Here is a 113,040-nt window from a genome sequence, read left to right as displayed (position 1 = left end):
CTGAGGAATTCGCCGCAGATCTTGTCATGCGGGCCCTCCTCACGCTCCAGCAAAGTTACCGGCGCCCCGCCGCGCGCCAATCGGATCGCCGCTGCCGCGCCAGCGAGGCCGCCGCCGACGATCACGGTTCCGCCGCTCACTTGCGACGCTCGACGCAATAGCGAAAAGGGAAATGCCAGCGGACGCGGGCCTGCTGCGGACCGATGCCCGCTTGTCGAAGATAGGCGCTCCAATCCGGCCGCCGGAAACTGCTCGCCACCGAAAGCGGACCGTCGTGACGCGTGAAATGATGCCAGCGCATCGCCGCCGCCAACGCGCGGAAACCGTGATACGCGATCGCGTGGCGATGCAAGTCGTTGACGAACCAGCCGAGCGTGGTGCGTGCTTCCATCCAGCTCAGGAATCGCACGATCTCGGCGTCGTCCATATGGTGCGTGACCAGCGAGGAAATCACCAGCGCTGGCGGATCATGATCGGGCCAGGCATAAGCGTCGCCCGTCAGGTAGGCGATGTCCGTATCGGGATCGCTCATCCCGATTGCGACCGGCTCACTGCGTGGGTTAAGATCGATGCCGACCAGTCGGGCGCGAAGTCCGGTTTTGGCCAGACGTCGCTCCAATGCGCGCAGCATGTCGCCCGCACCATAACCGACATCGAGCACGAGGGGCGGCGGGCCCGGCGGCGCGGCGCGCAACCGCTCTTCGACGAAGCGCAGCGTCGGCCCCCGGGCAAGTGTCAGCGTGTTGACCTGCGCAAGGTCCGCCATGCACGCGGCGTAGTCTTCGGGGGTGACGTCGCTGCCATCCATCAGTTCCGGCTCGGTCGCGCGGGCGGCAAACGAAACCATTGGGTCAGGCGATCGCGAAGCGGAAGGTCTCGGCGGCAAGGCCGGGCCCGAAGGCCATGGCCATGCCGTCCTGCGTCGTGCCGCTGCCCCCATGCTGGGCGAGCATGTCAGCCAACACGAACATCAGCGTGGCGGACGACATGTTGCCAAAGCGGCGCAGGACGCTGCGCGACGGGTGCAACGCTTCGGGCGGCAGCTCGAACCCCTTTTCGACCGCGTCGAGGATCGAGCGGCCGCCGGCATGGACCGCCCACAGATCGAAGTCCGACGTCTTGTGGCCCCGCAGCAGACCGGCATCGTCGTTGCGGACACGTTCGTGCTTCAGGGCGTCCGCGATCCGGATCGGCACTTGCCCGTCGAGATGCATGACGAAGCCATGGTCGCCGATGTGCCAGGTGATGAGGTCCTGCGAACCGTCGATCGCGGCGGCGCGGAAGTCGCCCAGCGCGATGCCTTTGGCTTCCGCAGTCACCAGCGCTGCGCTCGCGCCATCGGAAAAGAGCAGCATCGCCAGTAGTTTATCGACTTCCTGCGTTTCCTGCAGATGCAGCGTGCACAGCTCGACATTGACCACGAGGACACGGGCATCGGGTTCGGAGCGGACCGTATGGCGGGCGAGCCGCAACGCGTTCACCGCGGCATAACACCCCATGAAGCCCACGAGCGTGCGTTCTGCGGAAGCGGCGATCCCCGCGCGCCGAATGAGGATCTGATCGAGCCCCGGCGCGAGGAAGCCGGTGCAGCTGGCGACGATGACGTGGGTGATGTCGCGCGAGGCGATGTCGGGATCGAGCCGCTCGATGGCCTGCATCGCAAGATCCGGCGCGGCCTGGGCGTAGCGCTCCATGCGCCGCTTGGTCGTCGGAAAGTCGTCGGTGCGGTAGAACCGCTCGGGGTCAATCACTTCGCCTTCCGCGGTAATCCCGGCCTCGACGCACGAATAGCGGCTTTCGATGCCCGATCGCCTGGCCATGCGATCGTAGATGGCGCGGCTGCGGCGATCGGTCAGCATGTGACCGACGAGGCCGTTGAAAGCCTGGTGGACATCGTGGGGGGGAACGGCAGTGCCGATCGCGTTAATGTGGGCGGTGGTCACGCGGTGGCTGAATGCATGGTGGTTGGCTCCTTGGCCCCGCAAGTGCACATCATGCACCGCTTAGCAGTGCCTTGCAAACGGCCTCAGTGCCACCCTGTTCCAAAGTGAAGTGGCTCGCCGCGCGCCTTCAGGGGGCACGCGACGAGCCACGACTTTCCTCCCCAGGAAAGCGGTTTCGGTATTTCCGGTCGCGCGTCGCGTTGTTGGGTCGCGGCGCGCGCCGGAAAAGCCCGTCCCTGCGCGGGATGGCGCCGGGCGTTCAGTCAGCGCCGGATGGCGCTGCCAAGACGGTGATAGAGCGCAGAATACTTGGACGAGATCGGATCGTCCTCGTGCGCCTTGAGATAGAACAGGCAGGCTTCCTGCAGCAGCTTGAAGTCTTCGTTCGAAAGCACGGCCCGCGCGCGGGTCGGTTCGGCAGTTGCAGTCGCAGTGGTCATTTCAACGTCCTTTCCTTGTCGAGGGCCATCGGCCCATTCCCTCGCTTCGCTTCACGCGGCGAACTGGTTCCCCCAACCGCCTCAGGCGGCGAACTGGTTCCCCCAGCCGCCTCAGGCGGCGAACTGGTTCCCCCAGCCGCCTCAGGCGGCGAACTGGTTCATCGTGTTGTGCGCGCCGCCCGCCTTGAGTGCGGCTTCGCCGGCGAAGTATTCCTTGTGGTCGTCGCCGATGTCGGAGCCGGCCATGTTCTGGTGCTTCACGCAGGCGATGCCCTGGCGGATTTCCTCGCGCTGGACGTGCTTGACGTAGCCGAGCATGCCTTCCTCACCGAAGTAGCGCTTGGCGAGGTTGTCGGTGCTCAGCGCCGCGGTGTGGTAGGTCGGCAGGGTGATCAGGTGGTGGAAGATGCCCGCCTCGCGCGCCGCGTCCTTCTGGAAAGTGCGGATCCGCTCGTCGGCTTCCATCGCCAGATCGGTGCGATCGTAGTCCACGCTCATCAGCGTCGAACGATCGTATTCGCTCATGTCGCGGCCCGCTTCGGCCCAAGCGTCGTAGACCTGTTGGCGGAAGTTCAGCGTCCAGTTGAAGCTCGGGCTGTTGTTGTAGACGAGCTTGGCGTTGGGCATCACTTCGCGAATGCGGCGCACCATGCCGCCGATTTGGCCGATGTGCGGCTTTTCGGTCTCGATCCACAGCAGGTCCGCGCCGTTCTGCAGCGCATGGATGCAGTCGAGCACGCAGCGATCCTCGCCGGTTCCCTGGCGGAACTGGTAAAGGTTCGAGGGCAGGCGCTTGGGACGCATCAGCTTGCCGTCGCGGCTGATCAGTACGTCGCCGTGGCCGAGATGGGCCGGATCGACCTCGTCGCAATCGAGGAAGGCGTTGTACTGGTCGCCGATGTCGCCGGCTTCGCGGGTGAAGGCGATCTGCTTGGTCAGCCCCGCGCCGAGCGAGTCCGTGCGCGCGACGATCACGCCGTCATCGACGCCGAGCTCCATGAAGGCGTAGCGAACCGCGCGGATCTTGGCGATGAAGTCCTCGTGCGGCACGGTGACCTTGCCGTCCTGGTGGCCGCACTGCTTCTCGTCCGAAACCTGGTTCTCGATCTGGATGCAGCAGGCGCCCGCCTCGATGAACTTCTTGGCCAGCAGGTAGGTCGCTTCCGCATTGCCGAAGCCCGCGTCGATATCGGCGATGATCGGCACGATGTGCGTCTGGTAGGCGTCGATCTTGTGCAGCAGGCGATGGGTGTTGACCGCATCGCCCGCCGCCTTGGCGACGTCGAGGTCGCGGAACAGACCGCCCAGCTCGCGCGCGTCCGCCTGACGCAGAAAGGTGTAGAGCTCCTCGATCAGTGCAGGCACCGAGGTCTTCTCGTGCATCGACTGATCGGGCAGGGGGCCGAACTCGCTGCGCAGCGCCGCGACCATCCAGCCCGAAAGGTAGAGGTAACGGCCCTTGGTGGTGCCGAAGTGCTTCTTGATGGAGATCATCTTCTGCTGGCCGATGAAGCCGTGCCAGCAGCCGAGCGACTGGGTGTAGTTCACAGGATCGGCATCGTAAGCGGCCATGTCCTCGCGCATGATCTTCGCGGTGTAGCGCGCGATGTCGAGCCCGGTGCGGAAGCGGTTCTGCAGCCGCATGCGCGCGACCGATTCGGCCTCGATGCCGTTCCAGTTTGGTTCGGTGCCGATCGTGCGGCCGGCGTCGGTAATGGCTTGGCTATAGGTCACTTCACGAATTTCCTTGGCGAGGCGTTGGTGTCAGTGACCCGGATCTATGCCGGTCGATCGCGCACCGGAAGGCCGTGCGAGGTAGAGCTGTAAAGCTTTACAACAATTCCTTGTAAAGTTGTTGGATTGTGACAAGATGCGGCATGGCTGAAGCTCGTCCGCTGTATCTTGGGCCCCGTCTGCGGCGGTTGCGCCGCGAATTGGGGCTAACGCAACAAGTCATGGCGGACGATCTCGGCATTTCGGCGAGCTACGTCGCACTGCTCGAACGCAACCAGCGTCCGGTGACCGCGGACATGCTGCTGCGCCTCGCGAAGACCTACGGCCTCGATATCCAGGACATCGCTTCCGACGACGGCGATGCATACGCCAGGCGCATCTCGGAGATGCTGCGCGATCCGATTTTCTCGGGCATCGATCTGCCCCCGCTCGAGATTTCTGATCTCGCGATGAGCTTTCCCGGCGTATCGGAAGCGCTGTTGCGCCTGCACAGCGCGTACGAGCGAGAACATCGCGCTCTGGCGGAGACCCGGCTCTCCGGAAGCGCGTCCGAGGACAACGACCCCGTTCTCGAAGTGCAGCACTTCCTCGCCCGCAACCGCAACTATTTCGACGCGCTCGATACGCTGGCCGAGGCGCTCGCAACCGAGATCGCCAGCGAGGGCGGGGCGAAGTCCTGGCTCGCGGCCCAGGGCGTGCGCGTGCGCTATCTCCCGCCCGAGGTCATGCTCGATTCGCTGCGGCGCTTCGATCGGCACAACCAGCAACTGCTGATCGTCGACACGCTCGATGCGGCGAGCCGCTCGTTCCAGCTGGCCACGCACATTGTGCATTCGCGGCTTCGCTCGACCATCGCCGAGATCGTGCGCGAGGAAGGCTTTGGCAGCCAGACCGCCGAAACACTCGCCAAGCGCGCGCTTGCGGCGAACGCGGCCGGAGCCCTGGTCATGCCCTACGGTCGGTTCGTGCGCGCGGTCGAAGAACGGCGCTACGACATCGTCGCGCTCAGCCGCGTATTCGGCGCCAGCTTCGAACAAGTCGCGCATCGCCTGACGACGCTGAACCGCGAGGGGCGCGAGCAGGTTCCGTTCTTCTTCGTGCGCGTCGACGAGGCCGGCAACGTGTCCAAACGCAGCGACGGGGCGGGTTTTCCCTACGTCGCGCGCGGCGGTGGCTGCCCCTTATGGAACGTCCATTCCGCCTTCCGCTCGCCGGGCCGGATCGTGACCCAGTGGCTGGAACTGCCCGACGGTGCGCGCTTCTTCTCGATCGCCCGCACGGTCATCTCGGGCGGCGGCGGCTTCGGGCAGCCGGGCGTGATGCGCGCGGTCGCGATCGCTTGTGCCGCCGAGGAGGCGCATAAACTGATCTATGCCGATCCGAACCCGGGCGAGGACGCGTTCACGCCGATTGGTGTGACCTGCCGGCTGTGCAATCGCGCCGAATGCGTGGCGCGCTCGGCCCCGCCCATCGGCCGCGAAATCCTGTCCGACGACACGCGCCGATCGTTGCAGCCTTATGCGTTTGCAGAGACCTGATCGCTCGCGAGAGCGGGAGGGGATTGGCAGCAGCAGGCCTTCAAGAGCGGCCGATCAGGCGCCGAAGTTGAACTTCAAACGCACGCCGACCATCCGCGGCGGACCGTAGACCTTGTCCGCAATCCCCGAACTCGCATAGCCGCGGCCATTGCTGACTTCGACCAGCTCATTGGTCACGTTCGTCGCGAAGAGGGACACGTCGAACGGACTGTCGAAAACGCGCGTCCAGTCGAAGTTGAGATTGAGCAGATGGCTCGGGGCAATGCGGCCAACGGTTTCGAGCGGCGTGCCGATCACGGTCGTGTCGTTGAACTGCTCGGAGGTGTAAGTGTAGGTCGCGCCAAAGCCGATGTCGCCGAACTCGTCTGGAACGGGCAAGGCGACCCGGCCGGTCAGCGTGAGCCGGTGCTTAGGCGAAAGCAGCAGCGGATCGCCGACCGCTCCGCGCGGGATCGGATCGAGGAACGGGGCGTCCGGCGCCAGCTCCGGAATGGTCAGATTCTTGATCTTGGTATCGAGGTAGGCGTAGCCCGCCGATACGGTGAAGATGTCGATTGCGGTCACTGAGGCATCGACCTCGATGCCCTTCAGCGTGGTGCTCCCGGCATTGATGATGGCATTGCCGCCCACGAGCAGTCGCTGGAACTCCGGCTTCGGGATCGCCTGGGCGAAAACCTGCTGATCGGTGAAGTCGTTGTAGAACGCGGCCACGTCCAGATAGCCATTGAAGCGTCCGCCGCGGAACGACGCTTTCGCGCCGATTTCGAAAGCGTCGACCTTTTCCGGATCCCAAGTTTCGATCCCGGGAACGGTGAAGTTGATGCCGCCTTGACGATAGCCCCGCGCATACTTCGCATAGAGCAGGACATCGGGCGTCGGCTTGAAGTCGAGGTCGATCAGCCAGGTCGGCGCGTTCGAGGTGTTGGCGATCCTGGTGCGGCACTGGCCGAGATCGCCGCTGCCGTCACCGAAGGGCAGGGCAGCGATGTTGACGTTGGGATTGGTCAGCGGATCGTTGCACGTGATCGACACCGGAACCACCCCGAGCCCGGGAATGGTCACCAGGGTATAGTTCGCACTCTCGGAACGACCGACGATTTTATCGAAGGTCCAGCGTCCGCCGAGCGTGAGCGCGAGCCGGTCGGTGAAATTGACCGTGCCCTGGGCGAAGATGCCGTGATTGTCGAAATCGAACTTGGTGCGCGATTGCGAGATCACGCCGAAGCCGAGCGGAGTGGTGCAATCCAGCGTGCCGGGATCGTCGCAGTCCGCAAAGACCCCGGTGCGTTGCTGGTTCCATCCCAGCGGACGAGCGAATTCAAGATAGCCGCCCAGCACGCCGTTGAACGTGCCGTCGGCGCTTCGAAACCGGATCTGGAGCTCTTCGGTGATCGCCGACTGGTCGGCTGCGTTGTAGCCCGGCTGGGCGTCGAGTTGAATGTAGCCGAAGGGGGTGCCGGCCGGGGCCAGGCCGGGAATCGGCAGCGCCGCCAGCTTGTCGGAGATGAAGAAGTTGTCGCTGAAGAGCTGGAACGCGGCGTCTTCGGCGAACTCACCGTAGCTCGCGATGTTCTTGACCGTCAGCGTGTCGCTCGCCTGCCAGGTCGTCGTGTTGATGATTTGCCAGGTGCGCAGATGGATTTCGGGATCGAGCGCGCTCACTTCGACGTCGTAGGGACCATCTCCGCGAGCGGCTTGACGATCGATCTGGTCGCAGGCGGCCGTCGCCGTCGCAAAGCGGATGAAATTCACCGGTGACGCGTTGCGATCGCAGGCGATGTAGCGCGATGCGTAGCCGTTCGTCTTCGAGTTACTGTAAGTCGCGATCGTATAGTTTTCGAGCCTGGGCGTCAGATCCGCGACCATGCTGAACCGGACGTAATCGTAGTGAATGTCGTTGTAGGCATCGGGGCCGACACCGGCGCGGTTCTTCATGTACCCGTCGCGGCGATTGATGTCGGTCGCCAGGCGAATGCGGAAGGTGTCGGACAACGGCGCATTGAACGCTGCCTGGACGCGCTTCTGACCGTAGTTGCCGTAAGTGCCTTCGACATAGCCGCCGAGGTCATACGTCGGCTTTTGCGGCACCAGCAGCACTGCGCCGCCGGTGGTGTTGCGGCCGAACAGCGTTCCCGTCGGCCCCTTGAGCACCTGGACGTTCTGCAGATCGGTAAACGAGCCCGCGCCCACGGTATTACCCGAGGTGGTGCCGCCCGCCGCGCGTACGCCGACAGCATCAGCGAAGTAGACTCCCACGGTCGGCGCCGTCGGGCCTTCCTGAACGAAGCCGCGGATCGCGAAGGCCGCCTTTTCCGGGCCGAAGCGCTGGTCGACGGTAAGCGCTGGCGCATAGGTCGCGAGATCGGAAGCGACCGCGATATTGCGCTGTTGCAGCTGTTTCTGGTTGTAGACGGTGATCGCGATCGGCACGTCCTGCAGACGTTCTTCGGTCCGACGCGCGGTGACGATGATGTCGTCGATGTCGACCGTCTGCTGCGCCGCAGCCGGTGTGGCGAACGCGGTGATACCGGTGAGCGCGACGCCCACAAGCCGTCCGGTCTTCAGCCCTCTCGCCAGCATCACTCTCTTCTCTCTTCGCTCCATGTTTGTGGTTCTTGTCGATGCAGAGCGGACGCATCCTCGGCGCCTCGCGCCACAGTCTCATAAGCCAAAGGATTTTAGATGATCGTGGGTGCGGGATGCGATCGCCCAGTCACGAATTTCAACCCATCCTACCCCAGAGCATTGTTGCCCGTAGCATTGCGCACCTTACCGGCCCGTAAAGCCCGGGATCCCGAAAAAGCCCGGATCCCGAACCTCGATCGCGAAAACCGCGAGTGCCGAAGGCGATGAAGGCACGACGCCCGACTGAGGATCGTCACAAAAGCTTCGATGGGGATTGGGATAGGACGATCTCCCCAAGTATCGTCACTGCACCATGCATGCGTGCAGGTCCGGAGCCTGTCAAAGCCGCGCGGATGGTGGCATAGCGACACCATGCCGGAGCGATACGACGCGGTCGGGAAAAGCAGGAAAGTGGGCGTCGCGGTCGTGGTCGGCCTGCTTCACGTGGTCGTCATCGTTTTGCTGATTCGCGCCTTCACGCCGGATTTCGCCGCGCGCATCGCGCAAGATGTCGGTCGCGCGCTGACGGTGACTGTCACGACGCCGCCACCGACCCCCGAGCCCAGTCCGAAACCGTCGCCGAGCAAGGCCGCGCCGGAACCCGAAGCCGAAGCCGCACCACCGGGACGCCGGGCCAGGCCCAAGGAAGTCGCCGCTCCCGAAGCCAAAGTCGTCCTGGCGCAGCCCAAGGCGCCGCCGGTCGCGGCGAAAGGCAATGACGACGATGCGGGCGCCGCCGCGCAAGGCAGTGGAACCGGCGCGGGCGGCGAGGGCGACGGCACCGGGGCCGGCCGAGCAGGCAACGGCACCGGCGGGGGCGGCGTCGCGGCCAAGGCGGTCAAGATCGCCGGCAGTATCAATTCCGCGCGCGATTATCCCCGCGCCAGTCGCGATCGAAGGATCGGCAGCGATGTCGTGATTGCGCTGACCGTGGGAACCGATGGCCGGGTCGAGGATTGTCGGATTGTGCGCGCCAGCCCCGATCCCGAAGCCGACCGGATTACCTGTCGTCTCGCCAGCGATCGGTTCCGCTTCCGTCCGGCCAAAGATGCGGCGGGCCAACCGGTGCGGTCGACCTTCGGCTGGCGGCAACGCTGGTTTACCGCAGGGCAGAATTGACTATCAACGCCAAAGCCATCGAAGCGGGGCTGTCCCGCAGCGACTCTCATGAGGCAAGTGCTCTATGAACCCGATCGTTCCGGTGATCCTTTGCGGCGGCAGCGGCACGCGGCTGTGGCCACGTAGTCGGGCGGCGAAACCCAAGCCCTTCCTGCCGCTGGTCGGCGACAAGACCTTGTTCGAAGCGACGTTATCGCGGTGCCCGAGGAGCGGCGGCTTCGCCCCGCCGGTGGTGGTGACGGGGACTCGCCATCTCGATCATGTCGAGGCGCAGCTGGGGGCTGTGGAGGGCGCGCAGATCATCGTCGAGCCGGCGGCGCGCAACACCGCCGCGGCGATCGCGCTGGCGGCGCTGAGGCTGCCCGAGGACGCCGTGATGCTGGTCTGCCCGAGCGATCATCACATCGGCGATGCGGACGCTTTCGCCAGGGCCGCTTGCGCCGCAGCCGAGCTGGCCGGAGACGGCTGGCTCGTCTCCTTCGGGATCGAGGCGACCGAACCGGAGACCGGCTTCGGCTACCTCAAGCGCGGCGAGGCGATCGGCACCAAGGGCTATCGCACCGCGCGCTTCGTCGAAAAACCGGATCTGGACCGCGCACGGCAATTCCTGGCCGAAGGCGGATACGCCTGGAACGGGGGTATCTTCGCGTTTCGAGTCGGCGATTTCCTGGGCGAACTGGGCACTCACCGGCCCGGCATCCTCAAGGCGGTGCAAGCTGCGGTCGAGGCCGGCAAGAGCGATGGCCGCTCGTTCCATCCCGATGCCAAGCTGTTCTCCGAAGTGGAAAGCGATTCGGTCGATTACGCGGTGATGGAGAACACCCAGCGTGCGGCGATGGTGCCCGCCGACATGAACTGGTCCGACATTGGCAACTGGGTCGCGCTGCACGCGGCGATGGAGCGCGACGGCTCGGGCAATTTCGCGCGCGGGCCGGTCGAGCTGGTCGATTGCCGCAATGTCCTGGTCGACAGCGACGGGCCGCGCATCTCGGTGATCGGCCTCGAAGACGTGATCGTGGTGATCGACGGCAACGACGTGATGATCACCACCGCCGCCGGCGCGCAGAAGGTCGGCAAGCTTTCAGGCGCGGTGAACCAGTGAGGACGAAACGATGAGCGCGAGCCTCCCCACGCGTCAGGTCGCCAAGCCCTGGGGGCGCGACGTGCTGCCCGCGCCGTTCACGGCCCCGGCCGGAGAGCGGATCGGCGAAATCTGGTTCGAGCCGCCGCCCGAACTGCCCCAGCTGCTGGTCAAGTACATCTTCACCAGCGAGGCGCTGTCGGTGCAAGTGCACCCGTCGGACGCCGAAACCGTCGCGGCGGGGCTCGGCAAGCAGGGCAAGGAAGAATGCTGGCTGATCATCGATGCCGAGTCCGATGCGAAGCTCGGTATCGGCTTCGATGCCTCGCTTTCGGCCGAGGCGATGCGCGCGGCGGCGACCGACGGCAGCATCGAGCAGCTCATGACCTGGCACTCGGTGCGGCCGGGCGATTTCTTCTACATTCCCGCCGGCACCGTCCACGCGATCGGCGCGGGCGTGAGCCTGATCGAAGTGCAGCAGAACAGCGACATCACCTACCGCCTCTACGACTACGGCCGCCCGCGCGAGCTTCATCTGGAAGACGGTGTCGCGGTCGCGCACGGCGAGGCCTATCCCGACGGCTGCCGTCAGCACATACCGGCGAACGGCAGTCACGTGCTGGTCGATGGCCCGCTGTTCCGGCTCGATCAGGTCGAAGGCGTACCGTGGCCCGACGTCGCGGCCCGCTACGACGGTCGGCTGCTGGTGATCCCCCGCGAGGGACCCGTCCACGTCGCGGGCGCCGAAGTCGCGCCGGGCGGCTGCGCGCTGGCGATGTCGCTCGATGAGGTCGAATTCGCGCAGTACGGCGTCTGCCTGCTGGCACGGCCGCTCGCCGGTTGAACGTCACGAGCAGGAGCCCCCGCGCATGATTGCGCAAACCATTCAGCTCGCGCTGGCGCCAGTGTTCATGCTGGTGGCGATCGGCAACATCCTCAATTTGCTGTCGACGCGGCTCAGCCGCATCGTCGATCGCGCGCGCACGCTGCAGGAACGGCACACGACCACCAGCGGCACCGAGCATGACGTGGTGGTTCAGGAGATCCGTCTCGTCGATGCCCGCATCGGCCTCGTGACGCGCGCGATCCGGCTTCTCGTCACGAGCGGCCTGTTCATCGGCCTGACCGTGGGTTTCCTGTTCGTGGAGGAAATGGCGCATGTGCCGCTGCAGCTTCCCGCCGCTGCGACCTTCCTGATCGCGCTCGCCTTGCTGATGGTCGGGCTGGTGCTGTTCCTGCGCGAGACGCGGATTTCGGCCGCAGCGCTGCGCATTCCACGCGATCTGCTCGAGCTCGAACGCGACATATAGGGCTGAGGACCGGGCGCGCTGTCTCCGTGCCCCCGGTCCTCGGATTGCTATCAGGCGGCCAGCTTGATCGGTTCGATCTCGCCCGAAAGGTAGAGCTTCTTGGCCTTGGCGCGGCTGAGCTTGCCCGAGCTGGTGCGCGGCAGGCTCTTGGGCGGGATCAGTTCGACCACGCAGTTCATGCCGGTTATCGAACGCACCTTGTCGCGGATCTGGTCGCGCAGCGCGAGCCGCTTGTCGGGATCGGAGACGCGGCAATGCACCAGAACCGCGGGCGTTTCCTCGCCATTGTCCATTTCGATCGAGAACGCGGCGATGTCGCCATGGTTGAAGCCGGGAAGCTGCTCCACCGCCCATTCGATGTCCTGCGGCCAGTGGTTCTTGCCGTTGATGATGATCATGTCCTTGGCGCGGCCGACGATGAACAAGTAGCCATCGACCATGTAGCCCATGTCACCGGTGTCGAGCCAACCGTCGACCATGCATTCCGCGGTCGCTTCGGGGTCGCGGAAGTAGGAGTGCATCACGCTCTGGCCCTGGCACCAGACTTTGCCGATCTGGTGATCCTTGAGGCGCTTGCCGTTCTCGCCGCGGATTTCGACGGTCATGTCGCGCACCGGCTTGCCGCAATTGACGATCGCGCGGTAGCGGGCAGGGCGCGACAAGTCGCGCGGGCGGCCCGAAAGCCGCTCTTCCTCGACCAGCTCGACGCGAATGCCTTCGCCCGGCGGCATGATCGTGACCGCCAGCGTCGCTTCGGCGAGGCCATAGCTCGGCAGGAAGGCGCTCGCCTTGAAGCCGGCATCGGCAAAGGCGTTGACGAAGTTCTGCATCACGTCGGGCCGGATCATGTCGGCGCCGTTGCCCGCGAGCCGCCAGCGCGACAAGTCGAACCGGTCGGTAACCGGGCTCTGGCTGGAAATGCGGCGCGCGCAGATGTCGTAGCCGAACGTCGGCGAATAGGAGATCGAGGTGCCCTCGTTGCGCGTGATCAGGTCGAGCCACGCCAAGGGGCGGCGCGCGAAGTCCTCGGTGCGCAAGTAGTCGCCCGAAACCTGATTGGCGATCAGCGAGAGGAAGCAGCCGACCAGCCCCATGTCGTGGTACCAGGGCAGCCAGGAGATGCAGCGATCGCCATCTTCCAGCTGCATGCCGTGGCTATGGCTGGCGAGGTTCGACAGCAGCGAGCGGTGGGTGACCGCGACCCCGTGCGGAAACCGCGTCGAACCGCTGGAATACTGGAGGTAGCAGATGTCGTCGGGCTGTGCCTCGGGCAGATCGCAAGGCGCGGCGTCGCGCGCGGCGAAATCCGCCCAGGTGGCGTGCTTGCAGCCCTGGCGTTCGGCCGCGGCGGTCGTCAGCGCGGCGATCTCGTCCGGCCCGACGAGCAGCACCGGATCGGAGCTCGCGAGCTGAACCGAAAGCTGCTCGATATAGTTGTCGCGACCGCCGAAGCTGGTCGGCAACGGCAGCGGCACCGGCCAGGCGCCGGCATAGATCGCGCCGCAGAACAGCGCGGCGAAATCGGCACCGGTCTCGGCGATCAACGCGATCCGGTCGTCCTTGCGCACGCCGCGCGCGATGAGCGCATAAGCGATCGCCAGCGCGTCCTCGCGCAATTCCGAATAGGGATAGACCCGCTGCAGCGCGCCGCGCGGATCGTGAAAATTGAACCCGCGTTTTCCCCGCGCGGCATAATCCAGTGCCTCGCCGAAGGTCGCGAAGTCCGCCATGCGTCGGGGGAGCGTATCGCCATTAGGCGTCGCGACGAGAGGCCCGGCCGTGTTCGGCACCAGCTTCAAGGTGTCGGTCATTCGCAATAATCCGTTGTTATTGTTCGTTTTTACCCGCGTAACCCGTCCCGGTCTATTCGTGCTTTCCTGAACCGGACTTTGACATTGCGTTCACCCTCTTTTCCTAACTCTCCCCAATCGATGCCGAGTGTGGCACGAATAGGGCAGATGGTTCGCACTCCACGCCCCACCCCCAAGCCGCTCACCGAGGCCAAGCTCGAGGAACTGGCGCTCGCCTATGTCGCCAAGTTCGCGACGACGCGAGCGAAACTCGAAGATTATCTGCGGCGCAAGTTGCGCGAGCGCGGCTGGGAGGGCGAACTTGCGCCGCGCCCGGATGCGCTGTGCGAGCGCTTCGCCGAAGCCGGATACGTCGACGATGAGGCATGGGCGCGCATGAAGGCGGGCAGCCTCCTGCGCCGTGGCTATGGCGGACGGCGCGTCTCCCAGGCGCTCCATGCCGCCGGGATCGAAGCCGAAGTGCGCGAGGATGTGGCGCCCGGGGCCGGCGCGGCGCGTCGGGCGGCACTGGCGCTGGCGCAGCGCCGCCGCTTCGGTCCATGGGGACGCGCGGCAGTCGATCGCGCGATTCGCGAAAAACAGCTCGCGGCGATGCTGCGCGCCGGCCACGCGCTCGACATTGCGCGCGAAATCGTCGATGCGACCGATCCGCTCGCGCTCGAAGAATGGGCCGAGTCTGCCGACGGAGACGAATGATGCGCCTGTACGCCAAGCGCCTGCCCCGCAAGTGCCTTCCCGCCACTGCCTGCCTGCTGGCTCTCGCGCTGGCCGCCTGTTCTTCGAATGCGAGCGGCAACGCCGCGGCAAATTCGTCACCGGCGGAAACCACGCAAGTAGCGGTCCATCCCGAATCCGGACTGAAGGTCGTCCCGCTCACGATCCGTTCGGGCAACAAGGTCCACACCTTCCGCGTCGAACTGGCGCGCACGCCCGCCGAGCAAGCCAAGGGGCTGATGTTCCGCACCGCGATGGGGCCGGACGAGGGCATGATCTTCCCGATGTCGCCGCCGCGCGTCGCCAGTTTCTGGATGCGCAACACCGTGATCCCGCTCGATCTCTTGTTCGTCGGACCCGACGGCCGCGTGATCAACATCGCGGCGAACGCGGTGCCGTATGACGAGAGCCAGCTCAAGGCCGAGGGGCTGACCGGCGCCGTGCTCGAACTGAACGGCGGCCGCGCGGCGGAACTGGGGATCAAGCCGGGCGATCTGGTCACATGGACCGCGCCCGGCGAATGAGCATGGGCCAAATGACCATGGGGTTGCCGTGTCGGACCGGCTTGGCATGAGGCCGGAACCCGGCTAACGCGCGGGGCATGGGAATTCTCGGCAAGATCTTCACCTGGTGGGACGGCGCCACGATCGGCACGTCGCTCTGGAGCTCGCGTAACGGCGAGCACGTCGGCACCGACGCGCAGGGCAACAAGTACTATCGCTCCAAGAGCGACAAGATCACCACGACCGAAGGCTATGAACGCCGCTGGGTGATCTATGCGGGCGCCAACGACGCCAGCAACGTTCCCGGCGAGTGGCACGGCTGGCTGCACCACAGCTACGACGGCGTGCCCGAAAGCCACTTGCCGCCGCCCCGGATCTGGGAAGTCGACTACACGCCCAACGCGACCGGCACGGCCGGTGCCTACCTGCCTAAGGGCGCGCTCGATCGCGGCGGTCAGCGCGCGAGCGCGACCGGCGACTACGAAGCCTGGTCTCCGGACGCCTGACCAGCGTGGGCTTGCGGCGAATGCGGACCGGCGGCGTAGCCGTACTCGCGCTGGCCGCGATCCTGTCGGGCTGCGGCGGCGAGCCGCCCGAACCCGCGCCCGAGGATACCGGCGTGCCCACCGCGATCGCGCCCGCCGTCAAGGCGCCGCCTGCAGCCAAGGGCGAAACCGTCGGCACGCCGATGAAGGACCGCGTCGCCACGATCGGCGTGCTCAACAAGCGCAACAATCTCGAGCAGGACCTCGAGATGAAGCCCGGCGAATCGCGCCGTCTCGGCAATCTCGTGGTGCGCATGGCGGCTTGCGAGAAGACCGCGCCGTGGGAACGGCCCGAGGAAGAAGGCGCCTTCGTCCAGGTCTTCGTGGAGGAACGCGCCAACGTTCAGGAAGAGCTGGCCTGGCACAAAGTCTTTTCGGGTTGGCTCTTTGCCAAGTCGCCGGCGCTCAACGTTGTCGAGCACCCGATCTACGACGTCTGGGTCAAGCGCTGCGCGATGAGCTTTCCTGGCGAAGAGGATAGCCCCTCCGACGATGCCTCCGACAAAAGCGAAGCATAAGCCTCGGGCAGCGGCAGCGGATCGCGCCGCGCGCCTTTCCCGGCGCTTGCTAACGTGTCGTCCTGCGCCGCGCGCAGCAGCCCGAGGTAGCGTTTCTGGCTGATCTCGGTGGCTCCGAGCGAGGAGAGGTGTTCGGTCATGAACTGGCAGTCGAGCACGCTTGCCCCGCCTTCGCGCAGCGCCGCGACCAGCCAGGCCAGCGCCACTTTCGAGGCATCGCTAGCGCGCGAGAACATGCTCTCGCCGCAAAAGGCCCGGTCGAACTGCACGCCGTAGAGCCCGCCCACGAGCCGCTCGCCGCCGTCGGGCGAATCGGCCCAGCACTCGATCGAATGGGCATGGCCGAGCGCGTTGAGCCGTTCGTAGCTGTCCTGGATGCGGTGGCTGATCCAGCTTTCGCTTTCCCCTTCGCGCGGTGCGGCGCAGGCCTCCATCACTGCCGAGAACGCGTGGTTGCAGGTGACGCGATAGCGCCCGCGCCGCAGCGTGCGCGCCAGCGAGCGGGACAGATGGAACCCGTCCAGCGGCAGGATCGCGCGGATTCGCGGCTCGATCCAGAAGATGTCCGGGTCGTCGCGGCGGTCGGACATCGGAAAGATCCCGCTGCGATACGCGAGCATGAGCAGTTGCGGCTCGATCGGCGGCAGAGTCGCGGGGGCGTGCATCGGCTGGCTGTAGCAAATCGCGCGGCGCTCGAATATGATGTACGGCTTCACTTGTATTCCGCCGCATCTGCCTCTAGAGGCACCGGCGCCTGCAGGAGTGTAGCTCAGTTGGTAGAGCATCGGTCTCCAAAACCGAGGGCCGCGGGTTCGAATCCTGCCACTCCTGCCAATTTCCCGCCCCGTTCGAGAACCTGAGCCTCCATGCACGGTTCGGCCCAGCCCGAAATCAGCGAGAAAGCCCGCTTCCAGTTCCGGCACCGGAGCGATGGCTTGTGGCTGGGTCTGGCGCTGTCGCTGCTGGCGTGCCTGCCGGTGCTCGTCGCGTCTTCGCCGCAGATGACGGACTACCCCTCGCACCTCGCGGGGTTTCGCATCATGCTCGAGCACGCGAGCGATCCCTGGCTGGCGCGCTACTACGACTTCGCCTGGCACTGGACGGGCAACCTCGGCGCCGAGCTGCTGGTGGTGCCCCTGGCCGCGCTGTTCGGCATCGAGAGCGCCTCGCGGCTCGTCGTGGTGCTGATCCCGCTGCTGACGGGGCTGGGCATCGTCACCGTCGCCAAGGCGCTACGCGGCTATGTCAGCCTCGGCGCGGTGCTGGCCTTCTCGATGATCTGGTCGCCTTCACTGCTGCTCGGGTTCCTCAATTTCTCGCTGTCGCTCGCGCTCGCGCTGTTCGCCTTTGCCGGCTGGGTGAAGCTGGAGGGCAGGGCCTGGCGCCCGCTGGTGTTCATTCCCGCCAGCTTCGTGGTGTGGATCTGCCACGTCTCGGGCTGGGGCGTGCTGGGCATCATGGTGTTCGGCTACGAATGGCATCGCCGGCGCGACTGGACCGCGTTTCTCGCGCCCTGGCCGCTGATCTTCCCGATGGTGCCGATGCTGCTCGGCATGGGGAGCAACACCAAGATGGGCTACGGGCACTACGTCCTTAGCTACAAGTGGATGATCCTCTACAAGTCGATGCGCAGCCACTTCCAGACGCTCGACATCGCCAGCCTGATCGCGGTCGTCGCCGTGCTCGTCTGGGCCTTGTGGAAGCGCCGGATCGACGGTCGCCTCGGCTGGGCGGCGCTGCTCGTGTTCGGCCTCACGCTGGCGATGCCGCGCAACATCTTCGGTGGCGACTATGCCGACTATCGCCTGGCGACGACCGCGCTGCTGCTTGCCTGCCTCGCGATCGACTGGCGAGTGCCGCGCTGGGGCCTGGCGCTCGCCGCGGCGCTGTTCCTCGGCCGCCTCGCCGTCACCACCGGCGTCTGGTACCAGGACGGGCAGACGTCGCAGCGCATGCTCGGCGCGCTCGATTACGTGCCCGAAGGCGCCCGCGTGGCGACCGCGGTGGCGATCCCGCGCCAGCAGTGGCGCTTCGGCCCATTCGAGCATCTCGGCAGCTATGCGGTGGTGCGCAACAGCGCCAAGGAGAACTCGAACTTCGCGCTGCCCGACGTGCACATGCTCTCGATGCGCGACACCCGGTTCTGGTTCGCCGATCCGATGCAGCGGGTGATGTATTCGCCCGGCCAGAAGATCGACTTGCGCAAATTCCGCCCCGCGCGCCATGCCGACTACCTCTGGTTCATCGGCACCGTCCACCCGGTCGCGCTTCCCGATGGCGCGCGCGTCCTTTACGCCACGCCCAACTCGTTCCTCGCCCGGCTTGCAAATCCGGCGCAAGAGCGCTAATTCGCGCAACTCTTCCGACAGAAGGATCCTCGAAGCCCCTCCCGGCCCCGGCCGGGACGGCGATGAGCCCTAGGCGGAAGCGACGTGAAACGGTCCAAGGCGAAAGACGCGAAACATGGCCAAGACGAATCCCGGTGAGTTCCTGCGCCAGGTCCGCACCGAGGCATCGAAGATCCACTGGCCCAGCCGCCAGGAAACGGTGACCACGGCGATCTTCGTCGGGATCATGATGGTGATCCTCGCGGTGTTTTTCCTCGGCATCGATTCGCTGTTCGGCATGATCGTGCAGTGGCTGCTCACGCTGATCTGACCGGTTCGAGATTTCCGCGCGCAAGCGCAGGCTTTTAGGCACGCAAGGTAGAAGACGACATGGCCCGCTGGTACATCATTCACGCTTATTCCGGCTTCGAGAACAAGGTGAAGGAAGCGATTCTCGCCGAGGCCGAGCGCATCGGCCTGTCGCAGCTCGTCGAGGAAGTCGAAGTCCCGGCCGAGACGGTGACCGAGGTCAAGCGCGGCAAGAAGGTCCAGGTCGAGCGCAAGACGATGCCCGGCTACGTGCTCGCCAAGCTGACGCTGAACGACGACGTCTACCACCTCGTCAAGAACACCCCCAAGGTGACCGGCTTCCTGGGCTCCAACAACAAGCCGCAGCCGATCAGTGAATCGGACGCCGCGCGCTACTTCGGCGCCGCCGAAGCCGCCGCTTCCGCGCCCAAGAAGCAGATCAACATCGATTACGAGATCGGCGATTCGGTCAAAGTGCTCGACGGGCCCTTCGCGAGCTTCAACGGCATCGTCGAGGAACTCGATTTCGACAAGAGCAAGGTCAAGGTCTCGGTCTCGATCTTCGGCCGCGCCACGCCGGTCGAACTGGACTTCGAGCAAGTCGAACTCTCGAAGTAACCTTCGGGCTGCTTGCCCGCCCGCGCGGTGCCTGGCCTTCGACAGGCTCAGGCCGAGCGGGGGCGGTGCTGCGGATCAGGCATCCGGCAGCGAAGGCGCACGCGGCAGGCGTTTCGCGTCCTCAGCCGCGGCATTTATCGCCCTAACCCGCTCAGCCTGAGCCTGTCGAAGGCCCCGCGCCACCCATCGCCAACCCGCCCGTCATGACAGCGAATGCTGGCATCGCTGTCGGTGGCGTAAATGCCGTGCTCATTCAAATTCGACCCCGGCTGCCACGGTGATGACAGAGATCGGATCGCCCGATCCCTGGCGACTTGCAAGCCGTTCACGGCTCCGTGACGCCGCACGATGGCGGAAGTGGCAGCTTATCGCACTTTCCGTCCGAAAGCGGACTTTCCGGACACGACGACGTTGCGGCCATTCCGTTTTCAAGCATATCCACGGAATCGAAATCGAGTTTAGCAATTTGCGACGACGTTCCAGTGTATTCCACCCTAAGGTGAGGTGAAGTTGTCAAGCTTGTGGGATACACGATGGTTAGCCGCTCATTTATATTTCTCCCGATTTGCCTCCTCCTAACAGGGTGTGCAGTCGACATTTACAGCGACGCCGGACTTCGAAAACTTCATCGTGTCTCGATGCGTGTCGACCTGCTCGATTTTGAAGTGGAGTCGCGTGGCGAGACACTTTGGACAGGTGTTGCAAGTGTCAGCCGCATGGCTAGTGCATTCTACTCGATGAAAGCTGAAGAAGCGTCGGGAAGCGAATGTCCCCTCAAAATCGGCACCAAGCGCAACTCATACAAGCTGGCCCTCAATATAAGGAAAGCTGGCGGCAACGCTAACGATCCTGACACATATTCATTCGAAGCAACCATCGAAAGATTGGATCTGAAAGAAGATTGCAAAACCTTGGTGAGATCGATTTCATCAGCTTCCCGGCAATATGTCAGAATGCGTCGCAGACAGAGCATCGAGTTTTCCGGCGCGGATGATTTTCAAGTAGTCGTTACTAGACGATAATTTGTCGAGGTGTCGGCCTTCAAAAGTATCGTGTGACAACGATATAAGATGCACGACCTGAATCAACTGTCCGCTTCCCACGACCTTCCTGCCGTTCGCGGCCACCGGGTCTATCCCCATAACCCGCCGTCACCCCGGACTTGATCCGGGGTCCCGCTTCTGCGGGGACGGCTCGTGACGTCAGCGGGATCCCGGATCAAGTCCGGGATGACGAGGAGGGGAGGGCTGTCCGGGAAGGGTGGGGGGGCGGGCGCGGCAAGGCCGTCGGAGGCTTTCCTAATCGTGGTGATTTCGCCATGACCTCTTCAAGAGATCTGGGCAGACGCCGAAAAACGGGCCGCAGAAGTGTCACCTTCGAATTTGCAGCATAGGTCCTTGAATCGTAAGGAGAATGACCCGAAATTGCCGGGTGACACCGTGTCACCTTTGTCACCTTCGCCGCCGCCAACCGTCGCGCTGGTTGCGTTCCTGGCCGTTCGCCGCTATGCGCGCGCCTTCCCGTCGCTTCGGCAGCGGGAAATCCGCGCGGGAGGTGTTGCCCCAGGCACGCCGCTGGTACCGCTTACCATGAGCCCGTCCGCGCCCCGGCGCAGCGGGCGAGAGTGAGAACAGGAGGCCACCATGGCCAAGAAGATCGAGGGCTACATCAAGCTCCAGGTGCCCGCTGGCGCCGCCAATCCGTCCCCGCCGATCGGCCCTGCGCTGGGTCAGCGCGGCGTCAACATTATGGAATTCTGCAAGCAGTTCAACGCGGCGACGCAGGAACTCGAGAAGTCCATGCCGATCCCGACGATCATCACGGTCTACGCGGATCGCAGCTTCACTTTCGTGACGAAGACTCCGCCGGCCTCGTTCCTGATCAAGAAGGCGGCGAACCTCAAGTCGGGCTCGAAGGAGCCGGGCAAGGTTTCGGCCGGAAAGATCGCGCGCTCGAAGCTGTCCGAGATCGCCGAGATGAAGATGAAGGATCTCAACGCCAACGACATCGAAGCGGCGACGAAGATCATCGAAGGCTCCGCGCGCGCGATGGGCCTCGAAGTGGTGGAGGGCTGAACCGATGGCTAAGCTGAACAAGAAGCAGCAGGCGCTCGCGACCAAGCTGGGCGACAACCAGAAGCTCTACGGCGTCGACGAGGCGCTGACGATGCTGCGCGACCTCAAGACCACCAAGTTCGACGAGACCGTCGAAGTCGCGATGAACCTGGGCGTCGATCCGCGCCACGCCGACCAGATGGTCCGCGGCATGGTCTCGCTGCCTTCGGGCACGGGCAAGACCGTCCGGGTCGCCGTGTTCGCGAAGGGTGACAAGGCCGATGCCGCGCTCGCCGCCGGCGCGGACAAGGTCGGTGCCGAGGATCTCATGGAAGACATGCAGAACGGCAACCTCGACTACGACCGCGTGATCGCCACGCCCGACATGATGGGCGTCGTCGGCCGCCTCGGCAAGCTGCTGGGTCCCAAGGGCCTGATGCCGAACCCGAAGCTGGGCACGGTCACCCCGAACGTCGAGCAGGCCGTGAAGGACGCCAAGGGCGGCCAGATCGAGTTCCGCGTCGAGAAGCAGGGCATCATCCACGCCGGCATCGGCAAGATGTCGTTCTCGGACGCCGATCTGAAGACCAACTTCGACGCGTTCGTCGATGCCATCGTCAAGGCCAAGCCCTCGGGCTCGAAGGGCAAGTACGTGCGCAAGATCACGCTGTCCTCGTCGATGGGCCCCGGCCTCAAGGTCGACACTACGGAGATCGCCGGCGCCTGATCGCCGGCGCTCTGCGAGCAGACACGAAAGGGCCGGCGGAGCGATCCGCCGGCCCTTTTCGTTGTCCTACAGCGGCCTCGGGGGCTAGGTGGGATCGGCGCGCAGGTTGGCTTCGGTGTAGCACTCCACCAGCAGCGCCAGCGGCGCGCCGTCGGGCAGGCGCAGCAAGGCACGATGAGTGAGCACGGTATCCGCCGGGCACCCGGCTCCGGCGCCCGGCGCGGATTCGAGCCGCTCGCGCCGATAGCCGAGCGGCGCCACGACTTTGCCGAACGAGCTCTGGCCGTTCGCGAGCTCCCGGTTCATCGCGTCGGTCAGCTTGTCCGGCCGGTACCAGTTGTGCGCCACCGAAAGCACGGTGTCGCCGCAAGCCAGCGCGACATGGCGGTAGGCGATGGGTTCGTCCGCACTCGCTGCCAGCAGGGCGCGTCCGTCGACGGGCAGGGGCGTGTCGGGCTGGGTGATGGGCACGGCGCGGATCGTCGCCGGATTGGCAAGGGCCCGCCGCGCGCACCAGTCCTCCAGCGCCAGCGTCGCGCTGTCGCGAGAGGCGAGAACCGTCTCGAGATCGGACAAGCGCGCCTGTGCGGCGCAGCCGGTCAGCAAAAGCGCGGGAACAGCGATAGCGGCGATCCTAGATGCCGCCCGCAATCGCCGGCCGCTCCATCGCTTCGAGCCCGGCAATCAGCGCGCGGGTGCACGCGGCGAGATCATCCGCGCCGACCGAGCGAATGACGAAGTTGGCGCCGGACTTGCCCTCCCGCCAGAACGGATAGCTGCCGATCTGGCAATTGGGGTGGTCCTTCTCGGTCGCACGCAGCAAGTCCGCGACTTCGCTTTCCTGGACCCAGCAGCCGACCGTCTCGGCCAGCAACGGCGCGCCGCCTTCGAGCGTACCCGAGAGCGCATCGAGCATGCCTGCGGTGATGTGCGGCACACCCGCCATCAGGAAGACGTTGGCGAAGCGGATTCCCGGCGCTCCGGTATAGCGATTGGGGATGAGTTCCGCGCCTTCCGGCACGCGCGCCATGCGCAGCCGCGCATCGTTCAGGCCGCCGCGAGACTCGTAGTAGCCTTCGAGAATCGCACGCGCTTCGGGATGGACGATGACCGACACGCCAAACGCCTCAGCGACGGCATCCACCGTGATATCGTCGTGCGTGGGGCCGATGCCGCCGGTGGTGAACAGATAATCGTTGCGCGCGCGCAGCGTGTTCACCGCCTCGACGATCGCCGCGGTGACGTCGGCCACGACTCGCACTTCGGCGAGGCGGATGCCTTGTATGCCCAGCCATCCGGCGACTTGCGCGATGTTCTTGTCGTGCGTCCGTCCGGACAGGATCTCGTCGCCGATCACGATGAGGGCGGCAGTGTAGATGCGGGGCGATTCGGCCATGGCGGTGGACTAGGACAAATGGCCGCTCGCCGCCAGCACCGGAGGCAGGCCCATGGACTTCTGCCACCGGCCGCCGCAGTGCGGTACCGGGACGAAAAAAAGGGCCGGTCTTGCGACCGACCCTTTGAAGTCTTGGGAGAGGATGCCTGAAAGGCAGGCTCTTTATGACTCCACATACCTTTTGCTGCAAGTGCGAAAAGATTTGCTAGGGTTGCATAATTTGCAATCACGAAGCCGTTTCCAGCGACGAATCTACTCGCCCGCGATCGCGCCGAACAAGTCGTGTTCGTCCGCATCTTCGACGAGAACGTCAACGATTTCACCGACTTGGAGCGTTGCACTCACATCTCGCAGATAGACGGATCCGTCTATCTCCGGTGCGTCGGCTTGCGAGCGGCCGGTGGCGCCGATGTCGCCATCCTCATCCGGCTCGCCAACCTCGTCGATGATGACGGGCAGGATTCGACCGACTTTGGCTTGAAGCTTCGCGGCACTGATCGTGGCGGTCTTTGCCATGATCTGCGCGAAGCGTTCTTCCTTGACCGCTTCGGGAACCGCACCGGGAAGGTCGTTGGCGGCAGCGCCCGCAACCGGTTCGAAGCGGAAGGCGCCGACGCGGTCGAGCTGCGCTTCCTCGAGCCAGTCCAGCAGATACGCGAAATCCGCGTCCGTTTCGCCGGGGAAGCCCACGACGAAGCTCGAGCGAATCGCGATGTCGGAGCAGATTTCGCGCCACTGCTTCAGCCGTTCGAGCACTTTCGCTTCGTTCGCGGGGCGTTTCATCGCCTTGAGCACCGAGGGGCTCGCATGCTGGAACGGAATGTCGAGGTAGGGCGTCAACAGCCCCTCGGCCATTAGCGGGATGACCGCGTCGACGTGCGGATAGGGATAGACGTAGTGCAGCCGGACCCAGGGCCTCACGCCATCGGGAGTACGCAGCGTGCCGAGTTCGCGAGCCAGGTCGGTCATGTGCGCGCGCACTTCGCGGCCATGGAAGTCGCGCGGCTCGTGGCCGATGTCGACGCCATAAGCCGAGGTATCCTGGCTGATCACCAGCAGTTCGCGCGTTCCGGCGGCGACCAGCTTCTCCGCTTCGCGCAGGACCGCGTCGATGCGCCGGCTCGCCAGTTTCCCGCGCAGCTTGGGAATGATGCAGAAGCTGCACGAGTGATTGCAGCCTTCCGAGATCTTCAGATAACTGTAGTGGCGCGGCGTCAGCTTGATGTCGGGCTGGGGAATCAGATCGACGAAGGGGCCGAGTTCGGGCGGCGCCGCTTCGTGCACCGCCTCGACCACGGCTTCGTACTGATGCGCGCCGGTCACTGCGAGAACCTGCGGGAACCGCGCGCGGATCGCCTCGGCCTCGTCGCCCATGCAGCCGGTCACGATGACGCGGCCGTTCTCCGCGATCGCCTCGCCGATCGCACTCAGGCTCTCCTCCTTGGCGGAATCGAGAAAGCCGCAGGTGTTGACCAGCACCACGTCGGCGCCGTCGTAATCGGCGCTCATTGCGTAGCCGTCGGCGCGCAGGCGCGTCAGGATGCGTTCGGAATCGACGAGCGCCTTGGGGCAGCCCAGGCTCACCATGCCGACCTTGCGCACGGAAGGAAGTTCCACAGTCATTGGCGGCGGCCCCTACACCGCTTCGCGGCTTTCGGCTAGCGTCCGGCGACAACGAAGGTATTCGGAGAGAACGCGCGATGGGACCTGTCAACTGGATCGCGGTCGCGCTCGCGGCCGCGGTGGCCGTCGCGATCGGGCTGGTCTGGAACCGGCCGATGTTCCGCACCGGCCGTCAGATTCTTCCCGGCCACGGCCGCAGAGCCGGCCATTACGGCGTCGTTCTGGTGGTGATGCTGCTCGCGGCGATCATGCTCGGGCACAATTTCGCGCGGATCGGCAGCGCGACGCTGGACGTGAAGCCCTGGCTCTATTTCATGATGTCTGGCGGACTGGCGCTGTTTTTCACCGTCCCCGCCGTCTGGCTGACGCACGCGCGAAACGGCAGCGAGCCTATGAAGCGCATCACCGACTGTGCGTTCTGGCTGATCGCGTACCTGGCCATGGGCGCCGTCTTCTGGGCGCTCGGATAGCGATTTGAAGCGGCACTGGGCGCGGGGAGCGCTAGAAGCCGTCCCGTTCGCATGTACTGGTGATTTCGACGATGATGTCGCCTTCTTCTAGCCGGGCCGCCGCCGGTTCCCAAAAGCCGATCGCCTGGCCCTTGCGGTAGATCCGGAGGCCCTTGCCAGTGTCGAGGCTTTCGAGCGTCTGCCCCACTTCGTCGGGCAGGACTTCGCGTTCGACGAGTTGGACGCGGCCCGTGACCGAGGCGAGGTCGGCGAGGTAGTCCGAAATGTGCTTGCCCTCGGCCGATCCCGCCAGCAGCAATCCTGTGAATCGCACTGGATTGATGACGTTGTCCGCCCCCGCTTGCCGCGCGAGCTGTTCGTTGTCGTCGGCGCGCACCACGGCGGTAATCGGCACGTTGGGCGCGACGTGCTTTGCGGTGAGGATGATGAGAATCGTGGTGTCGTCGCGCCCGGCGGAAACGAGCACGGCGCGGGCTTCGGACAGGCGCACGGCGACCAGCGTCTCGTCGCGCGTGGCATCGCCTTCCATCACGTTGCAGCCGGCCTGTTCGGCCATCGCGAGGCGCGTTCCGCTGGGATCGATGACGACGATGCACGAAGGATCGGTGCCGCGCTGGATCAGTTCGCTCACCGCTTCCGAGCCGCTGACACCGTAACCGAGAACGACGATGTGATCCTTGAGCCGCTCCTGGATGCGGGCCATGCGCCATTTCTCCCAGCTGCGCTTGATGATGAAGTTATAGGCGGTGCCGACGAAAAGAAAAATCACCGCGAGCCGGATCGGCGTGACGATCACCGCCTCTACCAGGCGCGCGCGATCGGTGACGGGGGTAATGTCGCCAAAACCGGTCGTGGTGATCGAGATCATCGTGAAATAGACGATGTCGAGAAAGCTGACGAAGCCGTCGTGTGCGTCCCTCAGGCCCGCCCGATCGGCCCAGTGGACCATGACGACGATGAAAACGAGGAACAGCGCCGCGAACAGTCGCAAGCCGGCGTCCGCCCATACGGGGACCGAAATGGCGCGGCGCAGCGGCCGGAATGCGACCTGCGCGCGCTTGTTTTTCACGGGCTGGCTGGCAGTTCTGCCAAGGGATCGACGGGGGCGTTGTCGCGGCGGATTTCGAAGTGCAGTTCCTCGCCCTTGGCCCGGCCGGTGCCTCCGACCAGTCCGATCCGCTCGCCGCGCGCGACTTCGGCGTCCTGCTTCACCGTGATGCGGCTGAGAAAGCCGTAGGCCGAGTGCCAGCCATTGCCGTGATCGATCACCACCAGCTGGCCGAAATCCTTTTCCTCATTGCCGGCGAAGATCACCTTGCCCGCCGCGGCCGCGCGCACTTCGGTGCCGCGCGGCGCGCGAATGTCGAGCCCGTCGTGGTAGGAAGAAGAACCACGCTCGGTGTAGCCGCGCCGCACCTTTCCGGCGATCGGCCAAAGGAAGCCCGCCTGGGGAGCGCTGGCGGGAACCGGAGCCGAAGTGGCGCGCATCGGCGGATCGAGGACCGTGGGGATCAGCAAGGTGGTGCCGGGCTGCAGCGGTGCGTCGGGTTCCAGGCCGTTGGCGATGGCGATATCGTTCCACGGCACGCCCCGGTCCATCGCGATCTTGAACCCGGTTTCTCCGGCAGCGACGACATGGCGACCCGTGCGCGGGATGCGCAGCATCTGCCCGACGCGAATGGTGTAGGGCGGCGCGATGCCGTTGGCTTCGGCGATCAGAATCCGCGGCACCCCAGCGGCGCTGGCGATGCCGCCAAGCGTGTCGCCCGGCGAAACCTTGTAGCTCAGCGCTTTGGCGAGGCCCGCATATTTGTCGGTCTTCGTGTCTGCCGTCTTCGCCGTGCCGGCTGCGATCGTGCGCCTGGCGCCGGAGCCGCGCGGGATCGTCAGCGTCTCACCGATGCGCACGACATAGGGTTTTTCGAGGCCGTTCGCTTCCGCGATGCTGGCAGGCGTCACGCCCGCGCGGTTGGCGATGCCGTTCAGCGTCTCGCCTTCCAGCACGACATGTTCGGTCTCGTCGGCGGGTGAGGCGCTGGCGGTCGAAATGAAAGAGGGCGCGGCCACGAGCAGCGCGAGCGAAGCCAGGTAGCGCCCGGCCCTCATGGCTCGTAGCGCCCGGCGAGACGGCCGAGCTCGGCGTCGTGCGTCAGGTCGAGATGGAGCGGCGTGACCGAGATGTAATCCCCGGCAATCGCCTCCAGATCGGTATCCGCGCCCGGCGTATGCTCCATCGGATGCAGTCCGAACCAGTAGTAGGGAAAGCCCCTTGGATCGACACTCTCGACCAGCGAGCCGCGCGCGTAGTCATGGAACCCCTGTCGCACCACGCGTATCCCCTTCACCTTTTCGGCCACCACCGGAGGGAAGTTTATATTAATCAAACTGCGCGTGGCAAATTCTCTATCCACAAGAGGCCTTAGCACGCGCTCGCCCCAGGCTTCGGCGGCATCGAAGGGGACGGTGTTGCCCATGTCCTCACGCGGCGGCACCTGGCTCAGCGCGATCGAGCGGATCCCTGCCAGCGCGCCTTCCATCGCCGCCGAGACCGTGCCGGAATACGTGATGTCGTCGCCGAGATTGGCGCCGCGATTCACTCCGGAAAGGATCAGATCGGGCGGTTCGGGCAGGACCTTCTTGAGCGCCATCGTCACCGCATCGGTCGGCGTCCCGGTCACCGAGAAGCGGCGCGGGGCGTGTTCGCGCAGTCGCACCGGGCGCGTCAGAGTGAGGGCATGGCCGGCGCCGGACTGCTCCTCGGACGGGGCGCAGATCCAGATATCGTCCGACAGCTTGGCCGCGATCTTTTCGAGCACGTAGAGCCCGGGAGCGTTGATACCGTCGTCGTTGGTCAGCAGGATACGCATCAGGCGATCGGCTCCAGTCTCTCGATGCCGCCCATCCACGGCTTAAGCGCATCCGGCACCGTGACCGTGCCGTCCTCCTGCTGATAGTTCTCCAGCACCGCGACCAGCGTCCGCCCGACCGCGAGACCCGAGCCGTTGAGGGTATGCACGAACTCGGTCTTCTTCGAACCTTCAGGCTTGTAGCGCGCGCCCATCCGCCGCGCCTGAAAGTCGCCGCAGTTCGAGATCGAGCTGATCTCGCGGTAAGCGCCTTGTCCCGGCAGCCAGACTTCGAGATCGAAGGTCTTGCGCGCGGAGGCGCCCATGTCGCCGGCGCACAGCAGCATCTTGCGATACGGCAGCTCGAGCGCCTGCAAAATGGACTCTGCGGCCGCGACCATCGTCTCGTGCTCGGCCGCGCTGTCTTCCGGCGCGCAGACGGTGACCATCTCGACTTTCTCGAACTGGTGCTGGCGAATGAACCCGCGCGTGTCGCGCCCGGCCGCGCCGGCTTCCGAGCGGAAGCAGGGGGTGAGGGCGGTCATGCGCAGTGGCAGCGCGGCGGGCTCGAGAATTTGCTCGCGCACCGCATTGGTCAGCGAGACTTCGGCGGTGGGGATCAGCCAGCGATTGTCGGTAGTACGAAACAGGTCCTCGCTGAACTTGGGAAGCTGACCGGTGCCGTAGACCGCCTCGTCGCGCACCAGCAGCGGCGGCGCGCATTCCAGGAAGCCGTTCTCGCCCGTCTGGCGATCGAGCATGAACTGGCCGAGCGCGCGGTGCAGCCGCGCCATCGCGCCCTTAAGGAAAGTGAAGCGTGCGCCGGCGATCATCGCCCCGGTTTCGAAGTCGAGCCCGAGCGCGGGGCCCAGATCGGCGTGCTCCTTCGCCGCGAACGCGAATTCGCGCGGGCTGCCCCAGCGCGCGACTTCGACATTACCGTCCTCGTCCTCGCCTTCGGGCACGTCGGCGGCGGGCAAGTTGGGCAGGCGCGCGAGTTCGTCCTCGAGCTGCGCGGCGAGTTCGCGGTCTTGCGCTTCCAGCGCGGGCAGCGTCTGCTTGATCTCGGCGACTTCGGCCTTGAGCGCTTCGGCCGCGGCACTGTCGCCTTGCCCCATGGCCTTGCCGATCGCCTTGGAGGCATCGTTGCGACGGCTCTGCAGCTCCTGCATCCGCGTCGCGACCGCGCGGCGTTCCTCGTCGATGGCGACCAGCCCGGCGGCGACGGGCGCCACGCCCCGGCGGGCAAGAGCGGCATCGAAGGCTTCGGGATCGCTGCGGATCAGGCGAATGTCATGCATGGCCCGCGCGCTATGCCGATTTGGCCGACTCGGCGCAAGACGAGCTTCACGATAGGACGTGCGGGCAGGTTCGGCTTGGGGGAAATGGTGGGCGCGGCAAGGATTGAACTTGCGACCCCACCCGTGTGAAGGGTGTGCTCTACCACTGAGCTACGCGCCCGCATCCATGCGGAAGGCGCGCCCTTTAAGCGAAGCGCGCGCGATTGACAAGCGGGCATCGAGGCCTATTGGCCCGAGCCATGACCGACGAGACCAACAGCACCGAAGCGAGCCCTGAAGCGAACGGGGCTCCGGCGTCCGAAACGTCCGCCGCCGCGACGACCTCGGGCGCCGACGTTCCGCCCGATCACCTGGCGATCAATCCGCGCAGCCCCCATTTCGATGCCGAAAAGCTGCAGCGCGGCATCGGCATCCGCTTCAAGGGGACGGTGCGCACCAATGTCGAGGAATATAGCATCTCGGAAGGCTGGATCCGGGTTCAGGCCGGCAAGACGCTCGATCGCAAGGGCAATCCGCTGACGATCAAGCTCAATGGGCCGGTCGAGGCCTGGTACGAAGATCTGGGCGAGAATCCGCCGGTCGCCAAGAAGGACTGAGGGCCGGGGGACGGTCGGAAGGGGCTGATCGGCATGCTGGGTACGGGACGGATCTTTTTCCGCTCCACCGCGTCATGCTGAATTCGTTTCAGCATCCATTCCGCCTCGCAGTCAGGTCTCGCCGACGGGCACATGGATGCTGAAACAAGTTCAGCATGACGGTTTGCGGGATCTGCAGGCTGAATTCACCGGCCGGGCCGCTTCGCAACGCGCCTCCGCCTAGGCTGGCAATCCGCCCTAGTACGTGCCCGAAATGATCGCCCCGATCGCATCGCGCAAGCTCGAGCGGCGGTTCGAGGCCGCGCGTTGCAATCCTTTTGGCGCCTTGCCGTCTGGGTAAATGAACCCCGCGACCGGCCATTTGGTCGTGCCCAGCTTATGCGTCGGCCCGTACCAGACGCGCACTCGGCTCCAGTCGTTGTCGGCCGAAACGTCGAGCGCGGTCACGTTCTTCTCGATCTTGCCGGGGCCCGACCAATTGGCATGGCTGATCAGGATCGTACGCGCATCGACGACTTTGCTGACGGCGGCGACGTGGCCCAGCTTGGAATTTGCGTAAGGCTTGATCGCCAGAACCGCGCCCTCGCGCGGCTGGTGGCCGCGGGCGTAGCGGCCTTGCGCCTGATTCCACCAGGTATGCGCGTCGCCAAAAATCGTGATTCCGGTCAGCCGCCGGGCATAGGGGACACACTGCAAGACTTTGCCGGCAAGGTTCGAGACAGTCGACGACTCGCTCTGCGCCGTGGCCGTCGTCGGAGTGGTTGCGGCCAGCGCGGCGAGGGTGCCGATCGCTAGGGATTTGGGACGAATCATCATGTCGCCATGATGTCCAATGGAGGTAAGGACTTGGCTGCCGGACGCGGTTAATGGCGCGGCAAGCATTTGCCGGTTTCGCGCCAAACGTGCTTGCCGCCCTGCTTTTTCTTGCATTGGAGCGCCAGCGCGCCCAAGTCCGCGCGCTATGCTGCCGCAGGTCATCATCATCGGCCGGCCCAATGTGGGCAAGTCCACGCTGTTCAACCGGCTGGTGGGCAAGAAGCTTGCCCTCGTCGACGATCAGCCGGGCGTGACACGTGACCGGCGCTTCGGCGATGCCGAACTGCTCGGCCTCAAGTTCCAGATCGTCGATACCGCGGGCTGGGAGGACGAGGATGCCGAATCGCTCCCCGGACGAATGCGGGCGCAGACCGAGGCCTCGCTGCTGACCGCGGACGTGGCGCTGTTCGTGATGGATGCACGCGCCGGGCTGTCTCCGCTCGACGAGGAGATCGCACGCTGGCTGCGCAGTTCGCCGGTTCCGGTGGTGCTGGTGGCGAACAAGGCGGAAGGCCGTGCCGGCCAGAGCGGTCTGTTCGAAGCGTATGAGTTGGGGCTCGGCGATCCGCTGGCGATTTCGGCCGAACACGGCGAAGGCATGGGCGACTTGTTCGAAGCGCTGCTGCCGCATCTCGAGCCGCTGCAGCCGCCCGAGGAAGACGAGGTCGAATACGACGAGGAAGCGCTGCTGCGCGCGCCGCTCAAGCTGGCGATCGTCGGACGGCCCAACGCGGGCAAGTCGACGCTGATCAACCGCCTGTTGGGTGAGAACCGGTTGCTGACCGGGCCGGAAGCCGGGATCACGCGCGATTCGATCGCGGTCGACTGGGAGTGGGACGATCCCAAGACCGGCGAGACGCGCCAGGTGCGGCTGATCGACACTGCGGGCATGCGCAAGAAAGCGCGCGTGGTAGAGAAGCTGGAGCGCATGGCGGTCGCCGATGCACGCCACGCGGTCGATTTCGCCGAAGTCGTGGTGCTGCTGCTCGATGCCACCAAGGGGCTCGAGCACCAGGATCTCAAGATCGCCTCGATGGTGCTCGAGGAAGGCCGCGCGCTGATCATCGCGATCAACAAGTGGGATGTGGCCGAAGACGCTTCCAAGCTGTTCAACGGCATCCGCGCGGCGCTCGAAGACGGGCTGGCCCAAGTGCGCGGCGTGCCGCTGCTGGCAGTCTCCGCGCGCACCGGCAAAGGGCTCGACGAGCTCATCGCCGCCGGCTTCTCGATCCGCGAGGCGTGGAGCCGGCGCGTGCCCACTTCGGCGCTCAACCGCTGGTTCGACGATGCGCTCGCGGCCAATCCGCCGCCGGCGCCCGGCGGCAAGCGGATCAAGCTTCGCTACATCACCCAGGCCAAGACGCGCCCGCCCGGCTTCGTCATGTTCGGCACGCGGCTCGACGACTTGCCCGAAAGCTACAAGCGCTACCTAGTGAACAGCATCCGGCGCGAACTGGGCTTCGAAGCGGTGCCGATCCGGCTCAACTTGCGCAGCCCGAAGAACCCGTTCAGCAAGGGCTAGTCGGCTTGGATGCGGGGCGCGGGTGCGCCCCCTCAAGCCTCGCCCGGCCCATCCTCCAAGGCCAGCTGCTCACTGGCGGCCGCGTGCGGTGCCCGGAACTCGGCGACCATCTTCCACACGGCGATGAACAGCGCGGCGATCACCGGGCCGACGATGAAGCCGTTGAGGCCGAACAATTGCAGCCCGGCCAGCGTGGCGATCAGCACCACGAAATCGGGCATGCGGGTGTCCCGGCCCACCAGGATCGGGCGCAGAACGTTGTCGACCATGCCGATGATGAACACGCCGCACACGACCAGGATCACGCCCTGCATGACCTCGCCCATGATGAACAGGTAGATCGCGACCGGCACCCAGACGATGGCGCTACCGACCGCCGGGAGCAGCGAGAAGAAGCCCATCAGCACGCCCCACAGCAGCGCGCCTTCGATGCCCAGCATCCAGAAGATCATGCCGCCGATGAAGCCCTGGGCCAGCGCCACCGCGACGGTGCCCTTCATCGTCGCGCGCACGACTACGACGAAGTGGCTGATGAGGGCGTCGCGCAAGTCCGCGCGCAGCGGCACCGCGCCCTTGATCAGATCCGACATCCGCTCGCCATCGCGCAGCAGGAAGAAGGTAAGATACAGCATGACGCCCAGCGTCGCCACGAAGGCGAGCGCGCCTTGGCCGAAGACGATCGCGCGGGAGGCGATTTCCTGCAGACCCGAAGCCAGGCTCGATCCGAACATACGGCGCAGCGATTCGAAGTCGGTCGTCGCATACTGATCGACCAGCACCCGGGCGCGCGACGGCAGCGCCATGCGCACGTCGTTGAACATGCCGCCGAGGTCGATCTGGCCCTCGCGGATGCGCATGTACAAGCTCGCCGCCTCGTTCACGAGCGCGAACCCGATCAGCAAGGCCGGGATGATGAACAAGGCCAGCAGGGTCAGCAGCATCAGCAGGGCGGCGGTGTTGCGATGACCGCCGAGCCGAACCGAGAGGCGGCGTGTCAACGGCTGGAACAGGATCGCGGCGACCAGGCTCCACAGGATCGCGCCGAAGAACGGAGCGAGCAGCCAGGCGAAAAGGAGAGTGACGATGAGAACGACGGCAAAAAAGCCGCCATCTTCCAGTTTGGTGCCGCCGATCGGGGATCTCGCCATAATGCCTTTCGTCTAGCAGGGAATCGATGAAATCCATCAGCGATCGACCAACGACTATCCCCAACTGGTTTCCCTTGTGGCATTGTTGCTAAGTCACGTAATCCTTTTCGCCGTCCAGGGGACAACTCTTGCGCAAATCGCTCATCATTCTGCTTGCTTCGGGTGCATTTCAGCTACTCGCCAGTCCCGTGGTCGCCGCGGACGGCCCAGAACGCAGCTTCACCGGCGAAGATCTGTTCAAGCTGTCGGGGGCGACCGGCCCCGAGATCAGCCCGGATGGCTCGCAGATCGTCTATGTGCGCAAGAGCGCGGACATCATGTCCGACAAGGATGTGTCGAGCCTGTGGCTGGTCGATGCAGCGACGGGACGCCAGCGGCCGTTGGTCGCCGGGAAGGGCAGCCATTTCTCGCCGCGCTGGTCGCCCGACGGCAAGCGCCTAGCTTATGTCTCGAGCGATGGCGAGGGCGGCCCACAGCTTTACGTTATGTGGCTCGATGGCGGGGAGACGGCGCGCATCACCGGCCTGCCCGACAGCCCGGGCGCGATCGCCTGGTCGCCGGATGGCTCGCAGATTGCTTATACCATGCGCGTCCCGGGCGAAGGCATGAAGCTGGGCAAGGCACCCGCGAAGCCCGAGGGCGCGAAGTGGGCCGAGCCGCTCGAGATCATCGACCGCGTGACGTACCGCTACGACGGTGTTGGTTATGCCAAGCCGGGCTTCGACCACATCTTCGTGGTCGCCGCCAGCGGAGGCGCGCCGCGCCAGATCACCTACGGGAATTGGGACGATGGCGGTCCACTGAGCTGGAGCCCCGATAGTCAGCGCATCCTGTTCGCGGCCAATCGCAGCGCGGACTGGGAACGCAATCCGAACAATTCGGAAGTCTATTCGGTCGATGTGGCAAGTAGCGCGGTCTCGCCGCTGACCAACCGCCAGGGCCCCGACTTCGCGCCGGTCTTCTCGCCTGATGGCTCCCGCATTGCCTATCTCGGCTTCGATGACGTCAAGCGCGGCTACGAGAACACCGAGCTTTACGTGATGAACGCCGATGGCAGTTCGTCCCGATCGCTCACCGCCGGGCTCGACCAGAGCATCGACAGCGCGGAATGGGTCGGCAATTCGCTGTACGTGTCCTATGACGATCATGGCGTGAAGCAGGTGGCGAAAGTCGGGCTGAACGGCGGGGTCAACACCATCGTCGAGGGCCTCACGGCGGGATCGCATTACGACCGGCCTTATACCGGCGGCGATTTCTCGGCTTCGAAGAACGGACGCGTGGCCTATACCGGCGGCGGCACCGAGGCCCCGGCGGATCTTTACGTCACCACGGGGGGCAAGGGTCGTCAGCTCACCGACCTCAACAGCACCTGGATGCAGGGCAAAGCGTTGGCACCGGTGCGCAAGCTGGCCGTGACGGCGCCTGATGGCCGGCCGATCGATGCCTGGCTCGCGACTCCTCCCGGCGCGCAGCCCGGTCAGCGGCTACCGCTGATCCTGGAGATACACGGCGGGCCGATGTCTGCCTATGGCCCGGCGTTCTCGACCGACGTCCAGCTTTACGCGGCGCACGGCTATGCGGTGCTTTATACCAATCCGCGCGGTTCGACGTCGTATGGCGAGGAATTCGCCAACCTTATCGATCGCAACTATCCCGGCCCCGACTACGACGACCTCATGGCGGCGGTCGATGCCGCGATCGCGGACGGCGTGGCGGATCCCAACAACCTGTTCGTTACCGGTGGTTCGGGAGGCGGCGTGCTCACCGCCTGGATCGTGGGCAAGACCGACCGTTTCAAAGCGGCGGCGACGCAAAAGCCGGTGATCGACTGGGGCAGCTTCTCGCTGACCTCGGATGGCGCCACGATCTACCACGACCACTGGTTCGACAAGCCGGTGTGGGAAGAGCCGATGGTCTATTGGAACCGCTCGCCGCTCAGCCTCGTCGGCAACGTGAAAACGCCGACGCTGGTGGTGGTCGGCAGCGAGGACTATCGCACCCCGGTCAGCGAGGCGGAGCAATACTACACCGCGTTGCAGATCCGCGGGGTGCCGACCGCGCTGATCAAAGTGCCGGGTGCCAGCCACGGCAGCATCGCCGCCCGACCTTCGCAGTCCGCCGCCAAGGCCTCGGCGATCCTGACGTGGTTCGACAAATACCGCACGGACAAGGCGGCGCCCGCCGCTGCGGGGTCGGAGGCAGAAGCCGAGTAATTCTGTGCGGATCGGGGGGCGGTAGCTCCGTCCTCCGATCTGCTATTTGGAGGAGCGCGCAGATCCTTCGTCATCCCGGGCCTGTCCCGGGATCCCGCTTGTCGTCGCGACGCTGCAAGCAGCCGGACTCCGGATCAAGTCCGGGGTGACGTTTTGCTGGTTTGATGCGCCGATCGCAAATGCGACCGGTCAAGCTCCGCAGCGAAAGCGCTGCGTCACTCCCCGGCGGGTTCGCTCTGCAGCTGGATGTAGTTCTGCAGGCCCATGCGCTTGATCATGTCGAACTGCTTTTCGAGGAAGTCGATGTGTTCCTCCTCGTTCTCGAGGATGCGCTCGAAAATTTCGCGGCTCACGTAGTCGCGCACTTGTTCGCAATGGGCGATGGCGTCCTTGAGCAGCGGGCAGGCTTCGTACTCGACTTCAAGATCGGCCCGAAGAATTTCTTCCACGCCTTCGCCGATCTTCAGCTTGCCGAGCGCCTGGAAGTTGGGGAGCCCGTCGAGGAACAGAATTCGCTCGGCGAGCATGTCGGCATGCTTCATCTCGTCGATCGATTCGTGCCGCTCGTAATCGGCGAGCTTCTTCACGCCCCAATTGTCGAGCATGCGATAATGCAGCCAGTACTGATTGACCGCGGTCAGTTCGTTCAACAATGCCTTGTTGAGAAAATCGATGACCTGAGGGTCGCCTTTCATAGCCAATGCTCCTTTGCCGCCGGAACGCTAGTTAGGCGGAGCGGCAGGAGGAGGCAAGTCAGTGAGGCAGGGCTACGGGCAAACTCTCGCGATCACGCTCCTCACGGACGATGTCTTCGGCTTCTTCGATGCATTGGCGGCACTGTGGCGGTCGGCCGAGCGAGACGTAGATCGATTCGGCATCGCCGCAGCATCGGCGGGCCGCGCTGCGCAGGTCGCTCTCACGTATGGCGTTGCAGATGCAAACGTACATGCGATCTCCTCTCGATTCGCAATATAAGCAAATGAGAATTGATCGCAATAGCTTTTAGCGTCCAATCGTCTGCAACCCCTTCAATTTCAGGATAAACGTCGCTCGCGTCTGAAAGGGACGATCCTGCCTTCGCTCAGCGAACGCCACAGCCATTCGAGCGGGCCCTGGCGAAAATGCGCCAGCCACGGCCGGCTCCAGGCAAGCATCAGGACCCAGCCCAGCAGCACGAAGCCGGTCAGTTGCGCTTCGCCGAACAGCCCGATCCATCCAAGGCCCCAGCCATAGAAGATCGCGGTCATCACGATCGTCGTGCCGATGTAATTGCTGAACGCGAGCCGGCCCGCCGCGATCACGCGCTGGCCCAGCGCGGTGGCACCGAGGGCGGGCGCCGCCAGCACCAGCATCGCGGCGTAGCCCAGCGTCATCAGCAAGTGCGCCGGGCCCAGCCAGCCGTTCATCGCGGCGTTCGTGGCAATGGGCGGGAAGCCGTCCACCCACAGGCGAGCTATGACGAAGGCCGTCAGAACGAGGCCGAGCGCGGTGGCGCCGATGGCCACGAGCCACATCGCCACTCGCGGCCACTGTGCGGCGAAGAAGCCGGATCGCGCCAGCGCCATGCCGATGATCATCATCGGCAGGGTTTCGCCGAGATTGTCGATGACCATGGTGAAGAGCCAGAACGGCTCCGAGGCGATCTTGTCGCTGACAATGTCGAAAAATCCGGACTGCAAGAGCATCAGGTCTTCGGCCGAGCGCTGCGCGAACCAGTCGAGGTGCAGATCGTGCAAGTCGGCCTGCGCCGCAGTGGCGGTGCCGAGTGCGACCGCGTGCTCCGCCGCCACTCCCGAGGCGCTCATCAGAGCGTCCCAGCCATGCCACATGAGAAAGATGAGTACCGCGGATCCCGCCATGGCGCGCGGTTCGAGCGGTGACAGCAGCAGGAGCAGCAGCCCGCAGGCACCATAGAGGAACAGGATGTCGCCCCACCAGAACAGGAAATAGTGCAACTGGCCGAACACCATCAGCCAGAACAGCCGCCGCGCCTGCAGCAGTTCGGCGGATTTGCCCGCGATCGTCATACGATCGAGAAACACCGCCATGCTGGCGCCGAACAGCAGCGAGAACAGCCCGCGCATCTTGCCTTCGAACACCAGCAAATTGAGCGCGTAGACCGCACGATCGGCGGCGGAGGCCGGGATAGGGGCGTTGATGTCGGACGCCGCAGTCGAAGGACCGGCGAAGCCGGCGATGTTGATGGCCAGGATCCCGAGCACGGCAATGCCGCGGATCAGGTCGAGCGACGCGATCCGGTCGCTCGCGCCTTGCGGCATGCCTTAGTCCCGGGTCGCCAGGCAGGTGTAGCCGCCGGCCTTCAGTCGCGCGCACGCCGCCTCGGCATCGGCGGAGCTGGCGAAGCCACCAGCCTGGAGCTTGGTAAGCCGGCCCGCAGGCACCAACAGGCGTTCATGTCCTGCGAGTTCGGGGCGCGCTTTCACTTTCTGCCACAGCTTTTCGGCATTGCCCGATACCCCGAAGGCACCAAGCTGGACTCGCCAGGCGCCGTTGCGGACGGGGGCAGGGGACTTGGCCGCCGGCGTCGCCGCTTTCGAAGATGGAGCGGGTGTCGGGCTGGCTGTCGGGCTGGTCGTCGGAGTGCGGTTCGGCTGGCGCTCTATCACGTTCGCGACCTTGGGCACGGCGCCGGTCGGCTTGGGCTGCGGGGCGCGGATCGTCGCGGTTTGCGGCGTTCGGGTATAGTCCGCGCCGGCTTCGGCGGGGCTCGATCCGTTGGCGACGCGTGCGGCTTGTGCGACCGCGTCCCGCGCGCTGGCGATCGTCGGAGCCGGAGGGCTGGCGACAGGGGCGCTGGCGACAGGCGCATTGGCTCCCACGCCGCCGAGGTCGGCAGCCGCCATCTGGCGTGTGCGCGTCTGTTCGGCGCGCGCGGCCAGTTCGGCAGCGAGCGGCACGCTGCGCTGGCGATCGGCGAGCGGCACGTGCTGGTCCATCTGCGCAAGCGCACCCTTCGCCTGTTCGAGCCCCGCTTGCTGCGCTAGGCTGACGAGGGCATAGCCGCGCACCCAGTCGCGCGGGACCTGATCGCCGTTGAAATAGGCGAGGCCGAGCAGATACTGCGCGCGCGGATCGCCGCGATCGGATGCGGCGACGATGTAGGGCATGGCCTTGGCCCGCTCGCCCTTCTGAAACAGAAGCAAGCCGTAGTTGTCGGCAGCGCCGAGGTGACCCTTGGTGGCGGCTTGCTGGTAAAGCGCTTCCGCGCGCGAAAGATCGCGAGGGACGCCGCGGCCGAGTTTGTAGGCCTGCGCCATGTTGAACATGGCATCCGGATCTCCCGCCTGGGCCGGACCCTGCCATTCCGCGACCGCGCGGGCATAGTCCCCCGCGCTCCAAGCGTCGACGCCTTGCTTCACGTCGGCCACAGCAGGCGTTGCCGCGAGTATTGCACATGAAAGGAAACCCGCGCGGCGAAGAAATCTGCTCATTATAAGTATGCCTGCCTTGCCTCGAACATGGTTTCCGAACCGACCAAATCACGCGCGAATTTCCGCTATGCCGAACCCGTAAGCGCGAATGGTAACGCGATAAACTGGCATGGTGAAGAAGACATTAGCAACGGAAAATGTCGCGTCGGGCCCGGTAATAGCTCTCCAGTCAAGCTTTCGGGTTTAACCCTAAATTAGGAACGATCTGCGATCCCCTTCGGCGAACGCATCGATTTTGTGCGTCTATCGCATTTGTTGGGGGACATAGGCATTGCGAGTTCTGGCTTTGGCATCGCAAAAGGGCGGATCGGGTAAAACGACCCTGTCCGGGCACCTGGCTGTACAGGCACAGCGCGCCGGCGCCGGGCCGGTCGTCCTGATCGACATCGATCCGCAGGGCTCGCTCGCGGATTGGTGGAACGAGCGTGAAGCAGAATTCCCGGCCTTCGCCCAGACGACTGTCGCGCGCCTGGCGGGCGATCTTCAGATCCTGCGCCAGCAGGGCTTCAAGCTCGCCGTGATCGACACGCCACCTGCCATAACGATGGCGATCCAGAGCGTCATTTCGGTGGCCGAACTGATCGTCGTCCCGACTCGTCCGAGCCCGCATGACTTGCGCGCCGTCGGCGCGACCGTCGATCTGTGCGAGCGGGCGGGCAAGCCGCTGATCTTCGTCGTCAATGCCGCGACCGCCAAGGCACGGATCACCGGCGAAGCTGCCGTCGCGCTGTCGCAGCATGGCACTGTCGCTCCGGTCACCTTGCACCACCGCACCGATTTCGCCGCTTCGATGATCGATGGGCGCACGGTGATGGAAGTCGATCCGCAGGGTCGCTCGTCGCAGGAAATGGCCGCCTTGTGGAACTACCTGGCGGATCGGCTCGAGAAGAACTTCCGCCGCACCGTGTTTTCCGGGCCCACCCAGCAACCGATGATCTCGGGCACGGGCCGCCCGGTCGGTGGCTTCGGCCGCCGCGTCGCCGGTTCCTGACGGGACGATCGCCATGGGCCAGTCCGCAGGTTTCTCGTCACTCTCGCCGTCGCTGCTGGCGCGCAAGGGCGGCGCGCGTCCGGCGATGCGCTCGCAAGTGATTCCGCTCGACCACCTGCATGACGGCAGCGCCCAGGAACTGCACGACGATCTCGGCTGGAACGACATGGGCGAGGATCGCCGGGACGACTATTCCGCGCCGATCCATACCGCCAACGTCGTGCCGTTCGAACGCGCCGCCAAACAGGCTTCGACTGACGAGGTTTCTGGCATATCCGAAGGGCAGAGCGCGGCTTTGCTGCGCTTTGCTTCCGACGCGGGACCGCCTCTTCAGCGCCGCGCCGCTTTCACCTTGCGTCTCGATCCCGAGCGTCATCTCAAACTGCGCCTCGCCAGCACCATGCTGGGCCGCAGCGCGCAAGCGATCGTGACGCAGGCCCTCGACCTTCATCTCGCAACCATGCCCGCCGTTGCCGAACTCGCCGGCACAATTCGCAATCGCGACTGAGATCCGACAAGAGGAACCTGCCATGGCAATTGGCTTCAGCAACAACAAACCCGTAGGTTTCGCGATCTGCACCGCGATGGCCGCTGCCCTGGTGGCTGGCTGCGCCGGGCAGTCTCACGTCGCCAGCACGAGCGGCGGGGCGCCGGTCGCGTCTCCGGGCAGCTTTGCCGACAGCAAGGATCTCGCGCGTCTCGAGAAAGTGGTGCTGAACACGCCGAACGTTGCGGCGGCGCGCGTCGATCTGGCGCAGGCCTACCTGACGGCGGGCCGCTTCGCCTCGGCTGCGACGACGTTCGAAGATGCGGTCTCGCTCGGCGATGTTTCGGCGCGCACCGCTCTCGGCATGTCGCTCGCCTACATCGGTTCGGGCCGCAGCTCCGAAGCCGTCACCTTGCTCAAACAGTGGCGCGACACGATCCCCGCCGGGGACCTCGGGCTCGCCCTGGCGCTCGCCGGTTCGACCAGCGAAGGCGTCGATGTGCTTATCGCTGCGCTGCGCGCCGGGCAGGATACGCCCAAGCTGCGCCAGAACCTGGCTTATGCCTATGCGCTCGACGGGCGCTGGAGCGAGGCGCGGATCATGGCGGCGCAGGACGTTCCCGCCGACCAGCTCGACGAACGCATCAGCACCTGGGCGCGGATGGGCCGTCCCGAAGATTATTCGACCCGCGTCGCCAGCCTGCTCGGTGCGCCGGTGCGCTCTGATCCCGGTCAGCCGGTGATGCTCGCGCTTGGCGGCGCCGCGCCGTCCGCGCCGCAGTTCGCGGCGGCCGAGCCGCAACCGCTTGCCGAGCCGCAGACACTGCCCGCCAGTTTCGGCGATCAGGAACTGCCCCCCGTCCAGGGCGGCGAGACCTACTGGAACGCGCCTGCGCAGCCCGTGAGCGAACCCGCCCCGGCGACCAAAGTGCGCACGGCCGCGACCGAAAACTCGTTCGAAAAGGCGTATCGCAATCCCGTTGCCTCGCCTGTTCCGGCGCCAGCACCGGCGCCCGTCCCGCGTGAGCCGGCGCTTCCGGCCGCCGTCGCGAAAGCGATCCCGGCACCCGCTGTGGCGAGCACCACGACACCGCGCACGCGGTCGGTCGCGGCCGCCGATCCGGTTCTCGCGCGTCCGGTCGGCGATCCGACCCATCTCGTGCAACTCGGCTCGTTCTCGAGCCCCGAGAACGCGCAGCGGGCCTGGAACATATACCTCGAACGCAATCCCGCGCTGCGCGACCACGATCTCGTGATCACTGAGGCCGAAGTGCGCGGCAAGCGCTTCTGGCGCGTCGCGGCCGCCGGTTTCGATCACGGAACGGCACGCTCGATGTGTTCGACCGTGAAACGTTCGGGCTTCGGCTGCTTTGCTTATGCCAAGACCAGCCCGCTTCCCGGAGCATTGCCCGCGCGCGGCAAGAGCGGTGCGATGCTCGCGAGCCGCTGACCTTCTTTCCCTCGCATCCCTCTTGCGAAAACCTTGCCCCCCGTCGCTCAGCGGCGGGGGTTTTTCTTCACTCGGCTTGAGAGGCTTCGAAAAGTGTGCGCTGCGCGGCGAAAGCGCGCTGGAAGGCTGGACGTGCCTCTCCACGCGCGATGTAGTCGATGAGCGATGGGTAGCGCCCCATCAGGGCCGTGCCTGACAGTCGACGCAGGACGGTGACCATCATCAGGTCGCCGGCACCGAATGCGCCATCCAACCAATCGGATTCTCCCAATGCGGCCGCCAGCGCATCGAGCCGGACGGAGGCCAGACCCTCCAGCGCTTGTCGGCGATCCTCGAGCCAGGGCTTGCAGCCATCGAGGATGTCGACGAGGTCGAGCTCGAACACGGGCGGCTCTACGGTATCGATCGCAGCGAAAAGCCAGCTGATCTGGCGAGCGCGGGCCGAGGGGGCTTCCGGCAACAGGCGGCCGCCGAAACGCTCCGCCACGTGCAGGACGATCGCGCCCGATTCGAACAGGACGAGATCGCCTTCCTGGTAAACCGGAATTTGCCCGAAAGGCTGGAGGGCAAGGTACCCGGGCTGCTTCATCGCCTCGAACGAGACAGTGCGCACTTCGTAGTCCTGCTCCGCTTCCTCCAGCGCCCAGCGCACTCGCATGTCGCGCGCGAGACCCCGCCCGCGGTCGGGCGAGCGTTCGAACACGGTGATGATCGGCTTCACGTCGTCGCCGTCTTCTTCTGCCCGACTCTCGCGCCGCCCTTGAACAGCGCGGCGACGCGGCCTTGCACCGGTTGCTTGTCGAACGGGGTGTTGCCTGCGCTGGCAGCCATCTGGTCCGAGTCGACGATCCAGGGCCGATCGCGGTCGATGATCGCGATGTCGGCCTCGGCGCCGGGTTCGAGCCTTCCCGCCTCGACCCCGAGCACGCGCGCAGGGTTGCCAGCAAGCAGTTCGAACGCGCGGCCGAGCGTGATGACCTCGTCGCGCACCAGGTTCATCGTCAGCGGCAGTAGCGTCTCGGCGCCGGCCATGCCGGGGGCGGAATCGGCGAAAGGCAGGCGCTTGTCTTCCGAGCCGCGCGGATCGTGTCCCGAAGCGATCGCGTCGATCGTGCCGTCGGCGATCGCGGCGATCACTGCCTTGCGGTCCGCCTCGGAACGCAGTGGCGGCGAGAGGTGCATGAACGAGCGGTATTCGGCCAGCGCGAGGTCGGACAGCATGAAATAGGCGGGGCTGACGCCGGCGGTGACCTTGATGCCCTTGTCCTTGGCGGCACGCACGAGATCGAGCCCACGTGCGGTCGTCACCTTGCGCAAGTGCAGACGCGCGCCAGTCATTTCGGCAAGCAGCAGGTCCCGCGAGATCGCCAGCGCTTCGGCTTCGGCCGGGGCGGCAGGCAGGCCGAGCCGCGTCGCCATCTCGCCTGCGGTCGCGACCGCCGAGCCCATGAGGTTCGAATCCTGCGCATGCACGAAGACCACGAGGTCGAGCATCGCGGCATACTGCATCACGCGCAGCATCGTGCCCGAATCGGCAATCCAGCGCCGCCCGGTGGCGATGCCGCGCGCGCCGGCGTCCCGCATCAGACCGAGTTCGGCGAGCGCACTGCCTTCGAGGCCGCGTGTCGCGGCGGCGAGGGGATGGACCCAGAAGTCGGGCTTTCCGGACAGCGCCACGTAGCGCACCCGCGATGGCACATCGAGCGGCGGGGTCTGGTCGGGCATCAGCGCCGCGCGAGTGATGCCGCCGAAGTGAAACGCGGGCTTGTCGACCGCATAGGCACCGAGATCGACGAGACCGGGCGCGACGATCAACCCGCCCGCATCGTGCACCGTGTCGCCGTCCTGCGGCGTGACATCGGCACCCAGCGCGACGATCCGGCCGTCGGCGCAGCGCAGCGTGCCGGCTTCCAGCGTGCCATCGGGCCGCAGCAGCTTGCCGCCGGTGATCGTGAGCGGCGCGGTTTTGCTCATGCCCAGCCTTCCACCCCGCGGGCGCGCCGAGTCAGCACGTCGAGGCAGGCCATGCGGATGGCGACGCCCATTTCGACTTGCAGCGTGATCAGCGAGCGTTCGACCATGTCGGCCACGTTGCTGTCGATCTCGATGCCGCGATTCATGGGGCCTGGGTGCATCACCAGCGCATCCGGGCTGGCGAGGGACAACCGATCGAGTGTGAGGCCATAGAGGTGCCGGTATTCGCGCGGGGAGGGGATGAAGTCGCCCTGCATCCGCTCGTTCTGAAGGCGCAGCATCATCACCACGTCGGCGCCCGCGATGGCGGCGTCGAAATTGTGGAACGGCGCGACGTTCATCGCTTCGATCCCGACCGGCATCAGCGCGGGCGGCGCGCAGACGCGAATGTCGGCACCGAGCGAGGAAAGGCTCAGGATGTTCGAGCGGGCGACGCGGCTGTGCAGGATGTCGCCGCAGATCACCACGCGCAGGCCATTGAAAGCGCGCTTGGCGTGGCGGATCGTCAGCGCGTCGAGCAGGGCCTGGGTGGGATGTTCGTGCTGGCCGTCGCCCGCGTTGAGCACGGGGCAATCGACCTTGTCGCCGATCAGCTGCACCGCGCCCGAGCTGGCATGCCGGATGACGATCGCATCGGCATGCATCGCGTTGAGCGTCGCGGCGGTATCGAGCAGCGTCTCGCCCTTCTTCACGCTCGACGTCGCGGCGTGCATGTTGACGACGTCGGCGCCGAGCCGCTTGCCCGCGATCTCGAAGCTCAGCAACGTGCGGGTCGAGTTCTCGAAGAAGGCGTTGATGATGGTGAGCCCGGACAGCAAATCGCGGTGCTTTTGCGCATGGCGATTGAGGTCGACCCACTGTTCCGCCTCGTCGAGCAGGAACATGATTTCGTGCGGGGCCAGTCCGGCAATGCCCACGAGGCCGCGGTGCGGAAAGGCCGCGGAGCCTTCCGGATAGGATGTGGCACTCGATCGCATTGGAAACGAGGCCCTAAGCCGTCCGCTATCCTCGCTCAAGCGCTTATTGTCGTCTCTCGTGCGCAGCCTGTCGATGCCGTTTGGGGCAGTTCGGCTTTTCAGCCTCGCACCAAGCTCGTAAGGCGGCGCCGAAGCCGAAGGAACGACACTCATGGAATTCGCGCGCAAGGTCTGGAAACTGCTGGTCGCGGTCAAGGACGGCCTTGTGCTCGTCTTCATGTTGCTGTTTTTCGGCGGGCTCTACGCGCTGCTGTCGATGCGGCCCGCGCCCGGCAAGATCGCGGACGGGGCCTTGCTGATCGAGCTTGCCGGCGTCGTCGTCGAAGAGCCGGCGCCCGTCGATCCGTTTTCGCTGCTCACCGCGACGCAGGCACCCACTCGCGAATTTCGCGCCCGCGACGTCGCCCGCACGATCCGTGCGGCGGCCAAGGACACGCGGATCAAGGCGGTCGTGCTCGATATGTCGCGCTTCCTGGGCGGCGGATACGTGAACTTGCGCCAGATCGGCGCGGCGATGGACGAGGTTCGCCAGGCCGGCAAACCCGTGCTGACCTACGCCAACGGCTATGTCGACGATGGCGTGCAACTCGCGGCGCATGCCAGCGAAGTCTGGCTCGACCCGATGGGAGCGGCGTTCATCGCCGGGCCGGGCGGCAACAACATGTATTTCGGCAAGGCGCTCGAAAAGTACGGCGTGACTCCGCACGTCTATCGGGTCGGCACTTACAAGAGCGCGGTCGAGCCCTATCTGCTCGAGGGCCCGTCCGAACCGGCGCGGCGCTCGCTCGAGGCGGTCTACGAAGGGCGCCTCGCTGCCTATCGCAGCGACATTACCGGTGCGAGACCCAGGCTGGCGTTCGAAACGGTCACCCAGCAACCCGCCGCCTGGATCGAACAAGCGAGCGGCGATCTCGCGACCGCGGCGAAGAGCGCGGGCCTGGTCGACCGGCTCGGCAGCAAGACCGCGTTCGGCGAACGAATCGCAAAGATCGTCGGCAAGCCTATCGGTGACAGCGAGACCGGCAGCTTCGCGGCGACCGATTACGATACGTTTCTTGCCGCGACGCCGCTTCCCACCGAGGGCGCGGCCATCGGCGTCGTCACCATCGCCGGCACCATCGTCGACGGAGAGGCCGGGCCGGGAACCGCCGGCGGCGAGCGCATCGCCAAGATTCTGGAGGACGCTCTGGACGAGGATCTCAAGGCGCTCGTCGTCCGGATCGATTCGCCCGGCGGATCGGTGATGGCGTCCGAACGGATCCGCCTTGCCATCGAAGCCTTCAAGGAAAAGAAGATCCCGGTCGTCGTCTCGATGGGCGACATGGCGGCGAGCGGCGGCTACTGGGTGGCAACGCCCGCGCAGCGCATCTTCGCCGATCCGGGCACCCTGACGGGCTCCATCGGAGTCTTCGCGGTGCTCGCATCGTTCGAGGATCTGCTGGCCGATGTCGGCGTGACCGGTGGCGGGGTGAAAACGACGCCGCTGTCCGGCCAGCCCGACATCCTGTTCGGGATTTCGCCCGAGATGGCGAGCATCTTCCAGTCTTCGGTCGAAAACAATTACGCCAAGTTCATCGGCCATGTGGCGCAATCACGCGGGCGCTCTCCCGAACAGATCGACGCGATCGCGCAAGGCCGCGTCTGGATCGGGTCGGACGCGAAACGAATCGGGCTGATCGACCAGTACGGCGATCTCCAGACCGCGCTCGCTTACGCGGCGAAGGCGGGTGGCATCGGCAATGCGCCCTGGCACGCGCAGTATCTGGGCGAGGAAAGCGATGCGCTGAGCCAGTTCCTGCTACAGCTGCGCAATTCCGAAACCGCGCAGGCGTCAGGCGATTTCACCGCGCTGGTCGCCGATCGCCAGCGGCTGTCGGCGGCGGGCTTGCTCGATCGCTTGCGCACGATGGCGCAGCCGCGCGGCGTTCAGGCCTACTGCATGGAATGCCCGGCGCAACCCGGGACACACGCCGGGCCGGCGAAAACCGGGCTGTTCGAGACGCTTGCGCTGCTCGCCGGCTTCAGAATTCGCTAGGGGTTTCCGGCGGCGCGATCTCGGGAACGTCGGTATCGGGGGCAAGCGGCGGAGTTTCCGCCGGCGGTGTAGCCGGGCCCGGTTCGGGCGCCATCGGCGGCGTTTCGGGCGGCGATAGCGGTTCGTCGCGATCGGGCGGCGGGTCGGGTTGGGTTGCCATGATAAAGCCTTTGTTTGCCTTGCAAACGACTTGGGGATCGCGCGACGCGGGCGCAAGCAGCAGTGCTTGCCCTTTTCGCCTATGGCTTATAAGGGCCTCACGCTTGAGTTTCATGCTTTGTCCGGGCGGGCGTGGCGGAATTGGTAGACGCGCCAGATTTAGGTTCTGGTATCTTCGTGATGTGGGGGTTCGAGTCCCTTCGCCCGCACCAGTCTTCCGCGCTCCGGATCAGAGCGACAGAATAACAGGAAGGCTTCCCAGTAATGCAGATCGTCGAGACGTCCAGCGAAGGACTGAAGCGCGCCTACACCGTCACGATTCCGGCGAAAGACATCACCGACCGGATCGAGGGCGAGGTCGAGCGGCTCGCGCCGCAAGTGCGCATGCCCGGCTTCCGCCCCGGCAAGGTTCCGGCGAACCTGATCCGCAAGATGCATGGTGATGCGCTGCACCAGGACGCGCTCAACACCTCGATTCGCGAAGCGATGGACGCGCTCGTAGCCAAGCACGAGCTGCGCCCGGCGATGCAGCCGCAGGTCGCGCTGGGCGAGGGCTACGAGCAAGGCAAGGACGCCGAGCTTTCGGTCAATCTCGAGATCCTGCCTGCGATCGAAGCGCCATCGACGGACGGGATCAAGTTGGAAAAGCTGGTCGTACCCGTGACCGACGAGCAGATCGAGGAAGCGATCGCGCGCTTTGCCGATCAGCAGAAGTCCTATGAGACGGTCGATCGCGCCGCCGAGGACGGCGACCAGGTGATGTGCGACTTCGTCGGCAAGCTCGATGGCGTCGAGTTCGAAGGCGGCAAGGCCGAGGGCCAGGCGATCGTGATCGGTTCGGGCCGGCTCATCCCCGGCTTCGAAGAGCAGCTGGTGGGTGCCAAGGCGGGCGAGGAACGCACGATCACCGTGACCTTCCCCGAGGACTATCCGGCCGAGAACCTGGCCGGAAAGGACGCGACCTTCGACATCACCGTGCACGAGGTCAAGGCACCGGCCGAGACCAAGATCGACGACGAATTCGCCAAGCAGCTCGGCCTCGAAAGCCTCGAGCAGCTGCGCGGACTGCTCAAGGGCCAGCTCGAGCAGGAAACCGCCGGCCTGACCCGCACGCAGATGAAGCGCCAGCTGCTCGATCACCTCGCCGCCGGCCACGATTTCGATGTCCCGCCCTCGATGGTCGAAGCCGAGTTCGCGCAGATCTGGGCCCAGCTCGAGAACGAAGCGCGCAGCGAGGAAGACCCCGAGGCCGCGCTCAAGGAGATCGAGGACGAGAAGGACGATTATCGCAAGATCGCCGAGCGCCGCGTGCGCCTCGGCCTGCTGCTCTCCGAGATCGGCCAGGCCAACAAGGTCGACATCACCGGCCAGGAAATGCAGATGCTGATCCAGCAGGCTGCGCAGCAGTATCGCCCCGAGGATCGCGAGCGGTTCGTCGAGTACATCCGTAACGACCCGATGGCCGCCGCCCAGCTGCGCGCGCCGCTCTACGAGGACAAGGTCGTCGACTTCCTGATCGAGAAATCCGAAGTGACCGAGCGCGAAGTCAGCCGCGATGAGCTGCAGGCCGCGATCGAAGCGGACACGGACGAAACTTCGGGCGACGAGGCCAAGGCCAAGCCGGCGAAGAAGGCGGCTGCCAAGAAGCCCGCCGCGAAGAAGGCGGCAGCTTCCGAAGATGGTGGCGACGAAACCAAGGCTGATGACGCCAAGGCCGATGAAGCGAAGAGCGATGAGGCCGAAGCCAAGCCCGCCGCCAAGAAGGCGCCCGCGAAGAAGGCGGCTGCCAAGAAGGCGGATGCCGACGGCGACGCTCCGGCCAAGAAGCCCGCAGCGAAGAAGCCCGCCGCCAAGAAGGCTCCGGCCAAGAAAGCGTCTGCTTCCGACGAATAAGATCTCTTGGCATCTTGCCGCATGGCACGCAGACGGCCCGGTGCACCATCCGCCGGGCCGTTCGCGTTGGGCCGTATCGTTCAGGCTCTCAGTCTATGCGCGGCACCGGATTCATCTCCCCGGTTCAACGGTTCGCGCCGCGGGGGCACAGGGCGACGACCCATTCGATGCGCCCGATCCTGATCCGGGAAAGCAGGCAGATCAGGCCTTCATGCGGCGCTTCAGCTCATCCGGCGGGACATTCATCCACATCCGTCCGGGCGGATTATCGGTTAATGCCCTTGAACATCGCTGATGAGGACGCGACATATGCGGGTCAGAAGCAAGAGGACCCTCATGATCGACCTTTTCGGCCACTCCGGAAGCCAGGGCAAATTCACTACCGACCCCGTGACCGGCGCGCTCGTGCCCATGGTGGTCGAGCAGACCAGCCGCGGTGAGCGCAGTTTCGACATCTTCTCGCGCCTGCTGCGCGAGCGCATCGTCTTCGTGACGGGTCAGGTCGAGGACGGCATGGCTTCGCTGATCGTGGCGCAGCTGTTGTTCCTCGAATCCGAGAATCCTTCCAAGGACATCTCGATGTACATCAACTCGCCGGGCGGCGTCGTTACGGCGGGCATGGCGATCCACGACACCATGCAGTACATCCGTCCGCGCGTTTCGACCGTATGCATCGGCCAAGCCGCCTCGATGGGCAGCTTCCTGCTTGCAGCCGGCGAGCCGGGCATGCGCATCGCGCTGCCGAACGCCCGGATCATGGTCCACCAGCCCTCCGGCGGTGCACGCGGCATGGCCGCCGACATCGAGATCCAGGCGCGCGAAATCCTGCGTATGCGCAAGCGCCTGAACGATCTTTACGTGAAGTACACCGGCAAGACGCTAGACGAGATCGAGAAGGCGATGGACCGCGATACCTTCCTGGAAGCCGACGAGGCGCTGGGATTTGGGATCGTCGACAAGGTCTTCGAAAGCCGTCCGGATGCGGAGAAGGCGGAGACCAAGGAATAACGAAGCGTAGGAACGTCTTCAGTCTTGAGCAAGCAAATGTGTGGCAGGATTGATCATGAGGCCGACCAGATAGTAAGGTCGGCGAGTCGCCTCATCGGGGGCCTAGCGGCAGAGAATGACAAAATTGAGCGGATCTGATTCAAAAAGCACCCTGTATTGCAGCTTCTGCGGGAAGTCTCAGCACGAGGTGCGCAAGCTGATCGCGGGGCCGACGGTCTTCATCTGCGACGAGTGTGTCGAGCTGTGCAACGACATCATTCGCGAAGAGACCAAGGCCGGGATCGCGGGCAAGAAGGACGGCGGAGTGCCTACTCCGCTGGAAATCTGCGAGACGCTGAACGATTACGTGATCGGCCAGAACCGCGCCAAGCGCGTGCTTTCGGTGGCGGTGCATAATCACTACAAGCGGCTGAAGCACTCGGGCAAGTCCGGCGAGGTCGAGCTTTCGAAGTCGAACATCCTGCTCGTTGGGCCGACCGGTTCGGGCAAGACGCTGCTCGCGCAGACTTTGGCGAAGACCTTCGACGTGCCGTTCACGATGGCCGATGCGACGACGCTGACCGAAGCCGGTTACGTCGGCGAGGATGTCGAGAACATCATCCTCAAGCTTCTGCAAGCGAGCGACTACAACGTCGAAAAGGCTCAGCACGGTATCGTCTACATCGACGAGATCGACAAGATCAGCCGCAAGGCCGAGAACCCGTCGATCACGCGCGACGTATCGGGCGAAGGCGTGCAGCAGGCGCTGCTCAAGCTGATGGAAGGCACGACCGCCTCGGTTCCGCCGCAGGGTGGCCGCAAGCATCCGCAGCAGGAGTTCCTGCAGGTGGACACGACGAACATCCTGTTCATCTGCGGCGGCGCGTTCGCGGGCCTGGAAAAGATCATCGCGGATCGCCTGCAGAAGCGCTCGATCGGCTTCGGCGCACATGTCGCCGATCCGGACAAGCGCCGCGTCGGCGAACTGCTGCAGAAGGCCGAACCCGAGGATCTGCTCAAGTTCGGACTGATCCCCGAATTCGTCGGCCGTCTGCCGGTGATCGCCACGCTCGAGGATCTCGACATCGGCGCGCTGGTGATGATTCTGCGCGAGCCCAAGAACGCGCTGGTCAAGCAGTACGCCAAGCTGTTCGAGCTCGAAGACGTCGAACTGACGTTCACCGAGGATGCGCTCGAAGCGATCGCGCAGAAGGCGATCGAGCGCAAGACCGGCGCTCGTGGGCTGCGCTCCATCGTCGAAGGTCTGCTGCTCGATACGATGTTCGATCTGCCGACCGAGAGCGACATCGCCGAAGTCGTGGTCGATAAGGACGTGGTCGAAGGCCGCAAGGAGCCGGTTCGCGTCCTCAAGGGCGACAAGGCCGAAGAAGCGGCCTGACGTTTAGGCGGATAGCCACAACTCGATAGCATCAAGAGGTCGCCCGGTTCCGCCGGGCGGCCTCTTGCTTTTGGGGACGGAGGAATGCCCTCCGCTGCCGCGGTTTCAAGCCTTCGTGCCGCCGCCCTTGATGCGGCAGGGCGCGCGATCCATTCCCATGCGGCTGTGCCCGAAAACGCGGCGTTCTGCTTATCGCGCGGCGATCGCGGTGTTGCTAGCGTCGTCCTGATGGCGCGGAAAGCTGACAAGTCGCCTTTCGCACCCGAGTGCCGTGCGATGTGGGCCAAAGGCGCGAGTGGCAGCCGATGATTGCCGTCGTTCTCGGCATGCCTGGAAGCGCCTCGACCTGGATCTTCAATGTCGTGCGCGAACTCGTGGCGGGGCGCGGAGAGCCCGCAGTGAGCCTCTACGCCGACCGCGCGCAGGATCTGCTGACGGAACTGGGTACAACCGACGCTCGTCATGTGGTGATCAAGGCGCATTCGCTCGATCCGCAATGGCTGGCGCTGTTGCGCGTCAGCGGGGGGCACCTGATCGTGTCGACACGCGACCCGCGCGACTCGCTGCTCTCGATGCAGGATCGCTTCGGGCACGCCGCTCAGGACGTCACGCGGCAGATCGCGCTGTCGGTGGCCAGCATCGCCGTCGTTCGCAGCGATGTCCCGCGCCATCTGCATCTCGCCTACGAGACGCGCTTTGCGCGCCGCAAGTCCACCATCGGCGAGATCGCCGCCTTCCTGTCGATCGAACGCGACCCGTCGGACTACGCCGCCATCTTCGAGAAGCTGAAAGTCGCATCGGTCCGCAGCCATACCGCGTCCTTGGCCGAGCTGGGATACGAGCCGGACTGGTTCGATCCGGCGACGCACTGGCACCCGAATCATGTCGGGGACGGCCGCGTCCGCAAATGGACCGATCGATTGTCCGCGCAAGCGTCCGAGGCCTATTGCGAAGCTTTCGCCGCGCTTTCGAAAGGCGAATACCGGCAGGACGGTTCGATCCGGTGGCAACCCGAACTCTTCAGCTATCACGATGCCGCCGATGCGGACGGCGCCCGCTCGCTGACCGCGGCCGAACCGGCCTGCCTCGTCTTCGGCCCCTATTTCTATCTCCCGCCGGGTCGCTGGCGCGCCAGCGTTGCCCTCGAAGCCGACACCGTGGCGCCGCTGCGCGTGGAAATCGTCAGCGAAACCCGCGTCGTCCTGGCCATGCGCCAAGTTACGATCAGTTCGGCTTCGGATGGGACGTGCGTTCTCGACTTCGAGGTCGCCGATCATACGCTTCCACTTGAAGCCCGCGTCCATGCGATGACGAGCGATCCGCTGACAGTGCGCTTCGGCGGCGTCGGATTGGAATGGATCGGGCCGCTGCCACGTGCACAGCGCGTTGCGCGGCCCCTCTGACTCTCGATTGGCGCTGAACCGGCGCACGAGCGGATCGGCCGTTCGTGCCTAGCGCGGCAGATTCGCGCGCCTTGCGCGCCTCCAAACCTCGCGCCAGGCCCTGAAGGTCTTTGCTCCCTTTTGGCGCAAACCTTTCGGCGCAAAGTGCAAAAACTACGCATGTCCCTGTATCGCGCCGCTCCTTCCCCCGCAGTAGCAGTGGTGACTGCATGCACCTGGGCGCGACGGCATCGCTCTTGCCCGGCAGGGCGCGTGTTCACGCCTACGGGGAGCGAGAGATCAATTCATGGATCACGGCAATCCCAGGATCTTGCACAGAATCTACTTTGAGAATTTCGCGCCTTATCGAGACCCCTTCGAGCATTTCCTGGATAGCTGGGTTCAGCAGATGCCCGGCTACACGATCATGCGCTGGAACGCCGATAATCTCGACGTCAACGCGAACGAGTGGACCAGACGCGCGGCCAAGGCGAATGCACCCGTGTTTCTGGCGGAGTATTTTCGCTGGAAACTGCTGGCCGAGTACGGCGGCGTCTATCTCGATGCCGATTGCGAAATCGTCGACGGCGCGGTCTTCTCGCGGATCATCGATCAACTGTTCCAGAGCAGCGCGTACGACTGCTTTTTCGGCGTGGAGGAGCGCAGCAACGGCCACCCCACCGCGCAAACCATAGGTGCGAGGAAGGACGCGGAGCTCGTCCGCTTCATGCAGTCGCTCTACGAAGATCAGTTGGGCAGCTTGTGGCCCTGGCGCGAGACGCGGGGGCTGATCGGACCGCAGCTGATGGCCTTGTACTTCATCAACAAGGGCATCAACACGGCCGATGATGGTTTCATCAAGAACATCGACGAGCCGGTCGTGCTCGATCGGTGCAAAGTCTATCCGCAGACGTACTTCTCGCCGAAATTCGCGATTACCGGCATGGAGTTGGATTACCAGCCGGGGAAAACATGTGTGTACCACATGTTCGCCAATTCGAATGTCGACTTCAGCAAGAACCGCCGGTTGAAGGACGCACGCGAACGGGCCGCTACTTTCGAAGAATACCGGCGGAATCTACAGCGTGCGCTGCTGTTTCCCCGAGTCTACGATGCATCTTGGCTGGAAACCCAGTCGGGCGAGCACACCGACGACGGCATTCGCGCCTTCTCGGCAAACGGGGTCATCTGCTTCGGCCCGTACGTCAGCTTGCCGCAAGGCGAATACGAGGCACGGCTCCGCCTCGCCGAGCGGCCCGGAAGCGGCGCGGCGACGCTGAGCATCACTGCGGACAACGGTCGCAAGTCCCTGGCTCTGGATCGCTTCGAGTTCCCGCTCGACGAGGAGATCAAGGTCCGGTTTGCGGTCGACGAAGCCGCGATTGCGGATCTGGAATGCGTGCTGAGCGGCGAAAACGTCGATCGCATCACCATCCAGGGACTGGAGATCGCCAAGCTCTCCGACCTCAAGATCCTGCATCGCATCTATTTCGGCTTCGACGGAAGGCCCGACCAGTTCCGCCCCTATCTCGATACCTGGGAACGCGAGCTCCCCGACTTCCAGATCATGCACTGGAATGCGGCCAATCTGCCGATGGACTGCAATGACTACGTCAAGCGGCTGCACCAGGAGCAGGACCACGCGTTCCTGACCGACTACTTCCGATGGTATGTCTTACGCGAATATGGCGGCGTCTATCTCGACGCCGACGTCGAGGTCTACGACGGCGCGAAATTCCGGACGTTGATCGAAGAGCTCGAGCAGGCGCACAATTACGATGCGTTCATCGGCATCGATAAGCGCGACGGCGGCTGGTACACGGCCCACACGATGGCGTCCCGGCCGCAGAGCGAGCTCGCCCGGTTCATGTGCGCGGTCTACGAAAGCATGGGCGACCTCGTCGTGTGGCGAAAGAAGAACTTCTACTTCTGGGCGCCGCAGCTGACCGCCTCGTACTTCGCGCACAAGGGGCATAATCGCGAAGGGATGGGCACGATGCCGCGGCTCGACGAGCCGATCGATGTCGCGCGCGTGCGGGTCTATCCGCAGGCGTACTTCGCGCCGCTGTCGCCCACCGGCCAGGCGGAAAAGCCGTTCGAGCTCGACGCGCTGACCGAGAACACGTCGCTGTGCCATCACTTCGCCTGCAGCTGGCATGACGCCGGATCGTTCTACGCCGAACATTCCGCGCAGAGAGGCGGGCAGGCGAATGTCCTGCTCGACGATATCGAGCGGCTCGAAGCCGGAATTCCCGAGAGTTCGCTGGGTCGTTTCACTGCCCGTTCGGGCCTGCGCAGCATCGTCGGGCGGATCGAGGGCGATATGATCCGAACTGATGGTGCCGCGGGCTGCCTGGTGTTCGGCCCGTATGTCTCGCTCGACGCGGGGACGTATCGAGTCACCGTCCGGTTCGTTGGCGGTGCGCATCTGGCAGGCGCGCGGGCCGAAGTCTCGGGCGAATACGGAGAGCGCTGCTTGATGGACGCGATCGACCTGCAAGCCGTTTCCAACGGCCGCACCGCCATGTTCGAGTTCACCATCGGCAAGCCCTCCGAGTTCGCGGAAGTCCGCATCCATTGCACCGAGGAATCCGCGTTCGCTGTCCGCCAGATCACGATCGATCTGATGCACAGCGGCTCGACCGTCGGTCAGCGCCTGCGCCACTTGGTGCCGACGAAGGCGACGGGAGCGTGGGGCTGGTTTGGGCGCGATGCCGCCGGTTCGGGCGAGCGCTGATCACATGGTCCGGGAGATGGTCGTGTTGGAAGACATTCCCGTGGTGATCCTGGCCGGGGGACTCGGCACGCGGCTGCGCGAGGAGACGGAAACCAAGCCCAAGCCGATGGTCGAGATCGGCGGCTACCGGATCCTTTGGCATATCATGAAATACTACGCGAGTTTCGGCTCGCGCGAATTCATCATCTGCCTCGGGTACAAGGGTGAGCGGATCAAGGAGTTCTTCCTCAACTACCGGAACTGGCACAACAGCGTGACGGTCGATTTGATGAGTGGCGAAATCCAGTGCCACGACAGTCGATCGGGCGAGCCCTGGACGGTGCATCTGCTCGATACCGGCCTCGACACGATGACCGGAGGCCGGATCGGGCGCGCGGCGGATTTCCTGGGGGCGCGCCGTTTCATGGCGACCTATGGCGATGGTCTGGCCAATCTTGACGTGGAGGCCTTGCTTGCCTCGCATGTCGCTTGCGGGCGGCGCGCGACGCTCACGGCGACGCGTCCTCCGGCACGGTTCGGCGGGCTCGAGATCGACGGCGAGTGCGTCAAGTCCTTCACCGAGAAGCCGCAGATCGGCGAAGGCTGGATCAATGGCGGGTTCATGGTCTTCGAGCCCAGCGTGAAGGATCTCATCGGATCGGACGACACGATCCTGGAGCGCGATCCACTGGAGACCCTGTCGCGCGAAGGGCAGCTCAACGCCTTCCGGCACGATGGCTTCTGGCAGCCGATGGATACCTTGCGCGACATCATCTTCATGCGCGACTTGTGGGATCGCGGCGAAGCACCGTGGAAGCGCTGGTGATGCGCCAGGAGCGGATTACCTGCGAAGCGGCCGCACCGTTCGCGGGGGTCTTTGCCGGCAAGCGCGTTCTGGTCACGGGCCATACCGGCTTCAAGGGATCCTGGCTGACGTGCTGGCTGCAGCAGCTTGGCGCGGAGTTGTGCGGCTATTCCGATCGCGTGCCGACGCAGCCCTCGGTGTTCGAAGCCGCGCGTATCGCCCGCTTCATTCGCGACGAGCGGGGCGACGTGCGGGATCGGGCGGCGCTGGCCAAAGTCGTGGCGGAATTCCGGCCGGACTTCGTGTTTCATCTCGCCGCGCAGGCGATCGTCTCGACGTCCTACGCCGATCCTCTGGCGACGTTCGAGACCAACGTCATGGGCACCGCGACGGTGTGCGACGTGCTGCGCGAGGTGGAGTGGCCCTGCACCGTCGTGCTCATCACTAGCGACAAGGCCTATGAAAACGTCGAATGGGAATGGGGCTATCGCGAGACCGACCGGCTGGGTGGCAAAGACATCTACAGCGGCTCGAAAGGCGCCGCCGAACTGGCCTTCCATGCCTATCACCAGTCCTTCCTGACCAAGCTGCCCTCGTTGCGGATCGCCACGGCGCGCGCGGGCAACGTCATCGGCGGAGGCGACTGGGCGGCGGATCGGATCGTTGCGGACTGCATCCGGGCGTGGCGCGATGGCCGGACCGTACAGATCCGCTCACCCACCGCGACGCGACCCTGGCAGCATGTGCTCGAACCGCTGAGCGGGTACCTCGCCTTGGCGCAAGCGCTTGCGAGCGACGAGGCGCTGAACGGCGAAAGCTTCAATTTCGGCCCGCGCGGCGAACAGAATGCCACCGTCGTCGAACTGCTCAGCGATCTGGCCAGGGTCTGGGGCTTTGATGCGCCGAGGGAAAGCTACGCAGTGATCGACAATGTCCCGTTTCACGAAGCGGGCCTGCTCAAGCTCAACGTCGACAAGGCGCTGCTGTGCCTGCGCTGGAGGCCCAATCTCACTTACGACGAGTGCGTCGACCTCACCGGAAGCTGGTATCGCCGCGTCGTCCGCCTCGGCGAAGATCCCTATGCGGTCACGCAAGGCCATATCGATCGCTACCTCGCCTTGGCTCGCGACCGCCAATTGGTGTGGAGCGGCTAAAATGACCACAGGCATGTTGGGCGTTCTGTTGACCCCCTTGCGCCAGATCCCGAGCCTGAACGGTCCGATCTTTCATGCGATGAAGGCGGGCGATCCCGGGTGCATGGACTTCGGCGAGGCCTATTTTTCGCTGATCGACAGCGGCGCGATCAAGGGTTGGAAGAGGCACACGCGCATGACGCTCAATCTGGTGGTGCCGGTGGGTCGCATCCAGTTTCGCGTCCACGACGAAGCCGCCGGCCGCTTCGCGAATATCGTTCTGAGCCCCACGGACGATTACGCCCGGTTGACCGTGAGTCCGGGGCTGTGGATGGCGTTCGGCGGTCTCGATGCGCAAACGAGCATGCTGCTCAACATCGCCGACCTGCCGCATGATCCTGCCGAGGCGGTGACGAGCGAACTCGATCGTTTCCGATGGGAATGGGCGCGATGACCATTCTGGCAGTCACGGGTTGGGGCGGCATGCTGGGTCAGGCGATGACTCGCGAGATCCCGCCGGCACAGCTGCGCCTGCTCGACTGGCGGCTGCTGGAGGGCGGCGGCGCAGCGGCTTGCGAGGCGTTCGCGGTGCTGCAGCCCGATTGGGTCATCCATTGCGCCGCGCATACCGATGTCGAGCAAGCGGAGCGCGATCCGGACACGGACTATCGTGCGAACGTCGCCCTTCCGGCCCGGCTCGCGGAGCTCTGCGCGCAGGCGGGGGCGGGGCTGGTCCATGTCTCCAGCACCGGATGCTACGGCGCCTGGAAGGACACGCCTTATGTCGAGACCGACCGGGGCCAGCCGACCACGGTCCACCACCGCCACAAGCTCGCGGGCGAACAGGCCGTGCGGCAAAGCGGGTGCCGCCACATCATCGTGCGCACCGGCTGGCTGTTTGGCGGCGATGCTGCGGGTCCGAAGAACTTCGTGTGGAAGCGGATAATCGAGGCCCGGCAGACGGCGCAGATGGCGAGCGATACCTCCCAGCGCGGCGTCCCGACAAACTGTACGGACCTTGCCAGGCAAATTGTGCACCTGATCGAAGCGGGCGGGCAGGGGCTCTACAACGCCACTGCGGGCGGTTCGGCGAGCCGTTACGATTACGTGGCCGAGATCGTCCGGCTCGCCCAGATCGAGTGCCGGGTCGTTCCGGGGCCGGCCTTTCCCAGACTGGCGCCGGTTTCGCCCAACGAAACAGCCATCAATCAACGCCTCGACGATGAAGGAATGAACCTGATGCGCGACTGGCGCGATGGCCTCGCCGACTATGTTGCGGACTTGCTCGAAGCGGAACGGTGCAATGGATAGGCAGGCACGCCAACGATCGGCATGCCCGGCTGGTAGGGGGTAAAGATGGCGGGGCTAAGCGAAGAGGACATTGCGTTCATCAAGACCTACGTGGAGAAAACCTTTCACGTCGCGGCGCAGCATGCCGACCTTTACGGCCAACGGTCCAACCGTCCTTATTATCCCCTCAACGACGGCTGGGGGCTGACGTACCTCAGCACGGGGCAGCCGTTCTTCGTCAACACCGAGGATCGCAACATCACGCCCTGGATCCTGATGGGCGGTCATTGGGAAACCAATGTCGACCGGGTCCTGTGCGCCTATGCGCAGCCGGGGATGCATGTCCTCGATATCGGGGCGAACATGGGATACTATGCGGTGAAGCTCGGGGCGAAGATCGGGGCCGGCGGCACCCTGATCGCCTTCGAACCCAATCCCGAAGTCTATGATGTCTGTGTCGAGAACCTGAAGATCAACGGGCTGACGGGGTTCGCCAAAGTCCTGCCGCTCGCGCTCGGCGATACGCAGGGCACGGCCACGCTGACGCGCTCGCGAAGCAATATGGCATCCGCCAATCTGATCGGCGATCAGGATGCCGGTGTCTCGTTCCCCGTCGAGGTCGAAACGCTCGACGCCTATCTGGGGAACGCCGCGCCTGTCGATCTGATCAAGCTCGATGCCGAGGGGTACGAATCGTTCATCCTCAAGGGCGCGGCGCGGACCCTGGCGCGATCGCCCGCTTGCGCGATCATGATCGAGCTGGGACTGGATCGCTGGGAGCGGCACAGCACGCTTGACGCGCTCGTCCCTTTATGTGGCGGCAACGGGCGCGAACTCTATGCGGTGCAGGACGATGGCACGCTGGAGCACTTCACCGGCGACTTGCGGGCGTTCCTGCAAACCAAGCCGTTCAGCGAGAACTACTTCCTCGTCGCCAGGCCAGCGGAGGTCGAACGCCACGTCGGCGAATTGCTGTGCTGAAGTTCCTCGCGGGCGATCAATCCGGATCGGTCTCCCGCGAAAGGCTCGTGTTTGTCTGAAATTGGTGACCGAGCCTTAGATCACGGCCTCGCTTTGCAAGCTGCATTCGCCGCCGGTCCCGGTTTCGATCTGCAAGGTCGGATGGCCGATCCCGAAATCGTGGTGCAGGTCGTGAGCCAGGGTGTGCAGAAACGCATCGCCGGGATAGCCGCTTTCGACCACCAGATGCGCGGTCAGCGCGGTCTCGGTGGTGCTCATCGGCCAGACGTGCAGATCGTGGACCGCGCAGACGCCCTCGCGGCTTTCCAGGAACTGTCGCACGTCGGCCAGGTCGATCTGATCGGGCACTCCGAGCATTCCCATCCGCAGCGCATCGCGCAGCAAGCCCCAGCTTGACCAGGCGATCACCGCGGTAATGACCAGTGAAGTGATCGGATCGATGATCGCGGCGCCGGTCCACAGGATGACGAGGCCGGCGATCACCACTCCTGCGGAAACCGCCGCGTCCGCCATCAGATGAAGGAAAGCGGCGCGCAAGTTGAGGTCGGTCTTGCTCCCGCGGGCAAAGAGCAGCGCGGACAGCGCGTTGATCGCGATCCCGATCGTGGCGACCACGATCATCGTCCATCCCGCGATCGGGGCGGGATCGGCGAAACGTCGGATCGTCTCGACCAGGATCGCGCCGATCGCCGCCCACAGCAGAGCGGCATTGGCGATCGCCGCGAGGATCGAGGAGCTCTTGAACCCGTACGTATAGCGCGGCGAGGGAGGGCGCGCCGCCAGAATGCTCGCGGCCCATGCCAGCACCAGCGACAGCACATCCGAGAGATTGTGCCCCGCATCCGCCAGCAGCGCCATCGATCCACTGGCGAGCCCGGCGACGGTCTCGGCAACGACGAACACGAGGTTGAGGCCCACTGCGATCGCAAAAGCGCGATTTCCGGCGACTTCCGGCCCCGGGGAATGATGATGATGATGATCGTGCACCGCAGCCATGCCCCGACATTGCAGCTATCGATGCGCCCATCAAGAAATGTGACCACGTTACCATGCCTCGCGCGACTGGCGATGACCTCACCTAGTCATCGAAGTGTCACGAATGGTGCGGCGCACAAGGCTCGTTTGAGCGTGTCCGAAGTGTTGCAGAATTGTCGCTGCTAGCAAGAAAAAACGGGCAAGCGAAAGATTGGAGTTTGTAATATAAGGATTTTTTTTAGTCTCGCGAAACGCTTCGGCAAAAGTTCGATGGAAGATCTCGCATTGTCCGACTGTTGTCATAAAGGACTGGTGTTAGCAGGCGCGACATTCCACTGATTCCGGAACGTTGCAGCAGGTCCGAGGGTGCGGACCATGGGTGTGGCTACCATACAGGGGCTTATAAAATGAGGTACCTTTCGCTTTTGGCAGCCGGCGTCGCCGGCGTTTCGATTTCCGTCGCATTGCCGGCCGTCGCGGTCGCGCAGCAGATCACGACCGCAATCGAAGGTGTCGTCACCGACGAGGGCGGATCGCCCGTGAGCGGCGCGACGGTCACCGTCACCGATACGCGCACCGGCGCCACGCGCACGGTCACGACCGGTTCGACCGGCAGCTTTCTGGCGACCAATCTGGTCACCGGTGGCCCTTACGAGGTCTCGGCCTCGGCTCCGGGGTTCGAGGGGCAGTCGGCCCCCGACATCTTTACCTCGCTTCAGGGTAACACGAACCTCACCTTCACCTTGACGTCGGGCGAGGGCGCGATCGTCGTCACCGCCAGCCGCGTGCGGGCGGCAACGATGGCGGTCGGCCCCGGCACGAGCTTCAATGAGCTCGTTCTCGAGACCACGCCCTCATTCAATCGCGACGTGCGGGACGTCATTCGTCTCGATCCGCGCGTCAGCCTCGATCGCGACGATGGTGGCTCGGGCCAGGATCGTATTTCCTGCCTCGGCGGCAATGACCGTGGCAACGCCTTCACCGTCGACGGCATCGGTCAGGGCGACCTCTACGGTCTCAACGACACCGGGTTTTCCTCGCGCAGCTCCACCCCGATCCCTTACGACGCGATCCGCGAGACGCAGGTGCAGTTCGCACCGTTCGACGTCGACTATGGCCAGTTTACCGGCTGCGCGATCAACGTCGTCACGAAGTCGGGTTCGAACGAATACCACTTTGGCGGCTTCTACGAATATTCCGACAATGGCCTGCGCGGCGATTCGGTAGACGGTTTCAATGTCGCTCCGGTGCAGAAGCAGGAGCGCTGGGGCGCCTATCTCGGCGGTCCCATCATCAAGGACCGGCTGTTCATTTTCGGTGCTTACGAGCATCAGGAATCCGCCGATTCGCAGGATGAAGGCCCTGTCGGCGGCGGATACCCCACCGAGATCACCGGCGTCACGGTCGATCAGTTCAATGCGATCTCCGACGTTCTCAGCTCGGTCTACGGCGTCGAGACGGGGCCGCTGTTGACGAGCCGGCCGTTCAAGAACGACCGCTACTTCGTGCGCGGCGACTTGCAGATCACCGACGACCATCGCCTCGAGGTGACCTACCAGCGGCTCGAGGAATCGAGCGTGCGCTCCGACGATCAGGCTTCCACCGGATCGTTCGCGGGTACCGTGGTCGGTGGCAACACCTATTACCTCTCGGGCACCGAGTCGAATTACTACTCGGCGCGACTCTATTCGCAGTGGAGCGACACCTTCTCGACCGAGCTTCGCTATTCGCGTTCGGAAGTGCAGGACCTTCAGGATCCGATTGGCGGCGGTGAAGCGCAGTCGGGCAATCCCATTCCGCGCATCATCGTCGGTGTCGACAACGGCAGCGGTGCTCCCGGCGCGGTCGAAGCCGGCCCGGGGTTCTCGCGCTCGGCCAACGATCTGCAGTCCACGATCGACCAGTATCGTTTCGCGGGCACGCTTGAAGCGGGCAATCACCGACTGAAGATCGGTGCCGAAGTGAACCACGCAAGCCTGTTCAACCTGTTCGTCCAGAACGCGACCGGCACGCTCGTCTTCCGCAACATTGACGATCTGCGCGAAGGCATCCTTTCGCCGGGAACCGGCAACAACGAAACCTTCAATACCCCGGGTAACGTCGTTTCAGGTAGCGTCGAGGGCGCATTCGGTAACTTCTCGGCAACCGGCGACGTCAATGCGGCTGCCGCCTCGTTCACTCGCGACATCTATTCCGCCTTCATCCAGGACGAGTGGCAGGCAACGCCGCAGTTCGCCCTTACGGCGGGGGTCCGGGTCGACTGGTACGACGGTGGCCATCCGACGGTGAACCCCAATTTCGTGTCCCGCTATGGCTTTGCCAACACCTCGAGCTTCAGCAACCTGCCCGCGATCGTGATGCCGCGCGTTGCCTTCACGTACGACATGGATGACTTCTCGTTCCTCTCGCGCTCGCAGCTTCGTGGCGGCGTCGGGATCTTCTCGGGCGGCGACCCCGTCGTGTGGTTCGGCAACGCCTTCCAGAACGACGGTCGCGGTTTCGCGCAAGGCACCACGCAGGATGCGGCTTGCGGCACCGAACCCATCGATGTGGTGGTCGGCGGCACCTTCACCGGCCTCCCGACGTGCTTCCAGGCATCCGGTTCGGCTGCGGCCGCGGCCGGCCGCGGCGACACCCAGTCGATCAGTCCGGACCTTAAAATGCCCACCGTCGTGCGTGCGAACCTCGGTTTCGCTACGGACCTCGGCCCGGCCGGCAACGGCCTCTTGAGCGGCTGGCACATGAACCTGGACTTCATCTACAGCCGTTACCGCAACCCGCTGACGATCGTTGATCTTTCGCAGATCCCGGATCCCAGCCGCGGCATTTCGGGCTTCGCCATCGATGGCCGCCCGATCTACCGCGCGATCGATCCGACCGCGGCAGGTTGCGACGCATCGCTTGTGAACCTCGACCCCGGACCGGTCTTCGAGAACGTCACCGCCGCTTGTTTCGCGACGAGCCGCGACGACGAATTGCAGCTGACCAATCAGAAGGGCTACGACAGCAAGATCGCTTCCTTCATCCTATCGAAGAACGTGGAAGGCGGTATCTTCACGCAAGGCGGTTCGAGCTACTTCAGCTTCGGCTATGCCTATACCGATGCAGAAGATCGCCGGAACATGTACAACTCGACCGCCGGTTCGAATTATGACCGGACTGCGGCCTTCGACCGGCAGAACCCTGCCGCCTCGCGCAGCTTCTTCAGCTCGAAGCACAACTTCACGCTGTCGGCCTCGTTCGCGGAAGAGTTCGTGTCCGACCTGCAGACTCGCCTTGGCTTCACGTTCATTGCGCGATCGGGCCGTCCGTATAGTCTGACGTTCTCGGGTAGCGGCGTGTTCAACGACTCCTCGTCCGGCAACGACAACGCGCTCGTCTATCTGCCGACCGGCATCGACGATCCGAATGTCTCCCCGACTTCGAACGCCGAAGCGGTGGCGGGGCTCGCGGCCTATGCCAACAGCCTGAACTGCGCCAAGAAATATGTCGGCCAGTCGATCGAGCGCAACACTTGCTCGGGTAGCTGGTACTACGACATGGATCTTTCGTTCTCGCAGGAACTGCCCGGTCCGGGAACGTTCTTCGGGCGCGACGACAAGATCAAGCTCTACGCGACGATGGATAACTTCCTGAACTTCCTCGACAGCGGCTGGAACGTCCAGCGCCGCCGGGACTTCTCGGGTCTCCAGAACGTTGCTTCGACAACGGGTGTCGATTCAGCGGGTCGCTACATCATCACCGGCTTCCGCGGCGCCGACGCGATCGCGGCTGACAATCAGATCAACTTCAGCTCGTCCGTCTGGCGTCTGAAGTTGGGCGTCAGCTACGATTTCTGATCGGTCCCGCCGATCGCCATGAGATGAGGGGGAGGGGGCGCGAGCCTCCTCCCCTTTTTCGTGTCCTCGAAGGTCTATTCGTAAACGCAGGCATCCAGCCCGTCGCGGCGCACCACGCCGACGCGCGCGGCGATGGTGTTGCCGTAGCGGCGGGTGAAGCCCTTGGGGTTCTTGACCGAGCGCTTTTTCGGGCTGGGGAGGGCCGCAGCCATACGCGCGGCCTCGTTGCGCGTGAGGCTGGCGGACGACTTGCCGAAGTAGCGCATGGCCCCTGCCTCGACGCCGTACGTGCCGATCCCGGTCTCGGCGACGTTCAGATAGACTTCCATGATCCGCCGCTTGTCCCACAAAGTCTCGATGAGGAAGGTGAACCAGACTTCCAGCCCCTTGCGCACGTAGCGGCTCCAGCCTTCGCCTTGCCACAGGAACACGTTCTTGGCGGTCTGCTGGCTGATCGTGGAGCCGCCGCGCAGGCGGCCCCCTTCGGCATTGCGCTCCATCGCGTTGCGGATCGCTTCCTCATCGAAGCCCGAATGCGTGCAGAACTTGCCGTCTTCGCCCGCGATCACGGCGTCGACCATGTTGCGATCGATCCGGGACAGCGCGGTCCAGTCCTTGGTGATGCCGTTGCCGTCGGTGACCATCGTCACCGTCACGGGCGGCGGCACGAAGCGGTAGACGAGCGTCACGGCGACGCTGATCACGATGAAATAGATCACCAGCTTTGCGACAAATCGCACCATTCGTGATCCTGCTCCTCGTTTCCTAGATCGCGGCTTGGGTTTGGTTGCCATGATCGCAAGCTAGCGCCTCGACGCTGCGAGCGCCATCGCTGCACGAGACCGGCTCGGCGGAAAACCTCCGCGCGCGCTCATTCCTTAAGGCGGAGCGGCACCCTAAATGTTGGGCATCGCACCGTCGGGTGCCTGGCGAACGGGACGTTCTCATGAAAACCAGTGGCAATACCATCCTTATCACCGGGGCGAGCGCGGGCATCGGACAGCAGCTGGCCTGGCGCTGGAGCGAGGCCGGCAATACCGTCATCGCGACCGCCCGCTCGCAAAAGGGTCTCGAGGAGACCGCGAAAGGCCGGGATCGCATCCATCCGCGCGTTCTCGACGTGACCGATCCCGAAGCGGTCGCCGATTTCGCGCGGGGCGTCGTCGCCGAATTCCCGGCGCTGAACGTGCTCGTCAACAACGCCGGGATCATGCGGCTGGAAGACGCGGCCGCGGCGCGCGATCTTGCCGATGACGAGGACATGATCACCACCAACATCCTGGGCCCGTTGCGCATGACCAACGCGCTGGTCGATCATCTGCGCACCGCGCCCGATGCCGCGATCGTCAACGTCACCTCGGGGCTCGCCTATGTACCGTCGGTCAGAGGCGCGGTCTATTCGGCGACCAAAGCGGCGGCGCGGTCCTGGACCGACTCCTTGCGCTTTGCCCTGAAGGATGCGGTCGAAGTGATCGAACTGGCACCTCCGGGCGTGCAGACCGGTCTGACCCCGGGCCAATCGACTCGCGAAGGCTATATGCCGCTCGACGAGTACATCGACGAAGTGATGGGCCTGTTTGCGCAGGTTCCCACGCCGCCGGTCATCGCCGTGCAGCGGGTCGTCCCTTTGCGCGCCACGATCGACCAGGAAAAGTACGACGCCGTATTCGCCGCGCTCAACGCGGGCTGACACCCGCGCATCTCGCGCAAATACTAGAACGGGCCGCCTTTTGGGCGACCCGTTCCAAGACTTCGGTATGACGGTAAGCGTCAGGCCATGGCAGGCATGAGCTTCTTGTCGGTCGCGATCCGGTTCATCGCCTTCTGAAGCTTTTCGAACGCGCGCACTTCGATCTGGCGCACGCGCTCGCGGCTGACGTGATAGACCTGGCTGAGCTCTTCGAGCGTCTTGGGGTCTTCGGTCAGGCGGCGTTCGGTGAGAATGTCACGCTCGCGATCGTTGAGCGAGTCCATCGCCTCGATCAGCATGTCGTGACGCACGGTCTTCTCTTCGGCGTTGGCGACGATCTCGTCCTGCAGCGGATTGTCATCCTGCAGGATGTCCATCCACTGGCCTTCGCCTTCCTCGCGCAGCGAGACGTTGAGCGAGGCATCGCCGCCCATCATCATCCGGCGGTTCATGTTGACGACTTCGACCTCGGACACGCCCAGCGTCGTCGCGATCTTGGCGACATCGTCGGGGTGCAGATCGGTGTCCTCGTAGGCGTCGAGATTCTTCTTCATGCGGCGCAAATTGAAGAACAGCTTCTTCTGGGCCGCGGTCGTGCCCATCTTCACCAGGCTCCACGAACGCAGGATGTATTCCTGGATCGAAGCCTTGATCCACCACATCGCGTACGTCGCGAGACGGAAGCCGCGTTCGGCATCGAACTTCTTCACGCCTTGCATGAGACCGATATTGCCTTCCGAGATGAGCTCGGAGACGGGCAGGCCATAACCGCGATAGCCCATCGCGATCTTGGCGACGAGTCGCAGGTGGCTGGTGACCAGCTGGGCCGCAGCCTCGGGGTCCTCATGCTCCTCGTAGCGCTTCGCGAGCATGTATTCCTGCTCGGGCGTCAGCACCGGGAACTTCTTGATTTCGGTAAGATAGCGGTTGAGGCTTTGCTCCCCGCCGAGGGCGGGCACCGCGGGCAGCTTGCGTTGCGTATCGCTCACGTTTCCTGATCCTTTCTACGTCGGCCGACGATCGAAGGCCCTGGTAGGCACCTTAGCTTGCGGCCACACGAACACTATAGCACATAAATCCGATTTCAGTGTCGCAATTCGTCAATCAGAGCGGTCATGTCGGGCGGAATGGGGCTGACGAACCGGACTGTTTCCCTACTAACGGGATGGACGAAGGAGAGTTCCGCCGCATGCAAAGCTTGTCGGCGAAACCCGAGTCGTTTGACGACCGGCTGAAGCTGGGAAGATTTGCGCCCATAGACAGGATCCCCTATTAGCGCATGGCCAATTGACGACATGTGAACGCGCACCTGATGGGTTCTCCCGGTCTCCAGGCGGCACTCGATGAGGCTGGCTCCGGACAGGAGTTCGAGGGTCCGATAGTGCGTGACGGCATGCTTGCCGCGCCCGTCCTCCACCAGCGCCATCTTCTTGCGGTCATGGTTCGATCGCCCGATCGCGCCGCGCACCGTGCCGCTGGCCGGAACCGGGCGCCCGTTCACCACCGCGCGGTAGGCGCGCCCGATCGAATGGTCGGCGAATTGCCGCGCGAGGCCTTCGTGGGCGGCGTCCGTTTTCGCGACCACGAGGAGCCCCGAGGTATCCTTGTCGATGCGATGGACGATGCCCGGCCGCGCGACGCCGCCGATGCCCGAAAGCTGCCCCCGGCAATGGTGCAGCAGCGCGTTGACCAGGGTGCCGTCGGGATTGCCCGCGGCAGGGTGGACGACGAGGCCCGCCGGCTTGTCGATCACCACGAGATGATCGTCCTCGAAAACGATATCGAGCGGGATCGCCTGTGCCTCCGCTTCCAGCGGGACCGCCTCGGGAACGACGACGGCGTAAGACACGCCATCCTCCGGCTTGGCCGAGGGTTGCCGCACGACCGCGTCCGAGAGCGAAACGCGGCCTTCCGCAATCAGCGCCTTCACCCGCTCGCGCGAAAGCCCCGTCGCTTCGGCGAGCGCCTTGTCGAGGCGCTGCCCGTTCGCAATGAGCGTTCCTGTCATGACTTGTTCGCGCGGCGCGTTCATGGCTAGGCTTTCCACCATGCCCGATGACGGTTCAAGTGGGGTGCCGATAACGATTGCGGCGGGTCTGTACGACAAACTGCTCGCCGAGGCGCGGCACGCGCATCCCGCCGAATGCTGCGGGCTGCTGCTGGGGACGGGCGACGCGATCGCGTCCATCCTACCGGCGGCCAACGTCGCGGCCGATCCGTTGCGGCATTTCGAAATCGATCCGGCCACGCTGCTGGGTGCGCATCGGGCGGCGCGGGCGGACGGGCCGGCAGTGATCGGTTACTATCACTCGCATCCGCAAGGTCCGGCACGGCCCTCTGCGACCGATCGCGAACATTCCACCGGTGATTTGCGGATTTGGGCAATCGTTGCTGCCGGACAGGTTGCATTCTGGCGCGATACGGTAAAAGGATTCGAAAGTGTCGCTTGTCGCGAGGCGGATGGATGATCACATCGCATGTCGGGCAGGGGAGAGGACTGGTGCCAGAGCACCAGGCAGACCTAGCCGAAGGGCAAGATGACGAACGGAACCGTTGACACGATGAACACCACGAGCTCGCTCGAACTCGCCAGCCTTTTGTGCTCGCGGTTGTGCCATGACATGCTCAGCCCGGTCGGCGCCTTGTCGAACGGGCTCGAACTGCTGGCCGACGAGAAGGACCCGGACATGCGCCGGCGCTGCTTCGAACTGCTCGAGCAAAGCGCGCGCGTCTCGGCGGACAAGCTCAAGTTCTTTCGCCTTGCCTTCGGCGCCGCGGGTGGCTTCGGCGATCTCGTGCCGGTGACCGAAGCGCGGTTGCTGGTCGATGCCCTTGTGGCCGATAACGAGCGGCTGACGATCAACTGGGCGCTGGGTAGCAGTTCGTTGCCCAAGCCGGCGATCAAGACGCTGCTGAACTTCGCCCTGATCGGGATCGACGCCTTGCCGCGCGGCGGTACGCTGGATCTGGCCGCCGAACAGCGCGACCACGCCAGCGAGATCGTGGTGCGCGCCTCTGGCCCGAAGATCGCGTTCGACGCGGACATCGGGCGGGCGATTTCGGGCAAGCTCGATCGCGCGGATCTTTCGAGCCGCACCGCGCCGGCGGCGATGCTCCACGAACTGGCCACCGTGCTCGAGGGGGAGCTGCAATTCGCGCTTGCCGACGATGCCCTGGTGCTCGGCGCCGTGCTTCCGGACGCCTGAGTCGGGCGAGGCGGCGCGGTGATCAATCGCTGGCTGGTCAACCGGGTCGTTTCCTCTCCGAATTGCGATGATCGCACAGCGCCCATCACCATGGTGGTGCTGCACTACACCGGGATGAAGAGCGCCGATGAAGCGCTCGCGCGGCTGTGCGATCCCGAAGCCAAGGTCTCCGCGCATTACCTGATCGACGAAGAGGGCTCGGTCACCAGCCTCGTTCCCGAGGAAAAGCGCGCCTGGCACGCGGGCAAGTCCTACTGGCGGGGGATCACCGACGTGAATTCCGCCAGCATCGGCATCGAACTCGCCAATCCGGGGCACGAATGGGGCTACCGTCCTTTCCCGGAGCCGCAAATGGACGCGCTGCTGCCGCTGCTCGGCGACATCATGGACCGGCACGACATTCCGCGCGCCAACGTCGTCGGCCATTCGGACGTGGCGCCCGCGCGCAAGCAGGATCCGGGCGAATATTTCGACTGGCATCGCCTCGCCCAGATCGGGCTCGCGCTCGAAGCCCCGCCGGCCAAGATGAACCTGTTCTACGACAATCCCGGCGGTTTCTATCTCGCGCTCGAACGCTTCGGCTACGACATTTCCGACGGCCACGCCGCGGTGCGCGCGTTCCAGCGCCGCTTCCGGCCGATGGTCATCGACGGCGAGATCGACGGCGAGATCGGCGGCATCCTGTTCGAGCTGCTGCTGCAACGCGACATCGGTCGCGCGCGCTGAGCTTTCCTTCGCGGGCAATCCGTGTCAGAGGCGCTCGCGCCGGGGAGCCGGGCAGCCGCGCCACACCGCAAGGTGTGTCGAGGAAAGTCCGGGCTCCACGAAACGAGGGTGGCGGGTAACGCCCGCCGGGCGAGCGAGGGCGCAAGCTGTCGCGAAGCTCAGGGAAAGTGCCACAGAGAGCAGACCGCCGATGGGGTCTTCGAACTTCAGGCAAGGGTGAAAGGGTGCGGCAAGAGCGCACCGCGCTCCCGGTAACGGGTAGCGGCATGGCAAACCCCACCCGGAGCAAGACCGAATAGGGTCCGCGCGCCAAGGATCGCAAGGTTCGGGGCAGGCCTGTTTCGGGCCGAGGCGGACCGGGTTGGTCGCTGGAGCGGTCGCAGCAATGCGCCGCGTAAGAGGAATGGCTGCCCCGGCGGGGCCGGTCGCGCAAGCGATACCGCTCGCCGGACAGAACCCGGCTTACAGGCTCCCCGGCACCTTTATGCGCTTTCGACAGGGCGGAAGCTATAGGCGCGAGCGGCTGGCCTCGATGAGAGCATGCAAGCGGTTGTCTGCTTTCGGGGGACGGGAGGAACCCGCGTAATGACGAGTTTGCCATGGGGAGCGGAAGATCAGCGCTCGTCAGTTTCGAATGCTGTCGGGGCTCGAACATGATCTACTGCGCTTTGTTCACACGCGCCTATGGCTTGGTAATTTGAGCGAGCAACCGTAAATGATAGCCCGCCATTTGGTCCGCCTCTTACCACTTCTGCATCGTGGTTATCTTGGCCATCATCTTCCCAAAAGCAAACGGGACAAATTTCAAAACTGCCGCGCTCGTTGAGTGTGCGGTTGTAACAGCACGGACACTGATGGAGAGCGGAAATGTCAGTGCGTTTGGGCATCATTGTGGCTGGCGTTCGAATCCGTCGCAGGCTGAGCCTTGGCAGCTAACCGAGCGAGCAGCGCCAAGCATTGGCACACGAACACCTTGCTCGTCGAAAGAATTCAAAAGGCACGCCTCAATCCGTTCAACACGCTTGGTCCTGTTCCAAGTTCTACCATTGGGATCATCGACTTCTTCGTGAGGAAGAGACGCAACTTTGAAGGAAAGATGACGTTCGTCGGTTTGCGGTGCATCGAAAGCGAAAACTTCGTCTAGATGCCATTCAGCAACTCCGCACTTTTTGGCAGCTAATTCAACTTGCTCAATTGTCCCTAACGGCCGATCATCGATCAATTCTGCCGCCTGCGAACACGCACCAATGAACGCTAAAAAACAAGGCGCGGCCGACCACCTCAACACTCCCACGAATTTCTCGAACAGGTAGGGCGTGCACAGACTTGTAGGCTAAGATTTCTGCGTAACGTCCGCAACGTCTTCGTGTCCGCAATGGCGGCTTGTGGGATGAATACGCGATAAGCCGCCATGGCTGCTAACATGGGCCGCGCGGCACGCTCCCGATGCCCGAGATGTCGTGGGAAGCTGCCGATCACATCAGGAGCATCCGTAGCGGCCACGCATAGGGATATGCGACTTGCTCAAGTACTGGCGTCGTCCATCGCCGGACGTTTGCGGGTCAGACGCAGTCCGTCGCGCATGTTGAGGCTGAGCAGGGCGATGTTCACCGCGCCCGCAATCAGCTCAATCGTTTGCACGATGTAAAACCAAGCATCGAAAGTCTCCGCCTGAGCCTTGAACGACAGATAAAGAGCTGACGGTATCAGAACCAGAATACCATTCCCTGCAATGATTGGCATGCGCTTGCGCTTCACGGCGACCAACGGGTTGCGCCATCCCCTGCCCAATTGAAGACCGGAGCCGCCCGCCGCCATCAACGATGGGATCAGGATCAGGAAGCCCCACGGGATCATGGTCTTGACGGTGACGACCAGCGCTTCACTGCCAAGCAGTTCTGACGACACCGTGGATAACCAGAAGAAACCGATTGTGAGCAAAGCAATTGCGCCTGCGATGGGGTGGATCATTTTCGCCATGGAAACCTTCCGCGTTTTCCGAAAACATAGTCAGCTATGTAAACTTGTATAGCTTGCTATGCAAGTGCTATCAGCGCGCTATGAAATTTTCCAAAGACCTATCAGCCGGATACCTCGTAAATCACACGGCGCGGCTGTTCGAGAGAGGGCTGGCTGCGCGCATCCGGCCGCTTGGGCTTACCCCGGGCACATTCCCGGCACTGCTGGAACTGTGGGAAGGAGACGGACTGACGCAAAAGGAGCTGGTCGAACGTCTCGACATTGAACAGGCCACCATGGCCAACACCTTGGCACGCATGGAACGCGATGGGCTTGTTCGGCGTCAAAAGGACGAGGCAGATGGCCGGGTGCAGCGGATTTGGTTGACCGACCATGCAAGAGGGCTGCGCGATGCGGCAATTGAGGCGGCCAAGTCTATCAATTCCGAAACAATGGCCGGCCTGTCAGCGCAGGAACAGCGGCAGCTTGTCGCACTGATGCAAAAGATCGTTTATCGCGACAAGACGCCTGCGGCGCCAACCTCATCTGAATGACAGGCAGCGATGTCGTCGCTTCCGGAATGGCGGCTTGTGGGGTGAATACGCGATAAGCCGCCATGGCTGCTAACATGGGCCGCGCGGCACGCTACCAATGACCGAAAAGTCGTGGTTAGCGGACATCAGCCCCGATTTTTTTCCCGTCTATCAAGACGACAAGCAAACGGGTAATCTTGGGCGGGGACTTTTCGGCGATCCTTATCCTTCCCTACAATGCGTTCGTTGCCATTGCTACGATGGGTGTAGCGCTGATTTGTCGACGTCAAGCGCCTCGCTTGATCTGGCCGTTCCTGTTCTCATTTTTCACGGCTGCGCCTGTGTTTATTAGGATACCAAGAGCAGGCGAAGTTGGGTACTGGATCGCCCTCGCCCTAGGTTTGTCGCTTTGGGCTGCATATGGGACTCTCATTGGTGCAGGCGTTGTGAAGCTGACGAGAGCGACCATTCGCGCATTCCAAGGCTATTGACCGCAATCTCGTCGTGTCTGGTAAGTCCGCTCTCAGGCGTAAGAAGCGATTAGCTGGCATGCCGGCCATCGGGAGCACCGACACGAGCCGCAAACGGAAGGCAGATCGTGGGAGGTGGTCCGTAAGTCAATCAGATTGACGAGAATGCCAAGTCGAAAAATTTGAATTGCGCGGTAGAACAAAACGCCTTTCCGCGTGCGCTAGGAAGAGGTTCGAAGTCGGTATCGAAACTCATGTCGTCGAGTACCAGTGTCGCTTTGCCAGCATCGGCTAGGGACAGGCTGAACTGAATATCGGATTCCGCCGCTACCTGTGCCACCGTTTTCCGATTGGAAGTCTCGTTATTTTGAGTGCTTAGTATAACGTCAAATTGCCTTGCGCGAGGTGAATCAGCAATTATTTGGAAAGTAACACTTCGTTTCCCATCGGGGCTTACTATTCGCGCCCCAGCTAGAGGCAGGTAGTTACCAGGGCGCAGTTCAATTGCCCGCACTAATCCCCTGATAGTCGGAACACCAATCAGGTCCTGTGATATGGAAGAGTAATGATCAGCGGGCACGTCGCAGTCAAACTCCATCCCCGACGATGATGGCACCGAAGAGGCGGACGCCGAAAATGTCAGCAAAGCAATGATCAATGAAGCCTTGCATAAACCACGAATCATCCATTCCTCCGTGCGATTTCTCTTAGCTATGCTGATTAGCTCAAGTCCGTAAAGTCGTCGTGTCCGAGGAAGTGCCGCTGCTGGCCTCGATCAGCGCAAAACTGCCGTAGCGCCCTGACCTCTAACCCTCGGGAAACCCAAAGGACCGCGTAGCAATCGAGCCGTCGTCCTGGGTGGCGGCTTCCAGGAACCAGCGTTGGTCGCCTTCCAGGGCGAGCGCGGTCAGGCGGCCGGTGGCGAAGGCGCCGGTGTCGATGCCGATGCGGCTGTTGCGGAAATCCGGGGCGTCGGTGATCGTGTGGCCGTGCACGACGATGTGATCGAGCGGCGCATCGTGGCTGAGGAACGGCTCGCGCATCCAGTGCAGGTCGGTCAGCAACTGCTGCTCGATGCCGATGCCGAGGCGAATGCCCGCATGGACGAAGGCGTAGTCGCCGATCACGATCCGGTGTTCGAAGTCGGCGATGAACTCCCGATCGGCCTGCGGTACGGCAGCGCGCATCATCGCGTGTGCTTCGACCAGGTCGGCGCCGGCGAACGCCCGCGCGTCGATCGGATAGGATAGCACCGTCTCGCGGCCGCCATAACGCATGAAATAGGCGAACACTTCGAGCTCATCGAAGCTTTGCAGAAACATTTCCTCGTGGTTGCCCATCAGCACCCGCACGCGGCGCTCCTTCGACCACTGGCGCACGAATTCCAGCATCGTCGCACTGCTCGGGCCCCGATCAATCAGGTCGCCGAGGAAGATCACGGTCGTGTCCGCGGGGCCGCGCTGCGCATCGTCGCTTTCGATGGCGCGGGCGAGTTCGAGCGCGTGATCGAGACAGCCGTGAACGTCGCCGATCGCGTAGACACGCTGTCCTTCGGGGATGGAGCCCACCCGTGTCCGGCTGCGCGCGGCGCCGGTAGCCGCAGCGCCTTTCCTGAAGAGATCGAGAATTTTCATAAGCCTACGTCCACGAACGATTTGGGTTCGTGTGGCTCTTTCGCAACCGTTACCTGATCGAAAGCCGCTCTATTCAGTAGGCCGTGGCAAAAAATCAACACCAAGTGCGCCTATCGGCTACGCAAGGTTTTTGATCTTGTGCAACGCAACAGAAACATGCAGCAACATTACTCCATCGACCGGACGCCCAGAACAAAGAGGTGACGGCGATGGCGCAGGTGGGACGAAGCAGACACAACAGTGAGGGAACTGAGCATGCTTACGTCCATCCGCGGCCTCGTGGCCGCTTCTCTTTTCGCAGGTGCGGCGATCGCCGCGACGCCGGCACTGGCGCAGGATGATTCGGGGATCACGATCTCCGGCAACGCCGCGCTGGTGACTGAATACCGCTTCCGCGGCGTGGACTTGTCGGGTGGCGACATCGCCATTCAAGGCGGCATCGACCTCAGCCATTCGAGCGGTTTCTACATCGGCACCTGGGGCTCCTCGCTCGATGAGGACACCGTGGGCTACGGCCACACCGAACTCGACATCTACGGTGGTTGGACCGGCGAAGTGACCAGCGGCGTTACCGCCGACGTCGGCTTGATCGCCTATCTCTACCCGAACGCGGGGCCGGGCGATTTCGATTACTTCGAGGCTTACGGCTCTGTCGGCTTCACGTTCGGTCCGGCCGAAACCACGCTCGGCGTCGCTTATGCGTTCGAGCAGGATTCGCTTGGCGGTGACGACAACCTCTATCTCTACGCCGATGTCGGCATCGGTATCCCGAACACGCCGGTCTCGGTGTCCGGCCACATCGGCTACACCGACGGCTTCCTGACCTACACCAACGACGGCAATGCCTTCGACTGGTCGATCGGCGCCCAATTCGCCGTGAACGACAATCTCTCGGTCGGCGTGTCCTACATCGATGCCGAGGGCGATTACGCGCCGGGCGACTACGATTTCACTGATGGTGCGGTCGTCGGCACGCTTTCGGTCAGCTTCTGATCTTAATCAGATTTGCTACACGGAAAGGCCTGTCCGGTTCGCGCCGGGCAGGCCTTTGTCGTTCTTCATATGCCCGGAGCCGTTCGGACGTGCGGCCCGACGCGGTCAGGGTTTCACTGCAAGTAGAAGTCGACCGTCGTGACGACGCGGACCTTCTTGTAAGGCGATCCGGCCACGCCCCACTCGCCGCTGCTGTCCCCGTCGCGCGCATCGATCGAGAAGTAGCCTTGGGTCGCGCTCTTGATCGCGCCGACGCTGGTGCCGCTGTCCTTGGCGAATTGTTCGGCTGCGGCGCGCGCGTCCTTGGTCGCATCCGCGACCATTCCCGGCTTGATGTCGTTGAGCTTGGTGAAGGTATAAGCCATGCCCGAGCCGTCTTCGAGCATCACCCCGCGCCGCACCAGTTCGAACTGGCGCTTCACCGCATCCTGCGCGCGCTTGATGTCGTTGCTGCGCAAGCTCATGCGCTGGCGCACGGTGTAAGTGGTGACGCCGTCGTTGGTGAATTGCGAGACGTTGACGCCGGTCGGCTGCAGCGCTTCGGACGGAAACCCGAGATCGGCGAAGAACGCGCGGATCTCGCGCGTGTCGCGGTCGACGCCGGCTTGCGCGCCGGCCAGGTCGCCCGCGCTGGCGGAATACGTGATCGTCCAGGTCGCAAGATCCGCAGTCACGTCGCGCTCGGCGAGGCCGCGCACGGTGACGGACCGGTTCGCCTGCTGCGCGCGGAGCAGGCCGTCGCCGAGCAGATATCCGCCGATCACCAGGCCCACTGCGAGCAGCGCGGAACTGCCGAGCCACAGAAGGGTTGAAGGCCTCGAAAAGAAGCCAGTGGCACGCACGGGCTCGTCTGGGTTAACATCGGACATGGACGGCTCTCCCTCGCTCTTGATGCTATGGAAGGTGCAGACTATCGCCTTTCTGAGCGATGAACCGTTCTTTGCTAGCGACGAATTGAAGGATATACCGTGACGAAATTTCTCCACACCATGATCCGCGTCACCGATCCCGATGCGACCGTGGCGTTCTTTCGCTTGCTGGGCATCGAGGAAGTGCGCCGTTTCGACAACGAGAAGGGCCGCTTCACGCTGATCTTTCTCGCCGCTCCCGGACAGGAAGGGGTCGCGGAAGTCGAACTGACGCACAACTGGGATCCGGAAGATTACAGCGGGGGGCGCAACTTCGGCCACCTCGCATACCGGGTCGACGATATCTACGCGACGTGCCGCCGCCTGATGGATGCGGGCGTGACGATCAACCGCCCGCCGCGCGATGGGCACATGGCCTTCGTGCGCACGCCCGACGGGATCTCGGTGGAACTGCTGCAGGACGGGACGCTGCCTGCCGAGGAACCCTGGGCGAGCATGCCCAATGTCGGCAGCTGGTAAGCCTCGGCGCTCCCGAGCCTAGGCGCGAACTAGGCGGGGAGCTTTGCGGGCCGGCTTGCGAAGCGCAGCACCGCGTAGCCGAGCACCGAGGAGAGCAGCGATCCCGCCAGAACGCCGAGCTTCGCCTCCTCGATCAGGAGCGGATAGCGCGGGAAGGCGAGGGCGCCGATGAACAGGCTCATGGTGAAGCCGATCCCGCACAGCACCGCCATGCCCCACAGCTGCGCCCAGCTCGCGCCTTCGGGCCGCGGCGCGAAACCGATGCGGTCGGATGCGAAGATCGCGGCGAAGATCCCGACCTGCTTGCCGATGAACAGGCCGAGCAGGACACCCAGCGGGATCGGGTCGAACAGGCCGTCGAAGCCGATCCCTGCGAGGGCCACACCGGCGTTGGCGAAGCCGAACAGCGGGACGATCACGAAGCTGTTCCAAGGCACCAGGGCATGTTCGAGCCGGAGCAGCATGGAATCCCCGCGCGTCACCGTCAGCGGTACGCAGAAGGCCGCCAGCACGCCGGCGACGGTGGCGTGGATCCCGCTGTAAAGCACGCAGAACCACATCCCGATGCCCAGCACCAGGAACAGCCAGTAGCGATGGAAGCCGAAGCGGTTGGCGGCGATCAGGGTGGCGAGGAAGCCGAGCCCGCCGAGCCCCCAGGCCAGCTTGATCCCGGCCGTGTAGAAGACCGCGATGATGGCGACGGCACCGAGATCGTCGACGATGGCGACGGTCAGCAGGAACAGGCGGAGCGAGGCGGGCACGCGCTTGCCCAGCAGCGCCAGCACGCCGACCGCAAAGGCGATATCGGTGGCGGCGGGGATCGCCCAACCGCGCTGCATCGGCTGCCCCGTCCCGGCGATGGTGAGATAGACCAGCGCGGGAACCATCATACCGGCCGCAGCGGCGAGTACCGGCAGGCGGCGGCGCTTGGCATCGGACAACTCCCCGTCGAGCACCTCGCGCTTGATCTCGAGGCCGACGACGAAGAAGAAAACCGCCATCAGCCCATCGTTGATCCACAGATGCAGCGTGTCGAGCTTGGGAATGGGCGTCCACGCCAGCCGGTCGTGAAACAGGTCGTGATAGGTGTGCTGCAGCGGCGAATTGGCAGCGAGCATGGCCGCGATCGCGACGACGATGAGCAGGATGCCGCCGGCGGCCTCGCCGCCGAACATCTTGCTGATGGTACGCGCAAGGCGATTTGCCCAATGTCGTTGGAGGCTCATTCGCGCTCCTTTTGTCGATCTGGTCGACCTGCGCAACCCACTTGCGGACGCATTAAGTATAAATGTATAAGATCCTGGGCAAAATGGGTCGGGGGACATCCGTGGCGGCGGTGGAAGTCCTGCAGCACACGCTGGATGTGCTGCAAATGGTGCAGTGGGAACTGCTGCTGTTCGCAGCCTCTTGGTTTGCGATTAGCGCTGTCGACGAATTGGCGGTCGATGCATTGTGGTTGTGGTACCGGCTCACCGGTCGTGTTCCACGCTCCAGAATTCTCGCCGGCGACGGGACGCAGCCGTTAACCGGACCCGCGGCGGTCTTCGTGCCGGCCTGGCGGGAAGCCGAAGTGATCGGACCGATGATCCGCCACACTCTGGACGCTTGGCGGCACGACGAACTCACCCTTTATATCGGGCTGTACCCCAACGACGAGGCGACGCTGACGGCCGCGGTGGAAGCCGCCGGAAGCGATCATCGCGTGCGGTTCGTGGTTAACGATCAGCCGGGCCCGACGACCAAGGCGGATTGCCTCAACCGCTTGTACCGCGCCCTGTGCGAGGACGAAGCGCGATCGGCCCGGCGTTTCCGCAGCCTCGTGCTGCACGATGCCGAGGATATGGTGCATCCCGATGCTCTGGCACTGATCGATTCCACCTTGGGGCCGGTCGATTTCGTGCAGCTACCGGTTCGACCGGAGCCGCAGCGCGCGTCGCATTTCGTCGGTGGGCACTATTCGGATGAATTCGCCGAGGCGCATGCCAAGTCGATGGTGGTGCGCGACATTCTGGGAGCAGGCATTCCCGCCGCCGGGGTCGGCTGCGGCTTTTCGCGCAGCGCGATAGAGGCGCTGTTCGACGAGCGGCGCGCGCAAGGCGAGGCGGGGCCCTTTGCCTCGGAATGTCTGACCGAAGACTACGAGCTGGGCCTCATCGTGTCGCGGGGCCGCCGCTCGCGCTTCGTGCGCCGCCACGACAGATATGGCGATCTCGTCGCCACCCGGGCCTTCTTTCCCAGTACCCTCGATGCCGCGATCCGGCAGAAGAGCCGCTGGATCCATGGCATTTCCCTGCAAAGCTGGGACCGGCTCGGTTGGTCGGCACGGCCTGTCGAGATTTGGATGGCGCTGCGCGATCGCTGCGGGCCGCTCACTGCCCTGGTGCTCGGGACGGCCTATCTGCTTCTGGGAATCGAAGGCGTGCTCATCGTGGCGCGGTTTGCGGGATGGGAGAGCACGTATAGTATGTCGCCGATCCTCAAGGTCCTGCTCGCCATAAGCTTCACCAGCTTCGCCTGGCGCGCCCTGTGGCGCTTCCATTTCACCTCTCGCGAATACGGGATCATCGAAGGTTTGCGCGCCTTGATGCGCATTCCGGTGTCCAACATCATCGCGATCATCGCTGGTCGCCGGGCCGTCTTCGCTTATGCCCGGACCCTGCGCGGCGAACGCCCGATTTGGGACAAGACCGACCACGCGCTCCATCCGTCGATCACGCTGGCGACGCCCGCGCTGCGGACGGGTGGTTATGCGATGGCGGCGGCCGAGTGATGCGGGTGCGTGGCAAGGGCGGCCCGCTCAAGGGGCTGGGGCTGATGCTGATTGCCTGGGTCACCGTTCGCGTCGCGACTTTCAGCGCGCTGCCGCTGCTGCAAGTGCCGCTTCCGGACACACCGCATCCGGCCTTGCCGCCGACCCCAGCCCATGCCTTGGCGCTGCACGATGCCGAGGCGAGCAAGCCCGGGCCCGCACGATCGTTGGTCGGCTTCGGAGCAACCGAACGCCGCGCCTCTGCCGGGGGAACGAGGAGGGTTTTGCCGGCTTCGCTGATGCGCGGGCGGCGCTCTCGCATGATCTTCGGTTTGTCGTCGCAAACCGGGTCGCAAGAAGGGCCGCGCGGTGCGGCGCGCTTGGCCGATGCCGGTCATCCAAGAAACGAGGTGGCTCCCTATCGGCCCTTCGTAGCCACGCCGGCGGCAACCGCGGCGCAGAACCGCTGGTCCGGCGATGGCTGGATGTTGCTGCGCAGAGGCAGCGGCGGCGAGGCAGCGTCGGGCCTGCGCCCTGCGAGCTACGGTGCCAGCCAGGCCGGCGGCATTCTGCGCTATCGCCTGGCGCCGGGCAGCGCTCGCCGCCCCTTCGCTTACTTGCGTGCGACCACCACCTTGCGCGGTCCCAGCGAGCAGCAAGCCGCTCTTGGGCTGGGGGTGCGACCGATCGCACGAATTCCGGTTTCCGCGGCCGCCGAAGTCCGGGCCGTGGATGGTTCGGGCGGCCTCAAGGCCCAGCCTGCGGCCTTCGTCGTCACGGAACTCGCTCCTGTTGCCCTGCCGGCGCACCTGCAGGCAGAGGTCTATGCGCAAGCGGGGTATGTCGGAGGCGCATTCGCCACGGCCTTCGCGGACGGTCAGCTGCGCATCGACCGCTCGCTCGCAAAGGTCGGGGGGGCGAGCGCACGCATTGGCGCCGGCGCTTGGGGCGGGGCGCAAAAAGGCGCGGCGCGGCTCGACATCGGACCGAGCGCGACGATCTGGCTGCCTTTGTCGCGATCGAGCGGAGCGCGGCTGGCGCTCGATTGGCGCTTACGGGTCGCGGGGGATGCCGAACCGCGATCGGGCCCCGCTCTCACCCTATCCTCAGGTTTCTGAAACGCGCCTTTCCTGTTTCCTTTCGCTGCGGTAGCGAACACGCCAGGATGGACGTCTATCTTCCCATCGCCAACCTTTCGGTCAATGGCCTCGTCATCGTCGGTCTCGGCGCGCTGACCGGACTGCTTTCGGGCATGTTCGGCGTGGGCGGCGGGTTCCTGACGACGCCGCTGCTGATCTTCTACGGCGTGCCGCCGACGGTCTCGGCCGCGTCGGCCGCCAGCCAGGTCACCGGCGCGAGCGTTTCGGGGATGTTCGCGCATTACCGGCGCGGCGGTGTCGATTTCCAGATCGGCGGGGTCATGGTGGCTGGCGGCATCATCGGCACGGGCATCGGCGCCGGCCTGTTCAACTTGCTGACCGCGCTCGGCCAGATCGATACGGTCATCAACCTGCTCTACGTCCTGCTGCTCGGCTCGATCGGCAGCCTGATGGCGAACGAATCGATCCAGACGCTGCGCGCCGAGAAGACCGGCGTGCGCCCTGCGGCGCGCAAGCGGCGGCACCATCCCCTCGTCGCCAGTCTGCCGATGCGCTGGCGCTTCTACCGTTCGGGGCTCTACATTTCACCTCTGGCGCCGTTGATCCTCGGGATCCTGACGGGCATTCTGACCATGCTGATGGGGATCGGCGGCGGCTTCGTGCTGGTGCCGGCGATGCTCTACATCCTGGGCATGAGCGCGAACGTCGTGGTCGGCACGTCGCTGTTCCAGATCCTGTTCGTCACCATGGCGACCACGATGATGCATGCGATGACCACGCGCGCGGTCGACATCGTGCTTGCCGGCCTGCTGCTGCTGGGGTCGGTCACCGGCGCGCAACTGGGCGCGCAGTTCGCGCAGAAAGCGAGCCCGGTGAAACTGCGCCTGGTGCTGGCGGTGATCGTGCTGCTCGTCGCGCTGCGCATGGCGCTCGGCCTCGGCTACCAGCCGGACGAGATCTACACCGTGGCCCCGCTATGAGGACCGTGATCGCGCTCGTCCTGCTCCTGGTGCTGTCCGGCGCGCGCGACGCGATCCTGGTGCCCGAAGTCTCGCAGCACGAAGTCCGGCTGCGGCAGGGCTTCACCGGCACCGAGCTGCTGCTGTTCGGCGCGATCCTGAGCCCGGAGGGCACGCGCGCCGCGCAGGACTACGACATCGTGGTGGTGCTGAAAGGCCCGACGCAAGCGATCGTGGTGCGCGAAAAGGCGAAAGTCGCGGGGATCTGGGTCAACGCCGACAGCATCGAGCTGCGCTCCGCGCCCTCGTATTTCGCGCTGGCCTCGACGCGACCGATCGACAGAATCGTGGATGACAAAACCGCGGCGATCTACGAGTTGGGGCTCCGGTGGCTGCAGCTTTCGCCCATCGGCGCGATCGATCCGGAGGAACAGCAGCGGTTCGCGTCCGGCCTCGTCGATCTCAACCAGCGCACCGGCCTCTACCGCCAGGAGGAAGAAGGCGTGACGGTGAGTGAGCAAGTGCTGTACCAGGCGCGGATCGCGCTGCCGTCGCGGGTGCCCACCGGCACGTACACTGCCGAGACTTTCGCCATCACCAAAGGGCAGGTGGTGGCGTCGGCCAGCAGCACCGTGATCGTCCACAAGCTCGGGATCGAGCGCGCCATCGCCGAGTTCGCCGACCAGTACGGGTTTCTCTATGGCCTCGTGGCGGTCGCGCTCTCGATCGCGATGGGCTGGATCGCAGGGCGGCTGTTCGCGCTGATCTGAGCCGAATTAGGTCGTTCTTAACGGTAAGATCCTAAGTGCTTCACTGACTTACGTGCAGCCAGGGTGCCTGATGTCCGATTTGAGCAAGAGCGACTTTTCCGCGACCCAGCCTGCGCAAGCCAGGGATGTGCAGGATCTGCCCGGCGCGCCGCCATTCGAAAACGCCGCCGAACCGATCGGAATCGTGCTCGAAATCGCGGGCTCGGGCAGCAGGATCGCGCTTGATCTCAATCGCTTGAGCGAGTGTTCCTCGGACTCCGATCCTTCGGTCGCCTTGTCCGGACAAGTCGGCAGCCAGGTCAAGATCCGCGTCGGCAACGGCTGGCTGCTGGCGAGCGTGCGCAGTCAGAAGAAGGACACCAAGATCCCCGGCGGGATTCTCGCCGCGGCTGATTTCCTCGGCGAGGGCGAGGAGGAGCGCCTGACCGGGCGCATCCATTCCTTCCGCCGCGGCGTCACCATCTATCCGATCCCCGGCGCGCTGGTCTATCCCGCGACCAGCGAGGACTTGCGCCAGATCTACGCCAGCGACGGGCGCACCTCGATTCAGATCGGCAATGTCTACCCAACCAAGGACATCCGCGCCGGGCTCTACGTCGATGCGCTGCTCGGCAAGCACTTCGCGCTGCTCGGCTCCACCGGCACCGGCAAATCGACCAGCGCCGCGCTGATCCTGCACCGCATCTGCGAGCATGCGCCCGAGGGCCATATCGTGATGATCGATCCGCACGGCGAATACGGCGCCGCGTTCCGCCATACTGGCGAGACTTTCGACGTCACCAACCTCAACATGCCGTACTGGCTGATGAACTTCGAGGAACACTGCGAGGTCCTGCTCACCTCGCGCGGCAACGACCGGCAGGACGATGCCGAGATCCTCGCCAAGTGCCTGCTCGAAGCGCGGATGAAGAACCGGCTTGCCGATCAGCTCGGCAAGATCACCGTCGACGCACCGGTCCCCTATCTGCTGTCCGACCTCGGCAACATCCTCAACAACGAGATGGGCAAGCTGGACAAGGGCCGTACCAGCGCGCCCTACCAGCGGATCAAGAACAAGCTCGACGAGCTCAAGTCCGATCCGCGCTTCCAGTTCATGTTCTCGGGCATGCTGGTGGGCGATACGATGGCCGATTTCCTCGGCAAGATCTTCCGTCTGCCCGCCCGCGGCCGGCCGATCACGATCATCGACGTCTCGGGCGTGCCGTCCGACATCACCTCGACGGTGGTGGCGGTGCTGTCGCGCCTGGTGTTCGACTTCGCCGTCTGGGGCCGCGAGGAGCGGACGCGCCCGATCATGCTGGTGTGCGAGGAAGCGCACCGCTACGTGCCCAACGAGAAGAACGCCGACGGCTCCTCGGTCGGCCGGACCCTCTCGCGCATCGCCAAGGAGGGCCGCAAATACGGCATCTCGCTGGGCCTCATCACCCAGCGCCCGTCCGACCTTGCCGAAGGCGTGCTCTCGCAGTGCGGCACGATCATCTCGATGCGCCTCAACAACGATCGCGACCAGGCCTTCGTCCGCGCGGCGATGCCCGAAGGCGCGCGCGGCTTTCTCGATTCGATCCCGGCGCTGCGCAATCGCGAGTGCATCATCTGCGGCGAGGGCGTGTCGATCCCGATCCGCGTCTCGTTCGATACGCTCGAGGAACACAAGCGCCCCGCCTCGGGCGATCCCTCGTTCTCCGAGCTGTGGCAGGACAGCGGCGGCGACGAGGAAATGGTCCAACGCACCGTCCAGCGCTGGCGCGCCCAGGGGCGGTAAGCGCCGCGCATTTCCTCTTCGTCATCCCGGGCCTGACCCGGGATCCCGCTTCTACTTGCGTGGCCGCTCTCCAAGTAGCGTCACCCCGGATCAAGTCCGGGGTGACGATCGGGGACGCTTGTGACGCAAGCCGCGATCACCGCGCCACGGTCTCGAAGGCGCCGGCCTGCTGGCGCTTGCGCGTCCAGGCCCAGGCCGCGCTCATCAGCGCGACGGCGGCGACCGAGCCGAAGGGATAGGCCCACCACAGCGCATCGGCACCCAGCAGCGGATAGGCGACGAAGTAGAAGCCCAGCCGCGCCCCGTAGAGCGCGATCAGCAGGGCCACCAGCGGCAGGAACACCACCCCGTAAGCGCGCATCGTGCCGACCTGGATCATCGTCGCGCCGGTAAGAATGAACGACCAGGTCACGATCAGCTGCATATGCCGCGCGATCGGGACCGCGGGGCTATCCGCGCCCAGGAACAGCGCCAGCATCGGCCGGTCGAACATCAGCAGGAGCGCGGCCAGCACGCCCGTCATCACCACGTTGGCCGCGATGCCGATCAACGTGATCCGCCCGACCCGCGTGTGGTTTCCCGCCCCCACGTTCTGCGCGACCATCGCGCTCACGCCCGAACCCAGCGCCAGCGAGGGCATCTGGATGTAGTTCCACAATTGCAGCGCCGCGCCGTAGGCCGCCGCCGTCAACAGCCCCTCGCGGTTGACGAGGCCGATCATCACCAGCCCGGCAGAGGAAATGATCAGCATCTGCGCCCCCATCGGGATGCCTTTGGTGACAACGAACGCCAGCTCGCGGCTTTTGGGAATGAGGTGGCCGAGCTCGGGCCCGCGCAGTCGCAGCGGCAAGTCGCGCAGGTACATCGTCGTGATCATCGCCGCGGAACCGACGAAATTGGCGAAGCCCGTGGCAATCGCCGACCCGGCGATGCCGAGCGACGGGATCGGGCCGTAGCCCCGGATCAGCAGCGGATTGAGCACGATGTCGAGCAGCACGGTCAGGATCATCGCGTAAAGCGGCGTCTTGGCATCGCCCGCGCCGCGCAGTCCCATCGAGACCAGCATCGAAATCGTGCCGAGCGGCATGATCACGAAGATCACGCGCAGATAGGCCAGCGCCTGCAGCTGGCTTTCCTCCGGCGTCGAGAGCAGGCGCAGCAGCGACGGCGTCCAGAACCATCCGATGATCCCGGCGCCGACCGCGATGATCGTGCAGAACCCGAGCCCGGTGCCGAAGCTGGCGCGCGCGGCGTCGAGGTCGCGCGCGCCGAAATGGTGGCCGACCCGCACTGTGGTCGCCATGCCGAAGCCGAACACCGCGCCGAACAGCAGGAACATCACGTTGTTGGCGTTGGCCGTGGCGGCCAGTGCGCTTTCCCCGATCAGCCGACCGACCCAGATCGCATTGATCGAGCCGTTAAGCGACTGAATGACGTTGCCGATCAGCATCGGGATCGAAAACGCGATCAGCGTCTTGAGGATCGGGCCCTGCGTGAGATCGCCCTTCATCGGCTTCGCTGCCGGAGTGGCCCCCGTGGGCGGGAACACGGCTTCGGGACTGGTATCGACCGGCAGTTCTGACCGTGTCTCGCTCATGTGCCTCTGGTGTCTCCAAACAAGTGGATGTGCAGCCGGTCGGAATAGGCCATGCCGCGTGCCACGGCGGCATCGGCCAGCCACGCGCCCCGCTGGCGCAGGGTTTCGCTGTCGCGGCCTTCGGGCATCAGGAACACGCGCTCCGGGGCTATGCCATGCGCGGCGACGATCGCCTCGACTTCTGCCAGGTCTGTCCGTTCGGCGATCACGAACTTGAACCACGCACGTTCATCCGCGGCGAAGGCGGCAAGGCGTTCGGGAAGCAGCGCAAGGTCGGCCGGATTGCCGCTGTGCGCGAGCTTGGGGCTGACGTTGTATTGCGCGATGAGCGGATCGAGCGCGGAATGCGGGGCGACGGTGCCGTTGGTCTCGATCTCGACGCGGACGCCCGGAAGCTGCGCGATCAGGCGGGCCAGCGCCGCGCCTTGCAGCAGCGGCTCGCCCCCAGTCACGACCAGCCGCGTCTGCCCCAGCGCGGCGATCCGCGCGGCCACGTCGGCCTCGTCCAGCGCGATCTGGTTGGCCTGCCGGTCGAAGGCGAGATCGTCGCGGTGGGGGCGGTTGTCGCCTTCGAAGTGCCAGGTATAGGCGGTGTCGCACCATTCGCAGGCCAAGTTGCAGCGCGAGAGGCGCACGAACACGCAAGGGCGCCCCATCGAGGCGCCTTCGCCCTGGATCGCGGCGAAGATCTCCGGCTCGCCGGGCGTGGTGGTGGCGAGCGTCAGCATCCGCCGCCGCGCGAAGGTGACAAAGGTGACACAGGGGGTCTCGCAAGTACGGCGTGCAAGCTGCTGATTGTCATGGATAATGCGTCATTTGGCGTGGGTGACACGCGTGCGGTGTCGTTTTTCTGGCGGTGCGGCCGAAACCGGGGCGGACGGTGGCGGATGCGAGGTTTGTAGGAAAGCGATTTCGGCGCGCGCGCTGTGCCCACCCCGCTGCGACTAGCGGGCAAGCCCGCAAGTCTCGCGGCCCTCCCGCAAGCGGGTGGGCGGTACTCTCTCGCTCCCCTCCCGCTTGCGGGAGGGGCTGGGGGTGGGCCTTAAAGCCAGCACCCGACCCCCGGGATGTCACCCCAGCCGCGCCAGCGCCGCCGCCAGCCGCTCGGCCTCGGCGGCGTGGTGCGCGTGATCGGCGCGCGCCTTCTCGACCGCCTCGGGCTTGGCCTTCTCGACGAACTTGGGGTTCTGCAGCCGCCCCTCGAGCGCCGTCGCTTCCTTGAGCGACGCCGCGCGCGCCTTCTCCAGCCGGGCCTTTTCGGCCGCGATGTCGATCACGCCTTCGAGCGGGATCGCCAGCGTCGCATCGCCCGCGCCGACTTGCATCGCCGCGCCAGCCGGGGCCGGTTCGAAGTGGATCGCATCGAGCCGGGCCAGCCGATCGATCGCGCCGCCATTGCGGCCGACGATCGCACGCGTCGTATCGGACGGGTCTGCAACGTAGGCCGTCAGCCGCGCACCCGGCGCGATTCCGAGTTCGGCTTTCGCGCCGCGCAGATTGCCGACGAGCGCGATCAGCCATTCGACTTCGGCCTTCGCCTCCGCATCCACCGTAGCTTCCGGCGCGGGCCATTGCGCGGTGATCAGCGGGTAGCCGGGCCGGTCGCCCATCTTGCTCCACAGTTCCTCGGTGACGAACGGCATGAACGGGTGGAGCATGACCAGGATCTGGTCGAGCACCCAGCCGGCGACGGCTTTGGTCTCCTCGTCGAACTGTCCCCCTTCGGCATTGCTCAGGACAGGCTTGATCAGCTCGATGTACCAGTCGCAGAACTGGTCCCAGACGAAGTGGTAGATCGCGTTCGCGGCGGCGTCGAAGCGCAGCTCGGCCATTGCCTTGTCGAGCTCGGCGAGCGTCGCGACCACTTCGCCGATGATCCAGCGATTGACCGCGCTGGTCGCCGCCGGCGCCGCGATCGAAGTGCTCGCGGCGATGCCGTTGGCCTGGCAGAACCGTGCCGCGTTCCACAGCTTGGTCGCGAAGTTGCGGTACCCCTCGACCCGCTTCTCATCCATCTTCACATCACGGCCCTGGCTTTCCATCGCCGCCATGAAGAAGCGCAGCGCGTCGGCGCCGTACTGGTCGATGAGGCCCAGCGGATCGACCACGTTGCCCTTGGACTTCGACATCTTCTGCCCGTCGGCCGCGCGCACCAGCCCATGCAGGTAGAGCCGCTTCCACGGCACTTCCTTCATGAAGTGGATCCCCTGCATCGCCATCCGCGCATCCCAGAAGAACAGGATGTCGAAACCCGAAATCAGCAGGTCGTTGGGGTAGTGCTTGGCGAGCAGGGAGGTGCCCACCCCGCTGCGACTAGCCTCGCCTTCGGCTCGGCAAGTCTCGCTCCCCTCCCGCATGCGGGAGGGGTTGGGGGTGGGTTCTTCTCCGTCCGGCCAGCCGAGCGTGGCAAACGGCCACAGCGCCGAGGAGAACCACGTGTCGAGCACGTCTTCGTCGCGAGAGAGCGCTTTGCCGTCTGCCAGCGCCAGCGCCTCTTCCTCGGTTTCTGCGACGAAGACAGAACCATCATCCGCATACCACGCCGGAATCCGGTGTCCCCACCAGAGCTGGCGCGAGACGCACCAGGGCTGGATGTTCTCCATCCAGTTGAAGAAGGTCTTTTCCCAGGTCTTGGGCACGATCTCGATCGCGCCGGAACGCACCGCCTCGAGCGGCGGCTGGGCGAGGGTATGGGCATCGACATACCACTGGTCAGTCAGCCAGGGCTCGATCACCACGCCGCCGCGGTCGCCGTAGGGCGTCTGGATCACGCGTTCTTCGACGCGTTCGAGAAGGCCGTCGGTATCCATCAGCTCGACCACACGCTTGCGCGCCTCGAAGCGGTCGAGCCCGACGAGGTCCGCCGGGATCAGGCCGTCCGCCGTCTGCCAGACCTTCGCCTCTGCATCGAGCATGTTGAGCATGTCGCCCGCCGCGATCCCGGCGCGCTTGCCCACTTCGAAGTCGTTGAAATCATGCCCCGGCGTGATCTTCACCGCGCCCGAGCCCAGCTCGGGATCGGCGTGCTCGTCAGCGACGATCGGGATCTCGCGCCCCGTGATCGGCAGCGTCACCTTGGCGCCGCGCGCCACGAGAGCGGCATAGCGCTCATCGGTGGGATGCACCGCGACGGCCATGTCGGCCAGCATCGTTTCGGGCCGCGTGGTGGCGACTGAGATGTGGCCTGAGCCGTCCGACAGCGGGTACCGGAAGTGCCAGAAGTGGCCGCTCACCTCGCGAGTCTCGACTTCGAGGTCGGAAATCGCGGTACCCAGCTTGGGATCCCAGTTCACCAGCCGCTTGTCGCGGTAGATCAGGCCCTGGTTGTAGAGATCGACGAACACCTTCACCACGGCCTTGGTGAAATGCGGGTCCATGGTGAACTGCTCGCGGCTCCAGTCCATCGAACAGCCCAGGCGGCGGAGCTGGCGGGTGATGGTGCCGCCCGATTCTTCCTTCCACTCCCAGACTTTGGCGATGAAGGCGTCCCGGCCCATGTCGGTGCGCTTCTCGCCGCGTTCGTTCATCTGCCGCTCGACCACCATCTGTGTGGCGATCCCCGCGTGGTCGGTGCCCACCACCCACAGCGCATCCTTACCGCGCAGCCGCTCGTAGCGGATGACGATGTCCTGCAGGGTGTTGTCGAGCGCGTGGCCGATGTGCAGCGAGCCGGTGACGTTGGGCGGCGGATTGACGATGGTGAAGGGCGCGGCATCGGGGCGTTCGGGGCGGAACAGGCCGTTGTCTTCCCAATGCGCGTACCAGTGCGCCTCGATCGCGGCGGGATCGAAGGTCTTGGGCAGCGACGGCTCGGGCGACTGCGCGGAGGGCGGCGTGGCGTTCTCGGTCATGGCGCGGCGCTTTGCCAGCGCGCGCGGGTGCACGCAAGGCACACCGGCCGCGCAACTGAACGACATCGACTTGTCGACATTGGGGAACCCCTTGCCGCAGCAGCCGTTTTCGACCATGACGAGGGTTAGATGCGCGAGTTGGCCGAGTATACGCTGTCTGAAGGAGACCAGGGCGGCGCCGCGACGTTGGCCTTACGCGGCCCGTTGCGCGTCTATGCGATCGGCAAGCTCGAGCGCGATCTGGAGACGATCGACCAGCCGCTGGCCAAGATCGACCTTTCCGAGATCACCGAAATCGACACCACCGGCGCCTGGGTCACCACCCGCTTCGCCGCGCGCCACGATGCCGAGATCGTCGGCGCCGACGAAAACGCGACGCGCCTGCTGAAGGCGGTCAGCCAGGTCGACGAGGAAGAGACCGAGACAGAGGCAGAGCCCAACGTCGTGGTCCGCTCGATCAGCGACGTGGGCGATCGCATCGTCGCCTGGGGGCATGGCCTGGTCGACATTGTCACGTTCCTCGGCGCGCTCATGGCCGCCTTGGGAAGCGTCATCCGTCACCCCTCGCGGATGCGCTGGACGGCGATGGTGCATCACATGCAGTACATCGGCATCAACTCGCTGTGGATCGTCGGGTTGATGAGTTTCCTCATCGGCATCGTCATCGCCCAGCAGGGCGCGGTGCAGCTGGCGCAGTTCGGGGCCGAAATCTACACGATCAACCTGACCGGCCGCCTCTCGATGCGCGAACTCGGCATTTTGATGACCGCGATCATGGTCGCGGGTCGCTCTGGCTCGGCTTTCGCCGCGCAGATCGGCACGATGCAGTTGACCGAGGAAGTCGACGCGATGCGCACGATCGGCGTCGCGCCGATGGAAACGCTGGTGGTGCCGCGCGTGCTGGCCTCGATGGTGATGATGCCGCTGCTGGGCTTCTACTCGGCGGTGCTCGCGATCGTCGGCGGTGCCTTCATCTCGAACTTCGCGCTCGACATCCCGTTCCTCACGTTCCTCCAGCGCATTCAGGAAGTGGTGCCGATCACCGACGTCTGGGTCGGCCTGATCAAGGCGCCGGTTTTCGCGCTCGTGATCGCGCTGGCGGGCTGCTACCATGGCATGCAGGTCAAAGGAAACGCCGAGGAAGTGGGGCTCAGGACCACGCAATCGGTGGTCACCGCGATCTTCACCGTCATCGTGATCGACGCCTTCTTCGCGATTTTCTTCACCGAGATCGGCTGGGCATGAGCGTCGATCCGAAAACCGATTGCCCGATCGTGGTCAAGGGCCTCACCAACGCCTTCAACGGGTTCACCGTGCACGACAACCTCGACCTCGAAGTGAAGCGTGGCGAGATCATCGGCGTGGTCGGCGGGTCCGGCACCGGCAAGTCGGTGCTGATGCGCTCGATCATCGGGTTGCAGCAGCCGGTTTCGGGTGAGATCCGCGTGCTCGGCCATCCGATGGACGAATCGCAGGAAGAGGGCGAGATCGACATCCGATCGCGCTGGGGCGTGCTGTTCCAGGGCGGCGCGCTGTTCTCCACGCTGACCGTGGGCGAGAACGTCGAAGTGCCGCTCAAGCAGTTCTACCCCGAGCTGGGCGACGATCTGCGGCGCGAAATCGCGCAGTTCAAGGTGCGGCTTTCGGGCCTGCCGGACGACGCGGCGTTGAAGTATCCCTCCGAGCTTTCCGGCGGTATGCGCAAGCGCGCCGGCCTGGCGCGCGCGCTTGCGCTCGATCCGGAATTGCTGTTCCTCGACGAGCCGACCGCGGGCCTCGATCCGATCGGCGCCGCCGCGTTCGACAGCTTGACCAAGGAACTGCAGGAAACCTTGGGACTTACAGTGTTTCTGATCACCCACGATCTCGATACACTGTACGAGATCTGTGATCGGGTGGCCGTGATCGCGGACAAGAAGGTGATTGCGGTGGGGTCGATTGCCGAACTGCTGGCGCTCGATCACCCCTGGATCCAGGAATACTTCAACGGGCCGCGCGGCCGCGCCGCCCTTACCACGCATGAACGCGGGGAGGACGAGGCTGCAGAAGAGGCGGCGGCAGCGCAGGCGGCCGTGGACGCATCGGGTCCCGATCATGCAGCATTGGACAAGCCCGCGGACAGGGAGCCATAAGGCGAACGAATGGAAACCAGAGCAAATCACGTCTGGGTCGGGGCGGTTACCATCCTCCTGCTGGCCATGGTCGCGGCATTCATAATCTGGATCGCGCGCCTGAACGAAGGTGCGCGCAACGATTACGACATCTTCTTCAAGCAATCGGTCGACGGGCTCGCGAAGGGCTCCGAAGTCGCTTACGCGGGCGTGCCGGTGGGCCAGGTGAGCCAGATCGAGCTGTGGCCCAAGGATCCCAGCTTCATCCGCGTTCGCGTGAAGGTGGATGAAAAGGTGCCGATCACCGTGGGCACCACCGCGACGATCCAGGGCAGCTTCACCGGCGTTTCCGACATTCAGCTGGAAGGCGCCCAGAAGGGCGCGCCGCGCATCACCGAGCCGGGGCCGGAAGGCGTGCCGGTGATCCCGACCAAGCCCGGCGGCCTGGGCGAATTGCTGGCCAACGCGCCGCTGCTGCTCGAACGGCTGGCGACGCTGACCGAGAACCTCAATCTGCTGCTGAATGAAGAGAACCGCCAATCGCTGTCCGGCATTTTGGCCAACACCAACCGGATGACGGCCGATCTCGCGGAGACGACACCGCAGTTCAAGGCGACGATGACCGAGCTGCAAAGTGCGCTCTCGCAAGCGACGCGCACGATGGCGGCGTTCGAAGGCGTGGCCGGCAAGGCCGACGCGCTGCTGGGCGACGAGGGATCGAGCCTCGCCATTCAGCTGCGCCAGACGCTGGCATCGGCACAGAAGGCGATGGACAAGCTCAACCAGACGATGGACACCGCGCAGCCCGCGCTGCGCCAGGTTTCGGAATCGACGTTGCCCGCCGCCGAAGCCGCGATCCGCGACTTGCGCTCCACTAGCCGCGCGCTGCGCAACGTCACCGAGAAGATCGACGAGCAGGGCGCGGGAGCGCTGCTCAAGGGTCAGAAGCTGCCGGATTACGAGCCATGACGCACGAAACGCAGACGCCGCGGATGCACGGGCAGCCAGCAAGGAAAGAACAGTCGATGAAGCGCGCGACACCAAGCTTCGAGAGGTGGCCAGTGGCGAGAGTTCTCGCAATGGCAGGAGTGCTGGCGGGCACCGTGGCGCTGTCGGGCTGTCTCGGGCTCGGCGGCAAGACGCCCGACCAGCTGATTTCGCTGACGCCGCGCACCGCCGCGGATACCGGCGCGGTGAGCAACGGCAAGATGTCCGATGCGATCGTGGTGCTGAACCCGGATACCGACCGCTCGCTCGACATGCTGCGCGTGCCGGTCCGCGTCGATGCCGCGACGATCGCGTACCTAAAAGACGTTGCCTGGGTGGAAAAGCCCGCCCGGCAATTCCGCGCGCTGCTCGCCGAAACCTTGCGCGCCAAGACCGGAAGGATCGTGGTGGAAGGCGGCGATTTCGAAGTCGCGGGCCAGACCATGATCGGCGGCCGTCTGCTGCAGATGGGCTACGATGCGCCCCAGCAGGCCGTGATCGTGCGCTTCGAGGCGATGCGGACCGGGGTCGACGGCACCGTCACCACGCGTCGGCTCGAAAGCCGCATTCCCGGCGTCGTTGCCGAAGCGGCCCCGGTCGCCTCCGCACTCAACAGCGCCGCGAACGATGTCGCCGGGCAAGTGGCGGACTGGGTCGGGGGCTAGGCCGAGCAGCCGCGCTGGGTTCGGGGCTTCTATATTTCCCGTCATGCTGAACTCGTTTCAGCATCCATTCCGCCGCTCTGCTCAGGTCTGACCGGGTGGCACCATGGATGCTGAAACAAGTTCAGCATGACGGAAGAGTTGGGGTTGGGCCTTCAAGAGTCCTCTCCGCCCCCTTTCAGCGCGCTTCGTTCGCCATGGCCTGCCTCACTGCATCGAGCCAGCGCCGAGGTTCGGGCTCCTCGCCGATATCGCAGATGAACTCCTGCCCGCGTTTGGCGCTGTCGAGCGCGTCGCCCGGAAGCCAGCGCTTGGGATTGGCGTGGTACGTCAGGCCCAGCCGGCGCAGCCAGCCGGGCACGCGCCAAGTGTTGAGCGGGCCACCGGGCCGCGTGAGGCGCAGCTGCGGCGCGGCCGTGCGCGCGAGGTCGCCGGGTCCGAAATAAATCGCGTTGTTGCTCGGCCAGTCGCCCGAAAGGTGCGGATGCGGGCGCGGCGGGTCTCGCCACTGCGGATGATCGCGAAGTCCGCTGGGCTCGCCATGGCAGGCGATTTGTTGCCAGCCGAACAGGCGATGATGGCGCTCGCCGGTCTCGGGTTCGGCGAACAGCCCGAAGAACAGGAACACGTCGCCCGGTCCGACTGCGTGTTTGCGCAAGTGGCCCTCGGCGGCGGCGCATTGTCCGAACCAGACATGGCCATCGGCGAACATCGGATCGTCGTGGCACAAGGCGTCGCGCGCGATCCGGCCGCGCGTGACCGCTTCCACCAGATCGCCGTGGCCGCGCTGCGCATAGCTGGTCGAGGACCGGTCTGCCGCCGGTATCGGCAGCGAAACCGGCACACCGTCGACGATCGGCGAGGGGACCCCGCCTGCGGTGCTGTCGAAACCCTTGCGGCTGAAGACGATCTTCAAGCGATCCGGGCCTCAGCGGCTCCGGGCGAGCGCGGCGAAGCGTGCGGCGAGCCGGAACGCCTCGAGGCGAGTCGTGCGCCGCGCCTCGGCTTCGGCATCGAGCCCCCACAGTTCGGCCTGCCAGTCCTCCTCGAGATTGGCCGCATCCCACAAGGCATCGATGTCCGCCTCCGGCTCGATCGCTTCGAGCGCGATTACCAGCGAGGCGGCAAGGCTCGCCAGCATCGTCAGCGCGGCGATGGTGAAGGGATCGTGCGCTTCGAGGATCGCCGCCATCTTCGCGCGGGTCTCGGCGGGCAGGGGGCTTGCGATGATGCCCGAGACGCGCGGGAAGCGTACGCCCCAACGCGCTTCGGCGCCTGCCAGCAGCGGCTCCCACACCGCTTCCTGACGCGCGAACAGCGGCTCGTCGGGTTCGCCGCGATAGCTCAGCGTGTCGGTTTCGGCGTAAGGCAGCAGTTCGCGCGCGGCATTGGCGGGATCGGGCGCGACGACGTCCAGCGCGAAATCGGCAAGATCGCGCAGCACGAAGGCGCTGGCGTCGACCGTCTCGCCTTGCCCCGCCCATTCGGCCGCCATGGCTTCGGCCAGCGCGTGGCTGGGCAGTCCTTGCGGGCTGCCGCCGACCGTCTTTACCCCGCGCCCGTCGAGCAGGACGCGCCAGTGATCGCCTTCGCGCGCGGCTTCGGCGGTTTTCCAGAATCGCTTCATTTCGGAGTCCGCCAGCGCCGCGCGAGAACTTGCGGGATGACGAAGGCATCGAGCGCGCCGTTCGCGATCAGCACCCAGCCGACCCATTCGGGTAGGCCCAAGCGGCCGGCGGCGATCACCATGCCGAGGATCACTTGCGCGACGCCGGCAAAGCGCACGGCTTGGATGATGAAGAAGCGGTTGCGGGCAGGATCCGCGCTCATTTCAACAGATACTCGCTCAGCGCCGCAGGGGTGGCAGCGATGAATTCGGCCCCGGCGGCGGTCAATTCGGCCGGTTCGTGATAGCCCCAGTCGACCCCGATCGCGCGCACGCCGGCATCACGGGCCATAATCATGTCGTAGGCGGTGTCGCCGATCATCACCGCCTCCCGCGGCTGCGCCCCGGCTTCGAACAGCGCGGTTTCCAGCATCTCCGGATTCGGTTTCGACGGGTGGCGATCGGCGGTCTGCAGCGTGACGAAGTGGTGCGCGATGTCATTGGCGGCAAGGCAATGCGCGAGGCCCCGGTCGGACATGCCGGTGGCCACCGCCAGCGTCCAGCCGCCCGCGCTCAATTGCTCGAGAACGTCGCGCAAACCGGGGAACATCGTCTGCGACAAGGTGCCGCCGCTGCGCGCCGCGCGAAACGCATCCTTGTAGCTTGCCACTAGCGCCACGCGCGTCGCCTCGTCGATCTCGGGCGCGAGCCGCGCGATCGCTTGCGGCAGCGAGAGCCCGACCGCGCGCCGCACGTCGTTGCGCGCCGGCGCCGCGAGTCCTGCGCCGGCGAAGGCCAGCTCCATGGCGTCGCAGATCGAGGCCTGGCCATCGATCAGGGTGCCGTCGCAATCGAACACGGCAAGCTTCATCCGGCGATGGCTCGCATCGGACCAGGCTGCATCAGCGCTTGCCCCGCTTCGGCCCCGTGGGCTTGCCGCCCGTACGGGTGCCAGGGGCGGCCGGACGCTTCTGCGCGCCGGGGCCGCGCTTCGGAGCGCCGGGGGGCGCGCTTTTCGGACCCTTCTTGCCGGGAGGCCCTGCCGCGCGCTTCTGCTCGCTCGGGCGGCGCGTGCGACGTTCGCCGCGGCGTTCCTTGCGCAGATCCTTCGAATAGGCTTTGGCGGCGCGCTTCTTTTCCTCGCGCGAAGGTTCGGGCGCGTCCATCTCGACCACGATCTCGCCATCGGCCTCATCGAAACCGAGCTGCTGCATGCTCGCGGCGAAATGTTCGGGGAGTGGCGCGGTCACGTCGAGCGGCGCGCCGTCGGGGTGTTCGATCACCAGACGGCGCGCATGGAGGTGCATCTTGCGGCTGATCGAGCCGGTGAGGAACGCGGCTTGCCCGCCGTACTTGCCGTCGCCCACGATCGGGTGGCCGATGGCTGCCATGTGCACCCGCAGCTGGTGCGTGCGGCCGGTGAGCGGGTGCAGCTCGACCCAGGCGGCGCTGTTGCCGGCGCGGTCGACGATGCGATAGCGCGTCCGCGCGGTCTGGCCGCCTTTCTCGTCGACGTACATCTTTTCGCCGCCGGTGCCGGGCTGCTTGGCGAGCGGCAGTTCGATCAGGCCGTCGGCCACGTCGGGCACGCCGACCACCAGCGCCCAGTAGATCTTGCGCGCCGAGCGGCCCGAGAAGCGCTTGGAAAAGTACGCGGCGCTCCCCGGCGTGCGGGCAACCAGCAGTACGCCCGAGGTATCCTTGTCGAGCCGGTGGACGAGGCGGGGGCGGGGGCCGTCCAGGTTGTAGGCGTCGAGCAGGCCATCGACGTGGCGTGTGGTGCCGCTGCCGCCTTGCGTCGCGAGTCCCGGCGGCTTGTTGATCACGATCGCCGCGCGATCCTGCGTCAGCACGATCTCGTCGGCGAGCGCGAGTTCCTCTTCGGTCAGTTCACGGCGCGGACGCGGGCCCTTGCCGCCCGGCTTCGCCTCGCCGCCCGGCGGCACGCGCAGGACTTGCCCGGCGGCCAGCCGATCGGCGACGTCGGCGCGCTTGCCGTCGACCCGGATCTGGCCGGTGCGCGCCCAGCGCGAGACGATCGCGAAGCCGACTTGCGGCAAGTGCCGCTTGAACCAGCGGTCGAGCCGCACGCCGTCGTCGTCGGCATCGATGGTGAATTGGCGGACCTGCGTGTCGTCGCCATGGCGGGGTAAGTTCATGCGCCGATCCTCATGGTGACTAGGCCGAGCCAGAGGCCGGCGAACCCGGCGACCAGCGATACCGCGACGTAGAAGGCGGCCGTGCCCGCGGCGCCGCGCTCGATCAGGCCGACGACGTCGAGACTGAACGAGGAGAATGTGGTGAAACCGCCCAGCAAGCCGATCGCCAGCAACTGCCGCGTGCCTTCGCCGTGGCTGCCGAACCGCGCGAGCCAGCCCACCAGCAGCCCCATCGCGACGCTGCCGAGCACGTTCACGGTCAGCGTGCCGTAGGGAAAGGCGCCGGCGCGAAGCGGGCCCAGCGCCGTGACCCACAAGCGCCCGACCATGAAGCGCAGCCACGCGCCGATCCCGCCGCCGACGGCGACGAACAGCGAGGCGGCAAGAAAGGAGGGCTGCGGCATGATCCGGCCCATAGCGGTGAACGCGGCGTTTTCCAAACGCGCGGCGGCCAGGGGGCAGGGCGGGGGTTTTGCGGGTGTCGGCAATGTGGCCGGCGCGGTTCGATCCTGGGGTTCGACGTTGCAAAAACCGCGCAAACGCCTATGTAGGTGGTCACGGCTGCGCGCTGCGTATCGCCTATTCGCGCTTGTCTTCGCGCGATCATACTGGTACCGGGCCGCCCGATGTGGCCGATCCGGTTCGGATTCGGCGCGCTTTTGTTTTCTATCGAAGGTTAACCCCGCCGGCATGCGGGGCTCTGCCGCACACGTTTTACGAGGTGTTTCGTTTTATGCAGATCATGGTTCGCGATAACAATGTCGATCAGGCCCTCCGCGCGCTCAAGAAGAAGCTGCAGCGTGAAGGCGTTTATCGCGAAATGAAGCTGCGTCGCCACTACGAGAAGCCCTCCGAGAAGCGCGCTCGCGAAAAGGCCGCCGCCGTGCGCCGCGCCCGCAAGCTCGAGCGCAAGCGCCTCGAACGCGACGGTTCGCGGTAAGGATCGCTGACGGGCGCGCCGGTTTGGCTGGGCCCGTTTGAGACTCTTTAGTGAGATATGGTCCGGACATCCGTCCGGACCTTGGCGGCACCAGCCCGAGTTTGTTTTGTGCGGTCCGCCCATCCGGGCGAACCTTGGCGGCACCAGCCCACGCCCCCACCCGACCTCCCACGAGTGTATCCTGATGGGAGGTCGGGTGGGGGCGTGGGCTGGTGCCGCAAGCGCGTCACGGATGTAACGAGCGCACCAAACTTAAAGACTCCAACCAGCGTTCAACAAACCCACCCCACTCTTCCAAGAACCTTGATGCCCGCCGAGCAATCGGCCAAGAGAGCGCGGGCGTAACCCGCGCCCTTTCGCGTTTTGACAGGACTTGCCGACGATGACCGAGATCACCCGCGTTCCCCTTCAGCCGATCGCCAAGGGCTCGCTCACCAAGTTGTGGGTCGCGGTGGCCGTCGTCGCGCTGGCGGCGGGCGGGATCGCCTATGCCGCGTTGCCGCCTTCGGTCGACGTGCAAGTGCTGACTGCGGGAACCGGCGAATCGCCGACCGCGGACGATGTCGCGCTGCTCAACTACAAGGGCACGCTGCCTGACGGGACCGTGTTCGATCAGGGCGAGCGCGCCGTGTTCCCGCTGTCCGAAGTCGTGCCGGGCTTCACCAAGGCGGTCGAGCAGATGCAGCGCGGCGGCAAGTACAAGGTCGTGATCCCGTCCGAGCTCGCCTATGGCGACAAGCAGATGGGCGAGATCCCCGCCAACACCGACCTGACGTTCGAGATCGAACTGCTCGACTTCAAGAGCCGCGCCGAGATCGAGCAGCAGCAGCGCATCATGCAGCAGCTGCAGCAGATGCAGATGGGCGGCGGCGGCATGCCCGGCGGCGCCCCCGGCGCGGCCCCGGGCGGCGTGCCGCAGCCGTAAAAGGCGCGGGCCGGACGATACCCGGCACTCCCGGATCCACGCCGGACTACCGCCTGCGTGGTCGAATTTTACTCTCGTCACCCCGGACTTGATCCGGGGTCCAGCTCTCCTCGCGCACTGCCAGCGGGACCCCGGATCAAGTCCGGGGTGACGCCGATGGTGGCGGAGCGACTGGCAGCGACAGCTTGCGTCCGAACGATCGTCAAAGCGACCGCGTGGTAGCGACCGGCGCGGTAGCAGGGTGATTCAAGCCACGCGCGCGCACCCCGAAACGGGACCTCGCCGCAGCTTTGTGACCGCCGCGCCACACTTCTTGGAAAGTGTGTTGGCCGTAGCTGTTCGTTATTGATTTGATAACCATCCCGGGCGCAACTGTGGCGTTCACCTGATCTTAAGGTGGGGAACCTGGCACGTTCTCGTGGGGCAGAAAAAATCGAGCGGACCCTTGGGTGGGTCGTTCGAACTGTCACTATTTTAAACAGGGAACAGACATGAAAAATTCGTGGGTTGGAGCCGCTCTGCGCGGTTCGAGCAGTGTCGCATTGGCTGCGTTGCTGATGCCCTCCGGCGCCTTTGCGCAAACCATTTCCGACGATTCGGTCGATACAGGGGCGAGCGAGGCGATTATCGTCACCGGCACGCGTCTGCGCGTTCCCAACGTCGATTCGCCGGTCCCCGTGACCAGCGTTTCGGGCGAGGAGTTCTTCCAGACCGGCCAGATCTCGGTCGGCGACGTGCTCAACGAGCTGCCTTCGCTGCGTTCGACCTATTCGCAGCAGAATTCCACGCGCAACCTCGGCACCGGCGGCCTCAACCTGCTCGATCTGCGCGGCCTCGGCACGGTGCGCACGCTGGTGCTGGTCAACGGCCGGCGCCATGTGGGCTCCGACGTCCTGCTCAACTCGAGCTCGGTCGACGTCAACACCATCCCGACCGATCTCATCGAACGAGTCGACGTCGTCACCGGCGGCAGCTCGGCCGTCTACGGTTCGGACGCGATCGCGGGCGTCGTCAACTTTGTGCTCAAGGACGATTACGAAGGCGTCCAGGTCCGCGCGCAGAACGGCATCAGCAAGTACGGCGATGCCAATAGCTACTATGTCAGCGGCCTGGCCGGAACGAACTTCGCGGACGGCCGCGGCAACGTCGCGGTGAATGTCGAATACGCGCATTCGGATGATTTCTACGCGCCGTCGCGCAAGTTCTCGCGGGAAGTTGGCGCTTATGTTCAGCTCGACAGCGATCCCGTCGGCACCCCCAACGGCAGCGACGGGATCCCCGACCGGGTGTTCCGCAACGACTTGCGTTATGGCTACTATTCGGATGGCGGGACTGTGTTCGGGTTCGATCCGGATCTCGGGATCGTGCCTTACCTCTTCCAACCCGACGGCTCGCTCGTCCAGCAGACGGGCGAGCGGATCGATGATCTGAGCTTCCCCGTTCCGCTGTTCGTTGGCGGCAACGGCGACAACTTCCGCAGCGGCAAGCAATCGGGCCTGCGCCCGAAGCTGGATCGCTTCAGCGCCAACCTCGTCGGCCACTTCGAGGTTTCGCCCGCGTTCGTGCCTTTCGTCGAAGCGAAGTACGTCCGCACCGATTCGCTCAGCAACAATTCGGGGCCGTTCTTCGTGCCGGCCTACGGCATCGAGACGTTCACCACAGACAATCCGTATCTGAATCCGCAGGCGGAGGCGCTGATCCGCCAGCTCAACGGTGTGAGCGACCCCTCGGTCGATTTCCCGTTCGAGATGTACCGCTCGGTCACCGATCTCGGCAATCGTCAGGAGGATGCCAAGCGCGAGACCTATCGCATCGTCGCCGGCGCGCGGGGCGATCTGTCCAGCGCCTGGTCCTACGAGGCCTCGGTCAATTACGGCGAGTTCAAGGAAGCGACGCGCGTTCTCGGTAACGTCAATTACCAGCGCTACCTGCTCTCGGCTGACGCGGTGACCGATCCCGCCACCGGCAACATCGTGTGCCGTTCGCAGATCGATCCCTCGGCGGCGTTCCCCAACCCCTTCGCCGCCGATCCGGACTTCGCCGCTGCAGCGCTCGCCGCCGACGTCGCGGCTTGCGTCCCGGGTAACTACTTCGGTGTCGGCACGCTCAGCGAGGCGGCGCGCAACTACGTCGTGCAGGACACGATCTCGCGCGGCAAGATCACCCAGCTCGTCGGCAACGCCTTCCTATCGGGTGACACCTCCGGCTTCTTCGAACTGCCGGGCGGACCCATCGGCCTCGTTGTCGGCATCGAGTACCGGCGCGAGACCGCGCGCTACGAGCAGGACGCGCTCGTCCAGGCGGGGCAGACGTTCTACAACGCCATCCCGACCTTCGATCCGCCGTCGTTCGAAGTGAAGGAGCTGTTCGGCGAAGTCCGTCTACCGATCCTCGCCGATGTGCCGCTGGCGCACGAGCTGACGGTCAACCTTGCGGGCCGCGTCGCCGACTACAAGGGTTCGACCGGCACCGTCACCGCCTGGAACGCGAGCGGCATGTACGCGCCGATCCCGGACCTGACGCTGCGCGCCAACTATTCGCGTGCGGTGCGGGCCCCGAACCTCGCGGATCTCTACACGCCGCTGGGTGCCAACTTCGAGAGCAACTTCAATGATCCGTGCTCGGAGATCTTCCTGGCGGAAGGTTCGGCGAACCGCGTCGCCAATTGCCGCGCGGACGGCGTGCCGGAAGGCTACAACTACATCTACACCGCCTCGCTGCAGTATCAGTCGGGCGGCAACCCCGAACTGCGCGAGGAGACCTCGGATTCGTTCACCGCGGGCGCGCTGTTGCAGCCGCGGTTCGTTCCGGGCCTCTCGCTCTCGGTCGATTACTTCGACATCACCGTCGACGACGTGATCACCACGCCCAGCGCGCAGCAGATCATCGACGCCTGCTACGACGCTTCCGATCTCGACAACCAGTTCTGCGACTTGTTCGAACGGCAAGGCGCGGGCACCGGGCCGCAAGGCGAGATCACCGGGCGCATCATCGAGGGCAGCCTGACCGCTTCGCTGCTCAACTACGCCAAGCTCAAGGTGCGCGGCATCGATGCCAACGCGCAATACGCGCATCGCTTCGATTCGCTGGGCGGGACCCTGTCGGCGCGCGTCGCCTACACGCACATGCTGCAGAACGACGAGTTCCTCGATCCCACTGATCCGGGCCGCGCCAACCAGCTGCTGCTCGAGCTGAACTATCCCGAGGACGCGGTGAACCTCAACCTCGGCTTCGATACCGGAAAGTTCAGCATCGGCTACCAGATGCGCTACATCGGCAAGGCGGTGATCAACGAGTACGAGGATCTGTTCTCCAAGCAGGGCCGTCCGCCCGAAAACGCCGACTATGCGGAAGACCGGTACTACACCGACGTGTTCTACCACGACATCCGCGTCGCCTATTCGGCCAACGAGGACTTCGATTTCTACCTCGGCGTCGACAACATCGGCAACCGCCTGCCCCCGCAGGGCCTCACCGGCACCGGCGCGGGCAGCGGCATCTACGACGTGGTGGGACGCACGTTCTACGCGGGCGTGAAGCTGAACCTGGCCGGGCTGGGCCTTTAAGGCCGAGGCTTCTTGCTATCCTGACTTGTCGAGGGGCGGGTGTCGTGCCCGATCCTTCGACAGGCTTAGGATGAGCGGATGTGCGTGCATGTTGGGGGATAGGGCGGTGCGATGTCCAACTCACCCCCGCTCGCCCTGAGCTTGTCGAAGGGCAGGCGCAGCGCTCGCGACCACCACACGCCAAAACGGGCGGCCCTCATGCGAGGCGCCGCCCGTTCCGTTCAAGGGCCGATCAGGAGGAGGCCCATTACTCCACCTGCATCGCCAGCGCGCCATCGCCGTCGTCGATGCGCACCGTGCTGCCGTCCGGGATCTCGCCCGCGAGCAGCTTCTCGGCGAGGGGGTCCTGCAGGTACTTCTGCACCGCGCGCTTCAGCGGCCGGGCGCCGTAGACCGGATCGTAACCCACGCGACCGAGCCAGCGCTTCGCCGCATCGGTGAGGTCGATCACGATCTTGCGGTCCTTCAACAGCTTCTGCACGCGCTCCACTTGGATCTCCACGAGCGGGCCCATGTGATCCTGGCCCAGGCGGTGGAACAGGATGATCTCGTCCAGCCGGTTCAGGAATTCGGGGCGGAAGTGCCCGCGCACGACATCCATCACTTGCGGCTCGACGGTTTCCACGCCCTTGCCGTCCTCGATCTGCGTCAGGAACTGACTGCCGAGGTTGCTGGTGAGGATGATCAGCGTGTTGGTGAAGTCCACCACGCGGCCTTGCCCGTCGGTCAGGCGGCCATCGTCGAGCACTTGCAGCAGCACGTTGAACACGTCCGCGTGCGCCTTCTCGACCTCGTCGAACAGCACGACCTGATAGGGCCGGCGCCGCACGGCTTCGGTGAGCACGCCGCCTTCCTCGTAGCCGACATAGCCCGGAGGCGCGCCGATCAGGCGGGCGACCGCGTGCTTTTCCATGAACTCCGACATGTCGATGCGCACCATCGCGCTGTCGTCGTCGAACAGGAAGCCCGCGAGCGCCTTGGTCAGCTCGGTCTTGCCGACGCCGGTGGGGCCGAGGAACAGGAAGCTGCCGAGCGGCCGGTTCGGGTCCTGCAGACCGGCACGCGCGCGGCGCACCGCCTTGGAGACCGCCGCCACCGCCTGGCTCTGTCCGATCACGCGCTGGCCGATGATCTCTTCCATCTTGAGGAGCTTCTCGCGCTCGCCCTCGAGCATCTTGTCGACCGGCACGCCGGTCCAGCGCGAGACCACGCCGGCGATGTCGTCCTCGGTCACTTCCTCGCGCAGCAGCGCGTTGGCGGACTGGGCTTCGGCTTCGGCCAGCTGCTTTTCGAGCGCGGGGATGCGCCCGTAGGAGAGCTCACCCGCCTTGGCGAGATCGCCCGAACGTTGGGCCTGTTCCAGCTCCAGCTTGGCGTGGTCGAGTTGCTCCTTGAGCTTGCCTTCGGCCGCGATCTTGTCGCGCTCGCCTTGCCAGCGCGTGGTCAGTTCGGCGGATTGCTGCTCCAGATTGGCGAGTTCGCCGCGCAGCGTCGTCAGCCGATCCTGCGAAGCGGCGTCGCTTTCCTTTTGCAGCGCCTGCTCCTCGATCTTGAGCTGAACGATGCGCCGGTCGAGCGCCTCGATTTCCTCGGGCTTCGATTCCACTTCCATGCGGATACGGCTCGCCGCTTCGTCCATCAGGTCGATCGCCTTGTCGGGCAGGAAGCGGTTGGTGATGTAGCGGTTCGAAAGCGTCGCCGCCGCCACCAGCGCGCCATCGGTGATGCGCACGCCGTGGTGCAGCTCGTACTTTTCCTTAAGCCCGCGCAAGATCGAGATCGTGTCCTCGACCGTGGGTTCGTCGACGAACACCGGCTGGAACCGCCGCTGCAGGGCCGCGTCCTTCTCGACGTACTTCTGGTACTCGTCGAGCGTGGTCGCGCCGATGCAGTGAAGTTCGCCGCGCGCGAGCGCGGGCTTCAACAGGTTGCCGGCATCCATCGAGCCTTCTGACGCGCCTGCGCCGATCAGCGTGTGCATCTCGTCGATGAACAGGATGATGTGGCCTTCGGCGCCCTTCACTTCGTCGAGCACGGCCTTCAGCCGTTCCTCGAACTCGCCGCGATACTTCGCACCCGCGATCAGCGCGCCCATGTCGAGCGCCATCAGCGCGCGGTCCTTAAGGCTGTCGGGCACGTCGCCGTTGGCGATGCGCAGCGCGAGGCCTTCGGCGATCGCGGTCTTGCCGACGCCGGGGTCACCGATGAGAACGGGGTTGTTCTTCGTGCGGCGCGCGAGGATCTGGACGGTGCGTCGGATTTCCTCGTCGCGGCCGATCACGGGATCGAGCTTGCCCGCCTTCGCCGCCTCGGTGAGGTCGCGCGCGTACTTCTTCATCGCGTCGTAGCTTTCCTCGGCCGAGGCGGAATCCGCCTTGCGGCCACCGCGCAGCTGCGTGATCGCTTCTTCCAGCGCCTGGGGGGTGAGATTGCCGGCCTTGAGCGCCTTGCCCGCGGGCGTGGTGGTGGCGAGCGCGAGCGCCAGCAGCAGCCGCTCTACGGTGACGTAACTGTCGCCCGACTTCTCGGCGGCTTGCTCGGCCTGGTCGAGCACGCGGATGGTGTCGCCGTCGAGCCCGGGCGCGCCCGAAGCGCCGCTGCCCGAAACCACCGGCACTTTGGCCAGCGCGGCATCGAGTTCGGCAACGGCGAGCTTGGGATTGCCGCCCGCGCGCTCGATCAGCCCGGCGGCCATGCCTTCGCTGTCGTCGAGCAGGGCCTTGAGCACGTGCTCGGGCTGGATGCGCTGGTGGTTGAGGCGGATCGCAACGGTCTGCGCCGCCTGCAGGAAGCCCTTGGCGCGATCGGTGAACTTTTCGAGATTCATGGCTTGGTATGTCCTCCTGACCAGTGCGATATGGTGTTGTATTTTTGCAACACAAGAGGTCTTGCCGGGTATTTTTGCGCCTGGTGGAGCGGTGGAGCGGCCCATAGAGTTTTGCGCTCGCGGATTGCGGCAACAGGGTGACCAGTCTGCGCGTAGGTTGGCAGTTTTCTGAGGCTTTCAAGTCAGATTGTGGCAAATCTCTATGGGCCAGGTTTACCAGAGCAAAATCGACGCCGTTTCGTAGCTCGCGCTTCCCAAGAGAAAGGGGTGGTAAACCTGCTCGTAAACCGAAAGCTGACGATCGCGGGTTCTATTATTCTCGCCCTGGACACCGTTCATCGTGGCGGATCGTCATCGTCCTTCGACGCATTATAAACACGCGAAACGTTGAGCAGCATCGCTGCAATCGCAACCGCTGAAGCTACCCCATAAGAAGCCATGAAAAATGCAAGTCCTGCTAGCGAGTCAAGAGACGGATAGCTTGCTGAGATGAATGCGAAAGCGAGAGCCATGGATTGCACGAGGATGAAATGAAAGAAGAGTGCGACGACGCGCATGAATAGCGAATTTTCACGCCCGTCTTCCCTAATTGCGCTAACGAATTGCTTCCCAGAAAGGGCCAAGACAATGGCCATACCTGCTAACGTGAACGCCATAAGCGCGGGGACAACAGTGAGGAGCGTTTCAGCAACTGGACGCTCGTCATCCAGGAAGCCCTGATCCATCCAAAGCGGATGACAAATTAATGTCAGTACTACCGCGAACCATAAATAGGGAGATTTGACGAGTTCCTTCACCCCGCCATAGATGCGCCAATATATTCTGAAGGGTTCAAATGGGGTCATGATCGTCGCGAGCTTGCCTCGCAACGCTGCGGATAGCCCCAAGATAGGATTGACCTCGTTGGAGGATGTATCTGACAATTTTAGGTTTCTCTCTAGTAGAGCGCTCGCTCTTCTCGCCATCCTCATCTAAGCCAACAGTCTCGACTTTGCCGTTGCCAGCGGCCGCAACCCTAGCCAGAGTTTGATGCTCTTCGTCTGGCTCTATCCCATCGGTACCCGCCAAACGAGAAAGGACAGATTTTTCACTCTTGGCATTCATCTCACGGAGACGCCCCAGGACGCGGTTTGTCTCGGTGGTAATATCGTCGTTATTTGGGAGTTTTACAAGGATTTCCAATCGGTCTAACCTATTGAAACCAAGAACATAATCTAAAGCGTCGTCTTGCGGGATGAGCGTGACCTCGACGTCTTCGGCATCAGCACCGAGAACCAGAGGGCTCAAAAGGTTTTGAAAAATTAGTTCGGCTCTTCCTGCCGATAGGCGCTTGCCATCCTCGTTTTTGAGCTCGACCGTGATAACGTGAGTTTGGGTGTCCAGGACGCAGGTGAAGACGCGGCCGTTGATACCGTAAGCTTCGGAAAACTCTCGTCCTTCGCGCGGAAAGTTGGCTTTCGCCAAATCCTCTTTTCGTATAGTCGGCTCGTCTGGATTTATTTCGATCCAAAGCGATAAGCTGAAATCGAAAAAGCCGTCTTGATTACGCACCTTTCGGAGCGGGCTTATTGCTGCATGTTCGGAGCCCCAATACTGAACAACGTTGTAAGCGGCGCTTCGGAGAAGTCGCTCGTAAACACCCTCCGGGTGCGGTGTCGCAACAACGTTCAATAGTGCTGCCTGAGTATATTCTTCTGCCATTCACCCCTCCTCCACGCCAAGCGCACACGCTATTGGGCTTCAGAAGTAGTGTCAATTTTGCTTAAAATGGATGGTGGCCCTGTTCTATTCGCTAAGCCAACCAAGTTGACGCAAGCGCTGAACAAGGTCGACTGATACGCTTGTGGCAACAAGCGCAATAGCAGCTTGACGTCGTCTATCCTCGATTTCGAGGTTCGCAGGAACATAATCCTCGGCAAAATTCCAAATATCGATCCAATCTCTTAACTGGATACCTTGAGAAATTTTTTGACGGAAATCGGTCAGTTCTGTTTCCTTGTAGGGTCTCCTGCCAAAAGATAGTCCATCACCGAGCGAAATGCTCTCAGGAAGTGATACAATAACACCATCTTTTGTCTTGCCGGTGAGTATAAAATCGACATCGAGACCTGCATTGGAGAATTTCATTAACTGCTCGAAGCCAGGCCTGCTTTTCCCAGAAACATAATCTTGCAAGCTGCGGTAAGGGACTCCGCACTGTCGTGAGAAAGCGGCAAGCGATAGCCCGCGTCCCTCGATTGACGCACGCAATCGCTCACCTGCACGCGATTCCGTATATTCCTCTTGCATAACACGAGATTCCGCATATCAATGTGCTCATGGCACACGGTACTCTGCATAACGAAACGATCGCTCATTTAAAGGCTAGCCCAGCACTACTCGCGGAAGTTCGTGCGGGTTTTGTCCGTCAGGGTAGCTCCCTCGCGGCATGGTGCCGTAGAAATAATGTGCATCGCCAGAATGCGAGCGCCGCCCTCAAGGGCAAATGGCGCGGACCTGCCGCGAGCAACCTCATCGCCCGTATTGTTGTGGCGTCCGGGCGATAGGCCGACAATGTCAACTTTCCTATCTGCTCCGCAATTTGCATTTTTGGCAGGGATAAGCCGCCAAGCCGGGCATAAGGCACTTCGCAAAGCTATGGCGGGGTTGCCTTGGAACGGGCACATCTTGCTAGTTCGTCAGGCTTCAGGTGAAGCTGGTGGTGGTCGCTCTGGCCTCCGGTATGAAGTGCTTCTGAGCAGCCTCCCAGAGGCCTTTCAGAGGGCGTTCAGAACCGCAAGCGAGGAGCCGGTCTATTTGCCGGTGCCAGTCCGGCCGATGACATCGAAGTTCATCCCGGCGCCGAACCAGACCGAGGAAGAACGCAAGCGCCTCGCAGTCCTGCGGCACATCATGCACACCGAGAAGGGTACACGCGAGCGAGGCGCCGCGATCGACGATGCAGTGTATCATCACGATGTCAAAAAGCGGACGGTCCAGCACTGGGTGAAGCAGGCCGAGGACCACGGCTGGGACCTTAATGCATTTGGCCGGAAGCGGCCCTCTGACGCAGGTCAGCAGCGCGTCTGGGTATCGAGGCCGTTCGACAAGGCCTTCCGCGCGGCAGGCCGCGACCATAGCGAATTGGTCGAACTGGCGGAATGGCTGCGGCGCATTCTGGCGGGATGCTGGCAATCACCTTTGCAACGCGCAGGTTGGAAGCGCATCCGCCTTGAGACGCTCACATGCCTTCGGACCGAATGCGCCAAGCGCGGCATCGAGTTACCGGAAAACGCCTTCCATTTGTCGCGGCGCACGATCGAAGAGCTGCGCTATCACCAGATCGTCGACATCGCAAAGAACGACGCGAAGCGCTTCGACGACATGAAGCCTCGCATCTTCGACGAAGCGCAGTATCTCTCGCGCGAAGCGATCGAAATGCTGCGGTTCTGGAATGATCGCGATCGAACGACCACGCCTTTCCCGGTCGGTCTGATCTTTGTCGGCAACAACGAATTCGCGATGGCAGAAACGCTCGCAGGCGAAAGCGTTCTGTCAGGCGCCGTTCGTAGCCGACTGCTTTACGAATTGCCACTCGCTTACACCCACCTGGCCGACACCGACCTCACGATCTTTGCCCAGTCTCGCGGAGTGACGGACGGCGCTGCGCTCCGAGAATTTGTCGGCCATTTCAAGGATGGGCGAGCAAAGCGTGACTTGCGCCTGGCAGATCGCCAACTCGCCGTCTGTCGCCGAGAGGCGGGGGACGCTCCAATCTCGCTGGACCTCATCCGCGACATCATCACGGGCGGCTGAGCGGCTCCATGCGCGCCTTTCATAGGCTCATTTCCCCTCCCGAATTAACCACGTTCTTTAAGGAGTTCTTAGGATGACCTTTCAATCAGACGGACTTGCTCACGATCAGAACGAACCAATCGACAATGGCTGCGCCTTCGCGAGCAATGGCGGGCACGTGGGGGGACAAACCGCGCCCGGCTATGGAGCAAAGGCAGCGGGCAATAAGCCCAGACTTGGCGCATCAGGTCGACTGGAGCGTAAGATCGTCGACACGGATCGGCTAAGCCATGCTGTCGGCGCGTTATCTGCCATTCGTGGGTTCTGCGTCGAAGCATCGAACCTTCGCATGCCAACCCTTGGGCACGTCAATGCCGACGACTTCGCCTCGCTACTCGGAATCATCATCCAAGAGATGCGCGTAGCCTCGGGCGATGCTCCATCGGCAGCAGAGCTTTGTGGGAGCAACTGAGATGCGCCGAAGCAACCGAAAGGCAGAGGATGTCTACAACGAGGCCAGCCAACTCCTCGCGAAGCTGAGCTACCGCGTCACGTACTGCCGCCACCTTGCCGAAACGATCGAGGATGCCACTGGCGATCTCGAATGCCACCTTGATAACGACAAGATCATGGCGATCGGTGGCGCGTCGCGGATACTGCTCTCGGAGGCAGACGAAACCGCCAAGCAGACTTTGGAATTGCTCGGCGAACTTTGGGCAATCTGCGCGTCGGATAAATGCGATGCATGATCGTGCTCGGCATCGCATCGGCAATTTGCCGCAGGAGGCCCGTGGAGCGCCGCTGAGTGATTGCATGCCCCATGACGGCCAATGCGCTCCCGACCCCCTTCTTAGCCCTTCTTATTTCGATCCTCGTGCCTGTTGCGCGAGCGACCTTCGGTCCGCTGATCAATCGCGAGTGCTGTCATGAAGAAGCGCGCTCGGCCTGCTCGCGTATCGTCCGCAGGTGCATCCTCGTTCATCGATCGAATGTCGGCCGCCCGCGCGAGGCTCATGGCTGCCGCTGATGCATTGCCGCCGATCACTGAATTCGAATGGCCGATGGAGATGACGCCGGATCATCCTATCGCGAAAGCGATCGGCTTTGAGAAGGCTAAGGCGCTTTCCGAAGTTCCCACAGCCCGCCGCTCGGCGCGCGCGACACATCGGCGAAAGGAAGTTGAGCGACTGAGCCGCAAAGGTTTGGAGGTAAAGAAAATCGCGGCGAAGGTCGGTCTGCATCCCGACTATGTCGTCCACCTTCGAAGGGATCTTGGATTAGGCCATGGCGCGCGCGATCAGCGAGTTGCCCGTCACCTCGCGGAAGTTCGCCGCCTTAATGCACTCGGCTGGAATGATAGCGAGATTGCCGCAGAGATCGGCTGCTCGCGCTCGCACGTCTGCGTCATCCGGCGCAAGCATGACATTCCGGCCAATCTGAGGAAGCCATGACCAGGCGGGCAGGCGATGACGCCTTAGGTCAACTCGCTGAAGCAATCGGCGACATGGACGCGCAGCGCCTTGCGGAGCACTTTGGGGGAACCCGTCTCTATGTTCCCCCGCTCGATTGGCGACGCTCATCAAATTTGCGTCGTGATGGGCAGGGATGCTGCCGATCGCCTCGCGGCGTGGGCTGGCGGTGGTTCGATCGATGTTCCTAAGCAAGCAGCTCGGCGGGCACGTGTGCTCGACCTGCATTCGCGCGGCAACCTGACAAATGCCCAAATCGCGCTGCAAACCGCGTATAGCGAACGCCACGTCTATCGCATCATCAGCGAAGAGCGCGACGATCGGCAATCGTCGATATTCGACCTTCTCTAGTATTTCGTCGCAGGCTATTGTGACCGGGATGCGCTCATCTTGCCGCCCGGCCGATAACCGGGAGCGGTTCTGGACGTAGGTACGGGGGAGCGCGTCACTCCTTTATTCGGCCGTTGAGATAGTCCGCCTTGCTTAGGCCGAACATCCGCATCACATGGAGATCGGCTTCATCGAGGCCTTCGAGATCGGGGCCGCTCTTCTGGCGCCGATACTCATCCTCGGTCAGGCCAAGCTTGGTGATGACTTCTCGATCGCCAGCGTCGAGATCGTCGCCATTCTCGACGCCTGCCGAATGAAGCGTCACGAGGCCCTGCAGGTTCGGCGTGTTCGTAAGGCTGGCGCGCAGGATGGCGAGGACGTTGCCGCTCTTGTCGTGCAGGATCACAGGGCTGATGCCGCGATAGGCGCGATCGGCGACCAACTCGCGCCCGCTGGGTGTCCAGTCAACCTTGCCCCAAAGGCCATCAGCGCGCGCCTCAAGCGCAATGATCCAGCCGCGCGCGGGAGCGCTGCCGCCGTTCGGCACGGCGAGATCGGTGGAATGGCATTCGTCGATCGGCAACTTATCGCCCGGTGCGAGCTTGCTGGCGATCGCGTGCATGGATTCCACGACATAGGGACCGTGCTTGTCGGCCGTGCGAATCGTACCGGCGGGCAGCAAGTGTATCCACTGCGGGGCGCCGGCTCCGCGCACAGCCGGCCAGATCGCGCCGGCAGGTGGCAGGACGGCGATCGGCGTGCCGGTCAATGGACCCGCTCGCTTTGAGCGTCGCCAACCGCTCGCGGCTCGAAGAAGAAGCGAGGCGGAAAGCCCATAGCGCTTGCGACCGTTCCGACCTGAAAGGCCACTTCCTCTGACAGTATCGTGAAGTCTTCGAGATCGAGCTGTCGGACGTGGTCGACGGTTATGTCGCACAGCGTGGCAAGCAGGTTTTGAATGAGGGCGATCTGAGGTGGTCCCGCGTTCTTGGACAGTTTGGCGGCTGAGTTAAGCTAATCCCGGTTGTCGTTCATGCCGCCTGTTTGATCATCAGATCATGGGGGGCATGCCCCCCATGATCTGATTGCCCGATCCGCCGATAGGCCTCGACCGGGGTTCTCCCGGCCAGTCCCGAGTGCGGACGCTGGGTGTTGTAATAGGTGATCCACCGGCCAAGGCCAGCCCGCAGCTCCGAGCCGGTCTCGAAGGCGTGGAGATAGACGCACTCGTACTTCAGGGATCGCCAGAGGCGTTCGATGAAGACGTTGTCCATCCACCGGCCCCGGCCATCCATGCTGATGCGGACCTCGGCGTCACGCAGCACGCTGGTGAAGGCGTAGCTGGTGAACTGGCTGCCCTGGTCCGTGTTGAAGATTTCCGGCTTGCCGAACCGGGCCAACGCCTCCTCCAGCGCCGCGACACAGAAGCCGGCGTCCATCGTGTTCGACAGCCGCCAGGCGAGCACCTTGCGGGTCGCCCAGTCCATGATCGCCACCAGATAGAGGAAGCCACGGCGCATCGGGA

109 protein-coding genes, 3 tRNA genes and 1 other RNA gene (1 of these 113 only partly in view) are annotated in these 113,040 nt (G+C 64.5%); 61 read left to right on the top strand and 52 right to left on the bottom strand.

Annotated elements, in window-relative coordinates:
• From GQO94_RS04570 to GQO94_RS04555, 5 genes are all read right to left on the bottom strand, one after another.
• Positions 1-140, bottom strand: partial view of an NAD(P)/FAD-dependent oxidoreductase gene (locus GQO94_RS04570; protein WP_232332773.1) — the beginning only. Its footprint begins 943 nt before the window's first position; 140 of the gene's 1,083 nt are visible here — the first part of the coding sequence; the start codon lies at positions 138-140; its stop codon lies beyond the left edge, outside the window.
• Entirely contained in the window at positions 137-847 is a 711-nt protein-coding gene (locus tag GQO94_RS04565) for a methyltransferase domain-containing protein (protein WP_156839983.1), read from the bottom strand. Before GQO94_RS04565 ends, GQO94_RS04570 begins: the two co-directional genes overlap by 4 nt.
• A 4-nt stretch (positions 848-851) precedes the next feature.
• Positions 852-1,943 carry a type III polyketide synthase gene (locus GQO94_RS04560; RefSeq protein ID WP_156839982.1) on the bottom strand — a complete coding sequence of 364 codons (1,092 nt, stop codon included), beginning with the start codon at positions 1,941-1,943 and terminating at the stop codon, positions 852-854.
• A gap of 263 nt (positions 1,944-2,206) precedes the next feature.
• Positions 2,207-2,383, bottom strand: a complete 177-nt coding sequence (locus GQO94_RS20750) for a hypothetical protein (RefSeq protein ID WP_198045793.1) — start codon at positions 2,381-2,383, stop codon at positions 2,207-2,209.
• Between the two features lie 141 nt (positions 2,384-2,524).
• Positions 2,525-4,117 (bottom strand): isocitrate lyase, encoded by a 1,593-nt coding sequence (locus GQO94_RS04555; protein ID WP_156839980.1) that lies wholly within the window; start codon positions 4,115-4,117, stop codon positions 2,525-2,527.
• 143 nt (positions 4,118-4,260) lie between these two features.
• Between GQO94_RS04555 and GQO94_RS04550 the strand changes: the two genes are divergently transcribed.
• On the top strand, positions 4,261-5,655 hold the full coding sequence (locus GQO94_RS04550; protein ID WP_156839978.1) for a helix-turn-helix domain-containing protein: 1,395 nt from the start codon (positions 4,261-4,263) through the stop codon (positions 5,653-5,655).
• A 54-nt stretch (positions 5,656-5,709) separates the two neighbouring features.
• Here GQO94_RS04550 and GQO94_RS04545 read toward each other — a convergent pair whose 3' ends face one another.
• Complete coding sequence (locus GQO94_RS04545) at positions 5,710-8,235, bottom strand: TonB-dependent receptor (RefSeq protein WP_156840183.1); 2,526 nt, start codon at positions 8,233-8,235, stop codon at positions 5,710-5,712.
• Between the two features lie 417 nt (positions 8,236-8,652).
• Between GQO94_RS04545 and GQO94_RS04540 the strand changes: the two genes are divergently transcribed.
• The 4 genes from GQO94_RS04540 (at position 8,653) to GQO94_RS04525 (ending at position 11,790) form a co-directional block, all read left to right on the top strand.
• Complete coding sequence (locus GQO94_RS04540; RefSeq protein ID WP_156839977.1) at positions 8,653-9,399, top strand: TonB family protein; 747 nt, start codon at positions 8,653-8,655, stop codon at positions 9,397-9,399.
• A 64-nt stretch (positions 9,400-9,463) separates the two neighbouring features.
• A complete protein-coding gene (locus GQO94_RS04535) occupies positions 9,464-10,501 on the top strand; it encodes a mannose-1-phosphate guanylyltransferase (RefSeq protein WP_156839975.1) in 1,038 nt (345 codons plus the stop codon).
• A gap of 10 nt (positions 10,502-10,511) precedes the next feature.
• Entirely contained in the window at positions 10,512-11,324 is an 813-nt protein-coding gene (locus GQO94_RS04530) for a class I mannose-6-phosphate isomerase (RefSeq protein WP_156839974.1), read from the top strand.
• Positions 11,325-11,349: 25 nt separating this feature from the next.
• Positions 11,350-11,790 carry a DUF2721 domain-containing protein gene (locus tag GQO94_RS04525; RefSeq protein ID WP_156839972.1) on the top strand — a complete coding sequence of 147 codons (441 nt, stop codon included), beginning with the start codon at positions 11,350-11,352 and terminating at the stop codon, positions 11,788-11,790.
• A 50-nt stretch (positions 11,791-11,840) separates the two neighbouring features.
• On the opposite strand, the gene GQO94_RS04520 is transcribed toward GQO94_RS04525, so the two are convergent.
• The gene (locus GQO94_RS04520; protein WP_156839971.1) at positions 11,841-13,601 is read right to left on the bottom strand and encodes a fatty acyl-AMP ligase; all 1,761 of its coding nucleotides are present in this window, start codon (positions 13,599-13,601) and stop codon (positions 11,841-11,843) included.
• Between the two features lie 147 nt (positions 13,602-13,748).
• On the opposite strand from GQO94_RS04520, the gene GQO94_RS04515 reads away from it, so the two are divergent.
• The 4 genes from GQO94_RS04515 to GQO94_RS04500 all read left to right on the top strand — a co-directional run bounded on the left by GQO94_RS04515 (position 13,749) and on the right by GQO94_RS04500 (position 15,881).
• The gene (locus GQO94_RS04515) at positions 13,749-14,297 is read left to right on the top strand and encodes a regulatory protein RecX (protein ID WP_156839970.1); all 549 of its coding nucleotides are present in this window, start codon (positions 13,749-13,751) and stop codon (positions 14,295-14,297) included.
• A complete protein-coding gene (locus GQO94_RS04510; protein ID WP_156840182.1) occupies positions 14,297-14,839 on the top strand; it encodes a DUF192 domain-containing protein in 543 nt (180 codons plus the stop codon). Before GQO94_RS04515 ends, GQO94_RS04510 begins: the two co-directional genes overlap by 1 nt.
• 77 nt (positions 14,840-14,916) lie before the next feature.
• A complete protein-coding gene (locus tag GQO94_RS04505) occupies positions 14,917-15,324 on the top strand; it encodes an NADH:ubiquinone oxidoreductase subunit NDUFA12 (protein ID WP_156839969.1) in 408 nt (135 codons plus the stop codon).
• A gap of 20 nt (positions 15,325-15,344) precedes the next feature.
• On the top strand, positions 15,345-15,881 hold the full coding sequence (locus GQO94_RS04500; protein WP_156839968.1) for a DUF2155 domain-containing protein: 537 nt from the start codon (positions 15,345-15,347) through the stop codon (positions 15,879-15,881).
• Here the strand turns inward: GQO94_RS04500 and aat are convergent.
• Entirely contained in the window at positions 15,791-16,597 is an 807-nt protein-coding gene (aat, locus tag GQO94_RS04495; protein WP_198045792.1) for a leucyl/phenylalanyl-tRNA--protein transferase, read from the bottom strand. The genes GQO94_RS04500 and aat overlap by 91 nt on opposite strands.
• Before the next feature lie 42 nt (positions 16,598-16,639).
• Between aat and GQO94_RS04490 the strand changes: the two genes are divergently transcribed.
• From GQO94_RS04490 to rplA, 7 genes are all read left to right on the top strand, one after another.
• A tRNA-Trp gene (locus GQO94_RS04490) sits at positions 16,640-16,715 on the top strand.
• Between the two features lie 32 nt (positions 16,716-16,747).
• Positions 16,748-18,229: a hypothetical protein gene (locus GQO94_RS04485; RefSeq protein ID WP_156839965.1), complete on the top strand. Its 1,482-nt coding sequence runs from the start codon at positions 16,748-16,750 to the stop codon at positions 18,227-18,229.
• Between the two features lie 115 nt (positions 18,230-18,344).
• Positions 18,345-18,539, top strand: a complete 195-nt coding sequence (secE, locus tag GQO94_RS04480) for a preprotein translocase subunit SecE (RefSeq protein ID WP_156839964.1) — start codon at positions 18,345-18,347, stop codon at positions 18,537-18,539.
• A 59-nt stretch (positions 18,540-18,598) separates the two neighbouring features.
• Complete coding sequence (gene nusG, locus GQO94_RS04475) at positions 18,599-19,135, top strand: transcription termination/antitermination protein NusG (protein WP_156839963.1); 537 nt, start codon at positions 18,599-18,601, stop codon at positions 19,133-19,135.
• Positions 19,136-19,773: 638 nt separating this feature from the next.
• Entirely contained in the window at positions 19,774-20,157 is a 384-nt protein-coding gene (locus GQO94_RS04470) for a hypothetical protein (RefSeq protein ID WP_156839961.1), read from the top strand.
• A 621-nt stretch (positions 20,158-20,778) separates the two neighbouring features.
• Positions 20,779-21,210, top strand: coding sequence for a 50S ribosomal protein L11 (rplK, locus tag GQO94_RS04465; RefSeq protein ID WP_156839960.1), 432 nt, complete (start codon positions 20,779-20,781; stop codon positions 21,208-21,210).
• A 4-nt stretch (positions 21,211-21,214) separates the two neighbouring features.
• Entirely contained in the window at positions 21,215-21,916 is a 702-nt protein-coding gene (gene rplA, locus GQO94_RS04460; RefSeq protein WP_156839958.1) for a 50S ribosomal protein L1, read from the top strand.
• Between the two features lie 84 nt (positions 21,917-22,000).
• Here rplA and GQO94_RS04455 read toward each other — a convergent pair whose 3' ends face one another.
• From GQO94_RS04455 to rimO, 3 genes are all read right to left on the bottom strand, one after another.
• Positions 22,001-22,567 carry a hypothetical protein gene (locus tag GQO94_RS04455; RefSeq protein WP_156839956.1) on the bottom strand — a complete coding sequence of 189 codons (567 nt, stop codon included), beginning with the start codon at positions 22,565-22,567 and terminating at the stop codon, positions 22,001-22,003.
• Positions 22,551-23,312, bottom strand: coding sequence for a competence/damage-inducible protein A (locus tag GQO94_RS04450; RefSeq protein WP_156839954.1), 762 nt, complete (start codon positions 23,310-23,312; stop codon positions 22,551-22,553). The genes GQO94_RS04455 and GQO94_RS04450 overlap by 17 nt, the downstream gene beginning before the upstream one ends.
• Positions 23,313-23,564: 252 nt before the next feature.
• Positions 23,565-24,935 (bottom strand): 30S ribosomal protein S12 methylthiotransferase RimO, encoded by a 1,371-nt coding sequence (gene rimO, locus GQO94_RS04445; protein WP_156839953.1) that lies wholly within the window; start codon positions 24,933-24,935, stop codon positions 23,565-23,567.
• 77 nt (positions 24,936-25,012) lie between these two features.
• On the opposite strand from rimO, the gene GQO94_RS04440 reads away from it, so the two are divergent.
• Positions 25,013-25,405, top strand: coding sequence for a DUF1761 domain-containing protein (locus tag GQO94_RS04440; protein ID WP_156839952.1), 393 nt, complete (start codon positions 25,013-25,015; stop codon positions 25,403-25,405).
• A 31-nt stretch (positions 25,406-25,436) separates the two neighbouring features.
• Here GQO94_RS04440 and GQO94_RS04435 read toward each other — a convergent pair whose 3' ends face one another.
• The 5 genes from GQO94_RS04435 to GQO94_RS04415 all read right to left on the bottom strand — a co-directional run bounded on the left by GQO94_RS04435 (position 25,437) and on the right by GQO94_RS04415 (position 29,712).
• On the bottom strand, positions 25,437-26,474 hold the full coding sequence (locus GQO94_RS04435) for a potassium channel family protein (RefSeq protein ID WP_156839951.1): 1,038 nt from the start codon (positions 26,472-26,474) through the stop codon (positions 25,437-25,439).
• Positions 26,471-27,511, bottom strand: a complete 1,041-nt coding sequence (locus GQO94_RS04430; protein ID WP_156839950.1) for a LysM peptidoglycan-binding domain-containing M23 family metallopeptidase — start codon at positions 27,509-27,511, stop codon at positions 26,471-26,473. The genes GQO94_RS04435 and GQO94_RS04430 overlap by 4 nt, the downstream gene beginning before the upstream one ends.
• Positions 27,508-28,272, bottom strand: a complete 765-nt coding sequence (surE, locus tag GQO94_RS04425) for a 5'/3'-nucleotidase SurE (RefSeq protein WP_156839949.1) — start codon at positions 28,270-28,272, stop codon at positions 27,508-27,510. The genes GQO94_RS04430 and surE overlap by 4 nt, the downstream gene beginning before the upstream one ends.
• Positions 28,272-29,552, bottom strand: a complete 1,281-nt coding sequence (gene serS / locus GQO94_RS04420) for a serine--tRNA ligase (protein WP_156839948.1) — start codon at positions 29,550-29,552, stop codon at positions 28,272-28,274. Before serS ends, surE begins: the two co-directional genes overlap by 1 nt.
• 85 nt (positions 29,553-29,637) lie before the next feature.
• Positions 29,638-29,712, bottom strand: a tRNA-Val gene (locus tag GQO94_RS04415).
• 79 nt (positions 29,713-29,791) lie between these two features.
• Between GQO94_RS04415 and GQO94_RS04410 the strand changes: the two genes are divergently transcribed.
• On the top strand, positions 29,792-30,148 hold the full coding sequence (locus GQO94_RS04410; protein ID WP_156839947.1) for a DUF3297 family protein: 357 nt from the start codon (positions 29,792-29,794) through the stop codon (positions 30,146-30,148).
• Between the two features lie 237 nt (positions 30,149-30,385).
• Here the strand turns inward: GQO94_RS04410 and GQO94_RS04405 are convergent, their stop codons facing one another.
• Positions 30,386-30,964, bottom strand: coding sequence for a CHAP domain-containing protein (locus GQO94_RS04405; RefSeq protein WP_332310831.1), 579 nt, complete (start codon positions 30,962-30,964; stop codon positions 30,386-30,388).
• A 145-nt stretch (positions 30,965-31,109) separates the two neighbouring features.
• On the opposite strand from GQO94_RS04405, the gene der reads away from it, so the two are divergent.
• Complete coding sequence (der, locus tag GQO94_RS04400; RefSeq protein ID WP_156839946.1) at positions 31,110-32,486, top strand: ribosome biogenesis GTPase Der; 1,377 nt, start codon at positions 31,110-31,112, stop codon at positions 32,484-32,486.
• Positions 32,487-32,518: 32 nt separating this feature from the next.
• Here der and GQO94_RS04395 read toward each other — a convergent pair whose 3' ends face one another.
• Positions 32,519-33,634 carry an AI-2E family transporter gene (locus GQO94_RS04395; RefSeq protein WP_156839945.1) on the bottom strand — a complete coding sequence of 372 codons (1,116 nt, stop codon included), beginning with the start codon at positions 33,632-33,634 and terminating at the stop codon, positions 32,519-32,521.
• A gap of 128 nt (positions 33,635-33,762) precedes the next feature.
• Here GQO94_RS04395 and GQO94_RS04390 point away from each other — a divergent pair, with 128 nt between their 5' ends.
• Positions 33,763-35,847 carry an alpha/beta hydrolase family protein gene (locus GQO94_RS04390; RefSeq protein ID WP_156839944.1) on the top strand — a complete coding sequence of 695 codons (2,085 nt, stop codon included), beginning with the start codon at positions 33,763-33,765 and terminating at the stop codon, positions 35,845-35,847.
• A gap of 215 nt (positions 35,848-36,062) precedes the next feature.
• Here the strand turns inward: GQO94_RS04390 and bfr are convergent, their stop codons facing one another.
• The 4 genes from bfr to GQO94_RS04370 form a co-directional block, all read right to left on the bottom strand.
• On the bottom strand, positions 36,063-36,542 hold the full coding sequence (gene bfr / locus GQO94_RS04385) for a bacterioferritin (RefSeq protein ID WP_156839943.1): 480 nt from the start codon (positions 36,540-36,542) through the stop codon (positions 36,063-36,065).
• A 58-nt stretch (positions 36,543-36,600) separates the two neighbouring features.
• Positions 36,601-36,795 carry a (2Fe-2S)-binding protein gene (locus tag GQO94_RS04380; protein WP_156839942.1) on the bottom strand — a complete coding sequence of 65 codons (195 nt, stop codon included), beginning with the start codon at positions 36,793-36,795 and terminating at the stop codon, positions 36,601-36,603.
• An 86-nt stretch (positions 36,796-36,881) separates the two neighbouring features.
• Positions 36,882-38,126 (bottom strand): DUF418 domain-containing protein, encoded by a 1,245-nt coding sequence (locus GQO94_RS04375; protein ID WP_156839941.1) that lies wholly within the window; start codon positions 38,124-38,126, stop codon positions 36,882-36,884.
• Positions 38,127-38,129: 3 nt separating this feature from the next.
• Positions 38,130-39,299, bottom strand: coding sequence for an SPOR domain-containing protein (locus GQO94_RS04370; RefSeq protein WP_156839940.1), 1,170 nt, complete (start codon positions 39,297-39,299; stop codon positions 38,130-38,132).
• A 271-nt stretch (positions 39,300-39,570) separates the two neighbouring features.
• Here GQO94_RS04370 and GQO94_RS04365 point away from each other — a divergent pair, with 271 nt between their 5' ends.
• Genes GQO94_RS04365 through GQO94_RS04355 form a run of 3 tightly spaced genes read left to right on the top strand, consistent with a single transcriptional unit; the run spans position 39,571 to position 42,227 of the window.
• Positions 39,571-40,290, top strand: a complete 720-nt coding sequence (locus tag GQO94_RS04365) for a ParA family protein (protein ID WP_156839939.1) — start codon at positions 39,571-39,573, stop codon at positions 40,288-40,290.
• Between the two features lie 13 nt (positions 40,291-40,303).
• On the top strand, positions 40,304-40,798 hold the full coding sequence (locus GQO94_RS04360) for a hypothetical protein (protein WP_156839938.1): 495 nt from the start codon (positions 40,304-40,306) through the stop codon (positions 40,796-40,798).
• 22 nt (positions 40,799-40,820) lie between these two features.
• On the top strand, positions 40,821-42,227 hold the full coding sequence (locus GQO94_RS04355) for an SPOR domain-containing protein (protein WP_232332771.1): 1,407 nt from the start codon (positions 40,821-40,823) through the stop codon (positions 42,225-42,227).
• A gap of 67 nt (positions 42,228-42,294) precedes the next feature.
• Here the strand turns inward: GQO94_RS04355 and GQO94_RS04350 are convergent, their stop codons facing one another.
• From GQO94_RS04350 to GQO94_RS04340, 3 genes are read right to left on the bottom strand one after another with little or no spacing between them, the layout of a single operon-like run.
• The gene (locus tag GQO94_RS04350) at positions 42,295-42,948 is read right to left on the bottom strand and encodes a glutathione S-transferase family protein (protein WP_156839937.1); all 654 of its coding nucleotides are present in this window, start codon (positions 42,946-42,948) and stop codon (positions 42,295-42,297) included.
• Positions 42,945-44,201, bottom strand: a complete 1,257-nt coding sequence (locus GQO94_RS04345; protein WP_156839936.1) for a dihydroorotase — start codon at positions 44,199-44,201, stop codon at positions 42,945-42,947. Before GQO94_RS04345 ends, GQO94_RS04350 begins: the two co-directional genes overlap by 4 nt.
• Positions 44,198-45,178 carry an aspartate carbamoyltransferase catalytic subunit gene (locus GQO94_RS04340; RefSeq protein ID WP_156839935.1) on the bottom strand — a complete coding sequence of 327 codons (981 nt, stop codon included), beginning with the start codon at positions 45,176-45,178 and terminating at the stop codon, positions 44,198-44,200. The genes GQO94_RS04345 and GQO94_RS04340 overlap by 4 nt, the downstream gene beginning before the upstream one ends.
• A gap of 151 nt (positions 45,179-45,329) precedes the next feature.
• Here GQO94_RS04340 and sppA point away from each other — a divergent pair, with 151 nt between their 5' ends.
• On the top strand, positions 45,330-47,213 hold the full coding sequence (gene sppA / locus GQO94_RS04335; RefSeq protein ID WP_156839934.1) for a signal peptide peptidase SppA: 1,884 nt from the start codon (positions 45,330-45,332) through the stop codon (positions 47,211-47,213).
• Here sppA and GQO94_RS20745 read toward each other — a convergent pair.
• Positions 47,200-47,373: a hypothetical protein gene (locus tag GQO94_RS20745; protein WP_198045791.1), complete on the bottom strand. Its 174-nt coding sequence runs from the start codon at positions 47,371-47,373 to the stop codon at positions 47,200-47,202. The genes sppA and GQO94_RS20745 overlap by 14 nt on opposite strands.
• Positions 47,374-47,498: 125 nt before the next feature.
• Between GQO94_RS20745 and GQO94_RS04330 the strand changes: the two genes are divergently transcribed.
• The 11 genes from GQO94_RS04330 to GQO94_RS04280 all read left to right on the top strand — a co-directional run bounded on the left by GQO94_RS04330 (position 47,499) and on the right by GQO94_RS04280 (position 59,958).
• Positions 47,499-47,584, top strand: a tRNA-Leu gene (locus GQO94_RS04330).
• Between the two features lie 52 nt (positions 47,585-47,636).
• Positions 47,637-49,265, top strand: coding sequence for a trigger factor (gene tig, locus GQO94_RS04325; protein ID WP_156839933.1), 1,629 nt, complete (start codon positions 47,637-47,639; stop codon positions 49,263-49,265).
• Between the two features lie 336 nt (positions 49,266-49,601).
• Positions 49,602-50,273, top strand: a complete 672-nt coding sequence (locus GQO94_RS04320; RefSeq protein WP_156839932.1) for an ATP-dependent Clp protease proteolytic subunit — start codon at positions 49,602-49,604, stop codon at positions 50,271-50,273.
• 115 nt (positions 50,274-50,388) lie between these two features.
• The gene (gene clpX / locus GQO94_RS04315; RefSeq protein WP_156839931.1) at positions 50,389-51,651 is read left to right on the top strand and encodes an ATP-dependent Clp protease ATP-binding subunit ClpX; all 1,263 of its coding nucleotides are present in this window, start codon (positions 50,389-50,391) and stop codon (positions 51,649-51,651) included.
• 305 nt (positions 51,652-51,956) lie between these two features.
• A complete protein-coding gene (locus GQO94_RS04310; protein ID WP_156839930.1) occupies positions 51,957-53,054 on the top strand; it encodes a hypothetical protein in 1,098 nt (365 codons plus the stop codon).
• A 286-nt stretch (positions 53,055-53,340) separates the two neighbouring features.
• Positions 53,341-55,770, top strand: a complete 2,430-nt coding sequence (locus tag GQO94_RS04305; protein ID WP_156839929.1) for a glycosyltransferase family 32 protein — start codon at positions 53,341-53,343, stop codon at positions 55,768-55,770.
• A 4-nt stretch (positions 55,771-55,774) separates the two neighbouring features.
• Positions 55,775-56,575, top strand: coding sequence for a glucose-1-phosphate cytidylyltransferase (gene rfbF / locus GQO94_RS04300; protein WP_269748732.1), 801 nt, complete (start codon positions 55,775-55,777; stop codon positions 56,573-56,575).
• The gene (gene rfbG / locus GQO94_RS04295; protein ID WP_232332770.1) at positions 56,539-57,708 is read left to right on the top strand and encodes a CDP-glucose 4,6-dehydratase; all 1,170 of its coding nucleotides are present in this window, start codon (positions 56,539-56,541) and stop codon (positions 57,706-57,708) included. The genes rfbF and rfbG overlap by 37 nt, the downstream gene beginning before the upstream one ends.
• 1 nt (position 57,709) lies before the next feature.
• Positions 57,710-58,141, top strand: coding sequence for a dTDP-4-dehydrorhamnose 3,5-epimerase (locus tag GQO94_RS04290; protein WP_232332769.1), 432 nt, complete (start codon positions 57,710-57,712; stop codon positions 58,139-58,141).
• Positions 58,138-58,998: an SDR family oxidoreductase gene (locus GQO94_RS04285; protein WP_198045789.1), complete on the top strand. Its 861-nt coding sequence runs from the start codon at positions 58,138-58,140 to the stop codon at positions 58,996-58,998. Before GQO94_RS04290 ends, GQO94_RS04285 begins: the two co-directional genes overlap by 4 nt.
• A gap of 45 nt (positions 58,999-59,043) precedes the next feature.
• A complete protein-coding gene (locus tag GQO94_RS04280) occupies positions 59,044-59,958 on the top strand; it encodes an FkbM family methyltransferase (protein ID WP_156839927.1) in 915 nt (304 codons plus the stop codon).
• Positions 59,959-60,033: 75 nt separating this feature from the next.
• On the opposite strand, the gene GQO94_RS04275 is transcribed toward GQO94_RS04280, so the two are convergent.
• Positions 60,034-60,954: a cation diffusion facilitator family transporter gene (locus GQO94_RS04275; RefSeq protein WP_156839926.1), complete on the bottom strand. Its 921-nt coding sequence runs from the start codon at positions 60,952-60,954 to the stop codon at positions 60,034-60,036.
• Positions 60,955-61,340: 386 nt separating this feature from the next.
• On the opposite strand from GQO94_RS04275, the gene GQO94_RS04270 reads away from it, so the two are divergent.
• Positions 61,341-64,772, top strand: a complete 3,432-nt coding sequence (locus GQO94_RS04270; RefSeq protein WP_156839925.1) for a TonB-dependent receptor — start codon at positions 61,341-61,343, stop codon at positions 64,770-64,772.
• Positions 64,773-64,846: 74 nt separating this feature from the next.
• Here the strand turns inward: GQO94_RS04270 and mtgA are convergent, their stop codons facing one another.
• Positions 64,847-65,515 carry a monofunctional biosynthetic peptidoglycan transglycosylase gene (gene mtgA, locus GQO94_RS04265; protein WP_156839924.1) on the bottom strand — a complete coding sequence of 223 codons (669 nt, stop codon included), beginning with the start codon at positions 65,513-65,515 and terminating at the stop codon, positions 64,847-64,849.
• Between the two features lie 203 nt (positions 65,516-65,718).
• Here mtgA and GQO94_RS04260 point away from each other — a divergent pair, with 203 nt between their 5' ends.
• Positions 65,719-66,462, top strand: coding sequence for an SDR family oxidoreductase (locus GQO94_RS04260; protein ID WP_156839923.1), 744 nt, complete (start codon positions 65,719-65,721; stop codon positions 66,460-66,462).
• 80 nt (positions 66,463-66,542) lie between these two features.
• On the opposite strand, the gene rpoH is transcribed toward GQO94_RS04260, so the two are convergent.
• Positions 66,543-67,451 carry an RNA polymerase sigma factor RpoH gene (gene rpoH / locus GQO94_RS04255; protein ID WP_156839922.1) on the bottom strand — a complete coding sequence of 303 codons (909 nt, stop codon included), beginning with the start codon at positions 67,449-67,451 and terminating at the stop codon, positions 66,543-66,545.
• Positions 67,452-67,546: 95 nt separating this feature from the next.
• Complete coding sequence (locus GQO94_RS04250) at positions 67,547-68,470, bottom strand: RluA family pseudouridine synthase (protein WP_408636585.1); 924 nt, start codon at positions 68,468-68,470, stop codon at positions 67,547-67,549.
• On the opposite strand from GQO94_RS04250, the gene GQO94_RS04245 reads away from it, so the two are divergent.
• The 4 genes from GQO94_RS04245 (at position 68,469) to rnpB (ending at position 70,875) form a co-directional block, all read left to right on the top strand.
• Complete coding sequence (locus GQO94_RS04245) at positions 68,469-68,930, top strand: M67 family metallopeptidase (protein ID WP_232332768.1); 462 nt, start codon at positions 68,469-68,471, stop codon at positions 68,928-68,930. The two genes, GQO94_RS04250 and GQO94_RS04245, sit on opposite strands and share 2 nt — an antisense overlap.
• A 69-nt stretch (positions 68,931-68,999) precedes the next feature.
• Positions 69,000-69,668 (top strand): histidine phosphotransferase family protein, encoded by a 669-nt coding sequence (locus tag GQO94_RS04240; RefSeq protein WP_232332767.1) that lies wholly within the window; start codon positions 69,000-69,002, stop codon positions 69,666-69,668.
• A gap of 21 nt (positions 69,669-69,689) precedes the next feature.
• Positions 69,690-70,394, top strand: a complete 705-nt coding sequence (locus GQO94_RS04235) for an N-acetylmuramoyl-L-alanine amidase (RefSeq protein WP_156840175.1) — start codon at positions 69,690-69,692, stop codon at positions 70,392-70,394.
• A 39-nt stretch (positions 70,395-70,433) separates the two neighbouring features.
• Positions 70,434-70,875, top strand: an RNA gene (gene rnpB / locus GQO94_RS04230) — RNase P RNA component class A.
• A 133-nt stretch (positions 70,876-71,008) separates the two neighbouring features.
• Here rnpB and GQO94_RS21355 read toward each other — a convergent pair.
• From GQO94_RS21355 to GQO94_RS04215, 3 genes are all read right to left on the bottom strand, one after another.
• The gene (locus GQO94_RS21355) at positions 71,009-71,281 is read right to left on the bottom strand and encodes a CPCC family cysteine-rich protein (RefSeq protein ID WP_408636588.1); all 273 of its coding nucleotides are present in this window, start codon (positions 71,279-71,281) and stop codon (positions 71,009-71,011) included.
• The gene (locus GQO94_RS04220; protein WP_156839919.1) at positions 71,281-71,616 is read right to left on the bottom strand and encodes a hypothetical protein; all 336 of its coding nucleotides are present in this window, start codon (positions 71,614-71,616) and stop codon (positions 71,281-71,283) included. Before GQO94_RS04220 ends, GQO94_RS21355 begins: the two co-directional genes overlap by 1 nt.
• Before the next feature lie 302 nt (positions 71,617-71,918).
• The gene (locus GQO94_RS04215; protein WP_156839918.1) at positions 71,919-72,374 is read right to left on the bottom strand and encodes a hypothetical protein; all 456 of its coding nucleotides are present in this window, start codon (positions 72,372-72,374) and stop codon (positions 71,919-71,921) included.
• Between the two features lie 80 nt (positions 72,375-72,454).
• Between GQO94_RS04215 and GQO94_RS04210 the strand changes: the two genes are divergently transcribed.
• Entirely contained in the window at positions 72,455-72,907 is a 453-nt protein-coding gene (locus GQO94_RS04210; RefSeq protein WP_156839917.1) for a MarR family winged helix-turn-helix transcriptional regulator, read from the top strand.
• A 600-nt stretch (positions 72,908-73,507) separates the two neighbouring features.
• Here the strand turns inward: GQO94_RS04210 and GQO94_RS04205 are convergent.
• Both GQO94_RS04205 and GQO94_RS04200 read right to left on the bottom strand, forming a co-directional pair.
• Positions 73,508-74,041: a hypothetical protein gene (locus tag GQO94_RS04205; RefSeq protein ID WP_156839916.1), complete on the bottom strand. Its 534-nt coding sequence runs from the start codon at positions 74,039-74,041 to the stop codon at positions 73,508-73,510.
• Between the two features lie 121 nt (positions 74,042-74,162).
• The gene (locus GQO94_RS04200) at positions 74,163-74,990 is read right to left on the bottom strand and encodes a metallophosphoesterase (RefSeq protein WP_156839915.1); all 828 of its coding nucleotides are present in this window, start codon (positions 74,988-74,990) and stop codon (positions 74,163-74,165) included.
• Positions 74,991-75,245: 255 nt separating this feature from the next.
• Between GQO94_RS04200 and GQO94_RS04195 the strand changes: the two genes are divergently transcribed.
• A complete protein-coding gene (locus tag GQO94_RS04195; protein ID WP_156839914.1) occupies positions 75,246-75,983 on the top strand; it encodes a TorF family putative porin in 738 nt (245 codons plus the stop codon).
• A gap of 113 nt (positions 75,984-76,096) precedes the next feature.
• On the opposite strand, the gene GQO94_RS04190 is transcribed toward GQO94_RS04195, so the two are convergent.
• Positions 76,097-76,852, bottom strand: a complete 756-nt coding sequence (locus tag GQO94_RS04190) for an SIMPL domain-containing protein (protein WP_156839913.1) — start codon at positions 76,850-76,852, stop codon at positions 76,097-76,099.
• Positions 76,853-76,951: 99 nt separating this feature from the next.
• Between GQO94_RS04190 and GQO94_RS04185 the strand changes: the two genes are divergently transcribed.
• Entirely contained in the window at positions 76,952-77,371 is a 420-nt protein-coding gene (locus GQO94_RS04185) for a VOC family protein (protein ID WP_156839912.1), read from the top strand.
• A 29-nt stretch (positions 77,372-77,400) separates the two neighbouring features.
• On the opposite strand, the gene nhaA is transcribed toward GQO94_RS04185, so the two are convergent.
• The gene (nhaA, locus tag GQO94_RS04180; protein ID WP_156839911.1) at positions 77,401-78,597 is read right to left on the bottom strand and encodes a Na+/H+ antiporter NhaA; all 1,197 of its coding nucleotides are present in this window, start codon (positions 78,595-78,597) and stop codon (positions 77,401-77,403) included.
• Between the two features lie 101 nt (positions 78,598-78,698).
• On the opposite strand from nhaA, the gene GQO94_RS04175 reads away from it, so the two are divergent.
• The 5 genes from GQO94_RS04175 (at position 78,699) to GQO94_RS04155 (ending at position 84,711) form a co-directional block, all read left to right on the top strand.
• On the top strand, positions 78,699-80,141 hold the full coding sequence (locus tag GQO94_RS04175; RefSeq protein WP_232332766.1) for a glycosyl transferase family protein: 1,443 nt from the start codon (positions 78,699-78,701) through the stop codon (positions 80,139-80,141).
• Positions 80,138-81,238, top strand: a complete 1,101-nt coding sequence (locus GQO94_RS04170) for a hypothetical protein (RefSeq protein WP_156839910.1) — start codon at positions 80,138-80,140, stop codon at positions 81,236-81,238. Before GQO94_RS04175 ends, GQO94_RS04170 begins: the two co-directional genes overlap by 4 nt.
• A gap of 47 nt (positions 81,239-81,285) precedes the next feature.
• Positions 81,286-82,200, top strand: a complete 915-nt coding sequence (locus GQO94_RS04165; protein ID WP_156839909.1) for a sulfite exporter TauE/SafE family protein — start codon at positions 81,286-81,288, stop codon at positions 82,198-82,200.
• Positions 82,197-82,949, top strand: coding sequence for a TIGR02186 family protein (locus tag GQO94_RS04160; RefSeq protein ID WP_156839908.1), 753 nt, complete (start codon positions 82,197-82,199; stop codon positions 82,947-82,949). The genes GQO94_RS04165 and GQO94_RS04160 overlap by 4 nt, the downstream gene beginning before the upstream one ends.
• A gap of 70 nt (positions 82,950-83,019) precedes the next feature.
• On the top strand, positions 83,020-84,711 hold the full coding sequence (locus tag GQO94_RS04155; protein WP_156839907.1) for an ATP-binding protein: 1,692 nt from the start codon (positions 83,020-83,022) through the stop codon (positions 84,709-84,711).
• Between the two features lie 136 nt (positions 84,712-84,847).
• Here the strand turns inward: GQO94_RS04155 and GQO94_RS04150 are convergent, their stop codons facing one another.
• The 3 genes from GQO94_RS04150 to GQO94_RS04140 form a co-directional block, all read right to left on the bottom strand.
• Positions 84,848-86,308 carry an MATE family efflux transporter gene (locus tag GQO94_RS04150; protein WP_232332765.1) on the bottom strand — a complete coding sequence of 487 codons (1,461 nt, stop codon included), beginning with the start codon at positions 86,306-86,308 and terminating at the stop codon, positions 84,848-84,850.
• Complete coding sequence (locus GQO94_RS04145) at positions 86,305-87,036, bottom strand: 7-carboxy-7-deazaguanine synthase QueE (protein ID WP_156839906.1); 732 nt, start codon at positions 87,034-87,036, stop codon at positions 86,305-86,307. Before GQO94_RS04145 ends, GQO94_RS04150 begins: the two co-directional genes overlap by 4 nt.
• Positions 87,037-87,378: 342 nt before the next feature.
• On the bottom strand, positions 87,379-90,159 hold the full coding sequence (locus tag GQO94_RS04140) for a valine--tRNA ligase (protein ID WP_156840171.1): 2,781 nt from the start codon (positions 90,157-90,159) through the stop codon (positions 87,379-87,381).
• Between the two features lie 129 nt (positions 90,160-90,288).
• On the opposite strand from GQO94_RS04140, the gene GQO94_RS04135 reads away from it, so the two are divergent.
• The 4 genes from GQO94_RS04135 (at position 90,289) to GQO94_RS04120 (ending at position 93,922) form a co-directional block, all read left to right on the top strand.
• Positions 90,289-91,404 (top strand): ABC transporter permease, encoded by a 1,116-nt coding sequence (locus GQO94_RS04135; protein ID WP_156839905.1) that lies wholly within the window; start codon positions 90,289-90,291, stop codon positions 91,402-91,404.
• Entirely contained in the window at positions 91,401-92,291 is an 891-nt protein-coding gene (locus GQO94_RS04130; protein ID WP_156839904.1) for an ABC transporter ATP-binding protein, read from the top strand. Before GQO94_RS04135 ends, GQO94_RS04130 begins: the two co-directional genes overlap by 4 nt.
• Positions 92,292-92,300: 9 nt before the next feature.
• Positions 92,301-93,239: an MlaD family protein gene (locus tag GQO94_RS04125; RefSeq protein WP_156839903.1), complete on the top strand. Its 939-nt coding sequence runs from the start codon at positions 92,301-92,303 to the stop codon at positions 93,237-93,239.
• Between the two features lie 92 nt (positions 93,240-93,331).
• Positions 93,332-93,922, top strand: a complete 591-nt coding sequence (locus tag GQO94_RS04120) for an ABC-type transport auxiliary lipoprotein family protein (protein WP_232332764.1) — start codon at positions 93,332-93,334, stop codon at positions 93,920-93,922.
• A 175-nt stretch (positions 93,923-94,097) separates the two neighbouring features.
• On the opposite strand, the gene GQO94_RS04115 is transcribed toward GQO94_RS04120, so the two are convergent.
• The 6 genes from GQO94_RS04115 to crcB are packed head-to-tail and all read right to left on the bottom strand — an operon-like array spanning position 94,098 to position 98,088.
• Complete coding sequence (locus tag GQO94_RS04115; RefSeq protein ID WP_156839902.1) at positions 94,098-94,835, bottom strand: Nmad3 family putative nucleotide modification protein; 738 nt, start codon at positions 94,833-94,835, stop codon at positions 94,098-94,100.
• 12 nt (positions 94,836-94,847) lie between these two features.
• Positions 94,848-95,546 (bottom strand): ATP12 family chaperone protein, encoded by a 699-nt coding sequence (locus tag GQO94_RS04110; protein WP_156839901.1) that lies wholly within the window; start codon positions 95,544-95,546, stop codon positions 94,848-94,850.
• A complete protein-coding gene (locus GQO94_RS04105) occupies positions 95,543-95,749 on the bottom strand; it encodes a hypothetical protein (protein WP_156839900.1) in 207 nt (68 codons plus the stop codon). The genes GQO94_RS04110 and GQO94_RS04105 overlap by 4 nt, the downstream gene beginning before the upstream one ends.
• Positions 95,746-96,396, bottom strand: coding sequence for an HAD-IA family hydrolase (locus GQO94_RS04100; RefSeq protein ID WP_156839899.1), 651 nt, complete (start codon positions 96,394-96,396; stop codon positions 95,746-95,748). The genes GQO94_RS04105 and GQO94_RS04100 overlap by 4 nt, the downstream gene beginning before the upstream one ends.
• 31 nt (positions 96,397-96,427) lie before the next feature.
• Positions 96,428-97,684, bottom strand: coding sequence for an RluA family pseudouridine synthase (locus GQO94_RS04095; RefSeq protein WP_156839898.1), 1,257 nt, complete (start codon positions 97,682-97,684; stop codon positions 96,428-96,430).
• Entirely contained in the window at positions 97,681-98,088 is a 408-nt protein-coding gene (gene crcB / locus GQO94_RS04090) for a fluoride efflux transporter CrcB (protein WP_156839897.1), read from the bottom strand. Before crcB ends, GQO94_RS04095 begins: the two co-directional genes overlap by 4 nt.
• A 329-nt stretch (positions 98,089-98,417) precedes the next feature.
• Between crcB and rpsU the strand changes: the two genes are divergently transcribed.
• The 3 genes from rpsU (at position 98,418) to GQO94_RS04075 (ending at position 103,115) form a co-directional block, all read left to right on the top strand.
• Positions 98,418-98,624, top strand: a complete 207-nt coding sequence (gene rpsU / locus GQO94_RS04085) for a 30S ribosomal protein S21 (protein WP_156840169.1) — start codon at positions 98,418-98,420, stop codon at positions 98,622-98,624.
• 382 nt (positions 98,625-99,006) lie between these two features.
• Positions 99,007-99,549, top strand: coding sequence for an FKBP-type peptidyl-prolyl cis-trans isomerase (locus tag GQO94_RS04080; protein ID WP_156839896.1), 543 nt, complete (start codon positions 99,007-99,009; stop codon positions 99,547-99,549).
• Positions 99,550-100,040: 491 nt separating this feature from the next.
• Entirely contained in the window at positions 100,041-103,115 is a 3,075-nt protein-coding gene (locus GQO94_RS04075; RefSeq protein ID WP_156839895.1) for a TonB-dependent receptor domain-containing protein, read from the top strand.
• A 247-nt stretch (positions 103,116-103,362) separates the two neighbouring features.
• On the opposite strand, the gene clpB is transcribed toward GQO94_RS04075, so the two are convergent.
• From clpB to GQO94_RS04055, 4 genes are all read right to left on the bottom strand, one after another.
• A complete protein-coding gene (gene clpB, locus GQO94_RS04070) occupies positions 103,363-105,942 on the bottom strand; it encodes an ATP-dependent chaperone ClpB (protein ID WP_156839894.1) in 2,580 nt (859 codons plus the stop codon).
• Between the two features lie 335 nt (positions 105,943-106,277).
• Entirely contained in the window at positions 106,278-106,787 is a 510-nt protein-coding gene (locus GQO94_RS04065; RefSeq protein ID WP_156839893.1) for a hypothetical protein, read from the bottom strand.
• Positions 106,774-107,643, bottom strand: a complete 870-nt coding sequence (locus GQO94_RS04060) for a DUF4747 family protein (protein WP_156839892.1) — start codon at positions 107,641-107,643, stop codon at positions 106,774-106,776. Before GQO94_RS04060 ends, GQO94_RS04065 begins: the two co-directional genes overlap by 14 nt.
• 84 nt (positions 107,644-107,727) lie before the next feature.
• Positions 107,728-108,231, bottom strand: a complete 504-nt coding sequence (locus GQO94_RS04055) for a helix-turn-helix domain-containing protein (RefSeq protein WP_156839891.1) — start codon at positions 108,229-108,231, stop codon at positions 107,728-107,730.
• 237 nt (positions 108,232-108,468) lie between these two features.
• On the opposite strand from GQO94_RS04055, the gene GQO94_RS04050 reads away from it, so the two are divergent.
• From GQO94_RS04050 to GQO94_RS04030, 5 genes are all read left to right on the top strand, one after another.
• Positions 108,469-109,737, top strand: a complete 1,269-nt coding sequence (locus GQO94_RS04050) for an ATP-binding protein (RefSeq protein ID WP_156839890.1) — start codon at positions 108,469-108,471, stop codon at positions 109,735-109,737.
• A gap of 73 nt (positions 109,738-109,810) precedes the next feature.
• Positions 109,811-110,188, top strand: coding sequence for a hypothetical protein (locus tag GQO94_RS04045; RefSeq protein WP_156839889.1), 378 nt, complete (start codon positions 109,811-109,813; stop codon positions 110,186-110,188).
• Position 110,189: 1 nt separating this feature from the next.
• Positions 110,190-110,465 (top strand): hypothetical protein, encoded by a 276-nt coding sequence (locus tag GQO94_RS04040; RefSeq protein WP_156839888.1) that lies wholly within the window; start codon positions 110,190-110,192, stop codon positions 110,463-110,465.
• A gap of 177 nt (positions 110,466-110,642) precedes the next feature.
• Positions 110,643-111,167, top strand: coding sequence for a hypothetical protein (locus GQO94_RS04035; protein WP_156839887.1), 525 nt, complete (start codon positions 110,643-110,645; stop codon positions 111,165-111,167).
• Positions 111,168-111,266: 99 nt separating this feature from the next.
• Positions 111,267-111,536: a Mor transcription activator family protein gene (locus GQO94_RS04030; RefSeq protein WP_156839886.1), complete on the top strand. Its 270-nt coding sequence runs from the start codon at positions 111,267-111,269 to the stop codon at positions 111,534-111,536.
• Between the two features lie 94 nt (positions 111,537-111,630).
• Here GQO94_RS04030 and GQO94_RS04025 read toward each other — a convergent pair whose 3' ends face one another.
• Together GQO94_RS04025 and GQO94_RS04020 are read right to left on the bottom strand one after the other, a co-directional pair.
• Entirely contained in the window at positions 111,631-112,284 is a 654-nt protein-coding gene (locus GQO94_RS04025) for a phage protease (RefSeq protein WP_156839885.1), read from the bottom strand.
• 262 nt (positions 112,285-112,546) lie between these two features.
• Positions 112,547-113,040: IS3 family transposase (locus GQO94_RS04020; protein WP_156839884.1), on the bottom strand; the 494-nt coding region annotated here is incomplete at its 5' end.

The sequence above is a fragment of the Novosphingobium aquimarinum genome, from assembly GCF_009746585.1.
Lineage (GTDB): Bacteria > Pseudomonadota > Alphaproteobacteria > Sphingomonadales > Sphingomonadaceae > Novosphingobium > Novosphingobium aquimarinum.
Note: the sequence above shows the minus strand (reverse complement) of the source record. Positions and strands in the feature narration are given on the sequence as shown.

Bases quoted from the DNA above. Each gene is read 5' to 3' on its own strand.
- GQO94_RS04165 (WP_156839909.1), top strand. From the start codon at position 81,286: ATGGACGTCTATCTTCCCATCGCCAACCTTTCGGTCAATGGCCTCGTC.
- GQO94_RS04440 (WP_156839952.1), top strand. From the start codon at position 25,013: ATGGGACCTGTCAACTGGATCGCGGTCGCGCTCGCGGCCGCGGTGGCC.
- der (WP_156839946.1), top strand. From the start codon at position 31,110: ATGCTGCCGCAGGTCATCATCATCGGCCGGCCCAATGTGGGCAAGTCC.
- GQO94_RS04280 (WP_156839927.1), top strand. From the start codon at position 59,044: ATGGCGGGGCTAAGCGAAGAGGACATTGCGTTCATCAAGACCTACGTG.
- GQO94_RS04040 (WP_156839888.1), top strand. From the start codon at position 110,190: ATGCGCCGAAGCAACCGAAAGGCAGAGGATGTCTACAACGAGGCCAGC.
- GQO94_RS04345 (WP_156839936.1), bottom strand. From the start codon at position 44,201: ATGAGCAAAACCGCGCCGCTCACGATCACCGGCGGCAAGCTGCTGCGG.
- GQO94_RS04245 (WP_232332768.1), top strand. From the start codon at position 68,469: ATGACTTGTTCGCGCGGCGCGTTCATGGCTAGGCTTTCCACCATGCCC.
- GQO94_RS04200 (WP_156839915.1), bottom strand. From the start codon at position 74,990: ATGAAAATTCTCGATCTCTTCAGGAAAGGCGCTGCGGCTACCGGCGCC.
- GQO94_RS04125 (WP_156839903.1), top strand. From the start codon at position 92,301: ATGGAAACCAGAGCAAATCACGTCTGGGTCGGGGCGGTTACCATCCTC.
- GQO94_RS04550 (WP_156839978.1), top strand. From the start codon at position 4,261: ATGGCTGAAGCTCGTCCGCTGTATCTTGGGCCCCGTCTGCGGCGGTTG.
- GQO94_RS04505 (WP_156839969.1), top strand. From the start codon at position 14,917: ATGGGAATTCTCGGCAAGATCTTCACCTGGTGGGACGGCGCCACGATC.
- rpsU (WP_156840169.1), top strand. From the start codon at position 98,418: ATGCAGATCATGGTTCGCGATAACAATGTCGATCAGGCCCTCCGCGCG.
- GQO94_RS04540 (WP_156839977.1), top strand. From the start codon at position 8,653: ATGCCGGAGCGATACGACGCGGTCGGGAAAAGCAGGAAAGTGGGCGTC.
- GQO94_RS04060 (WP_156839892.1), bottom strand. From the start codon at position 107,643: ATGGCAGAAGAATATACTCAGGCAGCACTATTGAACGTTGTTGCGACA.
- GQO94_RS04430 (WP_156839950.1), bottom strand. From the start codon at position 27,511: ATGAGGGCCGGGCGCTACCTGGCTTCGCTCGCGCTGCTCGTGGCCGCG.
- GQO94_RS04470 (WP_156839961.1), top strand. From the start codon at position 19,774: ATGCGTGTCGACCTGCTCGATTTTGAAGTGGAGTCGCGTGGCGAGACA.
- GQO94_RS04160 (WP_156839908.1), top strand. From the start codon at position 82,197: ATGAGGACCGTGATCGCGCTCGTCCTGCTCCTGGTGCTGTCCGGCGCG.
- GQO94_RS04305 (WP_156839929.1), top strand. From the start codon at position 53,341: ATGGATCACGGCAATCCCAGGATCTTGCACAGAATCTACTTTGAGAAT.
- GQO94_RS04565 (WP_156839983.1), bottom strand. From the start codon at position 847: ATGGTTTCGTTTGCCGCCCGCGCGACCGAGCCGGAACTGATGGATGGC.
- GQO94_RS04080 (WP_156839896.1), top strand. From the start codon at position 99,007: ATGACCGAGATCACCCGCGTTCCCCTTCAGCCGATCGCCAAGGGCTCG.
- GQO94_RS04260 (WP_156839923.1), top strand. From the start codon at position 65,719: ATGAAAACCAGTGGCAATACCATCCTTATCACCGGGGCGAGCGCGGGC.
- GQO94_RS20745 (WP_198045791.1), bottom strand. From the start codon at position 47,373: ATGGCAACCCAACCCGACCCGCCGCCCGATCGCGACGAACCGCTATCG.
- GQO94_RS04530 (WP_156839974.1), top strand. From the start codon at position 10,512: ATGAGCGCGAGCCTCCCCACGCGTCAGGTCGCCAAGCCCTGGGGGCGC.
- GQO94_RS04410 (WP_156839947.1), top strand. From the start codon at position 29,792: ATGACCGACGAGACCAACAGCACCGAAGCGAGCCCTGAAGCGAACGGG.
- nusG (WP_156839963.1), top strand. From the start codon at position 18,599: ATGGCCCGCTGGTACATCATTCACGCTTATTCCGGCTTCGAGAACAAG.
- GQO94_RS04285 (WP_198045789.1), top strand. From the start codon at position 58,138: ATGACCATTCTGGCAGTCACGGGTTGGGGCGGCATGCTGGGTCAGGCG.
- rplK (WP_156839960.1), top strand. From the start codon at position 20,779: ATGGCCAAGAAGATCGAGGGCTACATCAAGCTCCAGGTGCCCGCTGGC.
- GQO94_RS04545 (WP_156840183.1), bottom strand. From the start codon at position 8,235: ATGCTGGCGAGAGGGCTGAAGACCGGACGGCTTGTGGGCGTCGCGCTC.
- GQO94_RS04035 (WP_156839887.1), top strand. From the start codon at position 110,643: ATGAAGAAGCGCGCTCGGCCTGCTCGCGTATCGTCCGCAGGTGCATCC.
- secE (WP_156839964.1), top strand. From the start codon at position 18,345: ATGGCCAAGACGAATCCCGGTGAGTTCCTGCGCCAGGTCCGCACCGAG.
- GQO94_RS04395 (WP_156839945.1), bottom strand. From the start codon at position 33,634: ATGGCGAGATCCCCGATCGGCGGCACCAAACTGGAAGATGGCGGCTTT.
- GQO94_RS04320 (WP_156839932.1), top strand. From the start codon at position 49,602: ATGATCGACCTTTTCGGCCACTCCGGAAGCCAGGGCAAATTCACTACC.
- GQO94_RS04275 (WP_156839926.1), bottom strand. From the start codon at position 60,954: ATGGCTGCGGTGCACGATCATCATCATCATCATTCCCCGGGGCCGGAA.
- GQO94_RS04095 (WP_156839898.1), bottom strand. From the start codon at position 97,684: ATGAACTTACCCCGCCATGGCGACGACACGCAGGTCCGCCAATTCACC.
- GQO94_RS04250 (WP_408636585.1), bottom strand. From the start codon at position 68,470: ATGACAGGAACGCTCATTGCGAACGGGCAGCGCCTCGACAAGGCGCTC.
- GQO94_RS04065 (WP_156839893.1), bottom strand. From the start codon at position 106,787: ATGACCCCATTTGAACCCTTCAGAATATATTGGCGCATCTATGGCGGG.
- GQO94_RS04135 (WP_156839905.1), top strand. From the start codon at position 90,289: ATGCGCGAGTTGGCCGAGTATACGCTGTCTGAAGGAGACCAGGGCGGC.
- GQO94_RS04105 (WP_156839900.1), bottom strand. From the start codon at position 95,749: ATGAGCGCGGATCCTGCCCGCAACCGCTTCTTCATCATCCAAGCCGTG.
- GQO94_RS04030 (WP_156839886.1), top strand. From the start codon at position 111,267: ATGTTCCCCCGCTCGATTGGCGACGCTCATCAAATTTGCGTCGTGATG.
- clpX (WP_156839931.1), top strand. From the start codon at position 50,389: ATGACAAAATTGAGCGGATCTGATTCAAAAAGCACCCTGTATTGCAGC.
- GQO94_RS04140 (WP_156840171.1), bottom strand. From the start codon at position 90,159: ATGACCGAGAACGCCACGCCGCCCTCCGCGCAGTCGCCCGAGCCGTCG.
- GQO94_RS04270 (WP_156839925.1), top strand. From the start codon at position 61,341: ATGAGGTACCTTTCGCTTTTGGCAGCCGGCGTCGCCGGCGTTTCGATT.
- GQO94_RS04110 (WP_156839901.1), bottom strand. From the start codon at position 95,546: ATGAAGCGATTCTGGAAAACCGCCGAAGCCGCGCGCGAAGGCGATCAC.
- clpB (WP_156839894.1), bottom strand. From the start codon at position 105,942: ATGAATCTCGAAAAGTTCACCGATCGCGCCAAGGGCTTCCTGCAGGCG.
- GQO94_RS04145 (WP_156839906.1), bottom strand. From the start codon at position 87,036: ATGCTGACGCTCGCCACCACCACGCCCGGCGAGCCGGAGATCTTCGCC.
- GQO94_RS04205 (WP_156839916.1), bottom strand. From the start codon at position 74,041: ATGATTCGTGGTTTATGCAAGGCTTCATTGATCATTGCTTTGCTGACA.
- GQO94_RS04210 (WP_156839917.1), top strand. From the start codon at position 72,455: ATGAAATTTTCCAAAGACCTATCAGCCGGATACCTCGTAAATCACACG.
- crcB (WP_156839897.1), bottom strand. From the start codon at position 98,088: ATGCCGCAGCCCTCCTTTCTTGCCGCCTCGCTGTTCGTCGCCGTCGGC.
- rplA (WP_156839958.1), top strand. From the start codon at position 21,215: ATGGCTAAGCTGAACAAGAAGCAGCAGGCGCTCGCGACCAAGCTGGGC.
- GQO94_RS04370 (WP_156839940.1), bottom strand. From the start codon at position 39,299: ATGAGCAGATTTCTTCGCCGCGCGGGTTTCCTTTCATGTGCAATACTC.
- GQO94_RS04190 (WP_156839913.1), bottom strand. From the start codon at position 76,852: ATGTCCGATGTTAACCCAGACGAGCCCGTGCGTGCCACTGGCTTCTTT.
- GQO94_RS04450 (WP_156839954.1), bottom strand. From the start codon at position 23,312: ATGGCCGAATCGCCCCGCATCTACACTGCCGCCCTCATCGTGATCGGC.
- GQO94_RS04215 (WP_156839918.1), bottom strand. From the start codon at position 72,374: ATGGCGAAAATGATCCACCCCATCGCAGGCGCAATTGCTTTGCTCACA.
- GQO94_RS04100 (WP_156839899.1), bottom strand. From the start codon at position 96,396: ATGAAGCTTGCCGTGTTCGATTGCGACGGCACCCTGATCGATGGCCAG.
- GQO94_RS21355 (WP_408636588.1), bottom strand. From the start codon at position 71,281: ATGCCCAAACGCACTGACATTTCCGCTCTCCATCAGTGTCCGTGCTGT.
- GQO94_RS04515 (WP_156839970.1), top strand. From the start codon at position 13,749: ATGGTTCGCACTCCACGCCCCACCCCCAAGCCGCTCACCGAGGCCAAG.
- GQO94_RS04485 (WP_156839965.1), top strand. From the start codon at position 16,748: ATGCACGGTTCGGCCCAGCCCGAAATCAGCGAGAAAGCCCGCTTCCAG.
- tig (WP_156839933.1), top strand. From the start codon at position 47,637: ATGCAGATCGTCGAGACGTCCAGCGAAGGACTGAAGCGCGCCTACACC.
- GQO94_RS04375 (WP_156839941.1), bottom strand. From the start codon at position 38,126: ATGCCGCAAGGCGCGAGCGACCGGATCGCGTCGCTCGACCTGATCCGC.
- GQO94_RS04380 (WP_156839942.1), bottom strand. From the start codon at position 36,795: ATGTACGTTTGCATCTGCAACGCCATACGTGAGAGCGACCTGCGCAGC.
- GQO94_RS04310 (WP_156839930.1), top strand. From the start codon at position 51,957: ATGATTGCCGTCGTTCTCGGCATGCCTGGAAGCGCCTCGACCTGGATC.
- GQO94_RS04045 (WP_156839889.1), top strand. From the start codon at position 109,811: ATGACCTTTCAATCAGACGGACTTGCTCACGATCAGAACGAACCAATC.
- GQO94_RS20750 (WP_198045793.1), bottom strand. From the start codon at position 2,383: ATGACCACTGCGACTGCAACTGCCGAACCGACCCGCGCGCGGGCCGTG.
- rfbF (WP_269748732.1), top strand. From the start codon at position 55,775: ATGGTCCGGGAGATGGTCGTGTTGGAAGACATTCCCGTGGTGATCCTG.
- GQO94_RS04360 (WP_156839938.1), top strand. From the start codon at position 40,304: ATGGGCCAGTCCGCAGGTTTCTCGTCACTCTCGCCGTCGCTGCTGGCG.
- GQO94_RS04075 (WP_156839895.1), top strand. From the start codon at position 100,041: ATGAAAAATTCGTGGGTTGGAGCCGCTCTGCGCGGTTCGAGCAGTGTC.
- GQO94_RS04535 (WP_156839975.1), top strand. From the start codon at position 9,464: ATGAACCCGATCGTTCCGGTGATCCTTTGCGGCGGCAGCGGCACGCGG.
- mtgA (WP_156839924.1), bottom strand. From the start codon at position 65,515: ATGGTGCGATTTGTCGCAAAGCTGGTGATCTATTTCATCGTGATCAGC.
- GQO94_RS04500 (WP_156839968.1), top strand. From the start codon at position 15,345: ATGCGGACCGGCGGCGTAGCCGTACTCGCGCTGGCCGCGATCCTGTCG.
- GQO94_RS04340 (WP_156839935.1), bottom strand. From the start codon at position 45,178: ATGCGATCGAGTGCCACATCCTATCCGGAAGGCTCCGCGGCCTTTCCG.
- GQO94_RS04290 (WP_232332769.1), top strand. From the start codon at position 57,710: ATGACCACAGGCATGTTGGGCGTTCTGTTGACCCCCTTGCGCCAGATC.
- GQO94_RS04520 (WP_156839971.1), bottom strand. From the start codon at position 13,601: ATGACCGACACCTTGAAGCTGGTGCCGAACACGGCCGGGCCTCTCGTC.
- nhaA (WP_156839911.1), bottom strand. From the start codon at position 78,597: ATGAGCCTCCAACGACATTGGGCAAATCGCCTTGCGCGTACCATCAGC.
- surE (WP_156839949.1), bottom strand. From the start codon at position 28,272: ATGCGTATCCTGCTGACCAACGACGACGGTATCAACGCTCCCGGGCTC.
- GQO94_RS04525 (WP_156839972.1), top strand. From the start codon at position 11,350: ATGATTGCGCAAACCATTCAGCTCGCGCTGGCGCCAGTGTTCATGCTG.
- GQO94_RS04130 (WP_156839904.1), top strand. From the start codon at position 91,401: ATGAGCGTCGATCCGAAAACCGATTGCCCGATCGTGGTCAAGGGCCTC.
- sppA (WP_156839934.1), top strand. From the start codon at position 45,330: ATGGAATTCGCGCGCAAGGTCTGGAAACTGCTGGTCGCGGTCAAGGAC.
- rimO (WP_156839953.1), bottom strand. From the start codon at position 24,935: ATGACTGTGGAACTTCCTTCCGTGCGCAAGGTCGGCATGGTGAGCCTG.
- GQO94_RS04510 (WP_156840182.1), top strand. From the start codon at position 14,297: ATGCGCCTGTACGCCAAGCGCCTGCCCCGCAAGTGCCTTCCCGCCACT.
- GQO94_RS04155 (WP_156839907.1), top strand. From the start codon at position 83,020: ATGTCCGATTTGAGCAAGAGCGACTTTTCCGCGACCCAGCCTGCGCAA.
- GQO94_RS04355 (WP_232332771.1), top strand. From the start codon at position 40,821: ATGGCAATTGGCTTCAGCAACAACAAACCCGTAGGTTTCGCGATCTGC.
- GQO94_RS04055 (WP_156839891.1), bottom strand. From the start codon at position 108,231: ATGCAAGAGGAATATACGGAATCGCGTGCAGGTGAGCGATTGCGTGCG.
- GQO94_RS04240 (WP_232332767.1), top strand. From the start codon at position 69,000: ATGACGAACGGAACCGTTGACACGATGAACACCACGAGCTCGCTCGAA.
- GQO94_RS04195 (WP_156839914.1), top strand. From the start codon at position 75,246: ATGCTTACGTCCATCCGCGGCCTCGTGGCCGCTTCTCTTTTCGCAGGT.
- GQO94_RS04405 (WP_332310831.1), bottom strand. From the start codon at position 30,964: ATGATGATTCGTCCCAAATCCCTAGCGATCGGCACCCTCGCCGCGCTG.
- serS (WP_156839948.1), bottom strand. From the start codon at position 29,552: ATGCATGACATTCGCCTGATCCGCAGCGATCCCGAAGCCTTCGATGCC.
- bfr (WP_156839943.1), bottom strand. From the start codon at position 36,542: ATGAAAGGCGACCCTCAGGTCATCGATTTTCTCAACAAGGCATTGTTG.
- GQO94_RS04150 (WP_232332765.1), bottom strand. From the start codon at position 86,308: ATGAGCGAGACACGGTCAGAACTGCCGGTCGATACCAGTCCCGAAGCC.